Origin of the sequence: Thermotoga sp. KOL6 (assembly GCF_002866025.1) — a bacterium.
Classification (GTDB): Bacteria; Thermotogota; Thermotogae; order Thermotogales; family Thermotogaceae; genus Thermotoga.
In genome coordinates, this window is sequence record NZ_LNDE01000001.1 from 1 (window position 1) to 115,343 (window position 115,343).

Genomic DNA, 115,343 nt, shown 5'->3' on the forward strand with positions numbered 1-115,343 from the left:
GAAGGTAGTAGAGGGAGTGGTTGAGAGTCTTGGTAGGATGGAAGAACTCATCGAAAATCAAGCTTCTTCTTCTGCCAAAGTGAAAGATGCTGCCGATAAACTCGCCAGCGTCTCTGAAAAACTCTCTTCTTTGGTCCAAAGATTCAAAGTGTGAGGTGGAGAAAATGCAAGCCCGTTGGATAGGAAACATGATGTTTCATGTGAAAACGGATTCAAATCATGAAGTCCTCATGGACACAAGAGAAGAGGTTGGGGGCAAAGATGCTGCCCCCCGACCTCTTGAACTTGTCCTCACAGGTTTAATGGGTTGTACGGGAATGGATGTAGTTTCCATTCTAAGAAAGATGAAAGTGATCGATGATTTGAGGGATTTCAGAATAGAAATAGAATACGAGCGTGCCAAAGAACATCCAAAAATTTTCACAAAAGTGCATTTGAGGTACATTTTCAAATTCGAAGGTGAGGCACCAAAAGACAAGGTAGAGAAGGCTGTTCAATTGTCTCAAGAAAAATACTGCAGTGTGTCCGCTATATTGAGGTGTTCTTCAAAGGTAACCTACGAAATTGTTTACGAAAATTGAGGTGGCGATCATGTGGGAATTTTACATGCCTACAGACGTTTTTTTTGGAGAGGGCGTTCTATCTGAGAAAGGGGCTATTCTGGATGCTCTCGGGAAAAGGGCACTAATCGTAACAGGACGGCGTTCTTCCAAAATGAACGGTTCACTCGATGATTTGACAGATCTCTTGAACAGAATTGGTGTCCAATACACCATTTTCGACAATGTGGAAGAGAATCCTTCTTTTGATAATGTAACGAAAGCCGTTGAATTTCTCGAAAGTGAAACTTTCGATTTCGTAATCGGTCTCGGCGGTGGGAGCCCCATGGATTTTGCCAAAGCAATTGCCGTTCTTTTGAAGGATAAGCATCTCACAGTCGAAGATCTCTACAATAAGGAGAAAATAAACTATTGGCTCCCAGTTGTGGCGATTCCCACCACTGCCGGAACCGGTAGCGAAGTGACTCCTTATTCAATTCTCACGGATCCATCAGGAAACAAGCGAGGATGCAGATTGATGTTTCCCGTTTACGCTTTCCTAGATCCAAGGTACGTTTACTCCATGCCCGGACCTCTGACTCTTTCCACAGGAGTGGATGCCCTTTCGCATGCTGTGGAAGGTTTTCTATCCAAAAGAGCCACACCACCATCGGATGCCCTTTCCATCGAGGCCATGAAAATCATTTATAGGAATCTCAAAAAAGCAATTGAAGGAGACAGAAATGCTAGGGAGAAGATGCTTATTGCGTCTTGCCTTGCGGGGATGGTGATTGCTCAAACCGGAACAACACTAGCACACGCCATGGGATACCATCTCACCATAGAGAAAGGAATAAAACACGGCAGAGCAACCGGTATAATCCTTCCTTTCGTGATGGAAACCATGAAGGGAGAAATACCCGATCGGGTTGATACTGTTAACAAGATATTTGGAGGAAGCCTTTTGAAATTTCTCAGAGAAGTGGGGCTCTATGAGGAGAAAGTGATTGTCACCTCAGATGAAATAGAAAGATGGGTAAATACCGTTTTAAAAGCAAAGCACATTTTGAATACTCCTGGGATTTTCACTCCGGAAAAGATCAAGAGGATTTACGGGGAGGCCTTGGAAGTGTGAGGTCTCTCTTCCTTTGCTTTCTTTTGGTTCTAATGTTTCTTGTGAATCTCTATAGAACATTTCCAGACAATTACTACGAGTTTATATCGAATTATTCTTACGACATAGATCCTAGACTCGTTCAGAGTATAATTTGGGTGGAAAGCAATTTCAATGAGAAAGCAGTTTCTCCTGCTGGTGCTTTTGGATTGATGCAATTAATGCCTTCAACTGCCGAATGGTTGCAGGAGAGGTTTTCTTTGGATGGAAATTTTCAAGATCCTGAATGCAACATATTGTACGGGATCTTTTATCTTAGATTTTTGAGAGATTTGTACGGTGGTGATATGGATAAAGCTATCATGGCGTATAACGTTGGTCCTACGGCTTTGAGGAAAGGGAAAAATCTTGAAAGTGCAAGGAGATATCTGAAAAAGGTGAAAAGAACGTACCTCATCTATCGGTTTCTCTATCATGAGAGGTGATAAGCGTGAAAGTGACAACGTCTCAAGAAATGAAGAAAATAGATGAAATTACAATAAAAGATTTCGGTGTAGATTCGAGAATTCTGATGGAAAGGGCGGGCCTCTCTGCTGTTCTTGCTATGGAAGAAGAGTTGGGGAATCTTTCAGAGCATAAATTTCTTGTTTTTTGTGGTGGAGGAAACAACGGTGGAGATGGTTTCGTTGTGGCAAGAAATCTTCTTGGAATAGCCAAGGAAGTTTCTGCTGTTTTTCTTGGAAGGAGAAAAACACCCGATTGTGAGTACAACTACAATCTTTATGTAAAATTTGGAGGGAAGCTTCTTGAGCAATTTGATGAATCGATTTTGGGAGAGTACGATGTGATCGTTGATGCTATCTTTGGGACAGGTTTAAAAGGAGAGATCACAGGGGAATACGTGAAGGTGATAGAATCGATAAATCGTTCGAATGCATATGTTGTTTCTATCGATATACCCTCTGGTGTAAGTGCAGACTCTGGAAAAGTAATGGGAGTCGCTGTTAGAGCGGATCTCACAGTTACCTTTGGTGCACCGAAAATAGGGCATCTTCTTTTTCCTGGAAGAGAACATACCGGGAAATTGAAAGTCGCAAACATAGGGCATCCATCTTCGCTTTTTGACTCGATCAAGAGACGTGTTATAACCAAAGAATATGTGAGTTCTTTGTTGCCAAATAGGCCTAAAGATTCACACAAAGGGACTTACGGTAAAGTGCTAATAATAGCTGGTTCAAAATTTTATTCAGGGGCTCCTGTTCTCTCTGGGATGGGAGCACTCAAAGTAGGAGCTGGTTTGGTTACGCTTTTGACACCTTTTCCGCAGAATCTTGTCGCTACTTCCAACTTCCCTGAACTCATCTCCGTTCCCATAGAAACGGATGAAGGTTTTTTTGGAAAAAGGAACGTAGAAGAATGCTTGAAACTTTCAGAAAAAGTAGATGTGGTAGCTATAGGTCCCGGTCTTGGCAATAACGAGCAAACAAAAGAGTTCGTAAACGATTTTCTGAAAAGACTCGAGAAGCCAGCTGTTGTGGATGCGGATGGAATAAACGTTCTCGACCCGTCTATTCTCGTGGAAAGAACCCATCCGACGGTGATCACTCCTCACCCCGGTGAGATGGCAAGACTTTCAAAAAGATCAGTTGAAAACATCAAGTACAATTATGCTTTTGCAGAAGAATTTGCTAGAGATCATCATTGTGTTGTTGTTCTGAAATCGGCTACCACCATAGTGACGGATGGTGAAAGTACTTACTTTAACATAACTGGTAACACAGGTCTTTCAAAGGGAGGAAGCGGTGACATTCTAACAGGAATGATTGCAGCTTTCATGGCACAAGGGTTGAAACCTCTTGAGGCCAGTGTTAGTTCTGTCTTTCTACATGGTTTTTCTGCGGAATTCTACGAACACAGCGAAAGAGGTCTCACAGCTTCGGATCTTTTGGAGCTGATACCCAAAGCCATAAGGGGGCTGGAAAAATGAACATCTTAGAGAAAGTGGTGAGGGATCTTTTGAGTGAGAAGAGAATATCTGAAGCCAGAAATCTTCTTTCGATTTTCCCAGGAGAATATCCTCATCTTGAATTGGAAGTGGAGTACGCGGCCAGGAATTGGAAGGCGGTGAAGAAGTTATACGAATCTTTACCTGATGAGCTCAAAGAACGATATTCTGAGTACTACAAGCATGCAAGCGAGCAATATAACATAGACTATTCCAGAGAAGCGGAAGAGGCTTTGAAAGAGATTGAAAGAAGGAACCTCCAGGGGGCAATTTCTATCATCGAATCCATTGTTAAGGACTATCCAGAGTTAGTTGAGGTAATAGCCTTAAGATACAAGCTTGCTAAGCAGAGAAACGACAAAAAAGCAGCGGAAAGGTACAGGAAAATTCTCATGAACCTCGATAGAACACATCCCGTTCTGATGGAGAAAGATCTGTCAACACGGAAAATCGGGATTTTTGAGATCTTGATAGTATTTCTCTTGGTAACGGTTCTTTTCGTTTCGATTTTCGCTATCTTCGCGATACCCCCTCGTGTTGCAAGTAACATAGAATTGCCGGTTTCCAATCAGAAAGTTGACATAAGACCCGTAGAGCAACGTGTTGAAGATGTATTAGCGAATATAGCAATTCTCACTGAGAACGTTGGAAAGTTGAACGATGTTCTTCAGGATCAGATCAGCAGTTTGAAAAAGAATGCGGATTCTTTCTCGAACGAACTTGAAGCGATCAAAGAGGCGCTGAACGATTTGAATCTCAGACTTTCTGGAATCGAATCCACTATTGTTTCTTTGATGAAAGGGAAAACTACTTCCGTAGTTTACGTTCCACTCCAAAAAAATCGAATAGAGAGAGCAAAAAGTTTATGGTTTCTCGGGTACATGTTCTACTTGAGGAGAGAGTACGATGAAGCTATAAAAAGGTTTGATATCGCTATAGAAGAAATAGGAGAAGAGGATGTTTATTTCAAAGACGACGTTTATTATTATCGAGCGTTATGTTACTATTTCAAAGGGGACTTATCAAAAGCTCGTTCTTTGTTCGAAAGGTTTGTAGAAGAATTCCCGAACAGTGAATACACTGATGATGCCGAATACTTCCTAAGAAAGATAAAATGAGAAAGAGTGATTTGCTTTACCAAAGATTGGAAAAGTGTGATCTTTGTCCAAGATCGTGTGGAGTGAATCGATTGAAAGGTGAAATGGGGGCCTGTGGTGTGCTCGACAGGCCCGTTGTTTCTTCGTGGGGGCCGCATTTCGGTGAAGAGGCGATTCTTGTTGGCAGACACGGAAGTGGAACGGTTTTTTTCACTTCCTGCAATTTAAAGTGTGTTTACTGTCAAAACTACGAAATAAGCCAGTTGGGTCTCGGCAAAGTGATTACCGTTGAAAGACTTGGAAAGATATTCTTCTCGCTTCAAGAAATGGGAGTAGAGAATTTGAATCTGGTAACTCCCACCCATCAGGTTCCATTCATTGTTAGAGCTTTGGAAAAACTCGAAAAGACCATTCCCGTTGTTTACAATTGTGGAGGGTACGAATCCGTTGAGACAATCGAACTCCTTGAAGGATTTGTTGATATCTATATGCCAGATTTCAAGTACGGAGATCCAGAGCTTGGGGAAAGGTTATCGGGTGTGAAAAATTATCCTCAAATTGCCTTCGAAGCACTGAAAGCGATGGCAAAGCAGGTGGGGGAACCTGTTCTAGAAGACGGATTGATGAAGAAGGGTGTTTTGGTCAGGCATCTTGTACTACCAAATTTTCTTGAAAACAGTTATCGTGTAATAGATTTTCTTGCTCGAATCGATCCAAAACCTTTGGTGAACATCATGGCACAGTTTAGACCTGAGTACAGAGCATGGGAATACGGATTAAATCGAGTGATCACCAAAGATGAATTTCTAAAGGTTTGGAACTATGCACGAAAGAAAAAATTGAGATTGATAGAAATTGAGAGGTGGCTCAGATGGTTGTAACAGACTACGAATTAAGACCTCAAAATTTCGATTTCTTTCCACTGGATTGGTCGAAAATTTTCGGAAGAACCTCGAAGTTGATCGTCGAAATAGGTTTCGGAAATGGAGAATTCTTGGCAGAAATGGCTCGAAAATATCCTGAAAAAAATTTCGTCGGTTTTGAAGTTTCCATAACGTCTTTCGTTAAGGCACAAAAGAAATTCAAGAGGTACGGTTTAAGAAACGTGAAACTCGTAAAAGTCGATGGCAGATTCGGATTGAGAGAACTCTTTCCGAACAACAGTGTAGAAAAGGTTTATGTCAATTTCCCTTGTCCGTGGCCAAAGAAAAAGCATGAAAACAGAAGAATTACCAGTCACGATTTCATTCAAACACTTTCCGCGGTTTTAGAAATGAATGGCACTCTCGAACTTGCAACAGACGAGGAATGGTATGCGAGAGAAGTTTTTGATAAATTCAAAGAAACTGAATATTTCGTGGTAGATTCGTTTCTGAAGAATTTTCGAAGAGAAGTGGAAACACGTTACGAGAGAAAATGGAAAGCTCAAGGTAAAAAAAACTTCTTGATAATCGTTCGGAAGGTCAAACATGGAACGGTAAGAAGATTGCTGGAGGGAAAAAGTGCCATGGCTCATACGACATTCGTTGGTACTGTTACATGGGAAAGATTGAAAAACTTGGAAGGGAAGGTCTACAAAGAAAAAAGCAAAGTGTTTGTTGTGAAAAAAGTATACAGGGATGACGACTTTTTGTTGAAAATAATCTCAACTGATGAAGGCGATTTCCAGCAGGTGTACTATCTGAATCTCTCTGAAAGAAATGGGAAATGGATTTTGAAGCTAGACGATGGTTCTGACCCCTACAGAACGCCCGCTCTGAAATGGTCTCTCAGGAAGATTGCAGAGGAATTATCCATTTAGAGCCCTTCGCGAAAGTTCTCCAACCACTTCATCGATGATCGATTTCAATTGTCTGTTCCCCTTGAGGAGGGAATTTTTGACCCTTTTTACACTGTCAGCAACCACAGGATGTGATCTGTTGAATTTCTCTGCTATAGATCTTAGAGAGTTTTTTAAATATGTTTTTGCCACGTACATTCCCACTCTTCTGGCCGTGATTGCTTTTACGTTCCGACTGCTCGACAAGATTTCTTCTTTTGGAATCCCCATTATTCTCGACAAGATGTCCAGCAATTCATCCATGGGATCTAAAATCTTCATTTCACGAGGCTTTATGAAGTCTCTCAAAAGGGAAACTGCTTCTCTTAAATTTATTTCCTTTCCGGTGGTTTCTTTGTAAACAAGTAGCTTTATAATTGCTCCTTTCAACCTTCTCAAATTGTCATCTACATTTTCAGCTACGAAATTCAAAACTTCTTCAGGAAGTTCACCGTTTTCTATCTCGAGCATCTTTTTTGCAATGTTTTTTCGTGTTTCTTCATCAGGGGGCTCTAACTTTGCGACAAGTCCCATTTGGAATCTTGAAATCAACCTGTCTTGAAACTCTTTCAGCATATGTGGTTCCCTGTCTGAACAAATGACGATCTGCTTTCCGGAGTCGTACAATTCGTTGAAAGTGTGAAAAAGCTCAGTTTGAACACCCGTCTTTCCCACCAAAAACTGGATGTCGTCTATAAGAAGAATGTCAACTTTTCTTCTGTACTTTTCTCTGAACTCAGTAAGTTTTCCTTCTTTCATGCTGTCAACCAGATCGTTTAGGAATTTTTCACTCGTGATGTACATGACTCGGAGATTCGGTTCGTTTTGAACTACGTAATTTCCAATAGATTGAAGAAGATGGGTCTTACCTAATCCCACTCCTCCATATATGAAGAGTGGGTTGTACCTTCCCGGTTGTTTCGCTACCTCTAGTGCGGCATGATAGGCGAAAGAATTTCCCGGTCCAACGACAAAATTTTCGAAAGTGTAATCGGGATTCAACGGTGTGAGGAGCACTGCTTTTCTCTTAACGAGAGGTTCGCTGTAGGAAACGTGTGGTTCAAAAGATTCAAAAGTCAACTCGTAAGAGGCATCGTTGCCAAGGATACTTTTTACAGCTTTGATAAGGACAGAGTGGTATTTTTTCTCTAACCACTCTTTTATAAAGAGATTACCTACCGAAAAGATCACTTTGTTGTTTTCTATCGACTTTACATCGAAAGAACTAAACCAGAGTTCCCAACTTTTTCTGTTCACTCTGGCCTTTATTTCTTGAAGTATTCGATCTTTCACTTTGGAGAACCCCCACTAGAAGGATGTCAGGGATAATTATCTAATGAATCTCCTTTTCGAGTCAACAGAGAAAAAGAAACAGATATGAAAAAATTCTAAAGGGGTGGAAAACCACCCCTTTCTCATTCTTCCACACTTATAGCCCCAGTGGGACAGCTATCGGCGGCATCTTTCGCACAAGGAAGATCAGTTTCGGGCTGGAGAACTTTCGCTTTCCCATCGTCACCAAGCTGGAATACGTCAGGACAGAGATTTTCACAGACTCCACAACCAATGCAAGCATCTGCGTCGACCTTTACTTTCATGCTTCGCCCCTCCTTGGAAAGGTTTTGTACATTGACTATTATAACATTGAAACTAGTATCTCATAAATTTTTCTCACATTCTCTAAGAAATTTTTCACAAACGATTCTAAATTGAAATTTCTTTCGAAAAATCGATCATATGGAATCCTTAGACTGAGAAACGCCTGACCCATTGGATTTTGTGCAGGTTGTATGCCTTCTTTTTTTCTGAGGAGAACACCTATTTCGTGGATCAAAGTGATATGATCCTCCTTAACCCACGGAGGAACATCTAAAAACACGTCTATCCCTTCGTTTTTCAAAATTAGCCTCAAATTCGAACGTACTACTCTTAAAAGTTTCTCCAAGTTCTCATCGGACACTCTCTGTTGAAATGTAAAGAACTCCTCACCTTTCACTCTTTCTCGTAAGAATATTTTCTGTAGCCAAGTTTCATCCCCTACAGAACGCAGGACCTTTACTCTCAAAGGTGTACGAAAAATTCCAGAGGATATCACGTCTACTCCCCCGAAGAACTCGGTGTAAAATTCCAGCAAAGGTTCGGGAACGTTCGAGGAGAGCTTATATATACACGGTTCTCTGTCGAACGGATTTTCAACAGAAAGATTCAACAACTTTTTTCCAGAAACATCCTCCATAATAAAAAGAGAAGGAAATCGATGCCTTTTTACTGTGACTACGAACACATGTAAGTGAATGTTATCCAGCTTGTTCTCATAATTTTTCAATGGGCTTGGAAGAGAGATTTCTTTCAAAACTTGTTCCATCTCTTTTTTCATGAAAGTACCACCACCGACTCTTTCCCATACATTTTTCTCGCTTCTTCTTGAAAGTCCTCGTTATGAAATTTTGAAAGGACGAAAAGAATTCTTCGCCTTGCAACGGGCACGTCAACGTGTCCATCGGTGAACACTACTGTTCCTTCTACCCTAAGTATCCGCTCCGAATAATCAACGGCCGGCTGAAGATCGGTGCTTCCACCGCCCACGATATTCAAATCTTTCCAGTTTCCTGCTCTGTACTTGACAACGGATGTGATACTTTTGTCAACTTGGATGAGCCAAATTTCTTCTCCCAAGATATCGACTATTCTTTCCAGCTCTGTGATGAACTTGTTTAATTCCTTTTCCACAATGCTACCGCTAGTGTCGATTACGACAGCCACTTTGGGTAGATACTCGTTCCTCCAGCCTGGCAAGTAATCGTATCTTCTATTCGGCTTCAAAGGTGTCGAATACCGATCGGCTTTGATGGAAACTCCGAAGAACCGTCTGAGAAGAGTTTTCCAATCGAGTTCAGGATTTTCCAAAAGAAGATGGACTTCTCGTTTGATACCAGAAGGAAGCGTATCTCCGAACAAATTGAAAGCTTTTTTTGTTCTATCTTTTGTGAGTTCCAATATCATTTCGATTGGAACGTCTTCTTCCATTAAACCCGAGTGATCGTCTACGTTCTCTCGAAACTCTGCCACTGCCTCTACATCGTATCTCCCAAGTCTTTCCATTTCTTCCAAAATCCACTTGTGGTATGCTTCTGCGTTCTCAAACATCATCCATTCGGGTGGTAAAACAAACAGTTTGTCGTTGTCTACAGCATGGTTTTCTTTGACTAAGACATCAAGGGGAACACCAAAAGCTGCAAGTTCTGGAATATATTGATTTATAGCAGCATCCATGGCAAGATCCCAGATCTTTCTGTCTCTTTCGTTCTTCGGTTTGATTCTGAAATGCTGAAGAACGATATGCATAACCTCGTGTAGCAGAAGGGCTTCTACCATCCTCAAAGGTTTTTCTTCAAAAGATTTGGGGTTGAAGAGAAGCATCACGTCTCCAGTTGACGAGAACGAAATTTTCAAGTTCTTGATGGAATCAGAAGGAATGATTTTCATTCCGAGGAGTACGTAGTAATAAAAAGGAGATTTCTTTCCTATGTTTAAAAGAGCTCTTCTGATGATTTCCTCGGTGTTCATAGTTCACTCACCATTCTTCTAACACTCTCTTTTTCCACTATCCGTTCGAGAATTTTGTCGAAAAGATCTGATTTCTCTCCGGCTTTTTGTGATTCATCCACTATGAATCTCAGAATTCCGTAGAAAGATTCTTTGGGGATTTTTTCCGACAGTTCTATCAAATTATGAGAGAAAGTTGCCAAGTTTTTTTCGAGAGTTTCTCTATCGATTTTGGAAAGAAAGTCTACGATTCTCAGAACAAGGGTATTCGCTGCGTGCATGTCTTTCAATCTTTCAACTTTACCCTCAAGAAGAACGCTTTCCACAGAGGGAATTCGTGTTTTTTGGAAAAAAGAATCGTAGAAAGCTTTTGCAGCTTCTGGACCAACTATCCCCGCAGCTAGAATGTAACCGTACTTTTCTTTCTCCTCGTCCGTGAGAGTTTTTAGAACGTTCGACAGTTTGTACCAGCTTCGCGGAGATGGTTTCAAAGAAATCTTCAAGGAAAGATTCCGCTCGCTAAAAAGAAACTCTGGATAATTCTTTATGAAGTTCCTCACTTCTTCTGACACACCGTTTCGGCTCGCCCACTCCAACCATTCGGACGCGTTTGGATTGACTTCTAGGATAAAAAATCTGGATATGAAAGCAGGATCTGTGATCAAATCTGCTTGATCGTACTCCTCTTCTGGTGGATTCATGGCGGCCATGATCCACGTTTCATTTGGAAGAACATGATTGTGAATTCTTTTGTCCACAAGGAGTTGCATAATGGCGTTTCGAACAGATCGATGCGCTCTGTTTATTTCGTCCAAGAAGACGATGGTGTTTCCATTCTCTGGCCACCAGTCGGGCTTCAAAAAGGTTGTTTTCTCTTCCGATCTCGCAGGGAGACCTATCAAATCACCTGGTTCCATTTGGGAAAGAACCAAAATAATCAGATCTCTACCTGTCTCCTTGGCTATATCTTTGGCAATGTCGGTTTTACCAACCCCGAAATGCCCAACCAGAAGGGGAATTTCTCCTGCCATCATAATTTTCTTGGCCAGATACTTCGCCTCTTCTACCCTCACTTTTTCACCTTCCTTTCCTCAAAAAATAATATCACGTCTGTTATCATTGGAAAGGGTGATTCGATGTGACTACCATCGTCGGTATCGCTCTTACCGCCTTTGTGATTTTTTATATCATCTTTTTGTCTTCCCAGGAGAAAAAGAAGGAGTTCACACCGGAATCCGTGGTTCAGAAGGTAAAAAGATACTATGAAAGGAAGGGATATCAAGTTTCCCATCAGATGGTCAACGACTGTGTGTTGCTTTTGGTAAAGAAAGGAGCTCGTAAAATCCTTTTGGTCGTTGGAACTGTAAATTTCGAAGTGGTGAAAGAAGTTCTTTATACGGCCTATATGAATAGGATCAGAGATGTTAGAGTGATACACACTTTCATAACAAAAGAAGCTCAGGAAGCCTTCGACAAGATGCAAAGAAGGTACAAGGTTCACAGGACGAAGGTGAAGAAAGATGAAATATCTCATTTTGAGTCTGTTGCTTTTTAGTTTTATTCTGTGGATATGGTTGTCGAAGAGCAAAAAAAAGAAAGAGCGATTAAAAGATCTCTTGAGAAAGGGGTTGAAAAACCCTTACCAGTTTGAGATGTTTGCGAGAGAGTATTTGAGGGAGAATGGTTTCAAATCTGTTAAGACAACAAGAAAAAGTAAAGATTTTGGAGCCGACATAGTTGCAAAAAGGCATGGTAGGACGGTTGTTTTTCAGGTTAAAATGAGAAGTTCCGTGGTGGAAAAAAGTGTCGTGAAAGAACTAATCGCGGCAGCTTACATCTACGGTGCCACCGAAGTGGGAATCTTTACCAATACCGAAATTTCAAAAGGGCTTGAGAGAGAATTGAAAAATCTTGAAGTGTTGAAAGGGTTCATAAAAAGGGTACACATTGTGAAGAATGTTACTCTGGAGGAGGTTTAAATCTCACAATCCATATGTCGGGTTCCATATCCTTTCTGTAAACGGAGAAGGCAACGAGTTTTCCATCCTCAGAAAAAGCTGGGTAAAAGGCGTCGTATGGGAGAGTCTCCGTAAGGCACCACACTCTACCTGTTTTTAGATTCTTAGCGTATATTCTGAACACACCGTCTCTGTTCGAGGAAAAAATTAGGTAGTTGTCGAAAACGTCTGGATCGAATTCGTTGTAAGGACTGTCTTCCACTGTCGTCACAGTTCCATCGGGGAGAAGTTCGTATATTCCAAAATTGGATTCTTTGAGTCCAACGAAGATGATTCCTTTTCTTCCCTTCACGGGAGTGAAAACCCAATCAAAAGGTAGATAATAGCTCTCCTCTTTCATGGTCTTTAGATTCTTTACCACGAGATGATTCGATGTAGCATCTTCTTGAACATAAACTACGGTATTTTCATCCAGCCAGTTTGGATTGTAAGCGGCGTATTTTCCACGCGATATGAGCTTTATTTTTGAAGAATAATCATCCGATATTGGCATGTAGTATATGTTCCAATTTCCATGGAGTGATCCTTGAAACAACAAATTTTTCCGATCCGGCGATATTCTGGGGAAATACTCACTACTTCCGTATATAGGCATATAGAACAGTTTCCCACTCTTTCTGTCTATCAGGAATAGATTTCTATTGCCAGAAAATCTCTCGGAGGAGAAAACTAAGTATTCATCGGAAAAATCACAGTACTCGTCCAATGCAGGATGAAATGTGAGTTGGAAGAGATCGGGAAATTCGTTCAACGAAAAAAGATAAAAAGATGCTTTCTCCAAAGGAAAGGACGCACACTCCATTACAAAGTCCCTGTAATACTTGTATCCTTTGGGGCTGTATTCGTACCGTACGGTTTCATTTTTGTATTTCCATTCTCCAACATATGTATTCTCTGTCGAGTTGTAAGAAAGGAAGAAATTCATCGAAAAAGTTGCCGTTGCAAATTCTGTGATCGTTGCTTCTTTTGGAAGTAGTTCGAAGATCTTCATTTCGATGTCGTTTAACACAGGTGATGCCCCTATCGTGCTGCTCATACTTAAATTCAAAGTTACAATAGTGAAAGAGAATAGAGGTATAATAACGAAGATTGCGAAAAGCACCCTTTTCATCAAATCGATACCTCCGGGGGAGATAGCTTGTTCGAAAATGCTACTGTCTCTCTTCTGATCTTTATAATAGTATACCTCTTTATCATCCTAGAGAAACACCATAGAGCTGTCATCACCATGTTAGGTGGGAGTGCCACTCTTTTTCTCGTGTTTAGAGATCCTCTTGAAGCTTTGGTCAAGTACGTGGATTTTAACACAGTTTTTCTTTTGATCGGCATGATGTTGTTCGTCTCTGTTACGAAAAGAAGTGGTTTGTTTCATTTTCTTGGACTCTACTCTATACGACTCTCAAAGGGTAACGTTTCCTCTTTCTTCCTCTCTGTGAACTTGTTTGTAGCTCTTCTTTCTTCTTTCTTGGACAATGTAACAACGATTCTTGTATTCGTCCCTGTGACCCTCGTTGTATGCGATACAGTTGATTTAAATCCTGTTCCTTTCGTGATATCCGAGATCATCTCATCCAACATAGGTGGTACCGCCACGATGATAGGGGATCCTCCAAACATCATGATCGCTTCTGCTGCTAAACTTCACTTTTCAGATTTCGTTGTGAATGTAGCACCTGCTGCTTTCCTAACATTGATTGTGACACTGTTCTTTTTGTCTTTGGTGTACAAAAAAGAGGTCTTCAAGAGGGTACCCATAGAGATAGTCAAAGGTTTTGATCCGAGAAGGGCCATTGTCAACAAAAAATTGTTCTATTTGTCTATAACCTTGGTGTTTGTAGTCCTTGTCCTCTTCTCCTTACAGAAGATCCTGGGACTTGAAAGCTTCGAGGTAGCTTTGTTCGCCGGTTTCTTTTCATTGGCTTTCTTAGAAAAAAAAGAGATAGAAAGCGTGTTGAAAGAGATAGAATGGGGCGTGATCTTTTTCTTCATAGGGCTCTTTCTTGTTGTTGGTGGTTTGGAAGAAACTGGGGTCTTGGAAAAGATTTCACAGTTTGTTTCAAGAATGTCAGGTGGAAACACCGAGCGAGCTTTGATTTCAATTCTCGGTGTATCTGGACTCAGTTCAGCCTTCGTTGACAATATTCCATTCACCGCTACAATGATACCAGTCATCAAGAAACTGACCATTTTAGAACCTGAAATCTTTTCAGATCTAAGACCTCTGTGGTGGGCTCTTTCATTGGGTGCTTGTCTGGGAGGAAACGGGACCTTGGTAGGGGCTTCTGCAAACATTGTTGGAGTGTCTTTACTATCGGACAGGAAACATGTAACTTTCTGGGAATATTTCAAAGTGGGATTTCCCGTTCTTTTGATAAGCTTGCTTGTATCAGGGATTTACCTCATCGTTAGGTATTAGGGTGGTGAAAAGTCGTGAAAGTGGCGGATGTATACAAATTGATATCTTTAAGACCAACTGTCGTGGAAGAAAGTACTCCCATAGAAGAGATTGTAGAGAAGTTGCTGGAAGATCCTGTTACAAGAACGGTTTACGTTGTAAGAGACGGTAAATTGGTTGGTATGATCCCCGTTCTCCATCTTCTGAAAGTCACGGGGTTTCACTTTTTTGGATTCATTCCGAAAGAAGAGCTTGTGAGTTCCTCTATGAAGAGACTGATCGCCAGATGTGCTTCGGAGATCATGGTAGAGCCTGTCTACGTCTATCTAGACACGCCGGTCGAAACGGCTTTGAAAAAGATGATCGACAACAACGTACAGGAGATTCCTGTTTTAAACGAGAAAGGGGAGATAATAGGAGATCTCAATTCCCTCGAAATTCTCTCTTCGCTTTGGAGGGCAAAAAGAAGATGATTTTGGGAAATTGTTTGATACTGAAAGATTTCTCTTCCGAGCCGTTCTTCGGGGTTCTTGAGGTAGAGAACGGAATCATAAAGAGAGTATCACATGGAAGGGAAAGCAACATAGATCTGGATCTTTCTGGTAAAATGATCATGCCTGCTCTTTTCAACACGCACACTCATGCTCCCATGGCGCTTCTCAGAGGAATAGCAGAAGACCTTACTTTTGAAGACTGGCTGTTCTCTAAAATACTTCCTGTTGAAGAAAGATTGACCGAAAAGATGATCTACTACGGAACGATACTCGCACAGATGGAAATGGCGAGACATGGAACAGGCGGCTTTGTTGATATGTACTTTTATGAAGAATGGGTAGCAAAAGCTGTCAGGGATTTTGGAATGAGAGTGTTACTCACACGTGGGCTCGTTGATAATCAAGGAGACGATGGTGGAAGGTTAGATGAAAATCTGAAGCTCTATCATAAATGGAACGGATTTGAAAACAGAATATTCGTGGGATTTGGTCCACATTCTCCCTATTTGTGCTCGAAATCTTACTTGAAAAGAGTTTTCGATACAGCGAAATCTCTGAATGTACCTGTAACTATCCACCTCTACGAGAATCCCAAAGAAAGTTATGATTTAAAAGAACTCTTAAATCTTGGCATGAAAGATGTGAGAACTATAGCTGCCCATTGTGTTCATCTTCCTGAACAGTATTTCAACGAGTTGAAAGATCTTGCTTTCTTCGTTTCCCATAATCCCACGAGTAATTTAAAGCTCGGAAATGGAATAGCTCCTATTAAGAAAATGCTGGAAAGTGGCATAAAGGTTACCGTTGGAACCGACGGGGCAGCGAGTAACAATTCCTTGAATTTGTTTTTTGAAATGAGGCTTGCAAGTCTTCTTCAGAAAGTGAGTGACCCTCGTGCTATGAGCGTGGAAACATGTTTGAGAATGGTAACAACAGAAGGAGCAGAAGCCATGGGAATCAAGAGTGGAAGATTGGAAGAGGGCTGGAACGCAGATTTGGTGGTGATAGATTTAAAATCACCCAGCTTTTTTCCGGAAAAACATCTCAAAAATCACATTGTTCATGCTTTTTCGGGGGAAGTCTTTGCCACTATGGTTTCAGGGAAGTGGATCTACTATGATGGTTCGTATCCCACTATAGACGAACACGAAGTAGTGAAAGAACTGAGGAGGATAGAAAAAGAACTTTACTCTTGAACTACTTTTTTTACTCTCTCCGCGAAGTTCTCCATTCTTCTTTTCATACTTTCTATGAACTTCAGAGTCTCCTTCAAGTAGAGTTTCCCTCTCGGTGTGATTCTGTAAACTTTTCTCGGGGGACTTACCGAAGTGTCCCACTCAGTACGAACCAATCCGTTTTCTTCTAAATCTGAGAGAACGCGGTAAATATTCCCCATATGACCTATTCCGGGTATCTCTATTCCAAACTCAGAAAGTCTTTCTGCCAGTTCGTACCCATGTGAAGGTTTTTCTGCTATGAGGAGAAGAAGGGCACTGGCTATCCACCATCCTCCGAATCCTCTACCCCCGCGAAACCTCATTCTTTTGTCTCCTTTCTAGCAACACACCAGAGTCTTCGTGTAAATCGGGACAACAGTGTTTTTTTCAAAAGATCTTCGTAAAAGGAAAACGTAAATCCTACCGTGCTCAAAGCAGAAGCGATCTCCTTTATCTTGTATCCCTTTTCTCTGTGTATTTCATCGAATCTCTCCCAAAGATTCTCTTTTCTTCTTTCGAAAACAGTTACATAAAAAGTTGCCACAGAGCTTTCTAGATCGAACTCTATATCTTGAACCTCGAAAATATTCTCTCCGCTCTGCTGGATGTATATGGGCCCCTCCTGACTTGCCATAAACAAACCGTACACTGTGTTCATATCGAATAAGAACACCCCACCAGGTTTTAACGCATTCCAAACACCTTCAAATGTAGCTTTTAGTTCATTATAATCGAGAAGATAGTTCAAACTATCAAACCAACACGTGGCAATATCAAATTCTTCTTGAAAATCTAGATTTCTCATGTCCTTTCTCAGGAAAACAACTGACACTTTCTCTTTTTTTGCTCTTTTTTTAGCAAATTTGAGCATCTCTTCAGAAATATCTACTCCCACCACTTCGAACCCCTGTTTTGCAATCGCGACAGCAAACGTGCCTTCACCACAAGCTACATCGAGTACTTTGTTTCCGCGGATGTAAAAATTCTTGAGGATTTTAATGAAATTCTGCGCTATTCTTCTGGAAAAGGCAGTGTAAGGTCCTTCGTGAAACACACGAGCGAATCGCTCGTAGATTTTCTCCCCTCCCTAGGATGAGTCCCTATGCAAAATCATATCACAGCCTTACGTGGTAAAATCTTTCGGGAGGGTGAGATAATGTTGAACATATATTTGAAGTCGAAAATACACATGGGAACGGTAACAAAAAAGAAGCTCTTCTACGATGGGAGTATAGAAATAGATGAAGAACTGATGGAGAAGGTAGGTATTTCAGAAGGGGAGATGGTTCTGGTGGTCAATCTCAACAATGCGGAAAGATTCATAACATACGTTATAAAAGGGAAGAGAGGAAGTAGAGAGATCAACCTGAACGGAGCAGCGGCTAGACTCGCTGAAGAGGGTGACAGGGTGATCATCATGGCCTTCACGATAAATGAAACACCTGTGAAAGCCAAAACGATTATTTTGAATGAACAAAACGAAATTGTGCAAGAGAAGTGAAAAAAGACATGAGGATAGAAGTTACAAAGGAAAACCATTACAGAAGATTAGATAAGTTTCTGAGAAACAGGTTGAAAGAAATCCCACTTTCTGTTGTCTATAAACTCATACGGAAGGGAAAGGTATACGTCAACGGTCGGCGTGTGAGAGACCCAGGATTCGATTTGGAGGAAGGAGACGTTGTCGAGATCAAATACGTCAACCTTGATAATCTTCCTAGAAGGGCTGAAAAGAAAGGGCTCACACCAATTCCCATGAAGCTTAATATTCTCTATGAGAATGAACATTATCTCGCCTTGAACAAGCCCCCAGGTGTTGCCATACATCCTGGAAAAGGTGTACATGTCGCTACATTAATAGAGGGACTTCTCTATTACGGTCGGGAAAAAGATTTCGAACCCTTCTTGGTCCACAGACTCGACAAAGACACTTCTGGCCTTTTGATTGTAGCGAAAAATAGAGAAGCTGCTAGGATTCTTTCTAACATGTTCAGGGAAAGAAGGGTGGAAAAGGAGTACATCACTCTCGTGAAGGGACATCCGGAGAACAACCTGAAAATTATCGTTCCTTTGGACGGTCAAGAAGCGATCTCAGAGATTGTTGCTGTGAAACCCTTGAAAAATCTCTCTTTGTTGAGAGTGAGAATATACACTGGGAGGAAACACCAGATAAGAAGACACCTGGCCCAAATTGGCTTTCCTGTCATCGGAGATAATACCTATGGGGACAGACAGCTCAACAGAGAGATTAGGAAAAAATATGGTTTGAAAAGGATCTTTCTTCACAGTTATCGAATGAATTTCATCGATCCCTGGTTCGAGGAAGAGAGAGAAATAAAAGCTCCGCTCACATCGGATCTTCGAGATGTTTTGGAATTTTTGAAAGAGAGGAGTGATGAATGGTTAGAAAAATTTCTTTCATGATCCTTTTCTTTTCACTTTTAGTTGTTCCCATCTCTCTTTTTTCATCAAAAGTGGTATTCAACGAGTACAATCATACGGGTATTCTTTCCCCATCAAGAGAGATTTTCTCTTTTGACGTGATTGGTACTGTTGAGCCATTTGTGTCGAGGTTCGAAACTGTTTACATCCCTCCGAAGGTGAGAGGTCTCTCCTTAGATCTTCCTGAAAGTACAGCTATAGTCTTGGAAAACGGTGTGACGATTGGAGTGGATGTCGGTGATATTCGTGTTCCTAATGATATTCTGAATGAACTTTTGAGCTGTACCGATTGCACTTTCACCTACGATAACTTTCCTGTTGAAGTGTTTTCAATCGATAGGGTTGTTATAAAAGGGGATATCGACAGAAAAAAGTTGAGGGAATACTTATCACTCTTTTTCGAATCTTTCGAACTCCCGGGAAGAATCGAAGAAACCATCAACGTCACACCTACTCCTCCGACAGTGGACGTTTATAAAGCGTATCACCCCCTCGTTGGAACGGTTGTGCTTTTGAGAGTAACAGACGAATCTACTTTTACCGTTCTTTGGAATGAAAGAACGGGCAAGCTGTGGTATCAAACCATTGAGGCAACAAGTTTACATATAAAAGTGGTGGATTCTTTGGGACTTGATACCGATGTATCACTGAATACATTATCCAGATCCTACACGATGAAAACATTCCAATCTTTCCTGGAGTTTGGACATTCCCTTATCCTTCCTTCCTACGTTGTGTGGTACAATCCCGCAACTGGAGAAAAGCTTGAGGTTTTCTCCCCGGGGTTTCCTGGCGTTTATCACCTCATAGGCTACGACGAAAGCGGAAACTTTCTGGTGTTGAGAGTATTGGTGCAAGATACAACTCCTCCTGCTATTCTCTCTCCTGAGGAAATAACAGATTTTTCATCGTTCCATGTGAAAATATTTTGTGATGGGCAAGAAAGCGAGAGAATACCCGAAGGTCGCCACGTTGTTTTTGTGAAAGCTGAAGACAATTTTGGAAACGCAAGCAGTGCTTTCTTTGTAACGAACAAACCACATTCGATAAAAATCCGCGAAAATCCCGTTTTGATCTACTTTGGCTCGAAAAAACGGATAAGCGTTGGAGAATTTTCAACAAAAGGAAACATAGTTTTTGGATGGACACGAGAAAAAAACGAGGTGAAGGTAAATGGAGAAATTTTTGAGCTTGAGAGATAATCTTTATCTGATGTTTTTTGTAAGTTCCATCATCCTCGTTGTTTGCTTTCTTCCGGCAAGAATCATTGTGGATCGAGAAGGAATGATGTTTTCCTTTCTGTTCGACGACATGATAGATGGAAAAAAAATCGTCCTTTTTGATCTTGCAGATGACGAAAGTATCCCTCATGACGCTGATGTTGTAATTTTGAAAGGAGAACCTAACTCCTGGAATCCAAAGGATCTCGCAAAAGATCTCAAAGGAAAATGGGTAGGGATTCTGGAATTCGACCCGTCTCTTGACTTCGCGAGAAAAGTTGTTCTCTTGAAAGGAGACAACAAGTTCTTTCGTGTACACACTGTGAAGCAAGAGGAAATCAAAAAGCTCCAACTCGACGAAGAAAGCTTGTTTCATAGATATAAAAGGGCGGTGATCGAAAGGAGTGTTGAGGTGTTGTGGATAAGGAATATAGAATCAAAGGATATTTTAGTCGAAAGATTGACCAAATATTTTGAAGGAAAAATCACTTCTTTCCCTGCCCCTCCAGCGCGAGCCCCCAAATTTCCTAGATGGACGCTCCTCATTCCTCCTCTTTTTCTTCTGGCGTCGTTGAATCCTTTGTTGATTCTTGTTGCGATCGTTTCCATCTTTTCTAAGGAATGGTTCGTTTCTTTACTCTTTTCCATCAGCACTTTGGGAGCTTATATAATTCCTAAGGAAAAATGGTTGAAGTTGTTCAGCTTCTTGCTTCTTTCCGTTTCTCTTTCCTTGAGTCTCAGTGATGTTTATCACATAAATCAAATCATGGATTTTCGTGGTGTAAAACTCTCACTTGTTCTTCTGCCTGGTTTCATCCTTTTGAAAGGACTTTGGGAAAACAGAAAAAACTGGAAAAAGTTTCTCCCTGTTCTCCTTCTTTTTGTACCCGTTGGTTTTTATTACGTTGTACGATCTGGAAACAGCGGTTGGATTTTGAACTTGGAAAGGAAATTCAGAGATTGGCTTGAAGCGGTTTTCATAGTTCGTCCGAGGTTCAAAGAAATTATTTGTTATCCTTTCTTTTGGTTAGAAGGGTTTAAAGAATACGATTTTCTCAGAGAAAGTTTTGGAAGCATAGCCCTTGTTTCTTTGTTCAATACTTTCTGTCACATAAAAACACCTGTGGTAGTTTCCCTGTATAGAAGTGCTCTTGGGATTGTCATTGGTTATGCAGTATATCTCGTTCTGAAGAGAATCTTAAAACGCTTCTTAACCTCCAAATAATTTCTTCTTCACAAATCACTGATATATTCTATGCATAAAGATTCAAAAGCAAAATCTTCTGTCTCCAGGGGACAGAAAGGTTATTTGTTTTTTGGCTTTTCATCGAGCCGGCTCGAGAAAATTCCTCAGTGTTAGGGATAATAATTATACCACAAAGATTACAAGTGTCAATTAGGGTTAGGAGGTGTTTTCATGGATATCGAAGTTGTAAAGAGTATCATTGACAAAGAAAATGTCCGCTTCATAAGGTTACAATTCACAGACATAAATGGTGTTCTGAAAAACGTCGAAGTGACTCCAGAAGTATTTTTGAACTCATGGGAAGAGGGTATCATGTTCGATGGCTCTTCAATTGAAGGTTTTGTGAGAATTGAGGAATCTGACATGTATCTAAAACCGAATCTGGATACCTTTGCAGTCCTTCCTTGGACAGTCGACGGAGCAAAAAGTGCTAGAGTCATTTGTGATGTTTATACTCCAGACGGGAAGCCATTTGAAGGTGATCCAAGATACAGGCTTAAACGCATGATGGAAAAAGCCAAGGAACTTGGTTACACTCCGTACGCAGGTCCTGAGATGGAATTTTTCATCCTCCCGACCAGCGAAAAAGGAGAACCCGTCCCAGAGTTTCTTGATCATGGTGGATACTTCGATCTTCTTCCATTGAGTAAGGCCGAAGAGATCAGAAGAGATATCGCTATCGCTTTGGAAAAAATGGGGGTTATCGTTGAAGCTACGCACCATGAAGTGGCACCCTCCCAGCATGAAGTCGACTTCAAATACGACAACTTCTTGAAAACTGCTGATAACGCTCAAACCGTCAAACTTGTGATCAAAACCATGGCTATTTTCCATGGATATTATGCCACTTTCATGCCTAAACCGTTCTTCGGAGTCAACGGTTCCGGCATGCATGTTCACATGAGTCTTTTCAAGGGAGATCAGAACGCTTTCTATGATCCGAACAAACCTCTTGAACTCTCTGATGATCTAAGATACTTCGTTGGAGGGATTTTGAAACACGCAAAAGCCCTTGCAGCGGTTACCAATCCAACTGTGAACAGTTACAAAAGACTTGTTCCCGGATACGAAGCACCGGTTTACATTAGTTGGTCTGTAGGGAACAGAAGTGCTCTCATCAGAATCCCAAAAGCAAGAGGGCAAGCTACAAGGATAGAATATAGATCACCGGATCCGTCCTGTAATATTTACTTGGCCTTCGCAGCTGTTCTTGCCGCTGGATTGGACGGCATACGCAACAAGATTGAGCCACCTGCTCCAGTTGAGGAAAACATATATCACATGTCGTTGGAAAAAAGAAAGGAGTTGAGTATAGAATCCTTGCCTGGGAACTTGAAAGAAGCTATTGAAGAACTGAAGAAGGATGATGTTATAATAGATGCGTTGGGAGAACACATCTTTGAAAAATTCGTGGAGGCAGCGGAAAAAGATTGGAAGGAATACAGCACCTACGTTACAAACTGGGAATTGCAGCGTTACTTGTATCTCTGACAATTTTACTCAATGCGGCAAAGATCCTCGAGATAGCGAGGATAAATCTCGGAGTTAATCCCATGAGAGGAACGATCAACGAGGGTGTCATCACCCTCGTTGATTCTTTAAAAGGAACGATTGTTGCGGTGAATGTGAAAACAAAAAAAATAATAGCTCGTTTTTCGGGATTTTCCTATCCAGTTTGGGGAATGTACGTTGACGGAAACTGGTATATCACCGACATGTTCGAAGGAAAATTCTTGGAACTTTCTTTTTCTGGACAAGCAAAGAGGTGGATCGTTCTTGGAGGAGATCCCACTGTCTTTATCTACCATCAAGGTGTCTTTTATGTCTCCCTTTTCTCTCAAGGAACACTCATAGGAATTGACAAACAAAGTTTCAGAATCGTGGAAAGGTATCGGACAGGAATTTCGAGCACTTATTTCACTCCCACGAGCAAAGGAATCGCTTATTTATGTTATTGGAAGAATGAAGGAGAACCTGATGTTTATTACCTCCATTATGGCAGTATGAATCCGATTTATCTGGGTCTTTCTCGCCCTCTACGTTACTTAGAAGGAGCAAGTGGTGATTACGTTCTTGATTACAAGAACGGTTGGCTTGTTAAATTGGTCAAAGGAAAGATCGTGTGGAAGAGGAATCTACCAGACTTTGCATACGATCTTTCTTTCTATGGAACCGACATAGCAATTGGTAGTCTCGTCTCTCCTGTAATCTCCGTTGTTGACAAAAACGGTAATGTGAGGAAAATCGATGTTCCTCATCCTGTGTTGTGCCTCGAAGAGTTTGGAGCGTATCTGGTCGCACTCTCTGTAGAAGCAGAAGAGATATACCTCATAAAAGATGATGAGGTTGTTGAGACCAGAAAGACGGGGAAGTACCCTTTGAAGATCTTCAAGATATCAGAAAATGAGCTTGCGATTCTCTGTTCCGATTCGGGAGAGCTGGTGTTTTATAAGATCTTTTGACGATCAACGTACTATCATTTTACTACACAACATTAACTTGAGTTCGTTGATTTTCAATGTGATCCTCACGAAATAAGCCAGATGGTAACCTTCAAACTCTCCGGGAGGCGTTCCAATGAACATGTCTTCGTGAACTTCCACAGATTTTTTCAACCAAATTGAATCTCTGAAATCCAGATTCTTCGATCTTGAAAACCATAACTCCGCAGATATCACTTCCTGAGTTTTTGGTACCATAATTTTTCCATCTTCGTAAACAAAATTTACCTTCGGCAATTTTGGGTAAAGTTTGAAAAATGAAGACAGAGTTTCTACGATTTCTTTAGTATTTTTCAAATGATGTTTGTCATTCGGAGAATAGAAGAGAAATGTCTCACTTGGAAGATCGTCGACGTAGAGATTTGCAGAATCGACGGTCCAATACTCATCGTTCGTGCCAAGGATCAAAATCTTCGGTAGATTGAGTCTGAGACGCATGCTGTATGGATCCACAATGTCCAAAAGCCCTTTGACACGCTCATCATCGAGAAGATCAAAAAGTCCTCTATTTTCGTAATCTTTCAACTTTTCACTGGGGGTTCCATAATAAGCCCTCTGCTGGGAAATTTGGGCTGGTATGTTCAGGTTGTCGTAAACCATTGGTGCTATAGCAAAAACTCTTGGGTCGAATATAGAAACAAGGTATGTGGTCCAACCCCTCTTTGATGCACCAGAAACCATGAAACCTTTTACTTCGTATCCTTTCTCTTTTTCTAAGAAAACTTGCACAGTATCCATGGCTTTGATCACTCCGTAAGTCATAGGAACGAGGAGCGGAAGAAAAGGATCGGGGTTTTCCAGATACATTTTGAAAGTTTCGGAAATCAACGCATCTTCCTTCAAGCCAAATATAGGCTGATTGGGCACATCTCCTACTACAATAAAAGGAGCTTCGAAGGCATGAGCTACCCATAAGTACTCCATTATATCTTCAAGGAATGAACTGTAATAACTTTCATTTTCTTCTCTCCGGCTCCCTCCCGTGATTATCAAGAAAGCTCTATCTTGAAACGTTATCTTCGATGGGATGATGATTCCAATTCTGTGGAACCATCCCATGTTCTGCCACTCCATACCTTGGGATTTGAGAACGTATATTTCGTCTCCCTCGGTGGTCACAGTTGCAATCTTTGTTTCAAAAACTGGTTTCCCTCTCTCGCGTATGAGAATGTCCAACGGGTGCATCGCTAGAGCAAAACTCGTTACAAAGATAAGAAAGGTGACAATAGCTTTCATCATGATCCCTCCTTTTGTCAATTTTTGAGTATAAAATCATCTAACCCTTTTAAATTCTATCTCTTTTAAAATGTAATAGGATAAACTCGCCCTTCGCTCCAAAAAAAATGTAGAAATAAGTATTATGTTAGAATGAAAACAGGAAGGAGGGATTCCTGTGAAGAAAAGCCTTGTAGTTCTAATCGTCGTTTTGGTCATGGTAGTTGTTCTTATAGGAACGATTGCCGGATATTACAACTATCTTGTTTCGCTAGAACAAGAAGTGGAGGAGAAATACAGTCAGATACAAAATCAACTTCAAAGGAGAGCTGATCTCATACCGAATCTCATTGAGACGGTAAAGGGTTACGCAGCCCATGAGAAAGAAATTCTCGAGGAAATCGCCAACGCTAGGGCTAAGCTGATCGGTGCGAAAGCACCTCAAGAAAGTGCCCAAGCCGATGCAGAACTTTCTTCCGCGTTGGCAAGACTCCTTGCTATTGTAGAGAATTACCCAAATTTGAAAGCAGATGCTAACTTCAGACAACTCATGGATGAACTCGCAGGAACGGAGAACAGGATAGCAGTGGCAAGAAGAGATTACAACCAAGCGGTGAAGAAATTCAACACAGCAATAAAACGATTTCCAGGAGTGGTATTTGCTCGTATGTTTGGTTTTGAGGAAAAGCAATACTTTGAGGCTCAAGCAGGGGCCGAACGGGTTCCCGAGGTGAAATTCTGATGAGAAGAATTCTTACGATCCTAGTTTTATCTTCTGTTTTGACTTTGTTTTCTGTCAATCTTCCGAAACCTACCCCATATAAGTATGTGAACGACTACGTTGGAGTTCTCGATGAAGGCACTGTGAGAAAAATCGTTGCCGTTGGAAAGGAATTGGAAGAGAAAACGACCTCTCAGGTGGTTGTGGTAATCATACCATCATTGTCTGGAATCACAATCGAGGAATATGCCAATCTTCTTTTTCGTGAGTGGGGAATAGGACAAAGGGATAAAAACAATGGAGTTCTGATGCTTATCGCCATGAACGATAGAAAAGTGAGGATAGAAGTTGGTTACGGGCTCGAAGGTACTATTCCAGACGGTAAAGCAGGTAGGATCCTTGACGAGTACGTGATTCCTTATTTCAAAAACGGTGAGTACTCCAAGGGAGTATACTATGGCTATCTCGCGATTGTAAACGAGGTAGCAAAAGAATACAACACGGAAATTTCTGGAACAGAAGAGTTACCCAACAAAGATTCAGATGTGAGCGGCCTTTCCATAATAATTATCGTCTTAGCGTTCATCATTCTTTCATCCGTTCTTGGAAGAGGTGGTTACTGGTACAGAGGACCAAGATTTCCTGGTGGGTTTGGTGGTCCTAGGGGAAATTCCGGTGGTTCCGGAGGATTCGGGGGAGGATCTTCTGGAGGCGGAGGAGCATCAAGAGGATGGTGAGCTTCTGTTAAAAGAACACCTTCTGATTTTTGAGGTCGTCCAGTTTTTATTATTCTTCATACCAGGATATATTAAACTTCACTTCATTTCATTGAGGTAAAATTTTTTCTGTGGAGGAGGTAAACTATGAGGTTATAGAAACCACCCGATATCGAAAAGGAGGTGAAAGAGATGAAGAAGAAGCTGTCCCTGAGGTGGTATGTGGTGGTGTTCAGTGTTTGTTTGATCGCCGCTCCAACTGTTTTGTTCTACTTCTTTGCAGCGCAAAGTACTCAGAACGTTTTAGCGGATGTTACGGAAAACATGTACTCAGACAAAATCACTGGTGCTATGGAGGTTTTAAAAGAGTATATCAAGCAAGAATACGGTTCTTTGAAACTTCAGAATTCGCAGCTTGTGGATGAGAACGGTAGACTCGTTGAAGGTAGAACGGATGTTGTGGACAAGATCAGTCAGCACATGAATGTGATTGCAACGATTTTCAAAAAGAGTGGGGAAAGATTCGTGGGAATTGCTACTTCCATCCGTGAAGATGGCAGGGCCACTGTCTACCTTGAGAAAGATAATCCAGCATACAAGTCCATTTTACAGAAGAAAAGATACATTGGAGAAGCAGAATTTTACGGTACCAGGTACATAGTATGCTACGAACCTGTTTTGGACGAAAAGGGAAATATCATAGGTGCTCTGCTCGTCGGAACTCCTAAAACTGCTGTGAATAAGATAATTTCAAGTGCGAAGAGCGTGTTTTTAAAACAATCTCTGATCCTCATAGTGATTTTGACCGGCGTAGGTGTGATCCTTGCAAGTTTGCTCATGTACAATATTTTGGTGAAACCGTTTGTGCGAATACTGGAATCTGTCGAAAAAGTGACACAGGGGGATCTGACTTACAGAATATCCACCGAGTACACTGCTGAAGAATTCGAAAGACTTGCGGAGAACTTAGATCATATGGCTGATGAGTTGAGTACCATAGTCAGGAACATTGTAGACAGTTCAAAGACGATTTCGGAAGCGGTTGAAACTCTCATGTCGACCACTGAGGAGGTAGGAGCTACCGCAGAAGAGTTATCGTCGCAGATGGAGGGAATAAACCAAGCTGCTCAAAGTGCTTCTGCATCAATAGAGGAACTCTCAAGTGGAGCCGAAGAGGTAGCGGCCAGTGCACAGAACGTTTCCAATGCTGCACAAACTATAGATGAAAAAGCAGGATCGGTGAGAGAAGCGGCGAGTAAAGGTGACGAAGCGGTGAAGATCATATCTGATATGGTATCTCAGATTCAAGAAAGTGCTACAAGCACCCAAAAAGTCATGGAAGATTTGTTGAAGAGTGCTGAAAACATCAATCAGGTAGTGGAAGTGATAAGTTCTATAGCAGAGCAGACGAACTTGCTTGCCCTGAACGCAGCGATAGAGGCAGCAAGGGCTGGAGAAGCAGGTAGGGGATTCGCGGTAGTAGCTGATGAAATAAGAAAACTAGCGGAAGAAAGTAAGGATGCAACAGTGAGAATATCTCAGATACTTTCGGAAGTACAGAAAGGAGCCGTGGAAGCAAATGAAGAAATGCAGAAAACAATCGATAACGTGGTGAAAACAACCGAACAATCTAAGAAGGTAGTCGATGAGCTTGCGAACATCCTGAGAGAAGTTGGAGAAATTAGTGGAATGATAGAAAACCTGGCAGCAAGCTCTCAAGAGTTGAGCGCAGCAGCAGAGGAAATGAGCAGTGCTGCAGATACAGCCGCAAAATCGGTGACAACGATAGCAGAACAGATGGAAGAGATGGACAGAGCTTTGAAGCAGCAAGCGGACGCAAATCAAAGTATTATAAGTATTGCTGAAAGACTTTCAAACATTGCTCAAATACTCTCTGAAAGGGTGAAAAGGTTCAAGATAGAGTGAATATAAAGCACGACCGAACGGTCGGGCTTTGATTTTCTCACATATCTTTTTCCAATTTTTCGATTTCTCCCGCCACGAAATCTACGATGTTTTTCAAATAATCTCTGGAGAAATTGAGTTCTATACCTGCTGTTTTGTACACTTCATCTATCGGAGCGGAACATCCCATCGCCAAGAATTTCTGATAATCCTCCAAGGTTTTTTCCGGATTTTCTAAGTAATTTCTGTAGATTGCAAGGGCTCCTATCTGGGCTATACCGTATTCGATGTAATAAAACGGAACCTCGAAAATATGAAGCTGGAACAACCACCGTGTTTTCTTCTCCTCATCTAATCCTTCCCAATCGACGCCAGGGTTGAACCTGTCCATAAGATAGGCGAAGTATTCTTCCCTTTCCTTTGAAGTGTGGTTGGGGTTGGTGTAAATCCAATGTTGAAAAGCATCAACGGTCATGCACCAGGGCAGGAAATAAAGAGTCCCCTCGAGTTCCTCTATTTTCGCTTTTTTCAAATCACCATCTTCATAAAATTCGTCCCAGTACTTCATCGATATCAACTCCATCGACATCGAAGCGAGCTCTGCAACTTCCATTCTATGTGGTCTGTAGAAAACTGGTAAACTCAATGTTTCAAAAGAATGCATTGAGTGACCAAGCTCGTGAAATAGAGTTCTCACATCGGCAGTTTGACCTACCGCGTTCATGAAAATGAACGGTGCCCCTGTCTTTGGAAGTGTATGGTTGTAACCGCCTGGAGCTTTACCTTTTCTGTTCTCTAGGTCCAACAATCCTTTTTCTTTCATGATCCGAAGTCTCTCCGCAAAAAGAGAGTTCAATTTTGAAAGAGCTTTTTCAGTCTTTTGAACGAACTCATCAATAGAAGAGAATGGTTTCAAAACTTTTCCATCCACATCTACAACGGTGTCCCAAGGTTTGACGCTGTCTACTCCGAGTTTTTTCTGTCTGATCTTTGTTCTTTCCACCAGATACGGTATGACTTCTTTTTCGACAGCTTCATGGAATTCGTACAGGTCTTCTGGAGAATATTCGAATCTCCCTTTCAATTTGTGCATATAATCTCTGTAATTGGAAAAACCAGCATACAAAGCTTGTTGATGTCTTAACTCTTTGAGTTCATCGAAAAGATGGTTCAATCTATCTCTCACTTCCCATATTCCCTCGTACCTTTTCCGCCAAGCTAGTTCTCTCGTGGATCTATCAGGATCCTTTAAATAAACAGAGAGTTGTTGTACAGTCTTTTTCTCACCTCTGAATTCCACCTCGATGTTTCCAACAAGAGTTCCGTAGTTTTTCGCCATGATCGCTTCCTTCACCTGTAGAGGAACATTTTCCTCTCTGAAGAGCTCCACGTCGTTCCTGAGAATTTTCACCATGTACTCGTAACCTCGTGGAGCAAATCGTTCGTTTTCTACTATTTTTTCTTTTATTTTTTGTTCGTAAGGTTTCAGTCGTGCAATGACATTTTTTTGGAATTCTTCGTACGCTTTTGCATATTCCTCTTTGTCTGCATTCACAGTCATTTTGATGTAAAGCCATCCAGCCTCTTCTCTCACATTATCGAAGAAATTCGTTACCCTGTTGATAAAGCTTCTGAACTCCTCTGATGAATTTATAGGCATCTCCAAGAGTTCCTTCACCACGGGTTCAACCTCTTCCCAACGCATTTCTTGAGACCCCCTTTTGAGAGTTCTACAACGTATATTTTGTACCCTCACGTTACTGGAATGGTTCATTTTAATCCAGATGTTACTTAGTTAGGTGATAGAATTAGTATATACTCATTGATTTTTTTCCCGGAGGGAGGGATTGGATGAAGAAAATTTTGTATCTCGATCCTTTTTCTGGTATAGCGGGTGATATGTTTCTCGGTTTGCTTGTGGATCTCGGTGTGGATCTTGAACACCTGAAAAGGGATCTTTCGAAAATGGAAGTGGATTTCGATTTTGAGGTGAAGAAAGTCAACAAAAAAGGAATAACCGCTACGAAAGTTACTGTAATTTTCCCGGGGAAGGAACATCATGAGGATCACCTGATTCATAATCATCACCATCACGGAAAGCATCTCTCGGACATTCTAGAAATTTTGAGTAGGCTCGACAGTCCTCTCAGAGAAAAAGCAACAGAAATGTTTGAGGCGCTTGCGGAAGCTGAAAGTAAAGTACACGGTCTCCCAAGGGAGAAGGTACATTTTCACGAGGTAGGAGCTTTAGATGCCGTTGTGGAGATAGCGGGGGCAGTTGCTGGTTTGAAACATCTCGGTGTGGACGAAGTGTTATGTGGTACGGTGAACGTTGGAAGTGGTTTCGTTATGACGGAACACGGAAGGTATCCTGTTCCCGCACCTGCCACAGCGGAACTCTTAAAAGGCATACCAGTTTACATGGATCAAAAAGTACGCGCAGAACTTGTCACTCCAACGGGAGCAGTTATATTGAAAACATTAGTCAATGAATTTCATACTCCTCTTTTAAAGATTGAAAAAATTGGTTATGGAGCAGGGACTATGGATCTTGAGATACCCAATGTCCTTAGAGGATATTTGGGGTACGTTGAAGACACAGGGAAAGGAAAAGACGTTCTAATAGAAACCAATATTGACGATATGAATCCTCAATTTTTTGGATATTTAATGGAAAGACTCTTTGATGCTGGAGCCAAAGATGTTTTTTACACATCCGTGTATATGAAGAAGAACCGACCCGCCATAAAAGTTTCTGTCCTTTGCTCTGTGGAAAAGAAAGACGATATATTGAAACTTCTTTTCAAAGAAAGCACAAGTATTGGCGCTCGTGTCTTTTATCCAGAGAAAATAGAAGCGCTTCGTGAAATGAAAGTTGTGGAGACCGAGTACGGTAAGATACCGGTAAAGGTAGCGAGTTTCGATTCCGAGATCGTGAATATCGCTCCCGAGTATGAAGCTTGCAAACAAATTGCTCAGGAAAGAGGAATTCCTTTGAAAGAGATTTATTCCACTGTTTACAAAAAGGTGTTGGAGGGTCGAAGAAATGTTTGAGGATGTACTGCGTTCTTTCTTAGAAGGGAAAATTTCGTTGAGCGAGACAGAACAGGTGATTTTGAGAAGATTCTATGAAAAAACAGAGGAACTCTTTTTAGATCTGGAAAGAGACAAAAGACAAGGTTTCCCGGAGGTTATCTTTGCCGCAGGAAAAACCGTCGACCATGTACTTTCAGCAGTGGGAAAATTTTTGGAGAAGAAAGGAATTGCCTTTGTTTCAAATGTGGACGATGAGAAAAAAAACGCTATAAAAAGTAGATTTGGGAATCATCATATTAAGGAAGCTGGAAGACTTCTTGTGATAAAGAAAGAAAAAAACAGTTTGGAGAAAACGATTGGAACGGTGGGTGTGATCACTGCCGGAACCTCCGATGTTCCTTTTGCAGAGGAAACCTCCCTCATATTGGAAGAACTAGGCGTTTTGGTGAAGAAGAGTTACGATGCGGGAGTAGCAGGGATGCACAGACCATTCTACGCACTTAAAAGGACTAAAGACTCAGATCTTCTAATCGTTTTTGCAGGAATGGAGGGGGTCCTTCCATCTTTAATTGCTTCCGCTACAGATCTTCCCGTGATAGCAGTTCCCACACCTGTTGGTTACGGTTTTGGAGGAAACGGGATAGGGGCTCTTACCACAATGCTTCAATCGTGTGTAGCGGGTCTTCTTGTAGTGAACATAGGTAATACAGTCGGAGCAGCAGCGGCAGCCGTGAGGATTTTGAGGAAAATAAGGGGTGTTCAAGGTGGAAAAAGTGCAAGAGATTCTGGAGTCAATAAAGAATAAAAAAAGACTCGTTGTAATGTTTTCGGGTGGTGTGGACAGTACATTACTGGCAAAATTGGCTTATGAGGCCCTGAAGGGTGAGGCGATAGCTTTAACTATAGATTCGCCCGTTATACCACGAAGAGAGATAGAGGAAGCAAAGAAACTAGCGAAATTCATTAGAATAAAACACGAAATAATAAAATTGAATGAACTCAAAAGCAGACATTTGATAGAAAATCCGCCGGATAGATGTTACATTTGTCGAAAACTCAGAGATTCAGTTGTGAAAAAATGGGCCGAAGAAAACGGCTTTGAATATGTAGCAGACGGCTTGAACTTCTCCGATCTCAAAGATTATAGGCCTGGTTTAAAAGCATCCACTGAAGATGGTATTTGGCATCCGTTTATTGAATTTGAAGTCACAAAGGAAGAAATCAGACATATTTCGAAAGAATTGGGTCTTCCCACGTGGGATAAACCTGCTATGGCATGTTTGTGCTCACGTTTTCCTTACGGTCTTGGCCTCGATAGGAAGAAAGTAAAAATGGTGGAAACAGCGGAAGATTATTTAAGAGATCTTGGATTTTTAGAGATTAGGGTGAGGTTCTTCCCTTACAAAACCGCAGTTGTAGAGACAAACGAAATAAAACGAACTATCGAGCTAAGAGAAAAGATTGTATCCAAGTTGCGAGAGATAGGTTTTTCCTTTGTAGTCCTGGATCTTGAAGGGTTTATAAGTGGAAAACTTAACAGGGCAATTGGTGAATAATACACGAAATTTTTTAGTAACTTATGGGTAATATTAGTTTACAAATATATCTTGTGTAAATAAAAGATACTAAGTTATATTAGGAAAGATTTTACAACAAAATAAAATGTATATTGAAAATCTTAGATAGTATAAAATTAAGCATTCCATACAAAAAAATTTATGTAAATGATCAATATAAGCTATTAAACAATTTTGGGGATTTCTATTCCCTCGCTGGCTATCTTTAGATATATGGAGGTTGTGGAGATGTTGGCGTGTCCGAGGAGAGCTTGTATCTTGTTCAAGGGAACTCCACGCTCGATTAGAGCCACAGCGAAGGAGTGTCTGAATACATGAGGAGTTACCTTCTTTTTTATCCCTGCTTTACGAGCGTATCTTCGTACTGCTCTCTGAATCGATCGGACAGATGGTTTTTTTTCGAAAAAACCTGAATTTATAAGTTCTTCTATCAAGTCCTTGGTGACGTTTATTATCCGTTCTTTGTTTCCTTTTCCTTTTATTCTTATTCGCGCAGAATCGTTTAATGAGATATCTTCTTTTTCTAGATTGATCAATTCTGAAATTCTCATTCCCGTGTTGGCCAAGATTTTAAAAATAGCCTTGTACATGGGATGATCACATATCTCTATGATTTTGCGAACCTCTTCAATCTCTATTGCTTTGGGAAGAACATGATGTTTCGGTGGCTCCGCCTCATTCCAGAAGCGATTCTCTACATTCATCATCCCTCTGTCGACTTTCCAGTTCAGATAGTTTTTCACCACAACTAGTTTGTTTCTTTGAGTTGCTGGAGAGTTCATAGATATGGAATGTAGATATTCTCTCCAAGTTTCTGGAGTGACAGGTTCAAATTTACTGAATTCTTTTAAAATGGAGTGATACTGATACAAAGTTCGTTCGCTTCTCTTTTTCACTACTCTGAGATATTCTAAGTACTCTTTCATGAGGTGATCACCGGCCTTTCCTATCTTCGAATCTGTTAACTATTATAACCACATCCGTGACGTAGAAAGTACAAGGAGTATCATATATTATATGAAATCATTCTTGCCAGATTTCTTTTGTTAAGGAAAAACATTCTAGCATGATCAAAAGAGCAAATAAATGGTAGAAAAAGATAAACATGACAACCATGAAAAGGTGATCCCTTATGGAAGACTCTCCATGCGCGAGTCCTGAAAAATTTGCATACACTTGTGATATTACGAGGTTCAAAAGGCTCAACACAAGCAATACGATGAGTTTTTTCACTCTCTTTTGAGATATGGATCCCAAAATGATCATGCTGAGAGCCCCTGCTAATGTAAAAGGAAAAAGTTCTGCGGGCATCAAAAAATCGTACACGATCTTCCCTCGAAATATCAAAATTATAATTGAAAGAATGATCGGGAGAACAATGGGTATAGCAGCGAGCGATGAAGATACCAGGCTGAGGATCTTTTTCAGCATGTTTACACCCCCTTCTTGAAAGCAGTATACCACTCGAACGGAGGTGTGTTATGACAGCGAGAGTTGTGATAGCCGGCCTTCTAAATTCTCTCATATTTGGCTTCTCATTTCTGTTCACAAAGAACGCTCTTGATTTTGTGTCACCGTTGAATTTCCTGTCGTACCGTTTCACCGTTGCTTTTTTGTCATACATCGTATTACTTCTTTTCGGTGTTATAAAACTCAAAAGGAAGCCCTATTGGAAGTTGTGGAAACTCGTTCTTTTCCAACCTGTCCTCTATTTTTTGTTCGAAACTTTCGGTATCCAAAGAATAAATTCTTCCGAAGCGGGTATGATAATCGCCTTCATCCCCATCGTCGTCAACGTTCTGGCGATTTTTCTTTTGAAGGAAAAAGGTGACTTTGTTCATTATCTTCTTGTTGGACTCGGTTTTCTAGGGGTAACTTTGATTGTTGGAGTCAACATCACACCAGGCAATGTCATCGGGAAGGTTTATATGCTACTTGCGGTTTTCTCTGGTGCAATGTACAGTATCCTTTCGAGAAAACTTTCCAAAGAATTCGCTCCAAGTGAGATCACATTTTTCATGATGATGGCGGGTGCCGTGTTCTTCAATCTTTTGCGATTTGTCGAAGGAGATTTTTCGTTTGTTTTCAACGTATCTGTAATTGTTGGAGCCCTTTATCTTGGGATACTTTCATCTACCGTTGCTTTCTTCCTTCTCAACTACATGATAAACAAAGTCTCACCCATCGTAACTACTTTGTTTTCGAACTTAACCACTGTCATTTCTGTGATAGCAGGGGTTCTCTTCAGAAACGAAACAGTCAAAGTTCAGCAGATTTTGGGAATGATCACGATAATATTTTCGTTGGTCGTTGTAAATCTTAGGAAAAATGTGGATCAATCTTATTCGAGGTGATTGTGTTGCTCTTCTCACTCATTCCAAAAGCAAGGAAATCAGATCTTTTTGGTAGAGAAAAAGAGTTAGAGGAACTCAACAAACTTATTAATATCTATCCTATCGTCGTTGTTACAGGTGTCAGAAGGGTGGGGAAGTCTTCATTGATTAAAGTATTTCTAAATGAGAAGAGAATACCACACCTGATCGTAGATGGGAGAAAACTCTACGAATCTTCACATGGTCACATCTCTTCAACACATCTTTGTAAAGTTCTGAGCGATGAATTATCCAAATTCTCTAAATCTCAAGCGATATTGAACCTTCTTAAAAGAATCCGTGGAATCAGTGTGAGCGGTACTTCTTTGGAAATCAATCCAAAGGAGCTTAGTCTTACAGATTTGATCGAGAGATTCAACACAATTGTTGAGCATCAAAAGAAACCATTTGTTTTCTTTTTCGACGAAGCTCAGTACTTCAAGTATTACGGCTCAAGGGGTGGGAATGATCTTCTGGCTCTTTTTTCTTATTCTCATGATCAGCTCGAGAATGTACGCATCTTAATCACGGGATCTGAAATCGGAACACTTCACGATTTTTTGAAAATCGAGAATTACAAATCTCCTCTATACGGGAGAGGTGTAGGTTTTCTCAATTTAGAGCCGTTTTCCCTAGAACAGAGTGTGAAGTTCTTGAAAAAAGGATTCGAAGAACTTAACAGAAAAGTCAATTTCGATCTTGAAGAGACGGCTAGAAAGATGAATGGGATACCAGGTTATCTTGTTTTGTTCGGGATAAAATATCTGGAAACTGAAGATGAAAGAGTAGCTTTCGAAGAAGTCTTCCATACAGCAAGTCTTCTGTTTGAACAGGAGCTCATTGAATTAGGGAAAAGAAGTCCTCGTTATATTTTCTTACTCAAACAGATTGCCAAGGGAATAAACACCTGGTCCTATCTGAAAAGTTCGTTTCATGCGAAAGGAGACAGAATTGGAGATTCAAGATTGTATTCACTACTCAAAACGTTGGAAAGGATGTCTTTCGTGAAAAAAGAAAATGGGGTCTACAAAATAGTAGACCCCATCTTGGAGAGAATTCTAAGGGATTAGTTTAAATTTCAACCCAAGGATATTCTCTTTTCGCCAATTCATCGATCGCCATGAGAAGAGCTGTTCCTGCTTCAGTGAGAGCATTTTCCGTGATGAATTTAGAGATTCTGCAGAGGTTGATAGTATCGTCGAATGTCTCAGGATCAACACCCAATTCTCTCTCAATGAATTTCCAACTTTCGGGGTTTATTCTGATCCTTTTCTCCTTGGGTTGAACCCCTATTTTCCTAATAGATTGCAATAATCTTATAACCAAAGGCGTCACTGGAGATTCAACATCATCGGGCGCTGCGGAAAGAGCTCTCTTCATGAGCTGACCCGCCGTTGTCAGTGTGACAAGATTTGTTGGAAAGATTTCCACCAAGTTCTTAGCTTCAAGGCTATCTAAAGCTATTCGTTCATCTTCGCTGAGATTCAAATCTTCAACAAAAACCCCTGTTTTAAACGGTATCTTTCTCAGAACTTTCATTTCCGTTTTAGTGATCAGTGGCCTTCTTTCTACAGTTGTTGAGAGTTTTGCATAGAGGTATCCAGAGGAAGTGGGAGCGCTGTCACTTACCAGTCCTTCCACTCTTGCCTGTTCGTACCATTCTACATTAGGAGCCGCAAATTCTTTCCTTGTCATCGTGATCGACTTTACACCCATTCCTGTTATCGTTCTCAGCCTGCTCTTTTGATCTTCAAGAACTTCTTCGCCGTGTTCCGTGAGTTCGTACACAAGGGTTTTTCGACCACCATGTGTGTGTTCCCGCGATTTCAAAAGCCCAAATCCCTCCAGATTGTAAAGAGCCAGTTTTATCGTTAAATCCTTTCGTTTCCACTCCCAATTTACTCTTTCCTTTATCTGCTTTTCTTCCGGGAATATATCTGGATTTTTTTCGTGTTCTTTCCAAAGGGTCTTTATTAGCCTCAACACTTGTACTTCGTCTTCGGAAATTTGGAAAGAAGGAGTTGTCATATATGGACCCTCTCTGTAAATCCTCCACGCAAGATAAAGATGTTCTGCCATCGGATGAAGCTGACCGGTCCAGTCGATAAGACCACGTTCAAACAACACGTTTTTTTCAAAATCGCTCACATTTTCTCCCCTGTAAACCTTTGCAACGGTGTCAAGCACAATTTCGTTAAGAACGAGTTCATCTGTCACAACAAGTCCTTTCAGAAGAGCAGCCCTTATTTGCTGTCCGAGACCAGTTAGAGCGTAAATGTCGGATTTTGGCACAGAGAATGCTATCATCCTCATTGACTCAAGTTGAAGGAGAACTTCTCCTTCCAAAGGTAACGAATTGGATTCTCCAGGTCCCGGTAGAAGTTTCCTCAAGTAATTCGCTATTTTCGAGTTTATAACGAGTCTAGGATGGGCAGCATTGTAAATCTCATCGAGAGTGTGTGCGTAAGGGGTTAGAATGCCTTCCTTGGCAAAACCACGTTTCTCTAAGGCTTCCATAATATTTCCTCGCACCTTTGACAAGGCGGATTTAGAGTAACGTATCATAGAAATAACTTCTGATCCAATCCATCTGAATGAATCATCCCACTCTTGAGGATCCTTTAAAATCCTTCGTTCGACCATTTCAATGAGCGTCTCACCTAAGATGTTCCCTGCAAATGTTAAATCGTACATCTCCACCCCCACAGGTTTTACCAATCCTGCTAGCTCTAAATGCCACAGTGTTTCTTTGTCAAACGTCTCCCAACTGCTCACATCGAACTCTGTACCGCTTTCGTAAAGCTTCTTTAATAATGTCGCGTGTCGCTTTGTTATTACCATTCTCGCCCCTCCTTTCTGTTTTTGTTGGTGCATTCACTTCTCCATAAATATGATAATACTCTCAACCTGACTTGTAAAATGGGGACGGGAACATTATGTCGTAAAATGTCAATTTTACGACAGAATAATACAAAAAAGGAGAATAATACGGAATTGAGCACGTTTTCTAAAAAGGCGTTGTATGAGAGAGGTACCAAATAAAGAGTAGAGGTTTCATCATTTTTGTACACCTTGTCTTCATATTCGGACAAGAAGAGGTTTTTTCGCTTTTGGAATGAAATGTTTCGGTGAGAAAAACCTCTCTTTCCCCATTCAAATCTATTAAAACCATCTCATGCGCTAATTCTTAATTTTCCTATAATACTTATGATATAATATTCATAATATTATAACGATCCAAAAGCTTGAAGGGGGTGTAAAGCATGAGGAGATTCGTTCTTAGTGTTCTTATCATCAGTGTTCTCTTGGTTTCCGTGGTTATTTTTGGTGCAGGCAGAAAATACGAAATAGCGGTCGTTGTAAAAATAGCTGGTATTCCCTGGTTCAATCGAATGGCTGAAGGTGTTGAGCAAGCCGCCAAGGAACTCGGAGTCAACGCGTATTTGATAGGCCCCGCAACAGCAGATCCAGCACCTCAGGTTCAAATGGTGGAGGATCTCGTAACTCGTGGAGTCGATGCGATATGTGTCGTTCCAAACGACGCAAAAGCTTTGAAACCCGTTTTTAACAAAGCAAGAGAAAAAGGAATCGTTGTATTAACTCATGAATCGCCTTTCGAAACTGAAGCGATAGATTGGGATATTGAAACCATCGATAGTGTGGAATATGGAAGAATGGCGATAAACGAGATAGTAAGAGTGATGGTTGAAAACGGAATACAGTGTACTGAGGAAAATCCATGTGGATTCGTTATGCTCGTTGGGAGTTTAACTGTTCCTCTTCACAATTACTGGGCAGATGTTGCTCTAGAATATGCAAAGAAATACTTCCCATTCCTGAAGGAGCTCACATCTAGACTTCCAACTGCAGAGAGTGTTGAGGATTCAAGAGCAGCTGTTCTGGATCTTATAACGACTTATGGAGACAAACTTAAAGCGGTCATCGGTTGGGGAAGTTTAGGTCCGATAGGTGCAGCACAAGCGGTGTATGAAAAAGGACTTCAGGATAAGATAATCGTCGGTGGAAGTGCGATACCTTCAACTGCGATTCCCTATCTGAGTACAGGTGCAATGGATTGGGCTCAACTTTGGGATCCTAAAGATGCTGGATACGCGATGGTGTACATAGCAAAACAGATCCTCGATGGAAAGAAAATAGAGCCAGGAATGGAGATACCAGGGCTTGGTCCTATAAACATAAAAGGAAAGGTCATATACGTAAATCAGATCAAACTCATGAGAACACCTGAAGATGCGGAAGCATTGGGGTTCTAGAATAGATCTCCTTATGTAACCAGGGGGGAAAGGGGGAACTCTTTCCCCTCCGTTTTTGATAAAATAGAGAAATCATAGAAAACGAGGTGATACGTTGTCCAATGTTTTGGTTTCCTTGAGAAATGTGAGTAAAAAATACGGAGGAATTGTTGCGTTGAAAAACGTGGATTTGGAATTGTACAAAGGCGAAATTCATGGACTAGTTGGGGAGAATGGCTCTGGAAAGAGCACACTCGTTAAGGTAATAACAGGTGTTGTCGAACCAGAGCCAGGCGCGAAGATCATCATAGAAGGAAAGGAATATTCGCGCTTAACACCCCTGCTTGCCCTCAAAAAAGGAATACACGTTGTCCACCAAGATTTATCACTCTTTCCCAACCTTACAGTAGCAGAGAACATAGCGATACACATGTACGTTGAGAGAGGAAAAAGCCTTGTCAATTGGAAGGATATAAAGAAAGTCGCGAAAGAAACATTAGAAAAACTTGGAATAGATATCGATGTAGACATAGAAGTTGGAACCCTTTCCCTTGCAGACCAACAACTCGTTGCAATATGCAGAGCCATAGCAGGTGAAGCCAAACTTGTGATCTTGGATGAACCCACCTCTTCTCTCACAAGTAGAGAGGTTGAAAGACTTTTTGATTTTTTGAATCGTTTGAGAGAACATGGAATAACTGTCCTTTTCATAAGTCACAGGTTAGATGAGATCCTCGAGATAACTCAAAGGATCACTGTTTTGAGGGATGGGGAAAAAATAGGAACTTTTGAAAGAAAGGAAATGGACAAGAGAAAACTTGCGTATCTGATGACCGGAAAAGAGGTATCTTACACGTTTTCGGAACGCAGTTTAAAGAGTGAAGAAAAGGTTCTTGAGGTTAAAAATCTCACAAAAATGGGACAATTTGAAAACATCAGTTTTTCACTCTACAAAGGAGAAGTTCTGGGAATAATCGGACCTCGTGGCTCTGGAAGAACAGAACTTGCCCTTTCCCTTTTTGGAATGAATCCACCAGATTCAGGGGAAATATACATAGATGGAAAAAAGGTTGATATAAAAACAAATCAAGAAGCCATTCAGCTTGGTATAGGGTACGTTCCGGAGAACAGGCTTTTACAGGGATTGGTTCTAGACCAATCTGTTGTTCATAACATAGTCATAACGAATCTCAGGAAGTTACTCGGGAAATTCTATTTGATAGATAATACGAGAAAGAAAAGTTTTGCTGAAAATGCCGTGAAAACCTTTGGTATAAAGACATCCAGTATAGAGGTTCCTGTGAAAACTTTATCTGGGGGGAATCAACAGAAAGTGGTCCTTGCAAAATGGATCCTCACTGCTCCTAAGATATTGATTTTAGACGGTCCAACAATAGGGATAGATATCGCTGCCAAAGAGAGTATATACAAATTGATCAGGAAGCTATCAGAAAAAGGTGTAAGCTTGATTCTTATATCGGATGAACCATCGGAAGTTATAAACAACTGTGATAGGATTCTCCTTATGAAAAACGGGAAAATACAGGAGGAGTACTTGCCAGGTCAGATAACGGAAGAAGAATTGGATAGAAAAATTAAAGAATGAAGGGGAGATAACTGTGAATCACTCTTCTTTAAAACGGCTTCTAAGAAGAACCGAGATATATTTATTGGGTATTTTGGTAGTTCTTTCCATAGTACTGGCTATTGTGAATCCAAAGTTTTTAACACTGGAGAACATTTTTGATCTTCTAAGAAACAACTCTTTTCTCGGGATTTTAGCTCTTGGAGAACTTGTCGTTCTGATTTCAGGAGGGATCGACGTATCTTTCACGGCGATCGCTACTGTTTCTCAATATGTCATGGGAGTAATAATAAGCAAGTACTTCATAGATAACATCCTCGTTGCCCTTCTGATACCTATCCCAGTAGGAATATCTCTTGGAGCTATAAACGCTATCCTGATAAATTACACCAAGGTTCATCCTGTCATAATAACTATCTCAAACCTCAACGTTTTTTATGGTCTTCTGATCTTCATAACTGGCGGAAAGTGGATATACAGGTTTCCCCATTCTTTTAGAACATTCGCCAAACTCAAACTGGTGACGTTGGTAAACGAAAGAGGGATAGAGTACGGTCTTTCCGTATTCACAGGTTTCTGGATACTCATAGCCATTCTGACTTGGATTATCTTGAAATATTTTCCAATAGGAAGGAAAATATACGCCGTTGGAGGTAACATGGAGGCAGCTCGAAGAGCTGGTTTCAACATATTCAAGGTACAGTTGTTTGTGTACTGTTACATTGGGGCTTTGGCAGGACTCGCTTCGTTCGTTCAAGCCCAGCTCGCTCAGATAATCCAACCCAACGCGATAGTGGGACGAGAACTCGATGTTCTTGCAGCAGCCATCCTTGGAGGTGCCAGTGTTTTTGGAGGATCCGGCACAGTCATAGGAACCGTTCTTGGAGTTCTTCTAATAGGTATCATCAAAAACGGCTTGATATTGATGAAGATACCCGCTTACTGGCATCAAGTTGTCATAGGTCTAATAATTGTGATAGCAGCGGGTATAACCGCATACCAAAGAAAGTTGAGAAAAAAGAAGGGGCTGGTTTGAATGAAGGTTAGAAACTATCAGATAATCGTTCTAAATAGTATTCTTGTGTTTTTGATAGTTATAATGACTATTCTTACAAAAGGTAGGATACTTCGTCTTGAAAGTTTGCAAGCTGTTGCTTTTCAAATGCCACTTCTTGGACTTTTAACACTCGCTCAGATGGTTCCAATGCTCACAGGCGGGATCGATCTTTCCATAGTATCGAATGCAAATCTTGCGGGAATAATAGTGGCACTGATTCTAACGAAATTATCAGGTTGGTACACTGTACCTCTTGCCATATTAGCAGGAATAGGTACGGCTCTTCTGGTTGGTGCTTTGAATGGGTTTCTTGTGGCTTTCGTTATGATATCTCCCATCATCGCAACTCTTGGAACGATGATTTTGATAAAAGGGATTTCTCTGGGAATAACGAAAGGTTACATAATAGCGGGGTTCCCAAAAGAGTTCCTTTTCATAGGTGATGGAGCGATCCTTGGAATACCAATGCCCTTCATAATCTTTCTTGTTTCCATATTCATGGTGTCTTTACTTTTGAACAAAACCATCTACGGTATCTCAGTCTACATGCTTGGTTCGAACCCGATTGCCACTGAATTTTCTGGTGTTAACATAAAATCGGTTCTTTTCAGAACTTACCTTCTCTCAGGTTTTCTCACAGGAATAGCATCGCTCGTCATGATAGCACGTTTCAACGCAGCGCAAGCTGCCTACGGAGAATCCTATCTCCTCCTCACAGTTCTTGCATGTGTTCTTGGGGGAGTTAATCCTGCAGGGGGTTTCGGAAAGGTTTCAGGCCTTTTCGTAGCTATTATCGTTCTGCAAGTTGTTGCAACGGGGTTTAACCTTCTAAGGCTGAGTTCCCACCTTGCAAACGCTCTTTGGGGACTGATACTGATATTCGTAATAACTATAAACAGAACCATCACAGGAAAATGGATTTGAAAGGATTTCACAACCTTTGTTAGTGAATACTACCACTATTTTCTCTGCTAGTTCTATCACCCGTTGAACATCTTCCTCATCAAAGGTTGTCGAAGGAATCCTCCGGGCAAGGCATCTAGACAACAGATTGGTATGTTGTATTTGTCCAATGAACTGGCTTCTTATCCTATAACTTTGAACTCTTTGTCGAAAGATTGAACATCCTTATATTCCTTCAGTTCCACTTTTCAAGAAAAAACTCTTCAGCACTTTTTCTGTGAATTGTTATGCCAGAAAACATACGATATTGTATCGTTTTCCAAAGAGGTTGAACCTCACATCTTCCATATCCTATAATCCTTGCAAAAGCCAGTGCTTACTTTCTTTGTTTCTCATACAGTATTCTTCAATCTATCAAGAAATCTCTTATATAACGATGAAATCAACATCACTCGATTTGTGAACTTTTCCAAGCATGAAACCAAACTAGAATGACTTTTTCTACATCTAGTTCCACAATCCTTGGTAACAATCTTCTCAAGCTCATTACGAGAACAAAAGAGTATTTCGGAAGAAAACGTTTCAACTTTTCTAACTTTCCATTTCTGTCGAAAAGGTCAGGTCTTCTCATCTTGGATTCATGGAGGAAAAGCAAGGATATATGCTATTGTAACACTTTCAGAAAAATTCAATGAGTGGCTTTAGAAAAAACCATGAAGGAGGTAAGAACCGATTCGTGAAAGAACAAGTAAATACTATCGTATTTGATCTAAGGCGTGTTCTAATCCATTGGAATCCGTATGGATATATGGCGAAACGTTTTGATGAGAAAGCCGCAGGGTTCTTGAATGAGAACATTTTCGATTCTCATGAATGAATGATCATCGACAGAGGAAATTTTGAAAAGAACAAGTTTTGGAAACTCATGATCGATAAGTATCATCAATACAAAAAGTACATTGAGTACACGAAAGACGCATCATTTGATCTTTTCAAACTTATTACAACATAGACTCAAACGCATTCGAAGAAGTGCCCCAAAATTTTGTGTATGTCTTCATTTAGAAAGCTTTGATAATTCTGTTCTTCCCCGTCTTTTCAGCAGTTTGCAGGGAGGCCAGGTAGTATCCTGTAAAGTAACAAAAATCGTTATTCAATACAGGAAAAATTTGGAGATAGACGATTTTGCGTGATTTCGTATATCGATGATCAAAGAGTTTCTTAAATTCATTATCATCTCGAAGAATTTCTATCAACGCTCACTTTTATACCTTTCCCATAAACCAGTGCGTTGTAAGCTATCTTCGTTCTATCGTAGCGTTTGTCCCTATCAAGAGCCCATTTCCTACCAACACCGGTGACTATGTAGACTCCTTCATAACGCTCGACCTTTTCACTCAAGATCCTTAGAAGTTCGGATGCTTTCATATTTTCAACACCGTGGCGGTTAAATATGACATGGATAAATATATCTTTGATACCCATGGATTTTGCTTTTTCAACCAAAGCGATGGGATAATCTATGGTTCCATGAGAACTTTTTGTTGAAAGCATCGATATGAGATGGAGTTTCTTGTTCTTTCTCAAAACTCGTTTGAAGGCTTCCACGAACACCTTTCGTTCGGCGAATGTTCCTTCTTTTAAAGATCTCTCTATGATAACCTCGTCTTGAATAACAACTCTTCCAGCACCTAAATTCATATGACCCGCTTCTGAATTCCCTGGTCTCCCCTTCAAAAGTCCAACATCTTCTCCGGATGCGGAAAGCTCTCCATGTTCGTATTTTTCAATCAGTTCGCACCAAAATTTTGGTTTTGCAATATATATAGGGTTTCTTTCATCTTTAGGCCCTATTCCCCAACCATCCATGATGATGAGAATCACCCTATAGCTTCGCGTGGGTTTTTCAAGAAGAAGGCTCTCAATCATTTCATCAGGTTTTTCAAGTCCCATCAGTTTCAGAACAGTGGGGGCGACGTTCGATATTCTCCCACTTTTCTTAAAAGCGATTTTATCATCTGGAAGGATGAGAAAAAAAGGAACAGGATTCGTCGTGTGACCTAGATTTGGGACAGGAGGATTCAAAGATTTCATACCAAGCTCTATGAGTCCATGATCTGCTGTTATTAAAACCGCATAGTCGTTACTTAAAGCGGTTTTCACTGCTCTTTCAAGCGCTTTGCTTAGATGTTTAACACATTCTACTTTTGGTTCCATATCGGGAAGATGGCCTATTACGTCAGCGTTTGCAAAGTTCACAAGTATGAAATCGTATTCTTTTCTTTTAATTTCTGTGGTTAAAACTTCAACTAATTCGTAAATGGAAAGCTCGGGGATTTTTGAAAGATCTTCAAAACTGGGGGATTCCACTAAAACATCTGTTTCATTCGGAAAAGGAGTTCTCCTTCTTCCATTGAAAAAGAACGTAACATGGGCATATTTTTCAGATTCCGCCATGTGGAGTTGCTTCAGATCGTTTTGTGAAATAACCTCGGATAAAGTGTTCTTAAGGGGAGGAAAATCGAAAGCCACTTTGACATTTTTGAATCTTTCATCGTATTTAACCAAGGTCACAAATTCCAAATCTTTGAATCTCTTAACCCTGAATTTTTCGAAATCTTCCATCACAAAGGCTTCAGTGAGTTGAATTTCTCTTTCACCTCTTCTGCAACAGAAAATCACTGTATCCCCATCTTCTATTCTTCCGAAGGGCTTACCACCTAAATAGGCAACAATAGGTTCTATATCTTCATCTCTTTTTCCAAGCTTATATAGCTCTTCCAGTTTATCAGCTATAAGTGTACCGGTCATAGAATCGCCTCCATGTCGATGAATTCTCCTTTTTTTGGTATCAGAACTTTAGAACCATTCTTTTCGAGGAAACATTTCACACTATCAAGATCTTCTCTTCTCGAATGGAAGGGTATAACAACTCTGGGAGCCACGGTATCAATTATTTTCAAAAGATCTTCAGCATCCGGATGAACCTTCCATACGAAAGAGATCGCCCTTCCATCTTCGTTCAAAAGTTTCCATCCCGGAGTTCCTTCTTCAACGTGTCCAGTGATGACAAAAGTAGTGTTTTTCTCTTCCTTCAACAACTCAAAAAGTATTTTCGATGTACCTGATGTTATCATTCCATCAGTTGCAAGGTATATCCCATAAGGTAATTTTTTCGGAATAGAAGAGTTGATTCCAGACATATCTACTCTCACTTTTGTACTTTCGTGTTTCTCCAAAAATTCAAAACCCTTCAATATATTCTCATCAACAAAGACTGGTTCCATCCCGTTTTCCAAAAGTTTCACTAATATTTCCTGTGATCTTCCAATCTCCGGAACAGGAAGAACTATCCTTTTATCTTTCACATCAAGGAGATTCAAAAGTTCTTCTCTTTTTCTTAGCTTCTTTATCCCGTAAGCTGTATCCACAACTAAAACATCGGCTTTTGGGAATGGGTCAAACGTGTAGAGTGGGGAGTCCAGGGTAACATCTCCTGTGTACAAAAAGGAGTATTTTTTCAAAAAAATCCATCGCGAACCTACCACATGACCGCTTCTTCCAATCTTCACAGGTAAATCCATTGGGCGTTCTTTGAAAACAGGTGAACTTTCAAGGAATCTTTTATACCTTCCTTCGTCCTTCAAAAGTTTTCCAGCTACACTCATCCAATTTCTAACCTGGGATTCCAAGAGAATAGAAGTTGGTTTTGAACAAACAATATAAGAAAAATCAAGAAGGGGGATCGCTCCAACGTGATCCAGATGAGAATGGGAGATAAACAAAAAATCGAGAGGGCCAGATGGTTCCATAGGATACACTTCATCAACATTGCTCCCAAATTTTCGTTTCACGCCATAGTCGAACACGATTCTTTTTTTATCTATCAGTATTTCAAACCCTACTCGCCCTTTTTCACCTACTCCTCCAAGGACTCTGAATTTCAGCATTTTTCAATCCTCCACAATCACTGCCTTCTTTATCTTCAGTTTGACATATTCTCCTTCCTCAAAAATTTGGTACTTAGGAGCTTTGATTCTAATTTCTTTTCCGGCGAAGATGATGTAATCTATGTGATCTCCAAGAAACGTCCTTTTCTTGATCTTGGCTTTGATATTTCCCTTCGGTGTTATCTCCAAATCTTCGGGTCTTATCACAACAGTTACTTCTTTTTTCAAATTTTTCAGCTTGTGACATGCGATCACAATTGGTTTGTCTGCCAGTTCTAAAAGCTTAACTTCGACATCATTTCCGATTACTTCAATTATCTCGCCTTTCAAGAAATTGGATATGCCTATGAAACCAGCTACAAATCTGTTTTTTGGAAATTCGTATATCTCTGCAGGAGAACCTATTTGTTGAATCACACCGTCTTTCAATACGACTATTCTGTCCGACATGACCATGGCTTCGGATTGATCGTGTGTTACATACACAACGGTAACACCTATTCTTCTTTGAATATCCTTTATCTCAAACCTCATTTCTTCTCTGAGTTTTGCATCCAAATTGGAAAGAGGTTCATCCAAAAGAAGGATTTTTGGAGAGTAAACCAAAGCCCTTGCAAAAGCCACCCTTTGTTGTTGTCCTCCAGAAAGTTGGTAGGGAAAGCGCCCTTCAAGTCCTCTTAATTTCACTACTTCTATTATCCTTTCAACTCTTTCCTTTATCTCATCTTTTGGCATTTTCCTTATTTTCAGAGGATAGGCTATGTTGTCGAAAACACTCATGTGAGGCCACACAGCATAATTTTGGAAAACCATACCGATGTTCCTCTCTTCGGGAGGAACGTTGATTTTCCTTACCTTTGAGAAAACGCATTTCCCGTTTATGAGTATCTCTCCGGAAGAAGGAGACTCAAATCCTGCTATCATCCTGAGAGTTGTAGTTTTACCACATCCAGAGGGCCCTAAGAGAGTCACGAATTCTCCGTCTTCTATTCCTAAGTTCAAATTCTTTATGACATGATTTTTTCCGAAGAATTTCTCTATTTTGTTTAAAACTATCCTGGCCATCAGGTTCTCTCCCTTCCGAGGAGATATCTGTTCACGACATATTGAAGAATAAAAGCTATTACAAGGACAAAAACTGCAAAAGCAGATGCCATTTGATACTCTCCGCCCTCTTGGAGTTCGTAAATCGTAACTCCTATTGTTCTTGTCTGAGGACCGTACAGTAAAATCGATATAGTGAGTTCTCTGAAAGTCGGCATGAAAACAAGAGCCCACGATGAAAGTAGGGCGGGTTTCAATATGGGAAAGGTTATATCTTTCAGAACTCTTAGTTGCTTGGCACCAATCGATCTTCCAGCTTCTTCAAGAGATTCATGAATCTGCCTTACAGCTCCAGAAACCGTTCTTACGGATAAAAACATGTACCTAGCGGTATAAGCAACGATGATTATCCACATTGTGTTGTAGAGGTTTATACCAAACTTACTGGACCACATGAGTATCATGGCAACTGCAAGAGCAGTTCCAGGGATGGCTTGAGGAAGGGTCGACAACCCATCCATAAATTTCGAAACTAGACTCTTAACCCTCACCGAAAGGTATGCAACTACGGATCCCAATATAGTAACGAAAGTTGCGGAAAGTATGGCGAAGACAAAACTGTTTCTAATTGCGCTCTTCGTGTTCTCATCGACGAAAAGAACTTTGTAAAAATTTCCAAAAGTAAAACTTGAGAATTTAAAGGGAAGCCCCCATGCTTTCCAAAGCGATGTCAGAGAGAGAGAGAAAAGAGGTAGAAAAACTGCAAAGATAACAAAGATCCAAACTGCAAAGCTTGTGATCATCTTGAATTTCCCAAGTCTTATCTCAGTTGGTCTTGTAGATTTCCCAGTTATGATTGTGAATTTGGATTTTGAAACGAAAAGGTTGTTCAACGTGAGTCCTGTTATTGCTATACCTACCAATATCACAGAAAGAGAAACTGCTCTGCTTAATCCTTTTTCCGTTCCCGATGCTATGTAGGACATTATCCTCGTGGTAAGAACATGAATTCTAGCAGGCATTCCTATCAGAGCCGGTATTCCAAAATTCGCGGACGTCATTGCAAATACCAAAAACGCACCTGATAGTATACTGGGAAGAACTAAAGGAAGAGAGATCGTTCTCATAACCCTGAAAAGTCTAGCGCCACACACCCTACCTGCTTCCTCCAAAGATGCGTCCATACTCATAAGGGCCGTGTGAACAGTTATGAAAACAGGTGGATACATATACATTGTCATCACAAGAACGAGACCAGGAAAGGAATGGACATTGAAGAGAATATGACCGAAGAATTTTTCCCATAATTTATTTAAATAACCTGCCCTTCCAAAAAGAAACATCCATCCCATAGCGCCTATGAAAGGTGGTATCATGTAAGGCACCATGAGAAGTGTTTTTAGAATCGATTTCCCGGGAATATCCGTTCTTGCGATAAGCCAAGCAAGGACAGATCCTATAAGAGTGGCAAAGAATGTGGTTGAAATTGCAAGATATAAGGTGTTCAAAGCACTTTTTATGTTGCTTTTTCTGGTGAAAGTATCGATGTAATTTTTCAGAGTGAATAACGCTTCTTCTCCTTTGAAACTATCCAAAAATAGAAGAATCAATGGAATAGCTATCAAAATGAACATGACAACAAAGGTGATCCATAAAAGAACTTTCACATTACCACCTCTGTTGAAAAAAGGGAGGGACTCCCTCCCAACTTTACTCAAATATGTCGGAGAAGGTATTTTTTATATCGTCGGAACTGTCTTTCAAATCTTCCCAATCAACCGTGTAAGATTTCTTGATAAGCTCTTCCAGTTTTGGAGCACCTTCAGGCATCTCAACATCAGCCCTTACGGGGATTAAACTGCCCTTTTCAACTAGAATCCTCTGCCCCTCTTTTGATAAGACAAAATCAACAAACTTTTTAGCTTCATCCGGATACTTTGTTGTTGCAATTATACCAATTGGGCTCCATATAAGAATGTTGTTCTTTTCAGGATACACGAGGTCTACGGGAGATCCCTTAGATTTTAAAGACCTTATCATGTAATCCAAAACTATCGCGATTTTGTAAGAACCGTTTGCTAGTTCTTGAGATGCTGTCTTATTTGAACTCACAATTGTCAAACCATTTTCAGAGAGTTTTTCGAGGAAATTCCATCCGTAAAGTTTTACCATGGCGTAAAGCCAAACAAGATTTGTTCCCGAATACAGAGGTGAAGCACTCACTATCGAGTTTTTGTACTCACTTCTCAGAAGATCCTCCCATTTTTTTGGTACGTTTTCCTTTTTCAAAAGATTGGTATTGTACGCGATGATAACGGACATTATTCTGGTCCCAGCGAAGTAACCATCTTTATCTTTGAATGAATCTGGTATATTCACGGATTCTGGCGATGTGTACTTCATGAGAAGGTTCTTTTCCTTAAGATAGATATAATACGATGGATCCGCAGTCCACAAAATATCTGCTTTTATTTCTCCAGCTTTCATTTCAGCGAGAATTTTGGCGGTGACTTTCGATGTTCCTGATCTCCAAACGATCACGTCGATATTAGGATACAACTTCTCAAAAGCTTCTTCCACTTCAGTTACAATAGACGAAGGAACGGATGTGTAAAGAGTTATCTGAGTTTTCGGGAAAACATAAGAAAGAGCTAGTGCAATCACCAAAAGAACAACGAACTTTTTCATCCTATCTCCCCCTTTTGAATAGCTTACACATTTAAAATTATACTCAATCAATGATTATCAAAAGTTATTTGTCCATCATTTCACTGAAGAAGCGTAGACGAAAGGTATGGAAAGCATAATCAGATTCTTGAAGATTGGCTCGTAAATCTTCATAGCTTCATGGGACGCGTTCACCTTATTTTCTACATTGTACGATATCGTTTCATCTCCAAAGTAAGGAGGGTAATCGTTCTTCTTCCACTTTTTGATGTTGTTTAACTCAGCGGCACAAAGGAAGGCCAAATTATAGCCAGGGTGCTCTCCCAAGTCATAAGCTTGATAATCTATCTTATGATCATCAGGATTCTCGCTCCCTGGATTGTTCCCAATGGCCAAGGTTCTTATATCTTCCATAACTTCTCTTACACCCTCCGGATCGTTTTCTTCCACTTTTGAGATCAAGATTGAGAGCTTTTCTTTCAAAACTTTCTCTATATTGACAACATCGTTAAAAATCTTGTGCTTTTCTGCCATATTGGAGAGTAAGGGTCCACTGTAAACCAAAGCAACACCTTCACCGACTACTTTGTAAACCCTTTGTGCCCAATCTCTTGCGTTTTTCAGCGTGTCGAAAATATCAAGATACTCGTCTACAACGTCCTCTACGAGTTCTCCTGCAAACTTCTTCAAAGCTTTGAAGAGTTTCTTCTTTACGAAATCCTTTATTTTGTTTTCTATGAAACTTTTAAACGGTGAATCTTTCCAACCTGCTCTGTCGTCGAAGATTTCAAGGGCTTCCATTCCGTACCACACTATTTTGTTGAAAGCGAGAGTGGTTAAATTATCTCCAACTTCTTTAAGATAATTTCTCGCGTATTCACCGTAATCCAGCGCGTCTATGTTACCTTTTAAAGGATAAAGGAGTACAACTTGCTTTGCCTCCTTTTCATAACCCACCCAGTTAGATGGAAAGATCCATATCGTTATCTTCTTGTTTTTCTCGCTGTCCCCAGCTTTTGCCATAGCTTCTATGATGAACTTTGTAGGTTTGGCGATTTCAGATACGTTGATCGAGTCTCCCAGTTTTTCCTCTACATTTTCGCACAGTTTGTATATGTCACTTTCTTTGAAGGTCACAATGTTTTTCCCTTGATACTTTGAAAGATGAGCAACGACTTCATTTCCTTCCTTTGAAACCTCCGTAACCGCATCGTAACTCTTTTCTGAAAATATCTGTGAAATCACTCCCTCAGGATACCCAACTTTGTAAAGCATGTTGAAATAGATCTCTTGCGCGTTCTCCGGGATTATGTATATGGAATCGCTCACTTTGATCAAATTCCTCGCGCCTTTGAATTTTACGTTCAGTCTGTCACTCCAAGCATTTGCGTAATACGATTCAATGTAGACTAAAATAGCCCTGTAAGGTTTTACATCGAAAGACACTTCTTTTGTATCACCAATTTCAAGGTGCACTTCTTTCTCTTCGGGTAAATACTTTGTTTTCGAGAAAGTGATTTTGTAGTGTCCTTTTTCCAAGTCATCAAAAACACAGGTTCCGTCGCTTCCCGTTGTGCGATACCAATCTTTCTTCTCTTCCCCAACTTTCGTGAGGTGTATGGTTATACCCTTTTTTGGTTTGCCGCCTTCTTGCACCAAAACATGTATACTGGAAGTGAAATCAACATCCATCGTGTAGGATGGATTCTGCTTGGTCAATTTCACAGTTTTTTGAGATCTCAGATATTTTAATTTGAGAACAAGCGGTAATTCTGCAAAGCCCCTCGCTATTCCTTCTATCTTTATGGCATTCCCTTCTACAATTTTTGTGATATTTTTTATCTCCACACCGTTTTTGTCGTATACGAAAAATTCATCTGGATCCGGTTTTATGTACTTTTGGGTTTTTCTGTCTCGAAACTTAACGGTTAGGCTGTACACAGGTTTCACTTCGAACGCTTTTTCCACAACTTTTTCGAGATGTCCTTTTTCGTAATTTAAAGATATCTTCAGACGAGCTTTCAAGCTGTATCCATTCCAAACTGCTTCGACGTTTGATGTATCGAATTTCATCTTCACTTCGAAATTCGCTTCGCAATTTTCACCCATTCTACTAGGGAAGGAACTTCTTAGGATCTCAGAATTTTCACTCTGAACGTTCCAATTCAAATTTTCAAAGGAAATGTTCGATTCATTTTTGATCTTTCCTTTCACGTAAAAAATCCAGGGTTCTTTCGAAGAAGAGCTCATCGTTTCTTCTATCGATTCTATAACTATGGGGTTTTCAAGCTTTTTCACATTGATGTAAAACTCTTTGGACAATGGACCGGACGATGTGGTCATTTTCACCTTCGTTTCGTCAACCGGTGTGTGCCACAGATACGTGTCTAGTCCCCAGGTCTCGCCTTTTTCCTTTAAGGAAAGATGCCCTTTGTCGACTGAAAGATCTATTCCCATTTTCTCTAGAATACTTGTGTTGAATTTCAGCGTTACCTTCACATCCATATCGTTGTAGACCTCGAAAGGATTTCCTGTAGTTGGATCCAAATCCATGGAAACATCCAGCCAGCCAGGGGAGGATATGGGAAAAGAAAGAAGATCAAGAGTATATGGATTTCTATAGGACGGTGATATTCTTAGACCATAAACTTTCCCTTTGTAAAAACCTGCAAAGCTCACTCCATGCTCTATTGGAAATATGTACAAACCCTCAATATCACCATTTTTAAGAGATAGTTTTGCAAGACTACTCATTCCATCCAAGAGAACGTGCCCATCGATTTCTTTTGAAATGGAAGGATGCTCCACGAATTGTTCCACAACTTTCTCGAACACTTTGTTACCCTCGCTGTCGTAACACACAAATTTGTCTTTTTTGCCTTCACCAATTCCTTCGATCGTCACCATGATTCCTCCATCTTTACTAAACCTTACGCTGGAAGTACTACTTGGAAGCTCCAAAATTTTGTTTCCTTTTCTATCCACTACCCAGACGTTACTTCCATTGAAATTCAAAATGAGCCTGTCTTCTCTTTCGTCTTCTACCCAAAAAAGACCTCCAGGAACCTTCAATTTTTCAAAAGAAGTCACCTGACCTTTTGAATCCATAAAACCCAGTATGTGTCCATCGTTTTTAATTTTGTACATCACAACGGGTATGGGGAACTTGCTGAGAATCCTTTCCCTTCTTGCATGAATGTTGCAATGTGGTATTATGTATTGTTGATACATATCGTAATCTATCGTGGCTGTTTCGCCTGTTTCGAAGTTAAAAATAAGGCATCGAAAATTTTTCTCGTTATACCCGTTATATAACACTTTGTCTTCAGCAACGAAAACTGCGTCACTCCATGGTTTTACTAAACCTTCTGGATACCTGAAAGAAACCAATTTATCACCGCTCACTTTGTAAACATCCAGCCCGTTATCCTTGAAAACGAGTATTTTCTTTTTGAAAGGAACCAACATCCATTTTGAAAAAAAATGAGTGTTCAACAGTATGTTCCTTTTCTTGCCTGTTTCTAGATCGACAACTTTTAAAACGGTATCTTCCACATCGTAAATGAGGAATCTGTCTTCTAATTTGGGTGAGTATATGTTTTTACCTTCATCCTCGTAAATCACCTTTTCTTCCTCAAGATCAATCACTTTTATACGATCTGTTAATAGTTTTCCTGCTTTGTAAATTGAGTAATTTACGTACATGTATTTTCCTGACTGACCAGTATGGAGAATATAGAAAGTGTATCTGTTTTCGTTCACATTCAATCTGTCGACCTGGAGAACCAACATATCATCGATGGAGAAAGACAGGAGGACAGTACCCAATAGCAAAAAGAAACTCATAATGAGCCTTATCATCTGTTTCATCCCCTCACGAAGATTTTGGGTTCGATGATACCTCTGAGAGGTGAACATCGATTACCCAAATTTTCTTGATTGTATCACAAACTTCTTTTGCTTTAATAGAATCAAACTGAAACTCTAAAATAACGCTAAGAGAGAATTTTTTGTAATAAAGGCATTAACACTGAAAATACTACTCACCAAAGATATAGATTTAAATCAAAATAACAATAGTTTATTTAAATCAACTGATTATCCTATTCTTCAGTCATTATCGATTATGATATAATAATATGTCGTTAATTTTATGATTGAAGAATCTGGTAATGGGGTTAAATTTCATGTATGAAAAAGGTAGGGGAGAAGAGCTGTATGAATCTGAATCTCACAGTTTCTTTGAACGCTTTTGTGAACATGTTTAGAGAATTCGAAATTCACGAATATTCGTTTTTTATAAAGCACGCTTTTCGGGTTGCGAAAATAGTGAGGGAGTTGTCAAAATTTTTGTCTCTTCCTGTGGATTCGGATTATGTTTATCTTATGGGATTGCTTCACCAGATAGGGTTACCTTTGATTGCAGCAACCGAGCATCCCGAATTCTTTAGACAAAAATTCGGTAAAATCTCAGATATGGAAGAACTTTCAAAAACATTCAGCGGTGGTGAGAAACATCCGATTGTTAGCAAACAGATTCTTTCTTCCGTTCGCTTCTTACCTCAAAACCTTTCAAATGCGATCTTCTATCATCGAGATCCGTCGAAATGTATGGACCTGGAAAGAACGCTTTCATACAGTCTGATGACTGCGGATATAGTTGCCAGAAAAGCTGCGATGTACGAATCATTGCATAGTAAATTTTTGGAGGAGACAGTCTACGAGATAAAGGAGCATAAGGAAATTCCAGACACCGTTAAGGATGCCATGTTAAAGATTCTAAGCAGATACTCTTTCGCTTATCTTATAGACGATCAACCAAGATTTTTTTCAGAAAAAGAACTGACTCTTGAGGAGTTCGGCTCACTCGCCAAACTTTTGGTCTTCCTTCTCGATTTCAGGAGTACCTTTACAAGGAACCATTCCATTTTGGTCGCAGAAGTGTCAAAAAAGATAGCAGAAGAGATTTTAAGTGAAGAAGATGGAAGACTCGTTTACATAGCAGGATTGTTACATGACATAGGAAAAATAAGGATTTCCCCGCAACTACTCCACAAGGCAAGCAGATTGAATGAGCAAGAAATGTTCGTTATGAAAACCCACGTCTTGGAAACTTACAAGATACTATCGGAATCTGGAATTGCTCCATGCGTAACGAACATAGCTGCCGCTCATCATGAGAGACTCGATGGAAGCGGGTATCCTCTAGGATTGACTGCCAAAAATTTGATGATTCATCAGAGAATTCTTCAAGTTGCCGATGTGTTCGTTGCTTTGATCGAGGAAAGACCCTACAGGAGAGCCCTTTCCGTTCCTGAAGCTTTTGAGATTTTGGAAAGTGAGATTGAACGTGGAAGATTAGACACAAGGATTTTCGAGGCGTTGAAACAAATAATAAATGAAGGAAATCTTAACATACCTGAATCTTTTCTTATCCCAGATTACATTAGGTTTTCCTCTTCAAAATTTTCAGAAGGAAGGTAACTAGTAAAGACAAAAACACTCCAAAAAGGGCTCCGTTCATATCTATCACCACATCGTAAAGAGACGAACCCCTTCCACGAAAACCCTGGTTGTACTCGTCCAGAACCGCTACCACAGTGGGTAAAGAAAAGCCAAGCAAAAAGGAAAAGAAAGTATTCTGCCCCCTGGAAACTGCGAACAAAAAAGCCAGGATTCCAAGAATGAAATACAAAATGAAATGAGCTGACTTTCTGACGAGATCTTTAGGTTCTTTTTCAGGAAACCACCATTTCTCCAGGATGAATCTTAGTTTGCTATACCACTCAGTTTTGGTGAAGTCTAAAATGTTGTCCACTTCTTTCAAAAATTTGTAAACTTTCCCCGACTGAACACTCGATTGGTAAGGGGGTTGGGATGAAAAATAAAACACGATAACTATCCAGATGATCAACACCACCACCAGAATTTTTTTCATACAGTATCACCAACCATTGTTTTGATCAAAAAAATCTTATCATAGCTTTTCGACTTGTGCGGAATAACTGATAAAATTTTGTTGGATCTATAAACTGTCATCGTGAAGGAGGGAGACTTGAATGCACTTTCCGAAGTGTTCCACCGTGAAGAAATCCCTTCCTATCTTTCTAGAGGGTGGCGAAGAAGGCGTTCTGTTTATTCACGGTTACACGGGCTCACCGCATGATTTCGAGTATATGGCGAAAGAGTTGAACAGGGAAGGATTCACTGTGTCTGTTCCAAGACTTCCCGGACATGGAACCTGTGGAGAGGATTTTCTCCTTTCGGGAGCGCGAGATTGGCTTAGACGAGCGTTCGATGCCTATTATGATATGAAAGCGATTTGCAAGGAAGTGCATGTGGTTGGGCTTTCAATGGGAGGAGTCATTGCGATCATACTAGCCGCTCGGATGAAACCTCGGAAATTGGTAACTCTCGCCGCTGCTACACATGTTTTCGACAGAAGAATTGCTTTAACACCTATATTAAAGCCTTTCACTAAAAAGATGCCTCGAGAAAACTTGGAAACGTATGACGATTCGGATCTCGAGTATCTCAGAAAAGAATATTGGTCTTACAACTGGCCTAAACAGGCAGCAGAGCTTTACAAGCTCATGAAACTTTCAAGGAAAGTGGTAAAGGAAGTCACATCCGAAATCCTCGTTGTGGCTGCCAAAAACGATAACGTAGTTCCAATGAGAGCGGCAGAGTTCATCTACAACAGTGTACGATCGGAAAAAAGAAAATTACTCGTCTTTGAAAAATCCGGACATGTTTTGAGTAACGACGTGGAGAAAGAGGACGTTACGAAGGCAGTGATCGATTGGTTGAAGGGGGAATGAAGATGGCAGTTCTCTTCATTCTTGTGCTTATGGTTCTTCTGAATGCAGATCAGATGGTTATGTCTCCGAATATCGGTGCGATAGAACAAGAATTTAGCATCAGCGATGCCCAGATAGGACTGGTCGCTTCTTCTTTCACCGTAATCGGGGCTTTAGTAAGTCTTGTTTGGGGTTATCTTGCCGATAAATACAATAGAAAGAACTTGCTCATCTACTCTATTCTCGTGGGAGAGATCCCGTGTCTCATGAGTGCCTTCTCTAAGTCTTACGGTGAACTCTTTTTCTGGAGGGCTCTCACCGGTATTGGTGTTGGAGCATCTTTTCCCATTGTTTATTCAATGATCGGAGATATGTTCGACGAGGTGCGAAGGGGAAGGGTTGTGGCCCTCATTTCCTCATCTATATCCATAGGGAGTGTGTTTGGGATGATCGTTGGGGGTTTTCTGGGACCGAAATACGGTTGGAGAATACCATTCATCGTAGTTTCGGTTCCTAACATAGCCCTCGCCATACTGAGCATTTTCGTTTTAAAAGAACCAAGAAGAGGGGCTTTCGAGAAAGGAATCGGCGAACTCGTCCAGTCCGGTTATGTCTATCCCAAGATACCAAAACCTTCAGATTATGTAAAGTTGATCAAGGTCAAAACAAATTTACTTCTTTTTCTTCAAGGAATTGCGGGGACGATTCCATGGGGAGCTATTCCATACTTTCTCGTGGAATTTTTTAGGAGAGAAAGAAGTCTTTCTGTCGAAACAGCAACGCTCGTGTTTCTCGTCTTCGGCCTTGGAAACATTGCGGGAATAATCTTGGGAGGAATGTGGGGAAGTAGTTTATACGCACGATCGAAATCTTTACTTCCCATTTTTTGTGGAACGACAACGGCCCTCGGTGTTCTATTCACCATCGTCACCTTAAACTACTTGGGAAGTCTAGTTACTCTGATGCTTCTTGGATTCATAGCATCTTTCACGGCGAGTCTTACGGGTCCCAACGTGAAGTTCATGCTCTTGAACGTGAACGAACCTCAAGACAGGGGGAGAATATTTTCCATATTCAACCTCACAGATTCTCTGGGAACGGGTTTTGGAAAATTCGCCGGGGGAATGATGTCTGTCGCTCTCGGTTCCCTGGGAGCTGCTTTGAAAGTATCTGCCTACTTTTGGTTGATATGCGCTGTTCTTCTGTTCGTTCTCGTTTTTTACTTTTCCAAAGATGTGGAAAAGCTTCAGAAAAGTATGATGGAACTCGCCAAGACTTCATACACTTCAAAGACTTCTGGATAACAGACAGAGATTAATTCAAAAACTTGAACCTGTAAAATCCCAGAAAGTATGGATTCATCTTTATAGGAGCCCACGAAGGATCGTAGTGTATGAGCTCTGAATATCTTACGAATCTCAGCTCCCCATCGTTTCCGTTTAAAGGACCTGTATGATAGGCGAACCATCCTTCATCGCTGGACATGTTCATGTTCCCAACGTAGATCATCAAGTGATAAGGCATCTCGATATCCTCAGGATGATAAAAGACAGCGATATCACCCGGTAACGCCTGAGATACATCCTTCGTGATGTAGTCCATTGAACATTCAACCAATATCCGAGCAACAGCAAAGTTAGAAAACTCATCAACACTCTTGTAAGGACCTTTCGTTATTCTGAAAATTTTGGTGCCAACAAGAGGGATGTTCGGATAATTGTATTTTTCCACGTCCTCCCAAACGGGGCCTTCGTACCGAGACAGAACAAACCAGTCCTCTGTGTGTTTTTTCAGAGCCTCTTTTGCACAGTATCTAATAAACCCCGAACAATCTCTTTCACTTTGTGGCCAGATGGGAGGGTCGTTCCTAAAAGCAGATATTGCGATCCAGACGAACCAGTTTCTGAACCGTTCGCTATCGGTTTTGTTCAGTTCCAGAGAATCTGGGTATCCATCCCCATCGGTATCTTCCTCGCTTGGAAGAATTTGGATTACGTAATCTTTCTTTTTCTTAAAGATTCCACCGCCTTCAAAAGAGAGTACAACAGTTTCACCAGGTTTCGCTTTCTTCAACAAAATTCCGTCAGCTTTCAAAATGAAATCCTTTGAACTTCTCAGAACGGCACCTCTTATCTTTGAAGGGATAAAGACATTCTGGACATCCTTTAGAACGAACGTGTTTTCAAATATTTGAACATCGAATCTGAATATCTCAACGATGTTCCAAATGAGAACGCCTGTAACGATCGACAAAATGAGGAATTTCTTCATACGTAACCTCCTCTGAGAATCTCAACAAACATTCTCTGTGGTAACCGAAAATTTCCTCTGGTTTCGTTCCTAAAAGAGTGAGAATGATCCCCTCTTCTGCCCAATGTGGAAGATGAAAATTGAGCTGCAAAACATGGTGCAAAAGTTCGTGGAGAATGATATCTTCAAAACACTCTTTTTTCTTCAAAATTGCGAAAGGTTGAGTGTAAACAACCCCGTTCACGTAGACAGCACCTATATGATACCCCATACCCGTCATTTGATTGAATTCTTCCAGACTAGAGCATTCAAAAACTGTCACGTTCAAATCAGGTTCAACACCGAGAAACTCGCATATTCTTTCAAAGCGATCTAAAAAATCCTGTCCCACTTCAAGGCTGATCAGATCGGTCATCGACAGAATACGAGGAGTCAATGCTGAGTACATCCGGATCTGTGTGAGCGTAAAGATCATGAGAATACATAGGATAAGCCCTCGCCGGAAGAACCTGATACTTTCCATTTGTTGTCGCCCTCCAAACGTAACTGAATTTTCCGTTAGAAGCGTGAATCGCAAAGAAAGCTATTCTGTTTCTGTGAAGTTCTCTGGCTGAATACCACTCGTTCCATCTGGTGTACCAGCCGTAGGTAAATTTTCCGTCGTTCAGGTCTTTTTCTCTGTAATTGATGATCACCTGGGCACACGAAGGGAAGAAATCTTCTACTATGAGATAGTCTCCTTCACCCTTGAGGTCAATAACGGTTTTCAATATATCACCAGCTTTGGCACCTACCTCTTCGACTTCAAAATCTATCTCGAAGATCGAGCCCGCCAATTCATAAGAGCATCCGCTGAATCTAATCCCCTTAGCTACAAGTTTCCTTCCGTTCCATAGGAAGATCTTCCTTGCAACGAAAGGAAGTTTCACGAACTTTCCGTCCTTGTACCAGTACGCCTCATTTTCCCCTTTCAACAGTATTTCATCTTTTGTACAAGTCAAAGCCGTTACATCCTCTGGGATAGAAACTTCGACACCGTTCACAACTAGACTGTGATCTTTTAGGAGTACCACTCCTTCTCGTGTGAGATCTGCGTCCTTTACATTCATATACTTGCTTACAACTTCTCTTTTTGGGTCGTACAGAAGTGCCTCTTTCTTAAGACATACGAGAATCAAACCGTTCAGGGTTTTGATTTTTGAAAATTCATAAGTCTCACCGTTCATTCTCAATTTTGATCCTGTCACTTCGAACTGAGTACCATGATACTTGAAGCTTTCCCCCCAGTACTCGAAAGGAAGTATGAAGAGCTCATCAGTTGATTTCTCTTCGATTGTGCATATCGAACGTGGAACGTAGCCTTTTCCCAGAGGAACGAAAACGTCCACCAACTTCTTTTCGTTCTCAAGGAAGAGTTCATATCTTTTATAAAATCTCCTGCTCAATTCGATACCTTTCTTTACTGCGCTTTTTGGTTTCTCGGAGTGTATCACATGTATTTCCACAAGCCCCCTACCGGATATTGTGAGTGAACCCGGTACCAGAGATGCCTCCTCACCGGGTTTCAGTTCAAAGGTATTTGAGTTGTTCTTCACCTTCAAAGAGATAGAGTCGAACCTAGGAAGGGCATCAAGAAGTGCAAGAATCGCAAAAGAAGTGTCTTTAGTGGAAGTCCAAAAGTATCCATCTTTTTTGTAAAGAAGGTAGTTTATCAACTTTTCTCTCAGTTGGGGGTAAACCTTCCACTTCACAAGAGATCTGAGCAAAACGCTGTTGAGTTGGGCCTCACTGATGAGGGGATCTTCCGATTTCAGTTCTAAATGAGCCGTTTGATCGTCTTGGACCAGAAATTTTACTACCTGTTCCAAAGCCTCTTTAGAATTCAAGCTCAAAAAAACTAAATCTATTTCACTTTTCGGCTTATACGGCTTATGCTCTACTCCGTACAGATCCAAAACGTAAGAACCATAAGCGGAAAGATGTTTTTTCAGGTAATCAATCCCTCTCTCTATAACACTCTCTGCCACATCGTATCCTGCTCTCTTTGCAAAGTACAATCCTTCCATAACATAGCATGTCATGAAATCTCTACTCTCATCGAAAAACCACCATCCCCATCCTCCATCGCTGTGTTGATAGTTATAGAGTCTGAAGAGACCCTTCTGGACCACTTCGTCTAAGTGTTCTATTTTCAAACCCAAATTCGCGGCAGCCACTGCCGGAAAGAAGCTGCTCATTGTCTGTTCCACACATCCATATGGGAATTCTATGAGTCTTTCGATACTGTCCTTGATTATTGGGATGATATCATCAGAAAATCTGATTCTTGAGAAAAGATACGATCCTTTCGGAAGATCTATCGTTTCTTTCCCGTTCAGGAATCTCAAAAGGTAAAACTCCCTTTCGAAAGAAAATTGCTCGATTGGTAAGATCATGGAAACTGCGTCATTCCATTCATCTCCTGTGGTCACAAACTTGATTTTGGCATCTTCGGAAGGAGTTATAGCTTTTACAGTCCACACTTCTATGTGCGATGAGTTCGGTTTCATGACAAAATCTTTCACCGATTTTCCTTCAACGAATTTCAAGTTTTCTGGAAGTTCTACCCACAACCTCACGTTCAATTCGCTTTCAGTCCTGTTGAAAACAGTTGCAGATAGTTGAATAACATCTCCTTCTCTCAAAAAAGAAGGTAGATGGGGTAATACGTAGAATTTTTTGGAAACCACCATTTTTCCTTCAGCTTGAGCGAATTGATCCCTCGAAAAACCATAGGCCGTGGCCTTGAATGTTGTGATACTATCAGGAACCTTAAAACTGACTTTGGCGATCCCATTTTGAAGTTCTAGAGAAGGTATCCAGAGGGCGGTATCTGGAAAGTATTCTCTAACGTTTAGTTTGGTTGGAAACGCTCTTTGTTTAAAGTCTGCAAACTTTTTTTCTTTGGGCAGCGCCGCGAGTTGTTCTCTGAAGGAATTTCTCGAAACATAGAGCCTCCAAGTGCGCACGAAATCGTAGTAAACTTGGGGATAATCCAGAGATGGATAGAGAAAGTCTTCGAGGTTGGGAGGTTCTGTTCCAACGAGAGCGTATATTGCTTCATCTACCAAGAAAAGACACACTTTATCGACATTGGATCTTATTGTAATCTGGGCCAAATCCCCTGGTTCGTATTGATCTTTGTCAAAACTCAATGTCATTTCGGTGGAATTTGTAGAAAGAATGGCATCTAACTTCTCGGTACGGAAAACTCGGAAATCATCTTCGTACCCGATGAAAACGAGGAAGAGGTTTTTTTCGATGAGTTTTTCGGGAATGTCGAGATCTAATTCGACGGAGCCATTGAAAGTGAGGGGAATCGTTTCATGTATTTTGCTCGAGATAATTCCCAAAACTCCCGTTACCCGACCCGGAGCGAGAAATCGAACATGTAACTTGTCGCCAGGTTTTACCTCTTTTTTTTCTGGAAGGATCACAAATTCCCTACTCATGTTGGCTTCATGGTATGCATATATATAGATGTAAGTTTTTGCTTTTCCGAAGGACAGTTTTACTCTGTAAGTTTTCGATTCTCTGGGAACGAAGTTGACCAACGCTTTGCCGTTCACCACGCTTACTGTACTCGTCGAATCTTCACACGTGACATTGAGATTGCCGTTCAAAGGATTTCCTTCGAGGTCTGTTACTCTCACCGTGATATTTACAGGTTTTCCCGGGACCGCGAAAAACGATTGATCGGATGGTAATATTAAGACATCATCTGCGTACACTTTTACAGTCTTTGTTTCTTCAATCTGCCGTTGGCTTTCATCCACGGCGATTACTTCTATTTTGTAGATCCCTTGAAAACCATCAAGGATTTTCACACCAACATTGAGAATCCCGTTGTTATCTGTGAAATCTACCTTTCTATAAGCTAGAAAGTTTTCTCCGGATTCGGAAAAGGCATAAACGTAAAGAGCAACCTGCGCTCGTACAACTGGCTGATCGTTGAAGTATTTCACCTTGATTCGACAGTTTATTGTTTCATTTGACAAATAAACATCCTTATCTGTTTCTATTTCTGCTTTGTATTCGGGTTTTCTATACTCCTCCACCAAAAAATATTCACTGTATTCTCTCCCGTCTCTCTCGACTTTCACTTTGTACAATCCAACGGGGGCAGTCTCCGGAAGTTTTACAGATCCGTAGAACCCTCCCAGTTCGTCTGTTTTGAATTGGGACTTATAGACTTCGTTATCTTTCGTATCAAAAATGGTAACAGTTACTTCTGTTTCTTCGATAGCTCTGTAAACATCTCCATCGTTCTTGAAAAATTGTCCTCTGAAATGAACGATGTCTGAAGGTTTGTAGATAGGTCTATCGGTGATGAAGAAGAGTTTTTCATCTCTATAGTTAACTGGAAAGACATTGACTTCTCCAAAGAACCTTTCGTTGCCGTATTTTACGTATATACTGTCGAATTCTTCGGTGAGTATGACCTTTCCGTCATTACCCGTAAAAGCTCTTCCAACAAATTCCGCGTTTTTAAACAGTATCACTTCCGCGTTTTTAACGAATCCATTGTTTACGTCAAGAACATAGAGCACTGTTTTTTGACCATCGGAAAAGTAAACTATGTCCAAAGTTGTAACGATATAAAGAGCTTTGTCCAGGAGAACCTCTTTTCTGTTCTCAAAGTGAGACAGGGTAACAAAATAAAGTCCCGGTTCTCTCAGGGTGAATGAAAATGTTTTCGTTCCCCTTCTTGAAGAATAAACCGTTCTTTGAGCAATACCATATCTTTTAAATTTTCTGAAGTCGAAATTTTCTGGATCTAGAACGGCTTTGAGAAAATCTTCTTCGTTTTCGACCCTCCAGATTGTCAAAACAACATTTTCCTGTCCGGAAATGAGGAATTGTATCCTTCCATCTCTCAAGATGGGATTTCCATAAAAGAAAGCGTATCCTGCAAAAAGATTGGCTACCGTAAAAATGAACAAAAAGAACAACCATTTTCTCATGATTTTGTCCCCCCACGGTTTCATTTCTTATATGATAACACAATGTTCAATGTTATGTTAAAGTATATTTCCAACATAGCAATTAAATTTCGTCAGTTTCTCATCGAAGTTGTCGATTTCTGCATGAGATAGATTTTTCTCCTTTATTTGTGAAATGAATATCTATATCTTTACATGAATATTTATTGTTTTAACAAATTGTGACCAAAAATGATACAATATATGACGGTATAGGAATATTCAACATACACATTGTATTAGGGAGGGATAGGAGTGCCTGAGAAAAGCCTTTACGAAATGGCAGTGGAGCAATTCAACCGCGCAGTGAAGTACACAGACGTGGAACCAGATCTTGCAGAGATTTTGAGAAGGCCAAAGCGCGTTCTTGTAGTTGAGTTCCCTGTAAAGATGGATGACGGACACATTGAAGTTTTCACAGGATATCGTGTACAACACAACATCGCCCGGGGTCCCGCAAAAGGGGGAATAAGGTACCATCCTGATACTAACCTAGACGAAGTGAAAGCTCTGGCATTCTGGATGACTTGGAAAACGGCCGTCATGAATCTTCCCTTTGGTGGCGGGAAAGGCGGTGTGAAAGTCGATCCTAAAAAACTTTCCAAATCAGAGCTTGAAAGACTCTCAAGAAGATATTTCTCGGAGATCCAAATAATGATAGGACCGCACAACGACATACCGGCTCCGGATGTTAACACCAACGCCGATGTTATGGCATGGTTCATGGATACCTACAGTATGAACGTAGGATACACCGCTTTGGGAGTTGTTACAGGAAAACCGGTGGATCTCGGTGGGTCAGAGGGGCGAGAAGAAGCAACCGGTCGTGGTGTAAAAGTATGTGCAGGTTTGGCGATGGAGACTCTGGGCATAGATCCCAAAAAAGCTACTGTTGCGGTTCAGGGTTTTGGTAATGTGGGTCAGTTCGCTGCCCTTTTGATTGCCAAAGAACTCGGATCGAAAGTAGTAGCTGTGAGTGATAGTAAAGGAGGTGTTTACAATCCCAGCGGTTTCGATGTGGAAGAACTCATCAAATACAAACACGAAGAAGGAACCGTTGCCACTTATCCGAAAGGAGAAAGGATAACGAACGAAGAACTGCTGGAACTCGATGTGGACGTTTTGGTGCCTGCCGCTCTCGAAAACGCCATTCACAAAGGTAATGCTGAGAGAATAAAGGCCAAAGCGGTTGTCGAAGGAGCCAACGGTCCTACTACAAACGAAGCAGATGAAATACTTTACAAGAGGGGTGTGTTGGTGGTACCTGATATACTTGCCAATGCTGGAGGTGTCACTGTTTCCTACTTCGAATGGGTTCAGGATCTTCAGGCTTTCTTCTGGGACATTGATCAAATAAGGAACGCGTTGGAGAAGATGATGAAGAAAGCGTTCACCGATGTCATGAAGATAAAAGAAAAGCATAACATCGATATGAGAACAGCTGCCTACATACTCGCGATAGAAAGAGTAGCCTATGCTACGAAGAAGAGAGGAATATACCCATGAAAACAAACAAGTGAGGAAGCCCCACCCTAGAGGTGGGGCTTCTTCAGCGGACGATCAAAATGGGAGAAAAGCCATGTGGACTTGTACTCACTCCAATGTAGAAACCACTGAAGAGTTTTTCCTCGCGAGGAAAGCAAACGTAAACTCCCCCCATCAGATAGAACTTGAATTTGTTCATGTATGTTTCTAAAAATCCGTGGTCGTAAAGTATAAACCCATCGTAACTGTTTGAAAACATTCCCAAAGTATTCCCTATATTTCTCACAAGTCCACTAGGAAATTCCATCTGGCATTGAAAAAGAGTAGAAGCGATGGAGAGGTCGAGATTGTAATCTCTGAGATCCAATTTGAACCGATATTTTGCTGAAAAACTGCTATCTTTTCCAAAGGAAATTCTCATTCTTCCTAATAAGTAAAAACTGTTAGGAGAGAACATTCCAAAGACATCGTCAGTGCTAGAGGATAAGAATGTTCTCAAAGAAAACGGTGAGTTGAAAATGTAACTTTCTATATCGAAACCGAACGCCAAATCGTTTAAGCCCGTTTTTAAAGAAATATCAGAAAGGATGGTATTGGTCGAGCCAATGCTCAGATCGAATATGAAATGCATTCTGGAAGAAGGAGATAAAGAAATCTCTCCCAAAACCAGCGAAAGCTCCAATCTGTAGTCCCAATTTGGACAAGAAATCCAACCAGCCGCTGTGAAGTTTTCTTTCGTGGTTATGAAACCCACGTGCTGACTAAACTTTTCCCCTTGACCTATGGAGGGCAGCAAAAACAAGTGTGTGTCGTTCTCCACATTGGAAAATCCAAGCAACATAGAAAATTTATCATCAAAAAACAGTGGGATTCGAACAGTGGGGATGAGAAACTTTTTCAATCTGAACATAATCTCGTTGGAAACCCCGTATTTTCTCTCTTTGATATCGAAAGAATGTTTTTTCGCCGAGAATATCGTCTCAGGTTGGATTTCCAAGCTTTTTCTATAGATTCCCATTCCTCCCGTTTTTCCAGAGGGAGCGTAACCAATGTAATAAAGATCATTGTTGAGTATCACAAAATCACTGAGTAGAGTTTTTTCAGCAAGTTTGTAGAGTTTTTTCGACTTCAGATCGTAATAATAGGGCAGTGTGTAGTTGTCTTCTATTTGGATGAAAGTTACTCCATTTTTCCAAAATCTTACGTAAGGCCCTTTCATTTTACCGTTGTCGATTATTAGAAGGGGATTTCCTGTTCGCATGTCGATGACGATCAGTTTGTTGTCAAGGGTTAAAAACGCAACAAAATTTTCTGTAACATCGATATATCTGATGAAACCATCGAAAGTGTATTCAAAGTTCGGTCCTGCAATTTTGCTTTTCATTGTTTTCGTGTTGTAAGTGACGGTATAAATTCTTCCGTTGTGCACACCAAAACAGCTAATATTTCCCTTCGCAACAATTTTTTTCTTTACAACGTCCCATAATACATTCTCGTATCGATCGAAAACAAGAGCTTTACAGAGAGCATAAATTTTTTCACCATCATATTTCACATCAACAACATTTCTCAATGGAATCTCGAGTGTTTTACTGCCGTTCAAATTTATGAATTTGAGAGACTCTTTGATCAATTCTGTGTACGAGGTGGACGGACCATAATCCTTGCTCAGAATAACCAGATTCTTTTTGTAAAAATCGATTTTATAAAATCTTGTGTTTTCTGCTCTGTAGAAAAGATCGTCTCGATTGTACTCGAGCTTTGTAAGAGAGGAAATCCAATCCATGTAAATCTTTTCGAGAGTTTTTCCAAAGACTTTTTCATAAAAGTCTTTGTATCCTTCAAATGTCAGTATGATTCCTCCAAATGGTTTCGATGACTCTCTGAAAAATTCCTTTACCTTTTCTAACCCATACGTTTCCACGAGATATTCATAGAATCCTGCTGTGAAGTTATAGTACAAAAGACCGTTTCTAAAATCGTCATCAGGTTCAATTTCTTTGTAATTGAACGACGGAAAATTTTGTAGAGAATAATAAAAGAGCCCTTGAGAAAAGAAGGGGTTGTTCAATCGACCGGAAGATTTTGAAAAAGCACTTTCGTTGAAAACAGACACGCCTTCTACCAGGCCACTAAAAAGCTGTGGATAAAAAGGGATTCCCATCAAGTTGGTGATGAGTTTTTCTAACTCATCTTGGTAAGTAAGATGGCACATGTGTGAAAACTCATGGATCAAAACGTATGTATACCAATCTTCCAAGGGAAGCTGAAAATGATACCATCCTTCGGGAGGCCACATGTAGATCACTATCGTTTTGTGTGGAAAGGGCATTGTATATCCATTAGAGACAGTACCTTTCTCCTTGAGGACGATCGTTATACGACCGGGATCATTTCCCACAAGTTCTATCACTTCAGGCCGAATCTTCTCGAAAATGTTTCCCACGAGGATAGCTGTATTGTAATACCCATTAGGATACAGGATATCTGCGTGTTCAAAGTGAAGAACACCACCGACCAAATTTCCGACAAAACACAGAACAAGAATAAGGAAGTAAAGAGATCTCTTCTGAAGCACAATGTACATCCTCCTAACGAAGAAAAACGCCCAGTGTTCGAAAACCGGTCGCGATTTCTTTGGGATTTGAGCTACACGTAACTATCTTACCTCAATTTAAAGACATTCGTGGATGTCTGATATCTCTAGGACATGGAGAAGGTTTTGCGAAAAGATATCCTTGCATGAATCTAACACCTAGCTCTTTCAAAGTTTTGAATTCTTCTAATGTTTCCACTCCTTCTGCAACGACCATTATACTCTCTTTATCACAGAGAGATGTCAGAGCCGCAACTACATACCTTTTTAAGCGATCTTGGTGAATATTCCTGATAAGTGTTAAATCAATTTTCACGATATCTGGTCGAATCTTCACTATACGATTCAGTGACGAATATCCTTTACCAACATCATCTATAGCAATTTTTATTCCTTTCTCTTTTAAGGGTTTGATAACAAGCTCTATTACTTCATCAAAGTCTAACTCTCCGGCTTCTGTTATTTCTAAATGAATCTTCTTCAACAAATCAGGGCTTGGTGGTTTTATAATATCTTCCACGATGTATTTCGCATCAACAAGAAGATCCGGTGGAAGATTAATACTCAATGGTTTATCAAATTTCAATGAATAATAACTTTCCACAGCCTTTTTAATAGATAATCTGTTGATGTGACAATTGACATCTAGTTTTTGAGCTAGAGAAAAAAGTTCGCTCGGCGGAATCAAATTTCCTCCCTCGTTTATACCTCTTGAGAGGCTTTCGTAAAAGACTACCTCTTTTGTTTCAGTGTCAACAATAGGTTGAAAGAACGTAACAAGAGACTCATTTTCTAAAACAAATTTTAGGGTTTTCCCTCTTCTGAGATTCAACCAGTATTCGAATGTCCTCATCTTTCCTAGAGAGTCTAGAGTGAAAGATTCGTCTCTTGAAAGAGGTAAGATCATAATCCTTCGAAGTTCTTCTGGGGTAAAATCCCTGGATACAAGAGCTACATCGAGAAATTCGAGAAAATCTGCTTCAAAGATAAGATAATTTTCTGTCACATTTACACAGATGCTATCATGAAAGATTTCTTTGAATTTTGAAAGAAGATAGTGCTTGTATTCTTTCCATTGAGTAAAAACAACCACTTTCAATTTTCCGGAAGGAATCTCTGGTATCAGACTTCCACAACATTCCGCCTTCGCATCTTTCATAAGATCATCCCTCCCCATTTCTCCCAAAATTTATAAAAATACTCTATCTTCATTAATCTACTGAAATATCAAATATCTATCTTACAAGTACTTCGAAAGCGGAAAGCGCTTTGTCTTTGGAACTTGGAACGGTGTTTGTACTCTACATCCTGGCGGATCCTTTCTTTGTGATAAAACACAGTTTCCTGGAATTTTTCGGTTTGTATTTCGCAGGTGTGAATATCACTTGTGGAATCTTATCGATCTGGGATTTTCAAAAAAGGATATTCTCGTGTGATGTCCTTGGTGGGAAGTATATCCTCATAAAAAAAGGCGGGTATCTTTTCCTTTTTGGAGTTGCTATCATGTATTATACCACAAATCACTCCAAGATGTCAAGTATCAATTTGTTCAACTACCCTTTGTTGTAATCATTGTACACCATTTTTTTCATCTTTGCAACCCTTTAATTCAATACCTAGTTCTTTACTTTCTGGGAACGCCTCAACCGTTCCAAGCTTGCAGCAGGTTAAAGCACCGCATTTGTTTGCAAAATACAGGATATTTTCTATTGAAAATCCCTTCAGCAATCCGTAGATGCAACCAGCTGTAAAAGCATCTCCTGCTCCTGTCGTATCGACAACTTCGACACGGAACGGTTTTTGATGAATGATCTTTTCTTGATCTGCATAAACACTTCCTTTTTCTCCTAGCTTTACGAACAACCTCCTGACGCCGTGTTTCAAAAGATACTTGATCGCTTTGGTTAGGTTACTTTCTTTTGTTGCCCTGAGAATTTCTTCTTCGTTCAACGACACATAGTCAAGGCCTACCAGAAGTTCGTTGTCGACGGGATCTGTTAATTCCACGAACAGCGTTTTTTTGAGGCTTTTCAAATACGAAAGTATCGCGGTTGACACACTAGTTTGATAGTACACGATTTCTGCACCTAGAAGTTCCTTTTCGAACCTTTGCACATCTTCCACAGAGAGTTCTGCATTGGCACCGAGATAATTGAACATCGTGTTGTTTCCAAATTTGTCAACTATCACAAACGTGAAACCAGTCTTCGCTTCTTCCCTCATTGTCAGGAAAGCTTTTACTTCGAAATCCCTGAGCATTTTAGAGACGTATTTTCCGTTTTCATCGTTTCCTATTGCACCTATCAGAACGGAACTCACATCGAGCTTTCTCAAAGCAACAGATACGTTCGCTGCTTTTCCACCTAGGGATACCTTCACGTAATTCGAAATGTGATTACTGTTTATCTTTATCTCATCAACTGGGTAGACGATATCCACGTTTATCTTTCCAACGCAAGCAACTTTCATTTTAGTTTGGACAACTCCTCCTGAGCCTTCTGTGCCGCCTCTTCGTGGGTTTTAACAAGCCAAGGATGAGGCTCCATTGAAATAACTTTCTGGAACATCTCTTTGGCCCTTTCATAGTCTTTCATTTTTAGATAGAGATATCCCATTTCTAGATAGATGTTAGAGTAATTTGGTGTGAGTTGTAGGGCTTTTTCAAAGAACTCCTCTGATTTTTTGTAATTGTACAATGGCCAAGGAACATCTCTGTACCTCATACCCATGGCTATATATGCAAAAGTTTTGTAGAGTCTACCTTCTTCTTCCTCTTCGTTTAGAAGTTTAATCGCCTTTTTTATGTACCCATCGAAATCTCCTAACATAAAAAGACTTTTGATGATCCCCTTGTATTGTGCGAGTCTTCCAATTGCTGCACCTGCTATGTAAGAAGCTCTCCCATTACTCGGATCGAGTTTCAAAGCTTTTTCCGCTAGTCTTCTCGCAACTTCGTAAATCTCTTCCTTTTCTTCAGGTTTCACACCCCACAGACCGTATTCAAGATAAGCATCCGCCAAAATAGTCAAGAGTTTCGCATTTTGATCGTGATCTTCTGTACTTTCTATAGCCTTGATCACGAAAAGTATTTTCTCGATATCGTGATCACGTCGTGCTTCGTAGAATAAATTGTTCAGCTGATCAACATCCAAAGCAACTACTAAAGAAACAAATAAAATCATTAGCAGAAAGATCCCCTTCTTTGTTTTCATTCGTCACACCCCCATAAATCCGTGTTCATAGTTTAATTCTAGCAAATTCGAGAATTATAAAAAACAAAAAGGGGGCATATACCCCCTTTTTTGTTTTTAAAGGCGGTTCACGAGATACCTAGAAGTCTGTCAATTTTTGCTTTGTCAAAACCTATAACGATTTTGTTTCCTATCTCGATCACGGGAACACCCATCTGTCCTGTCTTTTTCACCATGAGCTCAGCTTCCCTTGGGTTTCTAGAGACGTCAACCTCTTTGAATTTCAAACCCAAGGATCTGAAATATTCCTTTGCTTTTCTACAGTAAGGACATGTGGGTGTTGTGTAGATTTTTATTTTCAAGTGTTGCATCCGTTCACCTCCATCTTTTCTACCTTTTTAGTCTAGATTCATTTTAGCACATCTTTTGCCTATTTTCAACTGTTTCTAAAGCAATCGAAAAGTACTGATAACGAACTTCTATGATAGAATCCTCTTGCATGCCTCACTTCAGGAGGGATTGTATGAAATTACGGCTCATGATCATAGAGTTTCTCGTTTACGGTTCAATGGCTGTTTATTCCCTTTTGAGCCAATTTCTTGCAAATGAAGGACTCACTAAGTCCCAAATAGGCATATTGATGGCCATCATGCCACTTTCCTCTTTGTACGCAAATCATTTGAACTTCGACATTGCGTCTTCTATTGGAAGAACGAACTGGTTGAAGAAAGTCGTTTTGGCCTCTGGAATTCTTTTTTGGGGGTTGTTTCTCTTTGAACGTTTCCCCATGAAATTCATTTTCATGGTCACTTTCGCTTTTTTCTTTTCCGCCGTCGCACCGCTTGCAGAGTCCGTTATCGTCGACATAACTCATCAATCGAAAATGAATTATGGAAGGATTAGACTCTTCGGAACTTTCGGTTTTTCGTTTTCTGCTCTTTTAATGAGCGTTTTGATCAGGATAGGATTCGTCACCATCTTTGTGGTTTTTTCCTTTTTGATGATTCTAACGTTTTCCATTTTGAAAGGAATGAACGAGGTAGAACTCGGCGAAGAAGAAAAGAGTAGGAGTAAGAAACCGTTGCCGATGTTCTTTTGGTTACTTTTACCAGTTGTCATCTTTGGAATAGCGGCGAACAATTTCAATTTCGTTTTCTTACCCGTTCTCATGGAGGAAAGAAGTTACGACGTTTCTCTCGCAAGCGTGGCGTTTTCTTTGATGGCGATTACGGAAACTCCCTTTCTGCTATGGGCTGATATGATAGTGCAAAAACTCGGTGTTCCTTTCATGCTCGCCTCTGGTGTTTTCGTTATCGGATTGAGAAATCTCTTGGTCACCATGGTACATTCTCCCTCAACACTTTTGTTGATCCAGTTGCTTCAAGGATGGACTTACATAGTGATCTACTATTCTATGATGTTCCTAATTCGAAGCTTTGGTCCAGCAAGAATCAGAGCACAGAAATATTTTTGGATTTCCATGGGGATAGGACCGTTTTTAGGATCTTCCTTTGGTGGCCTTATCGCAGAGAAATTGGGATTGATGAGCACTTACACTGTTTTTGGCTTAGTTCCAATGATCGTCTCGTTTCTCATATTTCTTTTCTTCAGGAAGGTTTGGAAGATCTGAGCTTCTTCGTAACTTCCCGTACTCTCTGGGCAGTTTCTTCTCTGCACACTAGAATACCGTTCGGACTGTCTATTACTATAATATCGGAAAGACCAACTACAGCTATTGGTTTGTTGAACGGCTTTACAAATACTCGCTCACTGTCCACAAGTATCACATTTTCTGATTCTTCTGTGTATCCTTCTATCTCTCTCACAGAAGACCAGTTTCCTACATCAGACCATTCGAAATCAGCCTTTACAACTCTCACTTTTTTCGATCTTTCCATGACGGCGTAATCCACGCTGATCTCTGGCACTTTTTCGTAAGCCTTTTTCAAAGCTTCAAAATCTCTTGGATCAACATCTTTGAGATGTTCGTAAATGGCAGGTTCACAGATTCGAACTTCATCTATGAATTCTCCTCCTTTCCATAGAAACATTCCACTGTTCCACAAATAATTTCCACTTTCGATGAACTTTTTCGCCGTTTCCAGGTCGGGTTTTTCTTTGAATTGAGCAACGTTGTGAACACCTTCTTCGAGTTGCGAACCAACCTCTATGTAACCGTATCCCGTTTCAGGCCTCGTTGGAACTATTCCAAAAGTAAACAATCCTCCGTATCTTTCCAGTGCAGTCACCGCTTTATTAACTGTTTCCCAGAATTTTTCCGTGTTTGGTATCCTGTGATCCGCGGGCAAAACGAGAACTGGTTCGTTTTCCTCAGCCAGTTTTGTTCCAATGAAACACGCTGGAGCTGTGTTTCTTTTCATAGGCTCTGCGATTATGTTTTCTTTCGGAAGTTCATAAAGTTCTTCTCCGGTTCTTTCAACGTAGTCTTTATAGGTTACTACGAAGACATCCTTTGGATTCATCTCCTTCAAAACACGTTCGAAGGTCCATCTGATGAGACTTTTGTCTCCAAAAAGTCTGAGAAACTGTTTTGGCATGTCTGGAGTTGAAAACGGCCAGAATCTTTCTCCGGAGCCCCCTGCGAGAATCACTACTTTCATGCTTTTCACCTCCTCATGTAAAATTTTAACAGGAGGTGTTGGACTTGATCAGAGTTTTGAGTGTATTTGGTACAAGACCCGAAGCGATAAAGATGGCTCCGCTTTTGAAGAAACTAGAGGAAGAACCGAGTATAGAAAGCATTGTTTGCGTTACGGCGCAGCATAGAGAGATGCTCGATCAAGTGCTAGAAGTTTTTCAGCTAGAACCTGATTTCGATTTGAACATCATGAAAGAACGACAATCACTCGTGGATGTAACAGTGAACGCCCTCAAAGGGCTTTCACCTTTGCTGATGGAAACGAAACCGGATATCGTTTTGGTACAGGGTGATACCACAACCACTTTTGCGGGAGCCCTTGCCGCTTTCTACCAAAAGATACCAGTAGGTCATATTGAAGCTGGCTTGAGAACAAATGATAGGTATTCCCCTTTTCCGGAAGAGATCAACAGAAGAATAGTCGGAGTTCTCGCTACCCTTCATTTCGCTCCCACAAGAAGAAATAAAGAGAATCTTTTGAAGGAACATGTCATCGGAAAAGTCTATGTTACTGGAAACACGGTGATAGACGCATTGAAGTATACTGTGCAGGAACATTACGTGTTCAAGAATGAGGTCTTGAGAGATATAGATTTCTCTGATGGAAGATACATTCTTCTCACTTCTCATAGAAGGGAAAACTTGGGGAAACCTCTTGAGAACATCTGTAAGGCTGTGAAAAGAATAGTTGAAGAATTTGAGGATGTGAAAGTTATCTATCCGGTTCACATGAATCCTGAGGTGAGGAGAATCGTGTTTCCAATGTTGGGAAATGTGGAGAAAGTTATCCTGATAGATCCCATAGATGTGATAGATATGCACAATTTAATGGCTCGTTGCTACCTCGTTATGACTGATTCCGGAGGTTTACAAGAAGAAGCTCCTGCCCTCGGAAAACCGGTGGTGGTTTTGAGGAAAGAAACGGAAAGACCCGAGGCAATAGAAGCAGGAGTCGCTGTACTTGGAGGTGTTGAGGAAGAGAAGATTTTCGAGGTCACAAAAAGAATTCTCAATGATAAAAGAGTTTATCGTAGCATGGCAAAAGCTGTGAACCCATTCGGTGATGGTAAAGCCTCAGAACGAATTGTAAAAGCGATACTGCATGAATTCGATCTTTCCGGGCCTCCTGAAGAGTTTATTAACTGATCATTTTTTTCTTCTTTCCAGTTCTTTCATGACATCTTGAATGGTAATTCCCGATTCTACCATGAGAACTGTAAGGTGATAGAGCATATCCGCTATTTCCCAGACTAAATTTTCTTTGTCATTTTGAAGATAGCCCAATATCACTTCAATCGCTTCTTCTCCGAATTTCTTCGCGATCTTTCCCTTTCCTTCTTTAAAAAGCTTCACTGTATAAGATCCTTCTGGCATCTCTTCCTTTCTTTTTTTCACCAATCTGTACAATTCCAGCCAGAAAATAGAAGTGCTGCTGTCCTCAAATTTGTGTTCAACTTTGAAAAAACAAGACCTGTTTCCCGTATGACAAGCCACTTTGTCTTCAGGGAAATCCACTATATACAGGTATGCATCATCATCACAATCTCTTCTTATTTCGACTACTTTCATCGTATTTCCGGATGTTTCACCTTTTTTCCAGATTTTTTGTCTTTCTCTGGAAAAAAAGTGAGCGTATCCTGTCTTCTTAGTCAGCTCCAAAGCTTCCTCATTTGCGTAGGCAAGCATAAGAATTTCACCTGTTGTTCTTTCCTGAACCACGACAGGATAAAGTTCCATCACATTCCCTCCATCCTCACACTTATCCCGTGATCTTTCAGAAATTTTTTTAGTTTCTTCACATCTATCTCTCGAAAATGAAAAACAGAGGCTGCAAGGGCAGCATCCGCGCCAGCGTTGAAAGCTTCGAGGAAATGTTTCATTTCTCCTGCTCCGCCGGAAGCAATGATGGGAAGGCCTGTAAGAGATCTTACAAATTCTATCATTTCCACATCGTATCCCATCTTTGTTCCGTCTCTGTCTATGCTAGTAAGAAGGATTTCACCTGCCCCTCTCTTTTCGATCTCTTGTACCCAATTTTCCAAGAGAATACCAGTGTTTTTCTTTCCAGAGTAAGTGAATACGACAAATTTTCCATCGATTCTTTTGGCATCTATTGCCACGACCACCGCTTGACTCCCAAAGGTTCGGGCGATCTTCGTGATGAGTTCGGGTTTTTCAACTGCCGCCGTATTTATGCTCACTTTGTCTGCACCGCGTAGGATCAACTCAGAGGCAGTCTCAAAATCGTGTATTCCTCCACCCACTGTAAAGGGAATATCTATTTCTTCCGCTACCTTCTCAACCAATTCGAGCATGGTTCTCCTCTTTTCTACAGAAGCTGTTATATCGAGGAAAACAAGCTCATCGATTCCTTCTTCAGAATAAAGCTTTCCGAGTTCCACTGGATCTCCACTATCTCGAAGGTTTTCGAAATTCGTTCCTTTCACCACCCTACCATCTTTCACATCAAGACAGGCTATTATCCTCTTGGCGAGCATACTTTTTCATCACCTCAACTGTGAGAATTCCTTCCAAAAAAGCTCTTCCCACGATTACACCCTCCAGCAGTCCGTTTGTTCTTTTGTGAATCTCCAAAGCCTTCTTTAAAGAAGTTTCAGACGATATCCCACCCGCAGCTATCACTTTCAATCCGGTTTCAACAGCGATTTTTTCTGTTAAAGAAAAATCATGAGTTTGGAGAGTACCGTCCTTTTCCACGTCTGTGTGTATAACCTCATCGAGTCCCCACTTTTTTAACTCTTCAAGGAGGATAATGGGATCTGTTTCTTTTTCAGACAACCAACCTTTGTACGCTATCTTTCCACTTCTTGTGTCCAGACTGAAAACAGGGTCTATTCCTATCTCTTTTAGCTCCCTCAAGAAGCTCGGATCTTCTAATACTTTCGAACTCACGATTTGTCTTTTAAATCCCATGTTCAACAACGATTTTGCGTATTCTATTGCTCTGATTCCTCCGCCGATCTGGATACAACCAGCGTACGGTGAAAGCTTTTTCAAAACGGTGAAATTCGCACCACTACCGTCTATCGCTCGAGAGAGATCCACTACGTGAATCAAAACAAATCCTTCTTTCACTAAATGAGATACCATTTCAACTGGATCTTTTTCATAAAAAATGACATCACTTTTCCTTCCTTTCATCATTCTTACCACTTTACCCTCATAAAGGTCTACTGCTGGAATAACGAACATTCGATCACCCTTTCGAGAAGTTTTCGACCGATTTTCGAGCTTTTTTCAGGATGAAATTGGAAACCCAGTATTTTGTTCTTTCTGACAGCAGATGGGAAAATTTCTCCATCGTATTCTGTGGTTCCCAGAACGTATTCTTCGCCACAGACAACTCTGTAGGTGTGAACGAAATAGTAATATCCGCTCGGGAACGACCTATCTTTGAATAAAACCTCGTTCCATCCCATATGAGGGAGTCTTTTGCTACTGAGTTTTACTACACTGCCTTTTATTAGAGAAAGTCCGTCTATTTCAGGTGCTTCTTCGCTTTTTTCAAAGAGGAGTTGCATTCCAAGACACACACCCACTATGTATTTCCCAGATTCAACATGTTGCCTTATAAAGTTGATCAAATCGCTCTCTTTCAGTCTTTTCATTCCTTCTCTAAAATGCCCAACGCCCGGGATGAACAAAAGGTCGTAGAAACCTGTCGGTGCCTCCACGAGATCAATGGAGATCCCGTCGTATTTTTCTGAAGCTTTTTTCACACCCCGATAAAGATTCATGATGTTACCTGGTCCAACTGATATTATTCCTATTTTCAATCTATCACACCCTTGGTAGTCCTCGTCTCAGAACTTTCTAAAGCTCGGGCAATGGCGAGGCCGAAAGATTTCATAGCAGATTCAGAGATGTGATGATCGTTCCTTCCAAAGAACTTGAAGAAATGGACAGTAATACGAGCATGATTCACAAAACCTTTCATGAATTCTTCAAAACCCTCAACGGGCATGTCTTCTATTTTCTCCACGGAGAATTCAAAGTTTTTCTGGAAAAAAGGCCTTCCAGAAAGATCCACGTAACATCCGATCAGCGCTTCGTTCATAGGAATAGTGGCTTCTCCGAATCTTCTTACTTTTGTGTAGTCAAAGAGCTCTCTGAACGCTCTCCCAAGGGAAATACCAAAATCCTCTATTAAGTGATGAAGAATACCATCTTTGCTCTCACACGTGCTGATTCTCAACCCCAAACCCGAAAAATGGCAAAAGGTGTTCAGAAGGTGGTCAAAGAAATTCACACCAGTACTCCCATCCAACCTTCCTCGAACAGTGTCGAGCGTTATGGAAATTTCGATTTCGTTGGTATTCCGCTGAACAATTACACCGTTTTCCACTCTCTCTATCGTCATTTGAACCCCTCCAATTCTCTTAATATGGCATCATTCTCTTCGCGTGTTCCAACTGTGATTCTAACACCTTCTTTGAAGACACGAACGGCTATACCTTTGCAGCGAAAAAGATCTACCAGTCTATTTCTTTTCTCCCCTTCCAGGAAGATGAAAACGAAATTTCCTCGAGAATCTGTGATGGAATATCCCATCTCTTTCAAGACTTTTTTCATTCTCTCCCTTTCTTCCACTATGAATTGGACTCTGTCTTTGAAAATATTCACATGATCCAAAGCAACTTTGGCAAAAGTTTGAGAAACGTAACTCACATTGAAAGGAAGCCTCACTCTGTTGTAAGCGTCTATGAACTTTTCAGATGAAAGCACATAGCCAATCCTCTGAGCAGCGAGAGAAAAAGCCTTGGAAAATGTTCTTAATATTGCGATATTATCGTACTCTTTAAGAAGATCTATGTAGCTCCTCCCGTGAAATTCGTAATACGCTTCATCGAGTGCCACGAAAGCTCCCGTTTGCAAAATCCTCTCAATTTCATCTTTTTCGAAAATATGACCCGTGGGATTGTTTGGATTGGGAATAAAAACGACGTCACCTTCTCCGACTTCTACTTCCGGCAAGTGAAATCCTTCTTTGAGAGGAACTTCTAAATACTTCATTCCCACCGCTTTGGCAAAGATCTTGTAACAGCTGTAAGTGGGAGGGAAGAAGACCACTCGATTGAACATCAGCATCATGACATATATGATCTCATCTGCTCCGTTTCCTATAGAAACGTTTTTCTTAGTAAGGAAATCTTTCTCCACATAGGAAAGTAGTTTTTCTATGAGTTCCTCGTCTGGTGAGTCATAGTATATCCTCATTTTGTCGCTGTCTAATTTTCTGAAGACTTCTTTCGTGAGTTCTTTTGGAAAGGAGAAAGGATTTTCATTCAGCGCCAAATAGATTCCGGTCCTTTCTTCTGTAGTGTAGGGATAAGCACTTTTTGATATCACATCGAGAGGATTCACAACATATCCCTCCTCACATCGACTGCCCGCGCGTGAGCCTCGAAACCCTCCCACCTTGCCATTTTCGAGTATATTCTCCACTTTTCTTCAAAGGCTTCTTTTGAAACGTGCGTAACGAAGATCTTTTTCGTGAAGTCTGATACTCTCAAACCTGAAGAAAATCTTGCAGATCGGAATGTAGGAAGAACGTGGTTTGGGCCTATACCGTAATCTCCAACAGATTCGCAAGTGTATTTCCCCAGAAAGACGGATCCCGCGTTTTTTACATAACCGAGGTATTCAAAAGGATTCTCTACGAGTATTTCCAAATGCTCTGGAGCAATGAGGTTGGATATCTGAAAGGCTCTTTTTAAATTCTCGACAAGAATGACGATACCAAAATTCTGAATAGAGGCTTCTGCTGTTTTCTTTCTTTCCACCGGAAGAGATAAGAGTTGTTTATTTATCACTTCTGGTAGCTTCTCAAACACTTCCAATGAGGTCGTTATGACCACACTCATAGCACTCTCATCGTGTTCTGCTTGTGAAAGAAAATCTGCCGCCACGAAATCCAAAGGGACACTGCCATCGGTGACGATTGCGATCTCACTGGGACCAGCTATCGAGTCTATACCCACATCTCCAAAGACGCGTTTTTTGGCAAGGGTAACAAAGATCCCACCCGGTCCCACAATTTTGTCAACAGGTTTCACTGTGTTGGTCCCGTAAGCAAGAGTTGCTATTGCATGAGCGCCTCCCATTTTGTAGATTTCTTTCAAACCGAGAATTTCACAAACTTTCAGAATGTATGGAGAAATTTTTCCGTTCTCGTTCGGTGGTGTGGTGACCACAATCCTCTCTACTCCAGCGATCATCGCAGGGACAGCACACATGAGAAGAGTAGAAAAATATGAAACCTTTCCTCCAGGAACGTATATCCCCACGCTATTCAAGGGTACAACCATTTCTCCCAAAAAACTTCCATTCGATGTTGTGAAAAAGAAAGAATTTTCCTTCTGCCTCATATGGAATGTTTTTAAATCTTCTACCACTGTTTTCACAGTCTCGATGAACTCTTTTTCCACTCTTGCTTCTTTTATCTCTTCATCGGTAACTAAGAGATGATCAACTGTTATTGGATACTTTTCAAATTTTCTAAGAAATTCGCTGAGAGCATTGTCTCCCTCCATCTTCACCTTTTGGACGATTTCTTCAACTTCTTTCTCTATCTCTGAGACGGACTTCATTCTTTTCTCAAGAAGTCTCAAAATATCAGAGTCATTGGGATTTTTCACCTTTATCAATTTCCATCACCTCCCGAATCTTTTCAAGAAAAGTGACAATTTCTTTTCTTTTCGTTCTGTAACTGACTGGATTCACAACAACGTGCGTTCTTATGATGAATATCTCATCCAAAACTTCCAAATTGTTCTCCTTCAAAGTTCTACCGGTTTCCGTGATATCAACGATGAGATCAGATAATCCCGCGATTGGAGCAAGCTCCACAGAACCTTTCAAAGAGATGATCTTGCAATGCCATCCTTTTGTTTCACAATACCTTCTGGTGATGCGTGGAAATTTGGTTGCTATTCTTTTTTCTCCCTCAGGCATTTTCTGCCCCTTTGGTGCTGCAAGGACCATCTTACTCACATTTGTAGGGATAAAAAAAGGTTGAATGAGATTCGTCTCCCTTTCTAAAAGAACATCCGTCCCACAAAAACCGATATCCGCAGCCCCTTGGATGAGGTATGTGGGAACGTCAAACGGTCTCACCAAGAAGCATCTTAAGTCTTTCCCTTCGAGAAGGATGGAAGATTCCTTCTCAAATGAGTATCCTGCTTTTTTCAAATATTCCATTACAGATTTTTCCAATCTTCCTTTTGGTACAGCCAACTTTAACATGTTTTCCCCTCCAGAAAGATGGAACCACCTACTCCTTTTTCACCGTTTGTTGAGTACTCCCCACCTGCAGCTACAAGCTTGGAAGAAAACACGTCGTAAACGATGAAAATGATTCCGCTGTACTCTTCCACAGTTCTTGCGAGTGTGAGATCCACTTCAACGGAAATCTGTTTGAATCTTCTCTGAAGGAAAGACGCTACTTCAATGAGTTCTTCTTTTACCGAAGCGGGAAGGTCCATTCCATCGAGGTTTTGAGGAGAGCGCCTGTAGATACTATCCTCGATGATCTTCTCAATCTTCGAAAGATCGATATCTTTTACACGAGATAGAAACTCTATCTCCGCCAAATTTTTTGCATCTATGAGGTCCAAGATTCTTTCATGGATCTCTTCGGGGACCCCTTCCAACAAATCTTCATAAACTTTCGTGTGTCCGATTTCCACTATCAAAGGTCCGGTAAACTTTTTTACAGTGGTTTCTAAGAGGATTTCGAGTACTTCCAGAGTATCGCTCAAAGAATTCCTGGGAATTTTTTCGAGACCTAAATGATATTCAGCTACCAGATCGCTTCCAAGGTATCTGTAAACGAAATCTGCGTACCAAACTTTAACTGGTGATCCAGGTAGATGCTTTTTGCGATAATTAAGAATCGATTTCGTAAAATCTGAACGAATTGAGTAGAGGTTTCCTTTTCTGTCGATGAAAAAATCGGTTGTCTCTGTAATCGCTTCTGAACGCTCAAGGGCAGGCACGAAAAATGGTTTGTAACCAGATTTTGAGGCTTTTCTGTAAAAAGAAACTACCATTTCGAAATCCAAGCAGTTCACCTCCCTAAAATAAACGAAAAGGCCACGTCTTTTTCGACGTGGCCCGTACGATTTCTCACCAAGTATTTCCCGGTGGAGAAACCGCCGGGCCTTTTCGATGATGGAAATGTTCAGTTAGTGTTTTGGATTCGATCCATGTCCTCATTTCCTTTCCGTACCTCCTTGGACTTTATTCTACCATTTTTGTTTGTAAATTCACCATTTTGAATAACTTTTTTAAAAAACTCGGTGTTAGAATTATCCCGTGACAAGGAGGCGGATAGAATGAATGAAGCACTACTCGTGATAATTTTCGCAATCCTTGCGTATTATTTCATAATCTTTGGGAAAATAGCCAAATCTGTCATAACACTTCTGATAGCCCTCTTCCTCATGGCCATTCGTGTGGTGGAAGGGTTAGAGCTCAAGAACATAGGAGAAGTAGTTGATTTCAACACACTTGGGCTTCTTTTTGGTATGATGATCATCGTTCATATTTTGAAAGGAACCGGTTTCTTCGAGTATCTCGCCATTTCTGCAGTTAAGATTTCGAAAGGACGATTTTGGTTACTTTTCGGTTTTCTCATGGTTCTTACAGCAGTAACTTCCGCTTTTCTAGACAATCTCATAACGATTATCTTGCTTTCTCCTATCTTGTTCCTGATTTTGGACACTATGGAAGTAAATCCCGTACCATTTTTCCTTATGGCGATTTTTATCGACAACATAGGAGGTATGTCCACACTTATTGGAAGTCCTTTGAACATCGTTCTTGGTTCGATCAGTGGCCTGAGTTTCAATGACTTTTTGAAGAACATGGGTCCCGTCGCCGTTCTTATGTTCATAATAGTTTTTTTCCTGTTCAGAAGATATACGAAACTCGAGGAAAAATCCCTTGAAAAGTTGAAGAACCTCGAAAACGTGGATCCTACCAGATCGATCACGGATCCTGTGGTTCTCAAGAAGTCGTTGTTCGTTTTTCTTTCAACTCTGGTGTTGTTTGGCCTTCATTCCGTGATAGAAGTGGAGCTTTCTCTCATAGCACTCATTGCAGCATGTGTCTTGTTGTTGATTCTCGGCAAAGATTTTGAAAAAGTTTCTGAAGGAATTGATTGGGACACACTGTTTTTCTATGTAGGACTCTTCATCATTTCTTATTCCTTGGAACAAATTGGTGCCATGGAGGCACTTGCCAATTTCTTGAAAATGTTTTCCTTCAACAGATATCTCTTCATTTTTGTGGTAGTTTGGTTCTCTATTTTCGCTAATGCCTTTTTGAGTGCTGTTCCGGCTACTTTGATTTTGGCGCCCACATTGAAGATTCTCGTTTCTCAAGGTTTCCCAACTTCCCTGTGGTGGGTGTATGCTATCGGAGCAAATCTCGGCACGAATCTCACTCCATTGGGAGCTGTTCAGAATATAGTGGGGCTTTCTCTCTTGGAGAAGTACACCGGGCACACTGTAAATTTCAAGGAGTTTCTCAAAACCGCGTGGAGTTACATGTTCATACCGTTTGTTGTAGCGACTCTCTACTCATTTATCATATTTTAAGAAACGAACAACTCTCCTCACTATGTATCTCCTGAAGAAATAGGATCCTTTGTGTCCTGTTGGAAGAAAAACGGTTTTCTTGTTCTTGAGATGTTTATGCAGAGATGCGTAAGAGCGGTATGGTATTACCCGATCGAAAAGAGCCCAAAAGAAAAGGATTTTCTGATCGACGAATGGAGCATAAGACAACGGATCATAAAAGTAACAAGCCACTGGAGATTTTTCTCTAATGTCTTCTAATTTTTGAAAGGATGCTACCACTTCGAAAGAGTCTTTTCTGTTTCTAATACAATCTTTCTCGGATCTGCAACCGAATTCGTTACTCTTTTCTTTGTACAACATCCTCAATTTCTCTGTGTAAGGTGAGTACCAGTTTATCCATCTCCAGTCTCCTCCGGAGCAACATACAATACCCTTTTCGATACGCTTTTCTCTCGCGAGCGAAAGGATCGTGATCATTCCTCCAAAACTGAATCCCATCATAGCTATGGGTCCGCCGTTATCTTTCCTCACAACATCAACCAAATCCAACACATCTTGGACAGCTTCATCGAATCTCTTCACACAGTAAAATGGTGAAGGATGATAAAAGGGTTCTCCACCATTCCAACCTGTTGGAGCACGTTTTTCATGGTATGGAAGAACAAGGAACCACGTCTTTATGTTGTATCTCTTGAATCTTTCGCCAAACCACAAAAGATACGGAATGTTTCCATTCCCAATCCCGTGAACGAAGATCAGGTTATGTTCAACCTTCTCTGGTTCGAAAACATAAACGCGCACGACTTTACTCTCTTTTACAACGGGTTCGTAAGAACTCTCAAATGTTATCAGTTTCAATTCGGACACCTCCGATTAATATTTTAAACGTGATAGAATCTAAAGAGAGGTGAGAGGATGATAGACTTCAAAATGACGAAAGAAGGGCTCATTCTTCTAATCAAAGATTATCAAAATCTTGAAGAACTGCTGAATGAGATTTCAGCACGTGTCACTCAAATGGGAAACTTTTTCGCCAAAGGAGATAGAATCTCCCTCATGATAGAAAACCACGCCAAACACTCCCAAGACATTCCGAGGATCGTGTCTCATCTCAGAAGGCTCGGTTTGGAAGTTTCTCAAATACTCATCGGAACTGCTTTGGGAGGAAAAGAAGAGAAACTGAAAGTGGAATCCAAAACGACTGTGGAAAGTGCTGGAAAAGTGATCAAAAAGAACATTCGTTCAGGGCAAACAGTTGTCCATTCTGGTGACGTGATAGTTTTTGGCAACGTGAACAAAGGTGCAGAAATTTTGGCGGGTGGATCCGTCGTTGTGTTCGGGAAGGCTCAGGGGACTATACGAGCCGGTTTGAACGAAGGAGAACAAGCAGTTGTGGCTGCTCTCGATCTTCAACCTTCTCTCATCCAGATCGCAGGTTTCATAACACATTCTAAAGGTGAAGAAAACATCCCGTCGGTTGCGCATGTAAAAGGAAATCGAATAGTAATCGAACCTTTTGATAAGGTGAATTTCGAAAGGGGTGAATGATTTGGAAACAAAAAAACTCTTGATGAACCTTTCCAACATTGATGGGCCTTCAGGTTACGAGGAAAAGGTGGTGTCTTACATAAAATCTCTTGTCGAATCTGAAATGAACGACGTGAGAATCACTAAACAGGGAAGTCTCGTTGGGTACAAAAAAGGTTTGGGGAAAAGGAAACTCGCTTTCTTTGCGCACGTTGATGAGATAGGTTTCGTCGTCTCTAAAGTTGAAGGAGAATTTGCTCGATTGGAACCCATTGGTGGAGTAGATCCAAAAGTGGTTTGTGCTTCAAAAGTGCGTATTTATACGAAAAACGGTCTCACTCGTGGAGTCATAGGTATGCTCGCTCCACATCTACAAACTTCAGAATCCAGAAAAAAGGTACCCTCTTTCGATGAATTGTTTGTTGATCTTTCTCTATTTGATATTCCTGTTCATGTAGGGGATGTTGCAGTGATAGATCAGGAAGCTTTCGAAACGAATGGAAAGATAGTAGGAAAAGCGTTGGACAATAGAGCAAGTTGTGCTGTCCTTGTGAAAACATTGGAATTTCTCACCAGGTACGAGCATTCTTGGGATGTGTACTTTGTATTCTCCGCACAAGAAGAGACCGGATGTCTTGGTGCCCTTACAGAAGCTTACAGAATAGATCCAGATGTTGCTGTAGTGATGGATGTAACCTTTGCTTCGGAACCTCCCTATCACGATCACATAGAGCTCGGAAAAGGACCTGTGATCGGTCTCGGCCCGGTTGTAGACAGAGCTCTCGTTCAGAAGATTTTACAAATCGCTCAGAAACACAACGTGCCAATTCAGGAAGAGGCAGTTGGGGGAAGATCTGGTACTGAAACGGACTTCGTTCAACTTGTTCACAAAGGAGTTAGAACCGCATTGATCTCTATTCCCTTGAAATACATGCATACTCCTGTAGAAATGGTGGATCCTCATGACGTTGAAGAACTTGCACGGTTGCTTTCTGTGATAGCAGTTGAATTGGAGGTGTGAAGAGTGTATCTTAAAGATCTCTCAACCTTATCAGGTGTTTCAGGGGACGAAGGAAAAGTTAGAGACTTCATAAAATCAAAGGTGGAGAATTTTGCAGATGAAATAATCGTTGACAAGTTAGGAAACCTCCTTGCGTTGAAAAAGGGGAAGGATTCTTCCAAAAAATTCTTGATTTCCGCTCATATGGATGAAGTAGGATTCATAGTGAGCAAAATCGAAAAGGATGGGAGAGTGGCGTTTTTACCGGTAGGGGGAGTGGATCCCAGAATACTCCCCGGGAAAGTCGTCCAAGTAAAGGATTTGAAGGGAGTTGTGGGATACAAACCCATACATCTCCAAAGGAATGATCTCGAATCTTCTCCAAAGTTCGAAGATCTGAGAATAGATTTTGGTTTTTCTTCTTCAGAAGAGGCGAAAAAATACATATCTATTGGGGACTATGTTTCATTCGTGAGTGAATATGTAGAAGGGAAGGAAAGAGTTGTAGGAAAGGCTTTCGACGACAGAGCAGGGTGTTCTCTTCTCATAGATATCTTGGAGAAAGATATTGTACCTGCGTACGACACCTATTTTGCTTTCACTGTTCAAGAGGAAACGGGGCTTAGAGGAAGTGCAGTGGTCGTTGAAGAAATAGAACCCACGTGTGCTTTAGTTGTGGAAACCACAACGGCCGGCGACAATCCAGAGTTAGAAGATCGAAGATGGGCCACCCATCTTGGAGATGGTCCGGCGATCACCTTTTATCATAGAGGATACGTTGTTCCAAGAAAGATTTTCCAAACTATAGTGGACACAGCGAAAACCCTGAGGATACCGTTTCAGATGAAGAGGCGGACAGCGGGAGGAACTGACGCTGCTCGATATGCGAAGACAGCTTACGGGGTACCAGCAGGAGTCGTATCCATCCCTTCGAGGTACATTCACAGTCCAAATTCGGTTCTGGATCTGAAAGATTACGAGAACACCTTGAAACTTGTCATAACCCTCATTGAAGAAGGAAAAATCGTGGAGGTGAGCTGATGAGAGAGATGATAAAAAGATTGACAGAGGCATTTGGACCGAGTGGCCGAGAAGAAGAAGTGAAGAGGATCATTTTAGAAGAGTTAGATGGTTACATAGATGGTCACAGGGAAGACGGTCTTGGCAACCTCATTGTTTGGAAGGGATCCGGTGACAGAAAAATAATATTGGATGCCCACATTGATGAAATCGGTGTAGCGGTCACAAATATAGACGAAAAAGGGTTCCTGATGGTAGAACCTGTGGGCGGGATGTCTCCTTACATTGTACTTGGGAAAAGGATACGATTTGAAAGCGGAGTTATTGGTGTGGTTGGAATGGAAGGGGAAACATTAGACGAAAGACAAAAAAATGTGAAAAACCTTTCTTTTGACAATTTGTTCGTTGACATCGGTGTGAATTCACGCGAAGAAGCTGAAAAAGTTTGTCCTATAGGAAGTTTTGGTGTTTACGATAGCAGTTTCGCCGAAGTGAACGGGAAGTACATTTCTAAGGCGATGGACGACAGAATTGGATGCGCGGTGATCGTAGAAGTTTTTAAAAGAGTAAAATCAAGTGCTACTTTGTACGGTGTTTTCAGTGTACAAGAAGAGATAGGGATAGTCGGTGCTTCCGTTGCGGGATACAACCTACAAGCGGACGAAGCCATTGCTATAGACGTAACAGATTCTGCGGACACACCAAAAGCGATCAAAAGGCACACCATGAAACTTTCCGAGGGGCCAGCCTTAAAGGTAAAAGACAGAGCATCGATAAGCAGTAGAAGAATATTGGAAAAATTGATCGAGACGGCTGAGAAGTTCAACATAAAATACCAGATGGAAGTCTTGACTTTTGGGGGCACGAACGCGATTGGATATCAAAGAACAAGAGAAGGAATTCCGGCTGCCACTTTGTCTATACCTACTCGTTACATTCATTCACCCAATGAAATGGTCTCTCCAAGCGATGTGGAAAGTGCTGTGGAATTGCTGGTCAGATATCTGGGGGAATGAAAAATGGCAAGAGTGACCCTCTCTGAGGGACAATCACGGTTTCTCTTTTGGTTCATAGTCGTTGTATTTTCGGCGGTCATAGGGCTTATCTCCTACAATCTTTATTTGAAGTGGAAGTTGAAGAACGTACGGGTAGAGATCGTGGAGATAAAGCCCGTCGTGATAAATATACCAGAGGAACTAAAGATACCAGTTGAAACGACTCCTCCGACGCCCCTTTTGGTTGAATTTGAAGAGTTTGACTATGAAAAATTGAGGAATGAAATGGCCGATTTCGTATCCGAAGAACAAACTGTTTCTTCTTTTGTCGTAAATAAAGATGATGCATTGAGAATCATTAGAAGGTCAGGTCTTCCGTATCTGATCTCTCCAGTTTCAACTGACACATACTCCGTGGTTCTTCTCGGAGAGTTCGAAGATTTTTCTCAAGTGGCTCAGAAATCTTTGTACGGAGTCTTCGTAATAACGACTGTCTCTGAAAACCTTTCTAAGGAACTTTCTTACGATTTGAGAGTAGCGGGATATCCTTCCTACGTTTACGCATTTTCAAGGGGAAACATAAAATACTATTCTGTTGTCGTAGGAGCCTTTCCCACTCTCAAGCTAGCCGAAGATTATTTTGAGAAGCTCGATTGGAATGATATTATGGAACGAATGGGTACAAAGAAACCAGGATACGCTGGGAGGCTGATCTCTCCTTGAAGATAAAACAATCCCATCACAGAATAGCTTTACTGTTGGTCTTGGCCTTCTTTATTATCCTGGGGATAGTGACTGACAAAGAGAGTATCCCTGCTGACAAAAAGGTTGATTCTCAAAAACTCATACCTTTCCCTATAGATTTAAACAGTGCCTCCATCGAGGAACTTACTTCTATACCAGGTATAGGTCCTGTGAAAGCACAACGTATAGTTGAATATAGAGAAACACACGGTGGTTTTTCCAGCGTGAAGGATCTCATTAACGTTTCTGGCATTGGAGAAAAAACACTGGATAAAATATCAAAGTACATCACCGTCAAAGGAGTTGAACAACTCTCTAAAAACACAGTCACAAAACTGAACATCAACACAGCCACTTCTGAGGAGTTGGAGAGGCTTCCTTACATCGGTGAAGTAAAAGCAAAGGCTATTCTTGAGTACAGAGAAAAGCACGGTCCTTTCTCTTCTCCCGAAGAACTTTTGAATGTACCAGGTATCGGTGAGAAAATTTTAGAAAGAATAAGAGGAAAAATCACATTCTGAAAGGAGGAAGTAACATGAAAAAATTCTTTTTGCCACTCGTATTGGTAGGGATTCTTCTTACAACACTCCTCATTTCCCAAAGTTCTACTGGTTCTTCTCTGAGAGTAGCATACGTTGATATTAAGAAAGTAACGGAAAGTTATTACAAATGGCAAGAGTTAAACGAGAAATACAAGAGAGACTTTTCTTTTTATCAAAACAAGTTGAAAGAAATGGAAGAAGAGTTGAAAAAGATGCAAGAAGAAAACAGACCTCAGGAGGAGATTCTGGCGAAACAGAAGGAAATCCTCTCCAAAAAAACGGAGTACGAAAATCTTCTCAAATCGGAGTATCAACCCAAGATTCAAGAGATAATGAATGAGGTATTCGAGAAGATTCGAGAATACGCAAATGTGATGGGGTACGACCTTGTTTTCAACAAACAGGTTATTACTCTTGGTGAATCTGTTCCAGTTATTGTCTTTGGTAAACCTGTTTTTGACATAACAGAACAGCTGATTGCATATATGAATCAAAAATGACAGAGGTTTTGAAATGTGTTGATCTGAGAAAGAAATTCGGAAAAAGAGTTGTTGTCGACCGAGTGAATTTCGAGTTTCGCAGGGGAGAAGTGGTTGGGCTTCTCGGACCGAACGGTGCCGGAAAGACGACCATCTTTAACATGATACTTGGTGTTGTTGTACCTTCCTCTGGAAAGATCTTTTTCAGGAATATAGACATAACGAAACTACCGGTTTACAGGAGAGCGAGGCTTGGAATAACATATTTGCAACAGGAAACTTCTGTATTTGGAGGACTCACTGTCAGAGAAAATATAGACCTCGTTCTCCGGTTCCATGAAAAAAACAGAGAGAGAAGAGAAAAGAAGATAGAAGAACTTTTACACGAGTTTCACTTGAAACCCTTGGAAGATCAACCGGCGAGTTTTCTATCTGGTGGAGAGAAAAGAAAATTGGAGCTCGCAAGAATGATGTGTTTGAATCCTTCCTTTGTTCTTTTAGATGAACCGTTCAGTGGAATAGATCCCAAGACGGTTAAAGAGATCCAGAAAATGGCTTTAGAGTTGAAGCACAAAAATTTCGGTGTTGTCATCACAGATCACAATGTAGATGAGCTCGCAGAGGTTTCGGATAGAATATACGTGATACACAAAGGACAAATTCTTGCGGAAGGAGAACCTGAAAAAGTTCTCGAAAACGAACTGGTAAAGGAGGTGTATTTGGGATCTTGAAAAAAATTGGTGTGATAGGGTATTCAGGCCCGATTGACAAACCACCCGTTCTTGAACTCAAAGATCTCTGCTTAGAACTCGGGAAGAGGTTAGCCCGAAAGGGCTATGTGATTTTCAACGGGGGAAGAGATGGGGTTATGGAACTCGTGTCACGTGGCGCTCATGAAGAGAGAGGAACTGTTATTGGTATACTTCCTTACAAGGATCATGGAAATTCTTATCTTTCTGTTGCTGTGAGAACTGGCCTTGATTTTCAAATGAGGTCTTTCATACTTTTGAGAAACGTTGATGTGGTGGTTTCTATCGGTGGTGAGATAGGAACCGCGATAGAGATACTAGGAGCATATGCCATGGGCAAACCTGTGGTATTGTTCAGAGGTACAGGTGGTTGGACTGACAGATTTTCTCAAGTTTTGATAGATGGAAAATATCTTGATAACAGAAAGATAGTAGAGGTTTTTCAAGCATGGACTCTGGATGAAACTCTAGAAATCATTGAGGATCTTCTACCTCTTTCTTGAGCCAAATTAGATACTCTGGAAGCACGTTTTCGATTCTCAAAGTGAAAATCGCAGGTACCTCATAAGGATGGAGTTTCTTGATTTCTTCGTAAAGAGTGCTTTCTTTTTCTTCTGTAGTTTTGAAAATGATCGCCCACTCTCTGTCTTCTACAATCTTCCCTTCCCAACGATATCCAGATCTTAGTTCGAAAACATTGAAACAAGCGATTAATCTTCTCTCCAGAAGCTTCTTTCCCACTTCAATAGCAGATTCTTCGTTTGGAAACGTTGAATAAACGATTATCACCTTATCCCTCCTCTATCAAGTTATGGATCTTTTCGAAATGCTCGTTCTTTCCCACTACCATGAGTCTATCTCCTTCCAGAATTTTTGTATCGCCGGTTGGGTTGAATATGACATCGTTTCCTCTTCTAATGGCAATGACAATGGCCCCCACTCTTTTCCCAAGATTTATTTCTCCCAAAGTTTTGTTAGCAACGGGACTGTTATTGGGTATCAAAACTTCTTCTATTCTGAAGGATTCTTCACCGAAGGACAGAATATCCAAAAAGCTGATAGTTTTCGGATTAAGCGCCATCTGAGCCAATCGAATACCTGCAAGTTCCGAAGTGGCGATTACCTTGTCCGCTCCCGCATACACGAGTTTACTTAAGGCTTTCAAGTCAGAAACCCTCGAAACGATCTCGAGATTTGGATTCAAAGATTTTGCGGTGAGAACCACAAACGTGTTCTTCGCATCGTCTGGAAGAGTAACTATTAGAGATTTTGCTCTGTCTACACCAGCTCTTAGAAGGATTTCCTCTTCTGCAGCATCACCCAAAACATAAGGAAATTCCGCTCCAAGAAAATCTTCGAGCTTGGCAATAGCCTCTTCGGACGTATCTATGACAACAAACGGCTTTTTTGCTTTCATGATTTCGAGTGTTGTGTGTCTACCCGTCCTCCCAGCTCCAACCACTATGAAGTGGTCTGTCAACTTACCTATCATTCTTTTCAGCCTCCTATTTTTAAAATACCGTCCCACATGCCCTTCGACGATCAAAGATGTGATCGAAGTGAAACCGTACAGTACGATCGTCACACCGGCACCGATGAGAATAGCAGAGACCACTTTGCCAGCCTGGGAAATAGCTTCCGGAAGCGAGTATCCAACAGTAGACACTGTTATCAACGTGAAATAAAAGGATTCAAAAAGTCCCCATCCTTCTGTTAAATGAAACGCCACAGTTCCAAATATGAATACAAAAGTTATCATAAAAACAAGTATCAAAATGTTTTTCCCCATTCTTGTTTGTTCCCTCCCTACGAGGTAATGATATCATCATCAACACGGTATGACTATGAAGGTCCAGTGCTTTCAATGGTTGTGTAGAAGAGCCTATTAAAAAAAAAATTACAGGGGAATCACATCTGGTAGGATTATAAATAGGAAAGAGAGCAACAATCAAGGGGAGCCTTTGCTCCCCTTCTCAGCTTTTCGGAAAGACTATAAATTTGATGGCAGTTCTTCTTTCGTTTTCAATCTCAACGTCTGTGAAAGCAGGAACGAAGACAAGATCAATCCCGCTTGGAGCAAGATACCCCCTCGCAATGGCGATGGCTTTCACCGCTTGGTTCACTGCTCCCGCTCCAATTGCTTGAATCTCCGCTCTTCCGTGTTCCCTCACCACACCTGCAATCGCTCCCGCAACTTTGTTGGGATCAGACTTCGATGATACTTTCAAAACTTCCATGTGACAAACCCCCTTTGTTGTGTGATCTCACTCGCTTTTATTTTACCACGCCTCAACGTTTTCTTTTGAAAATGTTCAAAGTGTTCAATTTGTCTTTCAACCAAAGGACGACAACCGTGAAAAAAGATTCTTTAACAATTTGAACTAAAGTTGTTTCTTTGGGTGTTCCAAAGTCCACTCTGGATATCCTGAATGCAGACCAGATTCTCAAAAGGAAAGATATCAACATCGCGAGCCTTATAGAGGAAATCCCAAACGGAAGATTCATATTTTCGAAGCCAGAGACGATTATTCTAGAAACCAACGCCCCTAAGAATAGAGAAATATTGGATAGACTGTTGAAGACAGAAAAGGCCTCTGATCTCAGAGATTGTGGAGCGTTGTACATGAGTGTGTAGAAAATGAGCTGGATGGTACCAGCTACCACGAATACATCTATTAATACTTGCAAGAAAAAGATATAAAGAAAAGAGTTAGGTATGAGAGCCCAAAGTAGAATGATCGTTGCATGGATCCAAAGACACAATTTCAGAAAATACTGAAATCCATATTTGTCGCCTAGTTTCCCCCAAAACGGTTGGAATAGTGTCCCGACAAACATACCAACAGCATTTAAAACACTTATCTGAAGATAGTTGAGATTTATCTCCTTCAAAAGCATCACGTTTATGTACACAGTCCCAACACCTACTGCGAAGTTCCAAAAAACAAAACCCCACAAAAAATTTCTGAAATGTTCCTCTTTACAACAAAAACTTTACCGCTTTTGTCATCGTTATAGATGCTCCTCTTGGTTCGTAAGGTGGTTCGTATTGTATCTTCAAAAAATAACCACTCAGGAAACCCAAACTTCCTGCTACAAAAAACAATGTACCGAATCCTTTCCAGTTTTCACCAAGTGAATCTAGAATAGCCTCTGCGGTGAACATGGCAGGGATCTGTACCAAACCGTGAATGAAATTTCTAAAACCGAAGTAACTTCCTATCATATTCTTGGGTACAAAATCAGCCATTCAGCTTTGCCACAATGGAGCTGAGATAGATCCGGCTATTTGAATGTAGAAATAAAGAATGTAAGCAAGACATGTTTGAAAAAGGAAAAAAACGAAAAGCAAAATAAACGTTCTAGCGATCCACATCAATGGCGCTATCAATTGCTTTCGAGATCTAAGAAGATGTGAAAAGGGAAGCGTTATTATTTGAAGGGCGTTGGCTAAGTAGGGAATGGAGCCAAAAAGTCCTATCCATTTCCTCCTTGGTTCGTTGTAGACTCTACTCATAGTAACACCCGAAAATTAATAGATCGATTCGAGATAATGCGTGTTAAAGAAGAGAGATTCAACTGTTGGACCACAGTTTCCTCAAAACGTGTGCAGATAATTTGGGTTGTCTATCCCTTGTGAACACACCTTTGTGATTCAAAATAGGTCTTCTTACGTTCTGGGGAGTTTTGAAATCCGCGAAAGCCCAAGGATGTGCTCCTATGATGTAATCTTTTCTCATGAGTAGTTCCACGGTTTTCTTGATGAGTTCCGCTTGATATTCTTCGGAAAACATTTGGGGCGGGTCGTAATGGAATCCTGCTATAGCGTCTGCACCGAACTCCGTTATAAAGATCGGTTTTTTATGTCTTTTGTAAAGTTCATCCAAATCTTTTTCTAGTGCTTTCAATCCTTCCTCTATTCTTCCTTGATGCACATACCACCCATAATATCTATTCACACAGATTATGTCAAAATGTCTCAAGGCAACGTCTCTCGTCCTTTCATCAGGTGTATCCATCATACTCACCATAACCACCGGGCGAGTTCTGTCAAGGTTTTTTGCTGTTTTGTAGAGCATCTTGAAAAATTTATCCGCTTCAGGATAGTTTGATTCCGGTTCGTTTGCAACGCTCCACATGATCACACTGGGGTGGTTCTTGTCTCTGTCTATTATTCTTTTCAGATTTTCAACGGCCAAATTCTGGGTTTTTGTATTGTAATGATGCCTCGTTATCCCAACGTGAGGAGCTTCATCTATCACAAGCACACCCAACCTATCTGCAAGATCCAACCATTCTTCGCTATAAGGATAATGTGATGTTCTGAAAGAGTTCGCGTTTATCCATTTCAGAAGATTGAAATCCTTCACCATGAGTGGATAGAACGTTCCCTGCCCCAAAACGGGAAATTCTTCGTGCTTTCCAAATCCCTTAAGAAAGATTGGTTTCCCATTCAAGTAGAGTCTTTTCTCGTCCCAACTTATCACTCTGATTCCAATTTCCAGTTCGTATTCGTCTTTCTCCATTATTTCTAATTTGAGTGGATAGAGATGCGGAACCTTTGGACTCCAAAACTTGACATCTCTCAAAGTGAATTCTTCTTCAAGGTGTGTATTGATAAGCTTTACCTTTTTTTCTATACCCCCAAACGTGATCTTCATCTCTTCACCCATAGCTTCCTCTGAGACCATCACTTTTACTTTCACCTTTCCCAATTTTTCCTCCATGTTGGATTCGGATGTATCCACCCACACATCTACTATCCTAGAATGTTCTGTGAACTCCATCATCACGGGCCTTATGATTCCACCATACGGAAAAAAGTCGAAGTTCGCAGCCGGAAAACTTCCGAGAAATCCAACAGTATGTGTACCCTCCTCTGGAATCTTCGAAGGGAAACCACCCATTTTCAAATGGTTTTCGACAACCACCTTCAGTTCGTTTTTTCCCTTTCTTACTTTTCCAGTTATGTCAACTTCGAAAGGGAGATATCCAATGTGATTTTCTTTCACTTTCTCCCCATTGATAAAAATCACACAGTCCGTGTTCACCGCCCCAAAGTAGAGCCTGATATGTTTATCAACGAATTTCTCCGGAACAAAGAAATCGGTGCTGTAAACAAGAGGGCCTTCTTCATAGCACAAATCTTGGTATTGTTCATTCCAACTTCCAGGGACCGCTATTGGCCTCTCTTCGTTGTTTACTTTGAGAGTCCATATCCCATCCAAGCACAGAACCATCCTCATCGAGTTACTCTTTGGCCTCAGCACAGTGATTCCCCCCTGTTAAAGCCTTGTTGTTTCAAAATACCATTTTTACTCCTTTTTCTACGAACAATCTATATTGATCCTCTATAGGTTTCTTCTCTGTGATCAGACAATCAATTCTTTCTGTCGGCAAGAGATGGATTAAAGACCTTTTTCCTATTTTGCTGGAATCTGCTAGTACGTAAACTTCTTCTGATCGCTCAATGAACACGCTCTTTATTCCCATTTCCATCGTGTTTATCTCATATGTTCCTTCCTTTGCTGTTACACCTCTACAGGAGACAAAAGCTTTCTTCACAGACATTCTTTTTCCGCTTTCTATTGTTAGAGCTCCCTCCACCGACATGCTCTCCGGATTCACTTTTCCCATGAGAAGAAAGACACTCACATTGGGATTTTTTGAAAGTTCCATAGCAATGGGGATACTGTTGGTAATAACATGAACACGCTTTTTAGATAGGGCGAGATATCTTGCAAATACGTAAAGAGTCGTACTTGCGTCAAGGAAGATGATATCGTTATCTTCAACGAAATTTAAAGCTAGTTCTGCAATCCTTTCCTTTGCCTCTCGGTTTACATGAAGGCGTTTCATAAAATCAGATTCTTTTTCGAAATAACTTACTCTTTTTATCCCTCCATGCACTTTTTTCACCAGATTTTCTTTGACTAATTCTGCAACATCTCTTCTCACCGTAATCATGGAAACACCGAGTTCTTTTTGTAGATCTCTCATACTTACAAAATCTTGACTTTCGATTATCTCAAGAATTTTTTTCAATCGTTTTTCTCTCATAATAACCACCTCAATTTTCTATCTTTATCTTCTTTTTAAACGATTTTATCACAAGTATTGTTGACTTTATAGATCAATTCGTGATAAAGTTATGCATAGATTAGTATCGATAACATGGTCGAAGTACGATTAAATATTTTTAACTGATGTGTCTTCAAGGAAGGAGAGAAAAGCGATGAAAGAAACAATACGGGCAATCCAAAAGGTAGCGTATTGGCTTGCTATAAAAGGCCTTTCTGAAGCGAACGCTGGAAACATTTCGGTACGAATAGACGAAGTTCCCAATGGATTGGAAGTGAAATCCGTAGAAGAGTACGGTTTCGATTACAACGGCCCTGAAATGTTTATCCTTGTAACAGCCACAGGCTCCAGGATGAGAGAAATTTATGAGGATGATAGCAAGATCTGTCTTGTGCACGTTCTTCCCGGTAAAACTTACGAAATTCTTCACGGTGAAGGAAAACCAACGAGTGAATTTCCTACCCATCTCATGATTCATGCGCGGTTCAAGGAAGCCGGCTCAAAGAAAAAGGCCATCGTTCACACTCATCCGTTGAATCTTCTTACGTTGATGAATCTTTCTGATTTTCACGAACTTATCCCGAAAATGATGAAAATACACCCAGAAGTGTTGATTTTCTTCCAAAACGGTATCTCTGTTGTCGAGTTTGAGAGGCCTGGAAGCGTAGAACTCGGTTTGAAAACGGTCGAAAAGTCTGAGGGAAAGGATGCTGTTTTATGGGATAAACACGGAGTAGTGGCTTTTGGAAGAGATGTTGCGGAAGCCTATGATAAAATAGAAATTCTCGAGAAAGCGGCAGATATTTTACTGAAAATTTTGAGCCTTGGGCGTGATCCTACAGGCGTTCCGGGGGGATGGTTATGAAGGCTCTCGCCGTGGACATCGGTGCCACGAACGGTAAGATTTATGAGGTGGAGTTAAGAGACGAATTAACCGTTAAAGAACTCAGAAGATTTCGAACGGGAGGAACATTATTGCCTGGGAAAGACAGAGAACATTTTTTTTGGGATCTTCCCAGATTTTATGAAGAAATAAAGAATGTCTTAGAATTCTCTAGAGTCCAGTCTATTGGGGTAGATACATGGGGAGTTGATTTTGGACTTCTCGATGAAAGAGGAAGACTCGTTTCACTTCCTTACCACTACAGAGATATTAGAACAAAAGGAATCATGAACAAGGTTTTCGAAGTTGTCTCGAAAGAAGAAATTTATAGAGAAACGGGGATACAGTTCATGGAAATAAACACGCTTTACCAGCTCTACTCGATGATACTTTCCAAAGATCCTCAACTGGAAGTAGCAAGACACTTTCTAATGATACCCGACATCCTCAATTTTTGGCTTTCCGGTGAGATAGTGAGTGAATACACTATTGCAACTACCTCTCAGTGTTACAGCGTTCCAAAGAAAAAGTGGGCGTTTAATCTCTTAGGTAAACTTTCTATTCCTTTAGAAATCTTTCCACACGTTGTTTCACCTGGAACCGTTCTTGGAAAGTGTAGGATGAAAAAGGGTGTAAATGTGGTTGCTACTACCTGCCATGACACCGCCTCAGCTGTTGTCGCTGTTCCTTTTGAAAAAGAGGGTATATACATCAGTTCTGGAACGTGGTTTGTTATAGGAACTGAGTTGGAAGATCCCCTTCTCACAGAAAACGTTATGAAGAACAATTTTACGAACGAGGGAGGGTATAAAAAAATAAGATTCCTCAAAAATACAACAGGCTTGTGGCTTTTAGAGGAGTGTAACAAACTGTGGAAAAAAGATTACGAAACAATCATAAGGGCAGCAGAAAATGCACCGAAATTTCAGGCATTCTTAGATCCAGATAGTCAGATGTTTTTGTATCCAGGGAATATGCTTAGAAAGATGGAAACTTATCTTAGAAAGACTGATCAAAGGATAATCGAAGGAATCGGAGAAATCTCTCGGCTCATTTTCGAGTCATTGGCGTTCAATTGCAGATGGATTGTCGAACAAGTGGAAGAGCTAGTTGGGAAAGAATACGACAGAATCCACGTGGTAGGAGGTGCTGTGAGAAACGAGCTTTTGATGAGTTTTATAGCAAGTGCAACCGGAAAGATTGTAATTGCTGGACCTATTGATGCTACTCCTATTGGAAACGCTCTCGTCCAATTCATCGCTACGGGTAAAATAGAAGATCTCGACGAAGCAAGAGAAATTGTAAGGAGGTCGTTCAAACTGAAAACGTTTGAACCGAGAGACACGGAGGAATGGGACGAAAAATACGAAAAGTGGCGAAAGTACAAGTCGAACCCTGAAGAAGTTCTATAACTTTTTGAAAACATCTTGCTTTTCTCTTCAACGTTTTTTCACGATGAACTTTGGTTTCCTTCCAAATCTAAAGATCTTTCTCAAGAGGAACAAAATCGGACATTTAAAAGCCATTCTATCACTCCTTTGAATAATCGATCACCTGGAAGGTTCTCAACTTGTTATTTCTTGATTCTCTCCATTCTATTTCTACTATAGGAAAAGCGAATTCCGGCTGAAGCCTTCCTTCTTTAATCCATTTCCTTGCTTCTTCGTTCCGATAAATGGAAGGATTTGCGAGAACGACTAGTTTCAAGGGCCTATCCACGATATCCACTTTGTCTACCACTTTTTCTTTTGAAAGCTTTTCAATTATCTCATCCATGATCCTTTTTGGAGGTGACGGTTTTACGTTCACTAAAGCGATATTTTTGGAGAGAGGACCTACGATTTTCACGTTTGCGAGCTTTGGTTTTATACCGTGCTTTTCCAGTATATCTAAAAGGATCTCGTTCGTACTCGAAACGGCTTTACCGTGGTAATTTGGATTTATGAGCATCTTCAGAAGATGCTTTAGTTTGCAACCTTCTCTCCCAGCTGATTCTCCTATTTTTTTCACGTTTATACCAAGGTGTCCTATCATTGCGTTTATTTCAGGCTTTCCAATTCTATAAAGAGGGGAATACACCCCATCGAAAATTTTCAACCCTGTTTTTCCCCAACTGTCAGATGCGTTTGCACCGCTTGCGACAAGGTGGTTACCTGCGTATGTTTTTACAAGCCGTGTCTTTACATCTCTAGTACAGGCATTACAGGAAGGCCCGAACCTCCAAACCTTTTCTTGAAGGCCATTAGAGGGAATAAAGGTATGTTTCAATCCGTTTTCCTGTGCAAACTTTCTAACAATCTCACGAGATTTTTCGTAAGTGTAAGGTCCCCAATCGACAGTGACAAGTTCAACTCTTTCAGGACCAAGGGCCATTTTCGCTAAGACTGCAACTAACGAACTGTCCTTACCTCCTGAAAAAGCTACATAAAGCTTCCCCTCTTTCACGGTGTTTTTTATGTCTTCCAAGATTTCCTCTACAATTTCTTCAGTTCGAATTTCACCTCACCTCCGTCTATTATGAGAACACCGTAAGAACCTTCAGCCAAACTTCCAGGATTCAAAAATCTGACACCCGCCTTCATTGTGTCCTCTGGTTCGTGAGTATGTCCGAAAAGAATTACTTTGGGCTTTTCTTTGAACAATTTAAGAAGACGTTCCTTCAAATCCCAAGGCGCGCCCCAGCCATGGCACATACCTATAGTTACTCCTTCGATCAACAACATCTTGGAAAATGGTAAATGTTCTTTAACATCTGGGTAATCCATGTTCCCGTGAACACCATAGAATTCTTTAGAGAGTTTTTCCAGAAGAATCACTGTATCAAGATCCACGTAGTCCCCAAGGCCTATTACACCGTCGTAATCTTTCAAATAATCCAGGACTTCATCGGGAAGATTCGCCATTCTTACAGGAATGTGCATGTCAGAGATCACCAAAAATTTCTTCATACAATCACCCCAGGATCGTGTTGTCTATCAATCGAGCCTTCCCAACCCATGCGGCAATCGCAACTATCACTCTACGGTCAATTTGCTCGACCGGCTCCAAAGTTTCTTCATCGGCAATCTCCACATAATCTATCTTTACCTTATCAAACTTGGAAAGATGCTTGATCATTTCCTCTTTTATACGATTTGCATTTTTCTCGCCGTTCATGAAGAGATTCTCCGCAATTTTCAAAGATTGGTAAAGTGCTAGTGCTTGCGTTCTTTCGTCGGGGGACAAATACACGTTTCTCGAGCTCATAGCCAGTCCGTCCGGTTCTCTCACTATTGGACACTCGATCATTTCAACATCCATGTTCAAATCTCTCACCATTCTTCTCAACACTCTGAACTGTTGTGCATCTTTTTGACCGAAATATGCTCTGTGAGGTTTTACGATGTTGAAAAGCTTTGCAACCACAGTGCACACTCCTCGGAAATGTCCAGGTCTAGATTTGCCGCAAAGGTGTCTTGAAAGCATTGTTTCTTCTACATAGGTCGAAAAATCTGAAGGATACATTTCTTCAACAGAGGGGTGAAAAACACAATCCACTTTCTCTTCCTTGAGAAGTTTCTTGTCTCTCTCAAAATCTCTTGGATATCTTTCGTAATCTTCGTTGGGACCGAATTGGGTAGGATTCACAAAGATACTCACTACAACCACATCGTTCTCCTCGCGCGCTCTTCTAACAAGGGAAAGATGCCCTTCGTGAAGATAACCCATGGTGGGAACGAAACCAATTGTCTTTTTTCTTTCTCTCATTTCTTCTGAAAAGCGCTTCATCTCCTCTATAGTTTCTATTACCCTCATTTTTCCGCCTCCCCAGTTTTGCAAATACCGTTTTCACAGAACTTGTTTTCGATGAGATCCCAAATCATCTTTCCTACAGGATTCTCCACACCAGCCAAATAATCCGCAAGATGAAGATGTAAGCATTTCAATTTCGAAAAATCTTTGATACCCCCTGTTCCTACCCTTTTCAAGACTTCTCTAAAGGGATGTCCAATCGGTAGTAGTTTTTCTCTCCTTTTTATAATCTCAATATGTGCTCTTTTCATTTTTTCATAAAAATTTCGATCCCTCGAAATTCGTTCTTCGATCTTTCTTATGAATCCTTCACTTTCTATTCTGGAAACTTCCTTTCTCAAATGAGGGCAGGTGAGCCAGTACAAGGTAGGGAAAGGCTTTCCGTCTTTTATTGGAAAGCTCTCTACAACAACAGGATATCCGAAAGGACAGCGAAATACCACTTCTTTCATGTTCGTGATAGATCTCCCGAGTTGCCATTCTACAATCTTTTCATCACGAGAGTGACCCATTCTCTCTCTTGCTTCCTTTCCACCGTGTTCCATCCTTCTTTGTATGCCTTTTCTTTGATCATGTATTCCTTTCTTTCTACAACTCCTGAAAGAATAAGAACAGAATTCTCATGGGTGACCCTGTTCACTTCTGTAAGCAGTTTCAAAAGAACTTCTGCAAGTATGTTTGAAACCACAATGTCGTAAACACCATCAACCTTGGAGAGGAGATCAGAATTTTTCACTATCACGTCTACATCGTTCTTTTCTACGTTTTCTTTAGCAACTTCAACTGCTTGATCGTCTACATCAACCGCTATCACCAAGGATGCTCCAAGTTTTTTTGCTATGATGGCGAGAATACCTGTACCAGTACCAACATCGAGAACTTTGTCGTTTTCCTTGAGATACTTTTTCAAAAAGTACGCACTCATTCGAGTGGTTGGATGAAGACCCGTGCCAAAGGCAAGACCTGGTGAGAGTTTTATCACTATTTTCCCATATTCGTACTCTTTTAGCTTCTCTGTAGGATCTATGATGATCCCCTCAGTTATTTCAAAAGGTTCCAATTCGACAGTCCAATCGCCCGGTGAAGTGATTCTTTCTTCTAAAGTGTCTAGATTTTTCAAAAAATCAGGAAGAGTCTCTCCTTCTCGGAGATACACCTTGAGAAACTTGTTACCTTTTTCGTCCTCTTCTATAGCAAAATTGAAAAATTCTTCTCTATAAAATGTATCGACAAGCTTTTCTTCATCTTCCTTCAGAGAGAAGATGATTTCCTTAAACTTCATCGATCTTTTTGATTCTCCTTTCGTGTCTTCCTCCATCGAAAGAAGTCGAAAGGAAAGTATCGACTATCCAGAAGGCGAGTTCTGCTCCTATAAGTCTTCCAGGGAGAACAAGGATATTGGCGTTGTTATGAGATCTTGCAAATCTTGCCATGTCAGGAAAAAGGCAGAGTGCTGCCCGTATGCCTTTATATCTGTTCGCAGCTATGGACATACCGAGACCAGTTCCACAAAGAAGGATTCCATAATCTACTTCGTTGGATAGAACTGATTGTACGACCTTTTTTGCGTAATCTGGATAATCCACCGATTCTTCGGTGTACGTACCATGATCCAATACATCGATCCCTTTGTTCAACAAGTAATTCTTTACCTTCTCTTTGAGCTCGAAGGCTGCATGATCTGAAGCTATAGCGATTTTCAACTTTTTCGCACCTCCTCCAAGGCTTCTGATATAGTGTCGTATATTTTCACGATCCGATTAAGACCGGTGATTTCAAGGATCCTTTCCACTTTCTCACTCGGTGATACCACGGCAAAGAATCCCCCCGTACTGTTTATACTCTTTAGAATGTTCACGATAACTCCAAGACTGAAACTGTCCATACTTTCTACATCGGACAACACGAGCAATATTTTGTTGTAACCCTTATTCAAAAACTCGTCGAGCACCCACTTTTTGAACAAATGAGCATTTTCTATGCTGAGTTCTCCTTTCGGAATGAGTATTACAACGTCGTTCTCAATTCTGTAAGGAAACATGTTCTCCCCCCTCAGAGTTTTCGGAATACACCGACAACTTTTCCAAGTATTTTAACACTCTCTGCTTTAAAATACATGGAACTCATTTCGCGGTTCGCAGGTCTTAATTCAACAGTATTTCCCCTTTGAAAAAACTTTTTCAAGGTAACCTCTCCATCTACCATTGCCACCACAATATCACCATTCTGCGCCCATTCCTGTCTTCTCACCAAAACTAAGTCACCCTCACAGATATGTTCTTCTATCATACTGTCTCCCTTCACCCTCAAGAGAAAATGGTCGTATCCGTTCGAAAGAAAACTCTTGGGAACCTCCATGAAATCTTCGAGATACTCAACTGCTTCCCTTTTCTCACCAGCTCTGATTTCGCCGATCAACGGCACTTTATTTCTGATGCTCCTTGTGATCTTCAAAGCTCTAGGTCTTCCATTCTTTCTTTCTATGTATCCTTTCTTCTCCAGTGCGATCAAATGAAGAAGGGCACCACGCGGTGTAATTCTAAAACGTCGAGCTATTTCCCGCACTGAAGGGGGGAAGCCGTTCTTCTCTATGAATTCCTCTATAAAAAGCAATACGTTTTTTTGACGCTGAGTGAGTTCTTTCAAATGTCGAACACCACCTTTGTCTTCAAGGTTCCATTGCCTCTCTCGAACTTCAACAAGTGGTATGTCAAAGCTTTTATCTCCGTTCCCTCTCTACGCTTGATTTTTCTGAACACTACTTTTATTCTGTTCCCATTAATCTCTAGTCTCCATGGAGCCCAGTTTTTAGATATTTCCGCTATCCAATCGTTCACTATGTCGAAAAAGTTATCCTCTGTTTCTTCGAAAATATAAAACTTCTCTTTTTTTTCTTCGTTCACCTCGATTCCTTCTACTTCTAAGAGGATATTTCTTACCTCTTGTAACAAATCCAAAAAAGATTCTCCGGAGATTTCATAAGCGATGTCGGCAGTGTGTTCGAGCGGTCTTCTCACTACTTCACCACCGCCACTTTAGAAATAGAATCATCACCGAGCTCTATAAGTTTTACTCCTTTGGTTATTCTGCCGATGATACCTATGTCCGAAACGGGAATCCTTATCATCATACCGTTTTTGGTGACTACTACTATCTCTTCGTCCCCCCTTACGTATCTCACTGCTACAACGTATCCTGTTTTCTTCACATCCGAGATGTTCCTAAGGCCGGTTCCTCCTCTTTTCTGTATCCTGTAAAGCTCGACTGGAGTGCGTTTTCCAAAACCTTTTTCTGTCACTGTGAGGATTTCACCTTCGTTTTCAGAAGGAACCACATCCATGCTCACAACCTCATCATCCGGTTGAAGTTTTATGGCTTGAACACCCGCGGCGTTTCTTCCCATTCTCCTAACATCGCTCACGGGGAACCTGATCACCATTCCCAACTTCGTTGCCACCACGAGGCTTCCCCTTTCTGAGTCTATAACTCTAGCACTTATAATTTCGTCGCCAGCTTCTATTCGAATGGCTCTAACACCTCGGTTGCTAGTGGCGTTTTCGAACTCTTCCAAAGCGGTTCTCTTGATTTTTCCATGTTTTGTGACGATCACAAGATCCTTTCCTTTCCCGTTCAAAGGCGCAAGAGCTACAACCTTTTCTGTTTCTTCAAGATTCAAGAAGGCAGAGATATGTCTCCCCCTAGTATTTCGCCCTGTGGTTTCTATTTGGTAATTTTTGAGGACATAAGCCTTTCCCAAATTCGTTATGAAGAGAGTGGAAGAAATATTCTTCGTGACCACAACGAATTCTACCTCGTCGTCTTCGGATAGTTTTGAAACAGTGATACCTTTTCCGCCACGTCTTTGAGATCTGTAGCTGCTAAGGGGGGTGCTTTTCAAGTATCCTTTGTGGCTCAAAGTGATCACAATATCTTCTTCCGCAATGAGTTCTTCCATATCGTATCTGAGTTCTTCGTCTGTGATTTTGGTCCTTCTTGGGTCACCGTAACGTTCCTTAAGATATTTGAATTCCTTTTTCATTATTTCCTTGACTTTTACGTCTTTTTCAAGAATTTCTTTCACCTCAGATATCTTTTTCACTAGTTCGGAGTATTCATCTTGAAGTTTTTCTATCTCGAGTGAAGTAAGTCTCGAGAGCCTCATATCAAGAATAGCTTTCGCCTGAGCCTCTGTTATTTCGAAGGTCTCCATCAGTGCTCTTCTAGCGGTTTCCACATCTTTGCTACTCCTGACTATGTCCACCACCACACCAATGGCTCTCGCTGCTTTCAACAATCCTTCCACAACGTGGGCTCGTTTGGAGTACTGTTCATATTCGTATTCGGCTCTCCTTCTTATGACTTCGAAACGATGCTCCAGAAAAGCTTCTAGTAATCCTTTCAGATTCATCAGCCTAGGTCTCTTGTTTTTGTCTATAACCAACATCTGCACGTTGAAATAGTCTTGAAGAGAGGTTTTTTTGTAGAGGTTATTTATCACCACTTCTTCGTTGGCATCTTTCGGAATTTCTATAACCACTCTCATTCCACGCTTATCTGATTCATCTCTGATATTTCTCACAGGAAGCGAATCGTCATTTCTCACTATTTTCGCAATCTGTTCGATGAGACCTGCTTTACTCACTCCATAGGGGATTTCGGTGATAACGATCTTCTTTACCTTTTTTCCTTCCTCAACATGAACTTTCCCTCTGACAACTATCCGTCCTCTTCCCTCTTCGTAAACACTTCGTAGTTCAGAACCGTTCACAACAATCGCACCCGTTGGGAAATCTGGTCCTTTTATGAATTGCATTAGTTCTTCAACGGTTGCTTCAGGATGATCTATCAAATAAATCAACGCGTCAACGGTTTCAGACAGATTGTGAGGAGGTATGTTGGTGGCCATTCCAACAGCGATCCCTGAAGCTCCGTTTATTATCAAATTTGGCACCTTAGAAGGGAGAACCTCAGGTTCTTTCAAAGTTCCATCGAAATTGTCTATCATGTTCACTACGTTCTTCTCTATGTCTTCGAGCATTTCTTCTGCGAGTTTGGTGAGTCTTGCTTCCGTGTATCTCATGGCAGCGGGAGGATCTCTGTCTATGGAGCCAAAATTTCCTTGCCCTTCTATGAGGGGATATCTCATCGTGAAAGACTGTGCCATTCTCACGAGCGCGTCGTAGACAGGAGCATCCCCATGGGGATGGTATTTACCCATAACTTCTCCAACGATTCTTGCACTCTTCTTCGTTGGAGAGTTATGGGTAAGACCGAGTTCATACATTCCATACAAGATACGCCTCTGAACAGGTTTGAGCCCATCTCTCACATCTGGAATGGCCCTTCCTACAATAACACTCATCGAGTAGAGGAGATAAGACTCGACAAGCTCATCCTCTATAGGTTTGTCTATCAGAAACTCCGGCATTCACATCCCTCCATTAAGACACCTTGGCACCAGGTGTGATCTCTCCATCTACTGTTAAAAGTCTCAGTGTATCGTTCGATTTCGCTGCAAGTAACATTCCTTGAGATTCGATTCCCATGAGTTTGGCTGGTTTCAAATTTGCAACGACAATAATGGTTTTACCCACAAGCTCTTCTGGTTTATAATATTCGGCTATTCCTGCAACTATTTGTCTTCTTTCCGTTCCGAGATCAACAATCAACCTTATGAGTTTTTTAGAGTTCGGCACTTTCTCTGCTTCAAGTACTTTTGCGGTTCTCAAGTCTACTCTTGCAAAATCATCTATGGTGATCAGATTTTCCCCAACCGACACAGTTTCCACCACCTTTTTAAATGTCTTAGTATCTATCTTTTTGAAGAGAGGGTCCCCATGAGTCACGTTAGATCCCGATTTCAATACCCCCCAAGTCTCCAGGTGCTCCTGGGAAGGTTTCTCATCGAACGAAACTCTCCTGAAAACCTCTTCAGAGGTATCGGGCATCATAGGAAGTGTCATGAGTGCTACTTTGAAGACAGCCTCGAGAGAGTTGTAGAGAACGGTGTTCAATCTTTCGATCTTTCCTTCTTTACTCAGAACCCACGGTTTGGTGTCGTTGAAGTATTTGTTAATGTCTGCTATGAACTCCCAAACTTTATCCAGGGCTTCGGTGAGTCTGTAAGAATCCATGAGACTGTAATAATTTCCTTTCGTTTCGAGAAATCTTTCTTTTATCCATCTGTCAATGCTCTCTTCTTTTGAAGGTTTTGGAAGTTTTCCGCCGAGGTACTTATTTATCATCGCTGTGATCCTGTGTAAGAGATTTCCATAATCGTTTGCAAGATCTGAGTTTAATCTGTGAACCAACCTTTCTTCCGAGAAATCTCCGTCCTTTCCGAAAACAATATCCCTTATCAAGTAGTATCTAACCACGTCGTTTCCATAACGGTTGACAAAAAATCGTGGATCTATGGCATTTCCAAGTGATTTACTGATCTTTTGGCCGTTCACAGTGAGCCAACCATGAGCAAAAACCTTTTTCGGAAGTGGCAATCCGACCGACATCAACATAGCAGGCCAAATAATAGAATGAAATCTATTTATCTCCTTTCCTATAAGGTGTAGATCGGCAGGCCACCATTTGTTGAACATTTCATCGTTCCACCCATATCCGATCGCGGAAACGTAGTTTATAAGAGCATCCACCCAAACGTAGATCACGTGATCAGGGTCGTCTTCCACAGGAACCCCCCATTTGAACGACGTCCTGGTGATACTCAAATCCTTGAGTCCACCCTCCAGTATCTTCAGCATTTCGTTTCGGCGAAAATCGGGTTCCACGAAGTCAGGATGTTCCTCGTAGTATTTCAGAAGAGCATCTCTGTATTTGGAAAGCCTGAAGAAGTAATTTTCCTCCTCTACCCACTTGACAGGTCTTTTACATTCAGGACAGAAACGCTCATCACCGTCTTTTATAACCTCATCATCGTTCCAAAAAGTCTCGCACGGGACACAATACCATCCTTTATAAACGCCTTTGTAAACGTCTCCGTTTTCTTTCATTTTCGCAACGAATTTCTGAACAGTTTTCATGTGTGTCTCATCTGTAGTCCGAATGAAATAATCGTTGGTGATTTTCAATTCTTTCCACAATTGTTTAAATTTTTCTGCAAGTTCATCACAAAATTCTTGAGGATCTTTTCCCGCTTTTTGAGCAGCTTGCAAGACCTTTTGTCCATGTTCATCGGTACCGGTCAGAAAGAAAACATCGTATCCCATGAAACGTTTGTAACGAGCGATGATATCAGCTACAATAGTGGTATAGGCGCTTCCTATATGCGGTTCGGAGTTCACATAATATATGGGAGTAGTGATGTAGAATTTCAAGATGTCACCTCCTGTTCTGCCTTATCTATTCAATGATATCATATCGTGGAGGTGGTCTTTATGCGAACCAACAAAGATAAAATCGTACGAATCTCGGTCATGGGCGAGATAGCTCCCGCTAAGATGCGTTCTCCTTACAGCATAACCACGGAAGGAACGGTGAAAGTAATACCGGTACTCGGCGGGATCACTTACAACGTGAAAATTGGATATAGTGCTTACGGATGGGAAGGGGATCATGTGGAACCAGGAGTATCTGTTGCAGCGAGAAGAAAGGAAGAAGAAATTCCACTTATGACGTTATCCTGCATAGGAAACGAAGCTGTTGTTATGTCTGGAGATGCGAAGGGCAGTAGAGGAATGGTAACAGGAAAACACGGTGGAGTTAACCACGTCATAGTGCACTTCGAAGATGAGGTGTTGGAAAAACTCATGGTGGGCGATAAGATTCTAATAAAGGCGTGGGGACAGGGCTTAAAGTTAATCGACTATCCCAAAGTGAAGGTTATGAACGTAGATCCTGATCTTTTGGAAAGGATCGGTATAACTGAAGAAAATGGTAAATTACGAGTACCAGTCGTGGCTAAGATTCCTGCCCACTTTATGGGGTCTGGAATCGGAGCATCGAGCAGTGCTTCAACGGATTACGATATAATGGCGTTGGATTCCAGAGAATTTGGTGTCGAAGATCTCAAACTAGGAGACTTAGTGGCTATAATGAACCATGATAATTCCTATGGTGTGGGAAAATACAAGAGAGGATCGATTTCCATAGGGGTTGTTGTACACTCAGCATGTGTATCGGCAGGGCATGGACCCGGAGTTGTTGTGATAATGACAGGAGAAGAATCGGTGTTGGTACCAGAGATAGCTGAAAAGTCGAATATTTCTGAGTGTTTGAACCTGAGGTGAGAAGATGTTTCCACTCTACGATATTCTTCCGAGTAGAAAGAAACCGTACGTGACCGTTGCTTTGATTCTGATAAACATAGTTGTTTTTGTCTACCAACTTACATTGGGTGACAGAGAGCTTCTCGTCTTCATGTACAAATACGGATTGGTACCGGCACGTTATACGGTTGACAGAGTGAGGGAAGCATTGGGATTCTCTCTCTTCCCTTTCATAAGTCATATGTTTCTCCACGGTGGCTTCTGGCATATACTGGGTAACATGTGGTTCCTTTGGATTTTTGGAGATAACACCGAAGACGAAATGGGTCACTTTGGTTACGCTCTCTTTTATTTATCGGCTGGCGTATTTGCCGCATTGGTTCAGTTTGCATTCTTTCTTCATTCAACAACCCCCATGATTGGGGCTTCTGGAGCTGTTTCTGGAGTGATGGGGGCTTATTTCGTGCTCTTTCCTTACTCGAGAATTGTGACACTCTTTCCGTTTTTCTTCTTTCTAACCCTAGTGGAAATCCCTGCTTTTTACTATCTTCTAATATGGTTTTTTATACAAGTCATGAACAGTCTTGTCGGAACGTATGGAGTTGCTTGGTGGGCACACATAGGAGGATTTGTCTATGGGATGTTATGGGGGTATATTTTAAGGATGAAAAGAATACACAGGTACAGATATTGAGAATCGGAGGAGAAGACGTATGTCCAAAAGGAAAAATAAATACATAGTCGTTTTTGGATGTGGCAGGTTGGGAGCTCTTGTTGCAAATCTCGCCTCGGTAGAAGGACATAGCGTGGTCGTTGTGGACAAAAATGAGTATGCTTTTCACAGGTTGAATTCGGAGTTCTCCGGTTTTACAATAGTTGGAAATGCTGCAGAATTTGAAACACTCAAGGAAAGTGGCATGGAAAAAGCCGACATGGTTTTTGCCTTTACAAACGACGACAGTACGAATTTTTTCGTTGCGATGAACGCGCGATATATGTTTAACGTGAAAAATGTTGTAGCAAGAGTGTACGACCCTGAAAGGACTAGAATTTTCGAAGATAGTGGGATAAAAACGATATGTCCCGCCAATCTAATGATGGAGAGGATCAGGGAATACATCGTGGGGAGTGAGCAAGGTTGAAGATAATCATCATAGGCGGTGAAACAACAGCCTATTATCTGGCACGATCCATGAGTTTTCGAAGGTACGGAGTTGTGATTATAAACAAGGATAAGGATCTGTGCGAGGAATTCGCCAAGAGATTGAAAGCTACAGTGATACACGGAGATGGCAGTCAAAAAGAAGTTCTCAGAGACGCAGAGATTTCAAAAAGTGATGTGGTAGTAGTTTTAACTCCAAGAGACGATGTCAATCTTTTCATATCCCAGCTGGTGATGAAAGAGTTCGGTGTGAGACGTGTGGTCAGCCTAGTGAACGATCCGGGAAATATCGAAATTTTCAAAAAGTTGGGGATCACAACCGTTCTGAATCTTACAACCCTGATAACGAATACTATAGAAGCATTGATATTTCCTGAGGAGTTTTCAAGTATCATACCTTTAGAGCAAGGGATAGAATTTCTGAACGTAACGATAGATGAAAACAATCCAATCGTTGGGAGAATGTTGAAAAATTTGAATCTTCCAAGAGAGAGTATCGTTGCAGCCATCGTGCGGGGAGGAGTTTTGGTGGTCCCAAGAGGTGATACAGAGATTCTTCCAGGTGACAAATTGTACGTGATCACTAATTCGGCGACAAAAGAGGAAGTGGAAAACATACTCCTTGGAAGGTGAAAGAATTGGAAGATGTATTGGCCAGTACAAAGCACAGACTCAGAGTTTCGTTCTGGTACGTAGGGCAATTGCTTGCATGGTTTCCCGCCATTCTTCTATTGCCGGTTGTCTTCGTGATCTTCTATCCCGAAGAATGGAAATACATCACTGCGTTTCTTGTACCGGCTGTAGTTTCGTTCGTTTCAGGATACTTACTCAAAAAAATTTCTAAATTGAGCAATGGCCATGTAGTTGGCTACCAGGAAGGAGCAGTGATAGTTGTCACAACATGGATTGTGGCGATTTTGCTATCGGCTTCCCCGTTCATAATTACCGGCTTTTTGAATTTTCACCAAGCGATTTTCGAGGCAACCAGCGGATGGACTACCACTGGTCTCACTATGTTCCCAGATGTTGAAAGTTTGCCACATGTTCTTCTTGTCTGGCGAAGCATTATGCAGTTCATAGGGGGAGCTGGTTTCGCTGTGATAATGCTTGCTACACTTATAGGACCTCTCGGTGCTTCACTTTACGGATCTGAGGGAAGGGTAGACAACATTCTTCCCAATGTGACACAATCCACAAAGGTGATAATGATCATATACGTGACGTATGCTGTGCTAGGAATGGTGCTTCTTCATCTTGCAGGCATGCCTTGGTTCGATGCTTTCAATCATTCACTCACTGCTCTTGCAACAGGTGGTTTCTCAGTAAAGAACACGAGCATAGGATTTTATAACAGTGTTTCAATAGAAACGATAACGATCGTTTTAATGATCCTTGGAGGAACGGGATTTGGTATTCATTACACACTTTGGAAAGGTAACTTCAAAGCGTTTTTGAGAAACGGAGAACCATGGCTAATGGGAACAACCATTGTTCTTGCAACAGTTTTTTTGGTTCCCCATGCAAGTAAGGTGTTCCATGAAAATGCTCTCAGATACACTATCTTTCAAGTAGTATCAGCGATTACAGGAACTGGATTCTCAAACACTGATCTCGTACCGTGGGTGGCTCTTTTTCCTTTAGGTGTGTTCTTACTCACTGTTATCATGATGCTCGGGGGTATGATGGATTCGACTGCCGGAGGTTTGAAACAATTCAGGGTGTTTGTAACTCTCAAATTATTGGTTCGAGCGATTCGAGATTTTGTGGGTCCAAGAAGAAAAGTAGGAAAGATCATGGTCTGGAAAGGAGAAAGCAGAAGGACGATCGATGAAAATATCATAAAGGATATGTTCATCTTTTTCGGTATATACGCTTTGACTTATTTACTTGGTACGTTGGTCCTCATGAGCTACGGATACGATCCTCTTGTCTCCATGTTCGAGTTCTCTTCCGCAATGAACGGTGTGGGGCTCTCCGTCGGCCTCACAAGTCCCGATCTCCCTGTTGGAGTTCTTTGGACAATGACTTTGGGAATGTTCCTCGGAAGATTGGAATTTCTCGTTGTCTTTTATGCGCTTGCGAGAATTATCAGAGATCTGAAAATTCTTCTAACGGAGAATGGAGGTGAAATCAATTGAAATACAAGAAGATAAAAGGTACAAATGATCTTTTTGGTGAAGACGTATGGTATTGGAGGTTTGTAGAGAATACTTTTAGAGAAGTTTGTGAAAGCTTTGGGATGGAGGAGATTAGAACCCCTATCTTTGAACAAACTGAACTCTTCATAAGGAGTGTCGGAGAAGAGTCCGATATTGTTCAGAAGGAAATGTACACCTTTCAAGACAAAGCAGGGAGAAGCATAACGCTGAGGCCAGAAGGAACTGCTCCTGTTGTGAGAGCCTTTCTGGAGAATTCTCTGGTGAACAGGGGATTTCAGCAAAGGTATTATTACATAGGTCAAATGTTTCGTTATGAAAAACCTCAGTCTGGAAGGCTGAGACAGTTTCATCAAGTGGGATTCGAAATCATAGGTTCAGAATCTCCGAAGGCGGATTTCGAGATGATTCTGGCAGTTGATATCTTTTTGAAAAGATTAGGGCTCCGCAAATATTCTATTCACCTGAACTCTATAGGCTGCCCTGAGTGCAGAAAACAATATCGAGAGGTCCTTAAAGAATATTACAAGCAATATTTGGATGAACTTTGCGAGGATTGTAAGAGACGATACGAAAGGAACGTTCTCAGGCTTCTCGATTGTAAAGAGGATCAAAAATTCGCGCTGAACGCTCCAAAGAGTGTGGATTATCTCTGTGATAACTGCAAGAAGCATTACGAGAAATTGAAAGAGTATCTGAACACCTTCGAAATTGAATATGTGGAAGATCATACTCTCGTACGGGGTTTAGATTACTATACTCGAACGGTTTTTGAAGTGAGGCATGAAGGCCTCGGTGCACAGAACTCTATTGCCGGTGGTGGCAGATACGATGGTTTGTTTTCGGAGTTGGGAGGTTCTTCTATCCCTGCTCTGGGTTTTGCTGCCGGAATAGAGAGATTGGTGCTCGCCCTTAAATCAGAAGGTATAGAGGTTCCAGTAGAAAACGTCCACTATCTCTACGTTGCCACCATAGGCGAAAGAGCCTTCAAGGAAGGGGTGAGTTTGGCGATTGATCTAAGAAAAAAGGGATTCAGAGTAGATATGGACATCATGGAGAGAAAGCTCTCTGGACAATTGAAGCATGCAAACAGAATGGGAGCAAGGTATGTGATCATAATTGGTGACGAAGAGTTAGAAAAAGGAATCGTCATACTTCGAGATCTCGAAACGGGGGATCAGGTTGAGGTGGACAGACAGTTTGCTGTGGAATACATCTCTGAAAGAGTTTTGGAATAATGCTATACTTGAAATGGGTGGGACAAATTGAAAATTTTGGTAGGTTCAACAGTTTCTTTGGAAGAGTTTGAAAGAGTCGATCTTTTCATTTCTTGGTTAGATATAATACCAAGCAACGCCAATTTTTCCGTTGTAGGAACGGAAAAATTCTTTATAGTGGGCAGGCAAGGAAAGGAGTGGAAAAAAGGATACGAATTCGGTATAGCGGATGTTGGATTGAAAGTTTTCGTGGTAGGGGGGGAACTCTCTCTTTATCCGGAAGCATTCTACATAGCTAAAGAAAGTGGAGCGAAGCTTCTCATCGGATTTTGTGACGTCCAAAATTTTGTAGATTTCAATTTCATCAAGGCAAAATTTTGGGCTCATACCCAAGAAACGGAAGTTGCATCGATAGCGCTTTTGAATTTCCAAGGTAAAGTTCACAACAACATTTACTTTCCTCTCGAAAAAACCAGGAATCGAACGGGTATCGTGGCGGAAGGTGTGGCACCC

General features: G+C 40.9%; 114 protein-coding genes (1 of these 114 running past the window's edge). 56 read left to right on the forward strand and 58 right to left on the reverse strand.

Annotation, left to right across the window (positions count from 1 at the left end):
• Positions 1–164 precede the first annotated feature (164 nt).
• Genes AS005_RS00005 through trmB form a run of 7 tightly spaced genes read left to right on the forward strand, consistent with a single transcriptional unit; the run spans position 165 to position 6,556 of the window.
• Positions 165–581 (forward strand): OsmC family protein, encoded by a 417-nt coding sequence (locus AS005_RS00005; protein WP_101509664.1) that lies wholly within the window; start codon positions 165–167, stop codon positions 579–581.
• A gap of 10 nt (positions 582–591) precedes the next feature.
• Positions 592–1,674 carry an iron-containing alcohol dehydrogenase family protein gene (locus AS005_RS00010; protein WP_101509665.1) on the forward strand — a complete coding sequence of 361 codons (1,083 nt, stop codon included), beginning with the start codon at positions 592–594 and terminating at the stop codon, positions 1,672–1,674.
• Entirely contained in the window at positions 1,671–2,138 is a 468-nt protein-coding gene (locus tag AS005_RS00015; RefSeq protein ID WP_101509666.1) for a lytic transglycosylase domain-containing protein, read from the forward strand. Before AS005_RS00010 ends, AS005_RS00015 begins: the two co-directional genes overlap by 4 nt.
• A 5-nt stretch (positions 2,139–2,143) precedes the next feature.
• Entirely contained in the window at positions 2,144–3,640 is a 1,497-nt protein-coding gene (locus AS005_RS00020) for an NAD(P)H-hydrate dehydratase (protein ID WP_101509667.1), read from the forward strand.
• Positions 3,637–4,776 (forward strand): tol-pal system YbgF family protein, encoded by a 1,140-nt coding sequence (locus tag AS005_RS00025; RefSeq protein WP_101509668.1) that lies wholly within the window; start codon positions 3,637–3,639, stop codon positions 4,774–4,776. The genes AS005_RS00020 and AS005_RS00025 overlap by 4 nt, the downstream gene beginning before the upstream one ends.
• Complete coding sequence (locus AS005_RS00030; RefSeq protein ID WP_101509669.1) at positions 4,773–5,636, forward strand: radical SAM protein; 864 nt, start codon at positions 4,773–4,775, stop codon at positions 5,634–5,636. Before AS005_RS00025 ends, AS005_RS00030 begins: the two co-directional genes overlap by 4 nt.
• Entirely contained in the window at positions 5,627–6,556 is a 930-nt protein-coding gene (trmB, locus tag AS005_RS00035) for a tRNA (guanosine(46)-N7)-methyltransferase TrmB (RefSeq protein WP_101509670.1), read from the forward strand. The genes AS005_RS00030 and trmB overlap by 10 nt, the downstream gene beginning before the upstream one ends.
• On the opposite strand, the gene dnaA is transcribed toward trmB, so the two are convergent.
• The 5 genes from dnaA to AS005_RS00060 form a co-directional block, all read right to left on the reverse strand.
• Positions 6,545–7,867 (reverse strand): chromosomal replication initiator protein DnaA, encoded by a 1,323-nt coding sequence (gene dnaA, locus AS005_RS00040; protein WP_101509671.1) that lies wholly within the window; start codon positions 7,865–7,867, stop codon positions 6,545–6,547. The two genes, trmB and dnaA, sit on opposite strands and share 12 nt — an antisense overlap.
• Positions 7,868–7,989: 122 nt before the next feature.
• Positions 7,990–8,172: a ferredoxin gene (locus tag AS005_RS00045; RefSeq protein WP_038067923.1), complete on the reverse strand. Its 183-nt coding sequence runs from the start codon at positions 8,170–8,172 to the stop codon at positions 7,990–7,992.
• A gap of 38 nt (positions 8,173–8,210) precedes the next feature.
• The gene (locus AS005_RS00050; protein WP_101509672.1) at positions 8,211–8,951 is read right to left on the reverse strand and encodes a DUF4895 domain-containing protein; all 741 of its coding nucleotides are present in this window, start codon (positions 8,949–8,951) and stop codon (positions 8,211–8,213) included.
• Positions 8,948–10,141 (reverse strand): VWA-like domain-containing protein, encoded by a 1,194-nt coding sequence (locus AS005_RS00055; RefSeq protein WP_101509673.1) that lies wholly within the window; start codon positions 10,139–10,141, stop codon positions 8,948–8,950. The genes AS005_RS00050 and AS005_RS00055 overlap by 4 nt, the downstream gene beginning before the upstream one ends.
• Positions 10,138–11,193 carry an AAA family ATPase gene (locus AS005_RS00060; RefSeq protein ID WP_101509674.1) on the reverse strand — a complete coding sequence of 352 codons (1,056 nt, stop codon included), beginning with the start codon at positions 11,191–11,193 and terminating at the stop codon, positions 10,138–10,140. The genes AS005_RS00055 and AS005_RS00060 overlap by 4 nt, the downstream gene beginning before the upstream one ends.
• A 65-nt stretch (positions 11,194–11,258) precedes the next feature.
• Between AS005_RS00060 and AS005_RS00065 the strand changes: the two genes are divergently transcribed.
• Both AS005_RS00065 and AS005_RS00070 read left to right on the forward strand, forming a co-directional pair.
• Complete coding sequence (locus AS005_RS00065) at positions 11,259–11,675, forward strand: hypothetical protein (RefSeq protein ID WP_233186175.1); 417 nt, start codon at positions 11,259–11,261, stop codon at positions 11,673–11,675.
• Entirely contained in the window at positions 11,641–12,099 is a 459-nt protein-coding gene (locus AS005_RS00070; protein ID WP_101509675.1) for a restriction endonuclease, read from the forward strand. Before AS005_RS00065 ends, AS005_RS00070 begins: the two co-directional genes overlap by 35 nt.
• Here AS005_RS00070 and AS005_RS00075 read toward each other — a convergent pair.
• The gene (locus AS005_RS00075; RefSeq protein WP_101510389.1) at positions 12,080–13,249 is read right to left on the reverse strand and encodes a PD40 domain-containing protein; all 1,170 of its coding nucleotides are present in this window, start codon (positions 13,247–13,249) and stop codon (positions 12,080–12,082) included. The two genes, AS005_RS00070 and AS005_RS00075, sit on opposite strands and share 20 nt — an antisense overlap.
• A 27-nt stretch (positions 13,250–13,276) precedes the next feature.
• Between AS005_RS00075 and AS005_RS00080 the strand changes: the two genes are divergently transcribed.
• From AS005_RS00080 to AS005_RS00090, 3 genes are read left to right on the forward strand one after another with little or no spacing between them, the layout of a single operon-like run.
• On the forward strand, positions 13,277–14,554 hold the full coding sequence (locus tag AS005_RS00080) for an ArsB/NhaD family transporter (RefSeq protein ID WP_101509676.1): 1,278 nt from the start codon (positions 13,277–13,279) through the stop codon (positions 14,552–14,554).
• A 14-nt stretch (positions 14,555–14,568) separates the two neighbouring features.
• Positions 14,569–15,006 (forward strand): CBS domain-containing protein, encoded by a 438-nt coding sequence (locus AS005_RS00085; RefSeq protein ID WP_101509677.1) that lies wholly within the window; start codon positions 14,569–14,571, stop codon positions 15,004–15,006.
• Entirely contained in the window at positions 15,003–16,223 is a 1,221-nt protein-coding gene (locus tag AS005_RS00090; protein WP_101509678.1) for an amidohydrolase, read from the forward strand. The genes AS005_RS00085 and AS005_RS00090 overlap by 4 nt, the downstream gene beginning before the upstream one ends.
• Here AS005_RS00090 and AS005_RS00095 read toward each other — a convergent pair.
• Together AS005_RS00095 and AS005_RS00100 are read right to left on the reverse strand one after the other, a co-directional pair.
• Complete coding sequence (locus AS005_RS00095) at positions 16,214–16,567, reverse strand: PadR family transcriptional regulator (protein ID WP_101509679.1); 354 nt, start codon at positions 16,565–16,567, stop codon at positions 16,214–16,216. The two genes, AS005_RS00090 and AS005_RS00095, sit on opposite strands and share 10 nt — an antisense overlap.
• Complete coding sequence (locus AS005_RS00100) at positions 16,564–17,298, reverse strand: class I SAM-dependent methyltransferase (protein ID WP_101509680.1); 735 nt, start codon at positions 17,296–17,298, stop codon at positions 16,564–16,566. The genes AS005_RS00095 and AS005_RS00100 overlap by 4 nt, the downstream gene beginning before the upstream one ends.
• Positions 17,299–17,400: 102 nt before the next feature.
• Here AS005_RS00100 and panD point away from each other — a divergent pair, with 102 nt between their 5' ends.
• The 6 genes from panD to AS005_RS00130 all read left to right on the forward strand — a co-directional run bounded on the left by panD (position 17,401) and on the right by AS005_RS00130 (position 23,614).
• Positions 17,401–17,745, forward strand: coding sequence for an aspartate 1-decarboxylase (gene panD, locus AS005_RS00105; protein WP_101509681.1), 345 nt, complete (start codon positions 17,401–17,403; stop codon positions 17,743–17,745).
• An 8-nt stretch (positions 17,746–17,753) separates the two neighbouring features.
• Positions 17,754–18,668 (forward strand): RluA family pseudouridine synthase, encoded by a 915-nt coding sequence (locus tag AS005_RS00110; protein WP_101510391.1) that lies wholly within the window; start codon positions 17,754–17,756, stop codon positions 18,666–18,668.
• A complete protein-coding gene (locus tag AS005_RS00115; protein WP_101509682.1) occupies positions 18,644–19,888 on the forward strand; it encodes a hypothetical protein in 1,245 nt (414 codons plus the stop codon). Before AS005_RS00110 ends, AS005_RS00115 begins: the two co-directional genes overlap by 25 nt.
• Positions 19,860–21,131: a DUF5693 family protein gene (locus AS005_RS00120; protein WP_199203774.1), complete on the forward strand. Its 1,272-nt coding sequence runs from the start codon at positions 19,860–19,862 to the stop codon at positions 21,129–21,131. Before AS005_RS00115 ends, AS005_RS00120 begins: the two co-directional genes overlap by 29 nt.
• Positions 21,132–21,323: 192 nt before the next feature.
• Positions 21,324–22,643, forward strand: coding sequence for a type I glutamate--ammonia ligase (glnA, locus tag AS005_RS00125; RefSeq protein WP_101509683.1), 1,320 nt, complete (start codon positions 21,324–21,326; stop codon positions 22,641–22,643).
• Positions 22,583–23,614: a hypothetical protein gene (locus AS005_RS00130; RefSeq protein WP_199203775.1), complete on the forward strand. Its 1,032-nt coding sequence runs from the start codon at positions 22,583–22,585 to the stop codon at positions 23,612–23,614. Before glnA ends, AS005_RS00130 begins: the two co-directional genes overlap by 61 nt.
• Before the next feature lie 3 nt (positions 23,615–23,617).
• On the opposite strand, the gene AS005_RS00135 is transcribed toward AS005_RS00130, so the two are convergent.
• The gene (locus AS005_RS00135; RefSeq protein ID WP_101509685.1) at positions 23,618–24,889 is read right to left on the reverse strand and encodes a PhoPQ-activated pathogenicity-related family protein; all 1,272 of its coding nucleotides are present in this window, start codon (positions 24,887–24,889) and stop codon (positions 23,618–23,620) included.
• Positions 24,890–25,046: 157 nt separating this feature from the next.
• On the opposite strand from AS005_RS00135, the gene AS005_RS00140 reads away from it, so the two are divergent.
• The 3 genes from AS005_RS00140 to AS005_RS00150 all read left to right on the forward strand — a co-directional run bounded on the left by AS005_RS00140 (position 25,047) and on the right by AS005_RS00150 (position 28,231).
• Positions 25,047–25,610 carry a LemA family protein gene (locus AS005_RS00140; RefSeq protein ID WP_199203776.1) on the forward strand — a complete coding sequence of 188 codons (564 nt, stop codon included), beginning with the start codon at positions 25,047–25,049 and terminating at the stop codon, positions 25,608–25,610.
• Positions 25,610–26,326 (forward strand): YgcG family protein, encoded by a 717-nt coding sequence (locus AS005_RS00145; RefSeq protein WP_101509686.1) that lies wholly within the window; start codon positions 25,610–25,612, stop codon positions 26,324–26,326. Before AS005_RS00140 ends, AS005_RS00145 begins: the two co-directional genes overlap by 1 nt.
• Positions 26,327–26,497: 171 nt before the next feature.
• A complete protein-coding gene (locus tag AS005_RS00150; protein WP_101509687.1) occupies positions 26,498–28,231 on the forward strand; it encodes a methyl-accepting chemotaxis protein in 1,734 nt (577 codons plus the stop codon).
• Positions 28,232–28,268: 37 nt separating this feature from the next.
• Here the strand turns inward: AS005_RS00150 and AS005_RS00155 are convergent, their stop codons facing one another.
• Positions 28,269–29,915 carry a M3 family oligoendopeptidase gene (locus tag AS005_RS00155; protein ID WP_101509688.1) on the reverse strand — a complete coding sequence of 549 codons (1,647 nt, stop codon included), beginning with the start codon at positions 29,913–29,915 and terminating at the stop codon, positions 28,269–28,271.
• A 146-nt stretch (positions 29,916–30,061) separates the two neighbouring features.
• Here AS005_RS00155 and larC point away from each other — a divergent pair, with 146 nt between their 5' ends.
• From larC to larE, 3 genes are read left to right on the forward strand one after another with little or no spacing between them, the layout of a single operon-like run.
• Positions 30,062–31,264, forward strand: a complete 1,203-nt coding sequence (gene larC, locus AS005_RS00160; protein ID WP_101509689.1) for a nickel pincer cofactor biosynthesis protein LarC — start codon at positions 30,062–30,064, stop codon at positions 31,262–31,264.
• Complete coding sequence (gene larB / locus AS005_RS00165) at positions 31,257–32,051, forward strand: nickel pincer cofactor biosynthesis protein LarB (RefSeq protein ID WP_101509690.1); 795 nt, start codon at positions 31,257–31,259, stop codon at positions 32,049–32,051. Before larC ends, larB begins: the two co-directional genes overlap by 8 nt.
• A complete protein-coding gene (gene larE, locus AS005_RS00170) occupies positions 32,011–32,802 on the forward strand; it encodes an ATP-dependent sacrificial sulfur transferase LarE (protein ID WP_101509691.1) in 792 nt (263 codons plus the stop codon). The genes larB and larE overlap by 41 nt, the downstream gene beginning before the upstream one ends.
• 185 nt (positions 32,803–32,987) lie before the next feature.
• On the opposite strand, the gene AS005_RS00175 is transcribed toward larE, so the two are convergent.
• Positions 32,988–33,749: a tyrosine-type recombinase/integrase gene (locus AS005_RS00175; RefSeq protein ID WP_101509692.1), complete on the reverse strand. Its 762-nt coding sequence runs from the start codon at positions 33,747–33,749 to the stop codon at positions 32,988–32,990.
• A gap of 97 nt (positions 33,750–33,846) precedes the next feature.
• A complete protein-coding gene (locus AS005_RS00180; protein WP_101509693.1) occupies positions 33,847–34,254 on the reverse strand; it encodes a hypothetical protein in 408 nt (135 codons plus the stop codon).
• Positions 34,255–34,304: 50 nt separating this feature from the next.
• Here AS005_RS00180 and AS005_RS00185 point away from each other — a divergent pair, with 50 nt between their 5' ends.
• Both AS005_RS00185 and AS005_RS00190 read left to right on the forward strand, forming a co-directional pair.
• Positions 34,305–35,177: a DMT family transporter gene (locus AS005_RS00185; RefSeq protein ID WP_101509694.1), complete on the forward strand. Its 873-nt coding sequence runs from the start codon at positions 34,305–34,307 to the stop codon at positions 35,175–35,177.
• Positions 35,178–35,179: 2 nt separating this feature from the next.
• Positions 35,180–36,265, forward strand: a complete 1,086-nt coding sequence (locus AS005_RS00190; RefSeq protein WP_369819455.1) for an ATP-binding protein — start codon at positions 35,180–35,182, stop codon at positions 36,263–36,265.
• A 1-nt stretch (position 36,266) separates the two neighbouring features.
• On the opposite strand, the gene AS005_RS00195 is transcribed toward AS005_RS00190, so the two are convergent.
• The gene (locus AS005_RS00195; RefSeq protein ID WP_101509696.1) at positions 36,267–38,036 is read right to left on the reverse strand and encodes a DUF505 domain-containing protein; all 1,770 of its coding nucleotides are present in this window, start codon (positions 38,034–38,036) and stop codon (positions 36,267–36,269) included.
• Positions 38,037–38,458: 422 nt separating this feature from the next.
• Here AS005_RS00195 and AS005_RS00200 point away from each other — a divergent pair, with 422 nt between their 5' ends.
• From AS005_RS00200 to AS005_RS00215, 4 genes are all read left to right on the forward strand, one after another.
• Positions 38,459–39,469 (forward strand): substrate-binding domain-containing protein, encoded by a 1,011-nt coding sequence (locus AS005_RS00200; protein ID WP_101509697.1) that lies wholly within the window; start codon positions 38,459–38,461, stop codon positions 39,467–39,469.
• A 94-nt stretch (positions 39,470–39,563) separates the two neighbouring features.
• On the forward strand, positions 39,564–41,054 hold the full coding sequence (locus AS005_RS00205; RefSeq protein WP_199203777.1) for a sugar ABC transporter ATP-binding protein: 1,491 nt from the start codon (positions 39,564–39,566) through the stop codon (positions 41,052–41,054).
• 13 nt (positions 41,055–41,067) lie between these two features.
• On the forward strand, positions 41,068–42,069 hold the full coding sequence (locus AS005_RS00210; protein ID WP_101509698.1) for an ABC transporter permease: 1,002 nt from the start codon (positions 41,068–41,070) through the stop codon (positions 42,067–42,069).
• Positions 42,070–43,014 carry an ABC transporter permease gene (locus AS005_RS00215; RefSeq protein WP_101509699.1) on the forward strand — a complete coding sequence of 315 codons (945 nt, stop codon included), beginning with the start codon at positions 42,070–42,072 and terminating at the stop codon, positions 43,012–43,014.
• 427 nt (positions 43,015–43,441) lie between these two features.
• Here the strand turns inward: AS005_RS00215 and AS005_RS00220 are convergent, their stop codons facing one another.
• Positions 43,442–43,624 (reverse strand): hypothetical protein, encoded by a 183-nt coding sequence (locus AS005_RS00220; protein ID WP_145998116.1) that lies wholly within the window; start codon positions 43,622–43,624, stop codon positions 43,442–43,444.
• Between the two features lie 105 nt (positions 43,625–43,729).
• On the opposite strand from AS005_RS00220, the gene AS005_RS08790 reads away from it, so the two are divergent.
• Positions 43,730–43,870 carry a hypothetical protein gene (locus tag AS005_RS08790; RefSeq protein WP_158241055.1) on the forward strand — a complete coding sequence of 47 codons (141 nt, stop codon included), beginning with the start codon at positions 43,730–43,732 and terminating at the stop codon, positions 43,868–43,870.
• Positions 43,871–44,226: 356 nt separating this feature from the next.
• Here AS005_RS08790 and AS005_RS00225 read toward each other — a convergent pair whose 3' ends face one another.
• The 6 genes from AS005_RS00225 to AS005_RS00250 form a co-directional block, all read right to left on the reverse strand.
• Entirely contained in the window at positions 44,227–45,804 is a 1,578-nt protein-coding gene (locus AS005_RS00225) for an alkaline phosphatase family protein (RefSeq protein ID WP_101509701.1), read from the reverse strand.
• On the reverse strand, positions 45,801–46,943 hold the full coding sequence (locus AS005_RS00230; protein WP_101509702.1) for an MBL fold metallo-hydrolase: 1,143 nt from the start codon (positions 46,941–46,943) through the stop codon (positions 45,801–45,803). The genes AS005_RS00225 and AS005_RS00230 overlap by 4 nt, the downstream gene beginning before the upstream one ends.
• 3 nt (positions 46,944–46,946) lie before the next feature.
• On the reverse strand, positions 46,947–48,008 hold the full coding sequence (locus AS005_RS00235) for an ABC transporter ATP-binding protein (RefSeq protein WP_101509703.1): 1,062 nt from the start codon (positions 48,006–48,008) through the stop codon (positions 46,947–46,949).
• On the reverse strand, positions 48,008–49,654 hold the full coding sequence (locus AS005_RS00240) for an iron ABC transporter permease (protein ID WP_101509704.1): 1,647 nt from the start codon (positions 49,652–49,654) through the stop codon (positions 48,008–48,010). The genes AS005_RS00235 and AS005_RS00240 overlap by 1 nt, the downstream gene beginning before the upstream one ends.
• 43 nt (positions 49,655–49,697) lie before the next feature.
• Entirely contained in the window at positions 49,698–50,675 is a 978-nt protein-coding gene (locus AS005_RS00245; RefSeq protein WP_101509705.1) for an ABC transporter substrate-binding protein, read from the reverse strand.
• A gap of 75 nt (positions 50,676–50,750) precedes the next feature.
• Complete coding sequence (locus AS005_RS00250) at positions 50,751–54,515, reverse strand: carboxypeptidase-like regulatory domain-containing protein (RefSeq protein ID WP_101509706.1); 3,765 nt, start codon at positions 54,513–54,515, stop codon at positions 50,751–50,753.
• A 330-nt stretch (positions 54,516–54,845) separates the two neighbouring features.
• Here AS005_RS00250 and AS005_RS00255 point away from each other — a divergent pair, with 330 nt between their 5' ends.
• Positions 54,846–56,138, forward strand: coding sequence for an HD domain-containing phosphohydrolase (locus tag AS005_RS00255; protein ID WP_101509707.1), 1,293 nt, complete (start codon positions 54,846–54,848; stop codon positions 56,136–56,138).
• Here the strand turns inward: AS005_RS00255 and AS005_RS00260 are convergent.
• On the reverse strand, positions 56,101–56,592 hold the full coding sequence (locus AS005_RS00260) for a VanZ family protein (protein ID WP_101509708.1): 492 nt from the start codon (positions 56,590–56,592) through the stop codon (positions 56,101–56,103). The genes AS005_RS00255 and AS005_RS00260 overlap by 38 nt on opposite strands.
• Before the next feature lie 121 nt (positions 56,593–56,713).
• Between AS005_RS00260 and AS005_RS00265 the strand changes: the two genes are divergently transcribed.
• Positions 56,714–57,475: a carboxylesterase gene (locus tag AS005_RS00265; protein ID WP_101509709.1), complete on the forward strand. Its 762-nt coding sequence runs from the start codon at positions 56,714–56,716 to the stop codon at positions 57,473–57,475.
• Between the two features lie 2 nt (positions 57,476–57,477).
• A complete protein-coding gene (locus AS005_RS00270; protein WP_101509710.1) occupies positions 57,478–58,758 on the forward strand; it encodes an MFS transporter in 1,281 nt (426 codons plus the stop codon).
• 10 nt (positions 58,759–58,768) lie between these two features.
• On the opposite strand, the gene AS005_RS00275 is transcribed toward AS005_RS00270, so the two are convergent.
• The 3 genes from AS005_RS00275 to AS005_RS00285 are packed head-to-tail and all read right to left on the reverse strand — an operon-like array spanning position 58,769 to position 64,707.
• Positions 58,769–59,725: a DUF1175 domain-containing protein gene (locus tag AS005_RS00275; RefSeq protein ID WP_101509711.1), complete on the reverse strand. Its 957-nt coding sequence runs from the start codon at positions 59,723–59,725 to the stop codon at positions 58,769–58,771.
• Positions 59,667–60,140 (reverse strand): hypothetical protein, encoded by a 474-nt coding sequence (locus AS005_RS00280; RefSeq protein ID WP_233186176.1) that lies wholly within the window; start codon positions 60,138–60,140, stop codon positions 59,667–59,669. The genes AS005_RS00275 and AS005_RS00280 overlap by 59 nt, the downstream gene beginning before the upstream one ends.
• Positions 60,097–64,707 (reverse strand): MG2 domain-containing protein, encoded by a 4,611-nt coding sequence (locus AS005_RS00285; protein WP_101509712.1) that lies wholly within the window; start codon positions 64,705–64,707, stop codon positions 60,097–60,099. The genes AS005_RS00280 and AS005_RS00285 overlap by 44 nt, the downstream gene beginning before the upstream one ends.
• 273 nt (positions 64,708–64,980) lie before the next feature.
• On the opposite strand from AS005_RS00285, the gene AS005_RS00290 reads away from it, so the two are divergent.
• On the forward strand, positions 64,981–66,231 hold the full coding sequence (locus AS005_RS00290) for a Glu/Leu/Phe/Val dehydrogenase (RefSeq protein WP_101509713.1): 1,251 nt from the start codon (positions 64,981–64,983) through the stop codon (positions 66,229–66,231).
• Between the two features lie 43 nt (positions 66,232–66,274).
• Here the strand turns inward: AS005_RS00290 and AS005_RS00295 are convergent, their stop codons facing one another.
• The 5 genes from AS005_RS00295 to AS005_RS00320 all read right to left on the reverse strand — a co-directional run bounded on the left by AS005_RS00295 (position 66,275) and on the right by AS005_RS00320 (position 72,368).
• On the reverse strand, positions 66,275–68,788 hold the full coding sequence (locus AS005_RS00295; RefSeq protein WP_233186177.1) for a hypothetical protein: 2,514 nt from the start codon (positions 68,786–68,788) through the stop codon (positions 66,275–66,277).
• 91 nt (positions 68,789–68,879) lie between these two features.
• Entirely contained in the window at positions 68,880–69,965 is a 1,086-nt protein-coding gene (locus AS005_RS00300) for an EAL domain-containing protein (RefSeq protein WP_158241057.1), read from the reverse strand.
• Between the two features lie 410 nt (positions 69,966–70,375).
• On the reverse strand, positions 70,376–71,275 hold the full coding sequence (locus AS005_RS00310) for a carbohydrate kinase family protein (protein ID WP_101509716.1): 900 nt from the start codon (positions 71,273–71,275) through the stop codon (positions 70,376–70,378).
• A complete protein-coding gene (locus AS005_RS00315; RefSeq protein ID WP_101509717.1) occupies positions 71,272–72,018 on the reverse strand; it encodes a tetratricopeptide repeat protein in 747 nt (248 codons plus the stop codon). The genes AS005_RS00310 and AS005_RS00315 overlap by 4 nt, the downstream gene beginning before the upstream one ends.
• A gap of 107 nt (positions 72,019–72,125) precedes the next feature.
• Positions 72,126–72,368 carry a glutaredoxin family protein gene (locus AS005_RS00320; RefSeq protein WP_101509718.1) on the reverse strand — a complete coding sequence of 81 codons (243 nt, stop codon included), beginning with the start codon at positions 72,366–72,368 and terminating at the stop codon, positions 72,126–72,128.
• A gap of 152 nt (positions 72,369–72,520) precedes the next feature.
• On the opposite strand from AS005_RS00320, the gene AS005_RS00325 reads away from it, so the two are divergent.
• Positions 72,521–73,627 carry an MFS transporter gene (locus AS005_RS00325; protein WP_101509719.1) on the forward strand — a complete coding sequence of 369 codons (1,107 nt, stop codon included), beginning with the start codon at positions 72,521–72,523 and terminating at the stop codon, positions 73,625–73,627.
• Here the strand turns inward: AS005_RS00325 and AS005_RS00330 are convergent.
• Positions 73,605–74,618 (reverse strand): mannose-1-phosphate guanylyltransferase, encoded by a 1,014-nt coding sequence (locus tag AS005_RS00330; protein WP_101509720.1) that lies wholly within the window; start codon positions 74,616–74,618, stop codon positions 73,605–73,607. The genes AS005_RS00325 and AS005_RS00330 overlap by 23 nt on opposite strands.
• 44 nt (positions 74,619–74,662) lie before the next feature.
• Between AS005_RS00330 and wecB the strand changes: the two genes are divergently transcribed.
• The gene (wecB, locus tag AS005_RS00335) at positions 74,663–75,802 is read left to right on the forward strand and encodes a non-hydrolyzing UDP-N-acetylglucosamine 2-epimerase (protein ID WP_101509721.1); all 1,140 of its coding nucleotides are present in this window, start codon (positions 74,663–74,665) and stop codon (positions 75,800–75,802) included.
• On the opposite strand, the gene hisIE is transcribed toward wecB, so the two are convergent.
• The 9 genes from hisIE to AS005_RS00380 are packed head-to-tail and all read right to left on the reverse strand — an operon-like array spanning position 75,803 to position 82,749.
• Positions 75,803–76,393: a bifunctional phosphoribosyl-AMP cyclohydrolase/phosphoribosyl-ATP diphosphatase HisIE gene (gene hisIE, locus AS005_RS00340; protein ID WP_199203778.1), complete on the reverse strand. Its 591-nt coding sequence runs from the start codon at positions 76,391–76,393 to the stop codon at positions 75,803–75,805.
• On the reverse strand, positions 76,393–77,154 hold the full coding sequence (hisF, locus tag AS005_RS00345) for an imidazole glycerol phosphate synthase subunit HisF (RefSeq protein WP_101509723.1): 762 nt from the start codon (positions 77,152–77,154) through the stop codon (positions 76,393–76,395). The genes hisIE and hisF overlap by 1 nt, the downstream gene beginning before the upstream one ends.
• Positions 77,123–77,869, reverse strand: coding sequence for a 1-(5-phosphoribosyl)-5-((5-phosphoribosylamino)methylideneamino)imidazole-4-carboxamide isomerase (gene hisA / locus AS005_RS00350; protein ID WP_101509724.1), 747 nt, complete (start codon positions 77,867–77,869; stop codon positions 77,123–77,125). Before hisA ends, hisF begins: the two co-directional genes overlap by 32 nt.
• On the reverse strand, positions 77,848–78,453 hold the full coding sequence (hisH, locus tag AS005_RS00355; protein ID WP_101509725.1) for an imidazole glycerol phosphate synthase subunit HisH: 606 nt from the start codon (positions 78,451–78,453) through the stop codon (positions 77,848–77,850). Before hisH ends, hisA begins: the two co-directional genes overlap by 22 nt.
• On the reverse strand, positions 78,450–79,037 hold the full coding sequence (locus tag AS005_RS00360; protein WP_101509726.1) for an imidazoleglycerol-phosphate dehydratase: 588 nt from the start codon (positions 79,035–79,037) through the stop codon (positions 78,450–78,452). The genes hisH and AS005_RS00360 overlap by 4 nt, the downstream gene beginning before the upstream one ends.
• Positions 79,034–80,041: a histidinol-phosphate transaminase gene (gene hisC / locus AS005_RS00365; RefSeq protein ID WP_101509727.1), complete on the reverse strand. Its 1,008-nt coding sequence runs from the start codon at positions 80,039–80,041 to the stop codon at positions 79,034–79,036. The genes AS005_RS00360 and hisC overlap by 4 nt, the downstream gene beginning before the upstream one ends.
• The gene (gene hisD / locus AS005_RS00370) at positions 80,038–81,315 is read right to left on the reverse strand and encodes a histidinol dehydrogenase (protein ID WP_233186231.1); all 1,278 of its coding nucleotides are present in this window, start codon (positions 81,313–81,315) and stop codon (positions 80,038–80,040) included. The genes hisC and hisD overlap by 4 nt, the downstream gene beginning before the upstream one ends.
• Entirely contained in the window at positions 81,299–81,922 is a 624-nt protein-coding gene (gene hisG, locus AS005_RS00375) for an ATP phosphoribosyltransferase (protein WP_101509729.1), read from the reverse strand. The genes hisD and hisG overlap by 17 nt, the downstream gene beginning before the upstream one ends.
• Positions 81,916–82,749: an ATP phosphoribosyltransferase regulatory subunit gene (locus tag AS005_RS00380; RefSeq protein WP_101509730.1), complete on the reverse strand. Its 834-nt coding sequence runs from the start codon at positions 82,747–82,749 to the stop codon at positions 81,916–81,918. The genes hisG and AS005_RS00380 overlap by 7 nt, the downstream gene beginning before the upstream one ends.
• Before the next feature lie 264 nt (positions 82,750–83,013).
• Here AS005_RS00380 and AS005_RS00385 point away from each other — a divergent pair, with 264 nt between their 5' ends.
• Positions 83,014–84,279: an ArsB/NhaD family transporter gene (locus tag AS005_RS00385; RefSeq protein WP_101509731.1), complete on the forward strand. Its 1,266-nt coding sequence runs from the start codon at positions 83,014–83,016 to the stop codon at positions 84,277–84,279.
• Here the strand turns inward: AS005_RS00385 and AS005_RS00390 are convergent.
• Positions 84,262–85,128 (reverse strand): alpha/beta fold hydrolase, encoded by an 867-nt coding sequence (locus AS005_RS00390; protein WP_369819456.1) that lies wholly within the window; start codon positions 85,126–85,128, stop codon positions 84,262–84,264. The genes AS005_RS00385 and AS005_RS00390 overlap by 18 nt on opposite strands.
• A gap of 48 nt (positions 85,129–85,176) precedes the next feature.
• Here AS005_RS00390 and minC point away from each other — a divergent pair, with 48 nt between their 5' ends.
• The 9 genes from minC to AS005_RS00435 are packed head-to-tail and all read left to right on the forward strand — an operon-like array spanning position 85,177 to position 91,820.
• Entirely contained in the window at positions 85,177–85,809 is a 633-nt protein-coding gene (gene minC / locus AS005_RS00395) for a septum site-determining protein MinC (RefSeq protein WP_101509733.1), read from the forward strand.
• 1 nt (position 85,810) lies between these two features.
• Complete coding sequence (locus AS005_RS00400) at positions 85,811–86,809, forward strand: M20/M25/M40 family metallo-hydrolase (RefSeq protein ID WP_199203780.1); 999 nt, start codon at positions 85,811–85,813, stop codon at positions 86,807–86,809.
• A gap of 3 nt (positions 86,810–86,812) precedes the next feature.
• Positions 86,813–87,829 (forward strand): M42 family metallopeptidase, encoded by a 1,017-nt coding sequence (locus AS005_RS00405; RefSeq protein WP_101509734.1) that lies wholly within the window; start codon positions 86,813–86,815, stop codon positions 87,827–87,829.
• Positions 87,829–88,824, forward strand: coding sequence for a M42 family metallopeptidase (locus tag AS005_RS00410; protein WP_101509735.1), 996 nt, complete (start codon positions 87,829–87,831; stop codon positions 88,822–88,824). The genes AS005_RS00405 and AS005_RS00410 overlap by 1 nt, the downstream gene beginning before the upstream one ends.
• 3 nt (positions 88,825–88,827) lie before the next feature.
• The gene (locus AS005_RS00415; RefSeq protein ID WP_101509736.1) at positions 88,828–89,526 is read left to right on the forward strand and encodes a hypothetical protein; all 699 of its coding nucleotides are present in this window, start codon (positions 88,828–88,830) and stop codon (positions 89,524–89,526) included.
• Positions 89,523–90,068 carry a ComEA family DNA-binding protein gene (locus tag AS005_RS00420; RefSeq protein WP_101509737.1) on the forward strand — a complete coding sequence of 182 codons (546 nt, stop codon included), beginning with the start codon at positions 89,523–89,525 and terminating at the stop codon, positions 90,066–90,068. The genes AS005_RS00415 and AS005_RS00420 overlap by 4 nt, the downstream gene beginning before the upstream one ends.
• 14 nt (positions 90,069–90,082) lie before the next feature.
• Positions 90,083–90,589, forward strand: a complete 507-nt coding sequence (locus AS005_RS00425) for an OmpH family outer membrane protein (RefSeq protein ID WP_101509738.1) — start codon at positions 90,083–90,085, stop codon at positions 90,587–90,589.
• The gene (lptB, locus tag AS005_RS00430; protein ID WP_101509739.1) at positions 90,586–91,299 is read left to right on the forward strand and encodes an LPS export ABC transporter ATP-binding protein; all 714 of its coding nucleotides are present in this window, start codon (positions 90,586–90,588) and stop codon (positions 91,297–91,299) included. Before AS005_RS00425 ends, lptB begins: the two co-directional genes overlap by 4 nt.
• The gene (locus AS005_RS00435; RefSeq protein WP_101509740.1) at positions 91,296–91,820 is read left to right on the forward strand and encodes a TIGR00725 family protein; all 525 of its coding nucleotides are present in this window, start codon (positions 91,296–91,298) and stop codon (positions 91,818–91,820) included. Before lptB ends, AS005_RS00435 begins: the two co-directional genes overlap by 4 nt.
• Here AS005_RS00435 and cutA read toward each other — a convergent pair.
• The 7 genes from cutA to AS005_RS00465 form a co-directional block, all read right to left on the reverse strand.
• A complete protein-coding gene (cutA, locus tag AS005_RS00440; RefSeq protein ID WP_101509741.1) occupies positions 91,792–92,106 on the reverse strand; it encodes a divalent-cation tolerance protein CutA in 315 nt (104 codons plus the stop codon). The two genes, AS005_RS00435 and cutA, sit on opposite strands and share 29 nt — an antisense overlap.
• Position 92,107: 1 nt before the next feature.
• Entirely contained in the window at positions 92,108–93,106 is a 999-nt protein-coding gene (locus tag AS005_RS00445) for a TrkA family potassium uptake protein (protein ID WP_101509742.1), read from the reverse strand.
• Between the two features lie 184 nt (positions 93,107–93,290).
• On the reverse strand, positions 93,291–93,554 hold the full coding sequence (locus tag AS005_RS00450) for a stage V sporulation protein S (RefSeq protein WP_101509743.1): 264 nt from the start codon (positions 93,552–93,554) through the stop codon (positions 93,291–93,293).
• Positions 93,555–93,606: 52 nt separating this feature from the next.
• Positions 93,607–94,230, reverse strand: coding sequence for an MFS transporter (locus AS005_RS08840; RefSeq protein WP_233186178.1), 624 nt, complete (start codon positions 94,228–94,230; stop codon positions 93,607–93,609).
• Positions 94,231–94,297: 67 nt separating this feature from the next.
• On the reverse strand, positions 94,298–94,567 hold the full coding sequence (locus AS005_RS08845) for a hypothetical protein (protein WP_233186179.1): 270 nt from the start codon (positions 94,565–94,567) through the stop codon (positions 94,298–94,300).
• A 325-nt stretch (positions 94,568–94,892) separates the two neighbouring features.
• The gene (locus AS005_RS00460) at positions 94,893–96,587 is read right to left on the reverse strand and encodes a glycoside hydrolase family 2 TIM barrel-domain containing protein (RefSeq protein WP_101509744.1); all 1,695 of its coding nucleotides are present in this window, start codon (positions 96,585–96,587) and stop codon (positions 94,893–94,895) included.
• Positions 96,588–96,618: 31 nt separating this feature from the next.
• Positions 96,619–97,377, reverse strand: a complete 759-nt coding sequence (locus AS005_RS00465) for a DeoR/GlpR family DNA-binding transcription regulator (protein ID WP_101509745.1) — start codon at positions 97,375–97,377, stop codon at positions 96,619–96,621.
• A 175-nt stretch (positions 97,378–97,552) separates the two neighbouring features.
• On the opposite strand from AS005_RS00465, the gene rhaD reads away from it, so the two are divergent.
• Positions 97,553–98,263 (forward strand): rhamnulose-1-phosphate aldolase, encoded by a 711-nt coding sequence (gene rhaD, locus AS005_RS00470; protein WP_101509746.1) that lies wholly within the window; start codon positions 97,553–97,555, stop codon positions 98,261–98,263.
• Complete coding sequence (locus AS005_RS00475) at positions 98,260–99,693, forward strand: rhamnulokinase family protein (RefSeq protein ID WP_199203781.1); 1,434 nt, start codon at positions 98,260–98,262, stop codon at positions 99,691–99,693. The genes rhaD and AS005_RS00475 overlap by 4 nt, the downstream gene beginning before the upstream one ends.
• 118 nt (positions 99,694–99,811) lie before the next feature.
• On the opposite strand, the gene AS005_RS00480 is transcribed toward AS005_RS00475, so the two are convergent.
• From AS005_RS00480 to metG, 11 genes are read right to left on the reverse strand one after another with little or no spacing between them, the layout of a single operon-like run.
• Complete coding sequence (locus AS005_RS00480; RefSeq protein ID WP_199203833.1) at positions 99,812–100,750, reverse strand: 7-cyano-7-deazaguanine synthase; 939 nt, start codon at positions 100,748–100,750, stop codon at positions 99,812–99,814.
• Between the two features lie 5 nt (positions 100,751–100,755).
• Complete coding sequence (locus AS005_RS00485) at positions 100,756–101,229, reverse strand: metallophosphoesterase (protein WP_101509748.1); 474 nt, start codon at positions 101,227–101,229, stop codon at positions 100,756–100,758.
• 4 nt (positions 101,230–101,233) lie between these two features.
• Positions 101,234–102,076 (reverse strand): pantoate--beta-alanine ligase, encoded by an 843-nt coding sequence (gene panC, locus AS005_RS00490; protein ID WP_101509749.1) that lies wholly within the window; start codon positions 102,074–102,076, stop codon positions 101,234–101,236.
• Entirely contained in the window at positions 102,073–102,525 is a 453-nt protein-coding gene (locus tag AS005_RS00495; RefSeq protein WP_369819457.1) for a DUF501 domain-containing protein, read from the reverse strand. The genes panC and AS005_RS00495 overlap by 4 nt, the downstream gene beginning before the upstream one ends.
• Positions 102,526–102,554: 29 nt before the next feature.
• Positions 102,555–103,355, reverse strand: coding sequence for a 50S ribosomal protein L11 methyltransferase (locus AS005_RS00500; RefSeq protein ID WP_101509751.1), 801 nt, complete (start codon positions 103,353–103,355; stop codon positions 102,555–102,557).
• On the reverse strand, positions 103,345–103,776 hold the full coding sequence (gene rpiB / locus AS005_RS00505) for a ribose 5-phosphate isomerase B (protein ID WP_101509752.1): 432 nt from the start codon (positions 103,774–103,776) through the stop codon (positions 103,345–103,347). The genes AS005_RS00500 and rpiB overlap by 11 nt, the downstream gene beginning before the upstream one ends.
• Positions 103,773–104,114, reverse strand: coding sequence for an anti-sigma factor antagonist (locus AS005_RS00510; protein ID WP_101509753.1), 342 nt, complete (start codon positions 104,112–104,114; stop codon positions 103,773–103,775). The genes rpiB and AS005_RS00510 overlap by 4 nt, the downstream gene beginning before the upstream one ends.
• 11 nt (positions 104,115–104,125) lie before the next feature.
• Complete coding sequence (gene lexA, locus AS005_RS00515; RefSeq protein ID WP_101509754.1) at positions 104,126–104,719, reverse strand: transcriptional repressor LexA; 594 nt, start codon at positions 104,717–104,719, stop codon at positions 104,126–104,128.
• The gene (locus AS005_RS00520; RefSeq protein WP_101509755.1) at positions 104,716–105,090 is read right to left on the reverse strand and encodes an archease; all 375 of its coding nucleotides are present in this window, start codon (positions 105,088–105,090) and stop codon (positions 104,716–104,718) included. The genes lexA and AS005_RS00520 overlap by 4 nt, the downstream gene beginning before the upstream one ends.
• A complete protein-coding gene (gyrA, locus tag AS005_RS00525; protein ID WP_101509756.1) occupies positions 105,090–107,501 on the reverse strand; it encodes a DNA gyrase subunit A in 2,412 nt (803 codons plus the stop codon). The genes AS005_RS00520 and gyrA overlap by 1 nt, the downstream gene beginning before the upstream one ends.
• 13 nt (positions 107,502–107,514) lie before the next feature.
• Positions 107,515–109,404: a methionine--tRNA ligase gene (gene metG / locus AS005_RS00530; protein WP_101509757.1), complete on the reverse strand. Its 1,890-nt coding sequence runs from the start codon at positions 109,402–109,404 to the stop codon at positions 107,515–107,517.
• Between the two features lie 60 nt (positions 109,405–109,464).
• On the opposite strand from metG, the gene AS005_RS00535 reads away from it, so the two are divergent.
• The 7 genes in view from AS005_RS00535 to AS005_RS00565 are tightly spaced (at most 27 nt apart) and all read left to right on the forward strand, a layout consistent with a single transcriptional unit that may run on beyond the window.
• On the forward strand, positions 109,465–110,316 hold the full coding sequence (locus tag AS005_RS00535) for a DUF4438 domain-containing protein (protein WP_101509758.1): 852 nt from the start codon (positions 109,465–109,467) through the stop codon (positions 110,314–110,316).
• Positions 110,317–110,320: 4 nt separating this feature from the next.
• Entirely contained in the window at positions 110,321–110,989 is a 669-nt protein-coding gene (locus tag AS005_RS00540; RefSeq protein ID WP_101509759.1) for a rhomboid family intramembrane serine protease, read from the forward strand.
• A 19-nt stretch (positions 110,990–111,008) separates the two neighbouring features.
• Complete coding sequence (locus tag AS005_RS00545) at positions 111,009–111,437, forward strand: TrkA family potassium uptake protein (RefSeq protein WP_101509760.1); 429 nt, start codon at positions 111,009–111,011, stop codon at positions 111,435–111,437.
• On the forward strand, positions 111,434–112,090 hold the full coding sequence (locus AS005_RS00550; protein ID WP_101509761.1) for a TrkA family potassium uptake protein: 657 nt from the start codon (positions 111,434–111,436) through the stop codon (positions 112,088–112,090). Before AS005_RS00545 ends, AS005_RS00550 begins: the two co-directional genes overlap by 4 nt.
• Before the next feature lie 5 nt (positions 112,091–112,095).
• Positions 112,096–113,595 carry a TrkH family potassium uptake protein gene (locus AS005_RS00555; protein WP_199203782.1) on the forward strand — a complete coding sequence of 500 codons (1,500 nt, stop codon included), beginning with the start codon at positions 112,096–112,098 and terminating at the stop codon, positions 113,593–113,595.
• Positions 113,592–114,851, forward strand: a complete 1,260-nt coding sequence (gene hisS / locus AS005_RS00560; RefSeq protein WP_101509762.1) for a histidine--tRNA ligase — start codon at positions 113,592–113,594, stop codon at positions 114,849–114,851. Before AS005_RS00555 ends, hisS begins: the two co-directional genes overlap by 4 nt.
• Positions 114,852–114,878: 27 nt before the next feature.
• A protein-coding gene (locus tag AS005_RS00565; protein ID WP_101509763.1) for a hypothetical protein crosses the window boundary here: on the forward strand, positions 114,879–115,343 show its 5' portion. The gene runs 57 nt beyond the window's last position; 465 of the gene's 522 nt are visible here — the first part of the coding sequence; the start codon lies at positions 114,879–114,881; its stop codon lies beyond the right edge, outside the window.

Bases quoted from the DNA above. Each gene is read 5' to 3' on its own strand.
- gyrA (WP_101509756.1), bottom strand. From the start codon at position 107,501: ATGCCGGAGTTTCTGATAGACAAACCTATAGAGGATGAGCTTGTCGAG.
- AS005_RS00135 (WP_101509685.1), bottom strand. From the start codon at position 24,889: ATGAAAGCTATTGTCACCTTTCTTATCTTTGTAACGAGTTTTGCTCTA.
- AS005_RS00475 (WP_199203781.1), top strand. From the start codon at position 98,260: ATGAAGGCTCTCGCCGTGGACATCGGTGCCACGAACGGTAAGATTTAT.
- AS005_RS00535 (WP_101509758.1), top strand. From the start codon at position 109,465: ATGCGAACCAACAAAGATAAAATCGTACGAATCTCGGTCATGGGCGAG.
- AS005_RS00095 (WP_101509679.1), bottom strand. From the start codon at position 16,567: ATGAGGTTTCGCGGGGGTAGAGGATTCGGAGGATGGTGGATAGCCAGT.
- AS005_RS00315 (WP_101509717.1), bottom strand. From the start codon at position 72,018: ATGAAAACAAAGAAGGGGATCTTTCTGCTAATGATTTTATTTGTTTCT.
- AS005_RS00220 (WP_145998116.1), bottom strand. From the start codon at position 43,624: ATGAGAAGACCTGACCTTTTCGACAGAAATGGAAAGTTAGAAAAGTTG.
- lptB (WP_101509739.1), top strand. From the start codon at position 90,586: ATGACAGAGGTTTTGAAATGTGTTGATCTGAGAAAGAAATTCGGAAAA.
- AS005_RS00260 (WP_101509708.1), bottom strand. From the start codon at position 56,592: ATGAAAAAAATTCTGGTGGTGGTGTTGATCATCTGGATAGTTATCGTG.
- AS005_RS00330 (WP_101509720.1), bottom strand. From the start codon at position 74,618: ATGAAAGTAGTGATTCTCGCAGGGGGCTCCGGAGAAAGATTCTGGCCG.
- AS005_RS00545 (WP_101509760.1), top strand. From the start codon at position 111,009: ATGTCCAAAAGGAAAAATAAATACATAGTCGTTTTTGGATGTGGCAGG.
- hisG (WP_101509729.1), bottom strand. From the start codon at position 81,922: ATGTTAAAGTTGGCTGTACCAAAAGGAAGATTGGAAAAATCTGTAATG.
- AS005_RS00325 (WP_101509719.1), top strand. From the start codon at position 72,521: ATGAAATTACGGCTCATGATCATAGAGTTTCTCGTTTACGGTTCAATG.
- AS005_RS00230 (WP_101509702.1), bottom strand. From the start codon at position 46,943: ATGCTGAAATTCAGAGTCCTTGGAGGAGTAGGTGAAAAAGGGCGAGTA.
- AS005_RS00235 (WP_101509703.1), bottom strand. From the start codon at position 48,008: ATGGCCAGGATAGTTTTAAACAAAATAGAGAAATTCTTCGGAAAAAAT.
- AS005_RS00360 (WP_101509726.1), bottom strand. From the start codon at position 79,037: ATGACGATAGAGAGAGTGGAAAACGGTGTAATTGTTCAGCGGAATACC.
- AS005_RS00385 (WP_101509731.1), top strand. From the start codon at position 83,014: ATGAATGAAGCACTACTCGTGATAATTTTCGCAATCCTTGCGTATTAT.
- AS005_RS00195 (WP_101509696.1), bottom strand. From the start codon at position 38,036: ATGGTAATAACAAAGCGACACGCGACATTATTAAAGAAGCTTTACGAA.
- AS005_RS00180 (WP_101509693.1), bottom strand. From the start codon at position 34,254: ATGCTGAAAAAGATCCTCAGCCTGGTATCTTCATCGCTCGCTGCTATA.
- AS005_RS00225 (WP_101509701.1), bottom strand. From the start codon at position 45,804: ATGACCGGTACACTTATAGCTGATAAACTGGAAGAGCTATATAAGCTT.
- AS005_RS00500 (WP_101509751.1), bottom strand. From the start codon at position 103,355: ATGAAGTTTAAGGAAATCATCTTCTCTCTGAAGGAAGATGAAGAAAAG.
- AS005_RS00010 (WP_101509665.1), top strand. From the start codon at position 592: ATGTGGGAATTTTACATGCCTACAGACGTTTTTTTTGGAGAGGGCGTT.
- trmB (WP_101509670.1), top strand. From the start codon at position 5,627: ATGGTTGTAACAGACTACGAATTAAGACCTCAAAATTTCGATTTCTTT.
- AS005_RS00030 (WP_101509669.1), top strand. From the start codon at position 4,773: ATGAGAAAGAGTGATTTGCTTTACCAAAGATTGGAAAAGTGTGATCTT.
- hisF (WP_101509723.1), bottom strand. From the start codon at position 77,154: ATGCTCGCCAAGAGGATAATAGCCTGTCTTGATGTGAAAGATGGTAGG.
- AS005_RS00310 (WP_101509716.1), bottom strand. From the start codon at position 71,275: ATGAAAGTTGCTTGCGTTGGAAAGATAAACGTGGATATCGTCTACCCA.
- AS005_RS00055 (WP_101509673.1), bottom strand. From the start codon at position 10,141: ATGAACACCGAGGAAATCATCAGAAGAGCTCTTTTAAACATAGGAAAG.
- AS005_RS00115 (WP_101509682.1), top strand. From the start codon at position 18,644: ATGGTTAGAAAAATTTCTTTCATGATCCTTTTCTTTTCACTTTTAGTT.
- AS005_RS00275 (WP_101509711.1), bottom strand. From the start codon at position 59,725: ATGAAGAAATTCCTCATTTTGTCGATCGTTACAGGCGTTCTCATTTGG.
- hisIE (WP_199203778.1), bottom strand. From the start codon at position 76,393: ATGGAACTTTATCCTGTCGTGGTTCAGGAAAGAACAACAGGTGAAATT.
- AS005_RS00265 (WP_101509709.1), top strand. From the start codon at position 56,714: ATGCACTTTCCGAAGTGTTCCACCGTGAAGAAATCCCTTCCTATCTTT.
- minC (WP_101509733.1), top strand. From the start codon at position 85,177: ATGATAGACTTCAAAATGACGAAAGAAGGGCTCATTCTTCTAATCAAA.
- AS005_RS00245 (WP_101509705.1), bottom strand. From the start codon at position 50,675: ATGAAAAAGTTCGTTGTTCTTTTGGTGATTGCACTAGCTCTTTCTTAT.
- hisA (WP_101509724.1), bottom strand. From the start codon at position 77,869: ATGTTCGTTATTCCAGCAGTAGACCTTTATGAGGGTAAAGTGGTAAGA.
- AS005_RS00250 (WP_101509706.1), bottom strand. From the start codon at position 54,515: ATGATAAGGCTCATTATGAGTTTCTTTTTGCTATTGGGTACTGTCCTC.
- AS005_RS00050 (WP_101509672.1), bottom strand. From the start codon at position 8,951: ATGAAAAAAGAGATGGAACAAGTTTTGAAAGAAATCTCTCTTCCAAGC.
- AS005_RS00300 (WP_158241057.1), bottom strand. From the start codon at position 69,965: ATGAAAGATGCGAAGGCGGAATGTTGTGGAAGTCTGATACCAGAGATT.
- AS005_RS00075 (WP_101510389.1), bottom strand. From the start codon at position 13,249: ATGAAAAGGGTGCTTTTCGCAATCTTCGTTATTATACCTCTATTCTCT.
- larC (WP_101509689.1), top strand. From the start codon at position 30,062: ATGAAGAAAATTTTGTATCTCGATCCTTTTTCTGGTATAGCGGGTGAT.
- AS005_RS00175 (WP_101509692.1), bottom strand. From the start codon at position 33,749: ATGAAAGAGTACTTAGAATATCTCAGAGTAGTGAAAAAGAGAAGCGAA.
- AS005_RS08845 (WP_233186179.1), bottom strand. From the start codon at position 94,567: ATGGCTGATTTTGTACCCAAGAATATGATAGGAAGTTACTTCGGTTTT.
- AS005_RS00155 (WP_101509688.1), bottom strand. From the start codon at position 29,915: ATGCGTTGGGAAGAGGTTGAACCCGTGGTGAAGGAACTCTTGGAGATG.
- AS005_RS00285 (WP_101509712.1), bottom strand. From the start codon at position 64,707: ATGAGAAAATGGTTGTTCTTTTTGTTCATTTTTACGGTAGCCAATCTT.
- AS005_RS00120 (WP_199203774.1), top strand. From the start codon at position 19,860: ATGGAGAAATTTTTGAGCTTGAGAGATAATCTTTATCTGATGTTTTTT.
- AS005_RS00185 (WP_101509694.1), top strand. From the start codon at position 34,305: ATGACAGCGAGAGTTGTGATAGCCGGCCTTCTAAATTCTCTCATATTT.
- AS005_RS00005 (WP_101509664.1), top strand. From the start codon at position 165: ATGCAAGCCCGTTGGATAGGAAACATGATGTTTCATGTGAAAACGGAT.
- AS005_RS00200 (WP_101509697.1), top strand. From the start codon at position 38,459: ATGAGGAGATTCGTTCTTAGTGTTCTTATCATCAGTGTTCTCTTGGTT.
- AS005_RS00415 (WP_101509736.1), top strand. From the start codon at position 88,828: ATGGCAAGAGTGACCCTCTCTGAGGGACAATCACGGTTTCTCTTTTGG.
- AS005_RS00495 (WP_369819457.1), bottom strand. From the start codon at position 102,525: ATGAAAGAAGTGGTATTTCGCTGTCCTTTCGGATATCCTGTTGTTGTA.
- panC (WP_101509749.1), bottom strand. From the start codon at position 102,076: ATGAGGGTAATAGAAACTATAGAGGAGATGAAGCGCTTTTCAGAAGAA.
- glnA (WP_101509683.1), top strand. From the start codon at position 21,324: ATGGATATCGAAGTTGTAAAGAGTATCATTGACAAAGAAAATGTCCGC.
- AS005_RS00215 (WP_101509699.1), top strand. From the start codon at position 42,070: ATGAAGGTTAGAAACTATCAGATAATCGTTCTAAATAGTATTCTTGTG.
- AS005_RS00025 (WP_101509668.1), top strand. From the start codon at position 3,637: ATGAACATCTTAGAGAAAGTGGTGAGGGATCTTTTGAGTGAGAAGAGA.
- AS005_RS00270 (WP_101509710.1), top strand. From the start codon at position 57,478: ATGGCAGTTCTCTTCATTCTTGTGCTTATGGTTCTTCTGAATGCAGAT.
- AS005_RS00540 (WP_101509759.1), top strand. From the start codon at position 110,321: ATGTTTCCACTCTACGATATTCTTCCGAGTAGAAAGAAACCGTACGTG.
- AS005_RS00450 (WP_101509743.1), bottom strand. From the start codon at position 93,554: ATGGAAGTTTTGAAAGTATCATCGAAGTCTGATCCCAACAAAGTTGCG.
- AS005_RS00110 (WP_101510391.1), top strand. From the start codon at position 17,754: ATGAGGATAGAAGTTACAAAGGAAAACCATTACAGAAGATTAGATAAG.
- AS005_RS00465 (WP_101509745.1), bottom strand. From the start codon at position 97,377: ATGAGAGAAAAACGATTGAAAAAAATTCTTGAGATAATCGAAAGTCAA.
- rhaD (WP_101509746.1), top strand. From the start codon at position 97,553: ATGAAAGAAACAATACGGGCAATCCAAAAGGTAGCGTATTGGCTTGCT.
- AS005_RS00425 (WP_101509738.1), top strand. From the start codon at position 90,083: ATGAAAAAATTCTTTTTGCCACTCGTATTGGTAGGGATTCTTCTTACA.
- AS005_RS00070 (WP_101509675.1), top strand. From the start codon at position 11,641: ATGAAATATCTCATTTTGAGTCTGTTGCTTTTTAGTTTTATTCTGTGG.
- AS005_RS00510 (WP_101509753.1), bottom strand. From the start codon at position 104,114: ATGTTTCCTTACAGAATTGAGAACGACGTTGTAATACTCATTCCGAAA.
- larB (WP_101509690.1), top strand. From the start codon at position 31,257: ATGTTTGAGGATGTACTGCGTTCTTTCTTAGAAGGGAAAATTTCGTTG.
- AS005_RS00150 (WP_101509687.1), top strand. From the start codon at position 26,498: ATGAAGAAGAAGCTGTCCCTGAGGTGGTATGTGGTGGTGTTCAGTGTT.
- AS005_RS00255 (WP_101509707.1), top strand. From the start codon at position 54,846: ATGAAAAAGGTAGGGGAGAAGAGCTGTATGAATCTGAATCTCACAGTT.
- panD (WP_101509681.1), top strand. From the start codon at position 17,401: ATGTTGAACATATATTTGAAGTCGAAAATACACATGGGAACGGTAACA.
- AS005_RS00320 (WP_101509718.1), bottom strand. From the start codon at position 72,368: ATGCAACACTTGAAAATAAAAATCTACACAACACCCACATGTCCTTAC.
- AS005_RS00145 (WP_101509686.1), top strand. From the start codon at position 25,610: ATGAGAAGAATTCTTACGATCCTAGTTTTATCTTCTGTTTTGACTTTG.
- AS005_RS00485 (WP_101509748.1), bottom strand. From the start codon at position 101,229: ATGAAGAAATTTTTGGTGATCTCTGACATGCACATTCCTGTAAGAATG.
- AS005_RS00410 (WP_101509735.1), top strand. From the start codon at position 87,829: ATGAGAGAGATGATAAAAAGATTGACAGAGGCATTTGGACCGAGTGGC.
- AS005_RS00090 (WP_101509678.1), top strand. From the start codon at position 15,003: ATGATTTTGGGAAATTGTTTGATACTGAAAGATTTCTCTTCCGAGCCG.
- AS005_RS00045 (WP_038067923.1), bottom strand. From the start codon at position 8,172: ATGAAAGTAAAGGTCGACGCAGATGCTTGCATTGGTTGTGGAGTCTGT.
- AS005_RS00445 (WP_101509742.1), bottom strand. From the start codon at position 93,106: ATGGGGAAAAACATTTTGATACTTGTTTTTATGATAACTTTTGTATTC.